The 115343-nt window shown below is 71.6% G+C and carries 94 protein-coding genes, 3 tRNA genes and 1 pseudogene (2 of these 98 running past the window's edge); 45 read left to right on the top strand and 53 right to left on the bottom strand.

Going from position 1 to position 115343, the window contains the following annotated elements:
• The 5 genes in view from ACLF5H_RS05320 to ACLF5H_RS05300 are tightly spaced (at most 57 nt apart) and all read left to right on the top strand, a layout consistent with a single transcriptional unit that may run on beyond the window.
• Positions 1–1045 carry the 3' portion of a PhoH family protein gene (locus tag ACLF5H_RS05320; RefSeq protein ID WP_421674900.1) on the top strand. Its footprint begins 32 nt before the window's first position, so the window shows 1045 of its 1077 coding nt (coding positions 33–1077); its start codon lies beyond the left edge, outside the window; its stop codon occupies positions 1043–1045.
• A gap of 12 nt (positions 1046–1057) precedes the next feature.
• The gene (gene ybeY / locus ACLF5H_RS05315; protein ID WP_416482326.1) at positions 1058–1555 is read left to right on the top strand and encodes an rRNA maturation RNase YbeY; all 498 of its coding nucleotides are present in this window, start codon (positions 1058–1060) and stop codon (positions 1553–1555) included.
• Positions 1556–1564: 9 nt separating this feature from the next.
• Positions 1565–2851 carry a hemolysin family protein gene (locus tag ACLF5H_RS05310; RefSeq protein WP_037655092.1) on the top strand — a complete coding sequence of 429 codons (1287 nt, stop codon included), beginning with the start codon at positions 1565–1567 and terminating at the stop codon, positions 2849–2851.
• A complete protein-coding gene (locus tag ACLF5H_RS05305) occupies positions 2848–3207 on the top strand; it encodes an MmcQ/YjbR family DNA-binding protein (RefSeq protein ID WP_421674899.1) in 360 nt (119 codons plus the stop codon). Before ACLF5H_RS05310 ends, ACLF5H_RS05305 begins: the two co-directional genes overlap by 4 nt.
• Positions 3208–3264: 57 nt before the next feature.
• Positions 3265–4284 carry a S66 family peptidase gene (locus ACLF5H_RS05300; RefSeq protein WP_421674898.1) on the top strand — a complete coding sequence of 340 codons (1020 nt, stop codon included), beginning with the start codon at positions 3265–3267 and terminating at the stop codon, positions 4282–4284.
• Between the two features lie 16 nt (positions 4285–4300).
• On the opposite strand, the gene ACLF5H_RS05295 is transcribed toward ACLF5H_RS05300, so the two are convergent.
• On the bottom strand, positions 4301–5752 hold the full coding sequence (locus ACLF5H_RS05295; RefSeq protein ID WP_421674897.1) for an MFS transporter: 1452 nt from the start codon (positions 5750–5752) through the stop codon (positions 4301–4303).
• A gap of 176 nt (positions 5753–5928) precedes the next feature.
• Here ACLF5H_RS05295 and ACLF5H_RS05290 point away from each other — a divergent pair, with 176 nt between their 5' ends.
• The 6 genes from ACLF5H_RS05290 to era all read left to right on the top strand — a co-directional run bounded on the left by ACLF5H_RS05290 (position 5929) and on the right by era (position 11366).
• Complete coding sequence (locus ACLF5H_RS05290) at positions 5929–6750, top strand: helix-turn-helix transcriptional regulator (protein ID WP_421674896.1); 822 nt, start codon at positions 5929–5931, stop codon at positions 6748–6750.
• 38 nt (positions 6751–6788) lie between these two features.
• Positions 6789–7154: a cytidine deaminase gene (locus ACLF5H_RS05285; RefSeq protein WP_421674895.1), complete on the top strand. Its 366-nt coding sequence runs from the start codon at positions 6789–6791 to the stop codon at positions 7152–7154.
• 254 nt (positions 7155–7408) lie between these two features.
• Positions 7409–7882 carry a hypothetical protein gene (locus ACLF5H_RS05280; protein ID WP_421674894.1) on the top strand — a complete coding sequence of 158 codons (474 nt, stop codon included), beginning with the start codon at positions 7409–7411 and terminating at the stop codon, positions 7880–7882.
• Between the two features lie 168 nt (positions 7883–8050).
• Positions 8051–9373 carry a beta-xylosidase gene (locus ACLF5H_RS05275; protein WP_421674893.1) on the top strand — a complete coding sequence of 441 codons (1323 nt, stop codon included), beginning with the start codon at positions 8051–8053 and terminating at the stop codon, positions 9371–9373.
• A 44-nt stretch (positions 9374–9417) separates the two neighbouring features.
• A complete protein-coding gene (locus ACLF5H_RS05270; protein ID WP_421674944.1) occupies positions 9418–10407 on the top strand; it encodes a WxL protein peptidoglycan domain-containing protein in 990 nt (329 codons plus the stop codon).
• Positions 10408–10412: 5 nt separating this feature from the next.
• Positions 10413–11366, top strand: coding sequence for a GTPase Era (era, locus tag ACLF5H_RS05265; protein WP_421674892.1), 954 nt, complete (start codon positions 10413–10415; stop codon positions 11364–11366).
• 73 nt (positions 11367–11439) lie between these two features.
• Here era and ACLF5H_RS05260 read toward each other — a convergent pair whose 3' ends face one another.
• Both ACLF5H_RS05260 and ACLF5H_RS05255 read right to left on the bottom strand, forming a co-directional pair.
• Positions 11440–12693, bottom strand: a complete 1254-nt coding sequence (locus tag ACLF5H_RS05260) for an MFS transporter (RefSeq protein WP_421674891.1) — start codon at positions 12691–12693, stop codon at positions 11440–11442.
• Positions 12690–14006, bottom strand: a complete 1317-nt coding sequence (locus ACLF5H_RS05255; RefSeq protein WP_421674890.1) for a GH1 family beta-glucosidase — start codon at positions 14004–14006, stop codon at positions 12690–12692. Before ACLF5H_RS05255 ends, ACLF5H_RS05260 begins: the two co-directional genes overlap by 4 nt.
• A 149-nt stretch (positions 14007–14155) precedes the next feature.
• Here ACLF5H_RS05255 and ACLF5H_RS05250 point away from each other — a divergent pair, with 149 nt between their 5' ends.
• The gene (locus ACLF5H_RS05250; RefSeq protein WP_421674889.1) at positions 14156–15172 is read left to right on the top strand and encodes a hypothetical protein; all 1017 of its coding nucleotides are present in this window, start codon (positions 14156–14158) and stop codon (positions 15170–15172) included.
• A gap of 15 nt (positions 15173–15187) precedes the next feature.
• Here ACLF5H_RS05250 and ACLF5H_RS05245 read toward each other — a convergent pair whose 3' ends face one another.
• Together ACLF5H_RS05245 and ACLF5H_RS05240 are read right to left on the bottom strand one after the other, a co-directional pair.
• The gene (locus ACLF5H_RS05245; RefSeq protein ID WP_421674888.1) at positions 15188–15454 is read right to left on the bottom strand and encodes a protealysin inhibitor emfourin; all 267 of its coding nucleotides are present in this window, start codon (positions 15452–15454) and stop codon (positions 15188–15190) included.
• Between the two features lie 52 nt (positions 15455–15506).
• Positions 15507–16577 carry a M4 family metallopeptidase gene (locus ACLF5H_RS05240; protein ID WP_421674887.1) on the bottom strand — a complete coding sequence of 357 codons (1071 nt, stop codon included), beginning with the start codon at positions 16575–16577 and terminating at the stop codon, positions 15507–15509.
• Between the two features lie 373 nt (positions 16578–16950).
• Between ACLF5H_RS05240 and leuA the strand changes: the two genes are divergently transcribed.
• From leuA to ACLF5H_RS05225, 3 genes are all read left to right on the top strand, one after another.
• Positions 16951–18672, top strand: a complete 1722-nt coding sequence (gene leuA / locus ACLF5H_RS05235) for a 2-isopropylmalate synthase (RefSeq protein ID WP_421674886.1) — start codon at positions 16951–16953, stop codon at positions 18670–18672.
• Positions 18673–18856: 184 nt separating this feature from the next.
• A complete protein-coding gene (locus tag ACLF5H_RS05230) occupies positions 18857–19552 on the top strand; it encodes a TerB family tellurite resistance protein (protein ID WP_421674885.1) in 696 nt (231 codons plus the stop codon).
• An 88-nt stretch (positions 19553–19640) separates the two neighbouring features.
• Positions 19641–20864: a sialidase family protein gene (locus ACLF5H_RS05225; RefSeq protein ID WP_421674884.1), complete on the top strand. Its 1224-nt coding sequence runs from the start codon at positions 19641–19643 to the stop codon at positions 20862–20864.
• Here ACLF5H_RS05225 and ACLF5H_RS05220 read toward each other — a convergent pair.
• Positions 20831–21475: a ScbR family autoregulator-binding transcription factor gene (locus ACLF5H_RS05220; RefSeq protein ID WP_421674883.1), complete on the bottom strand. Its 645-nt coding sequence runs from the start codon at positions 21473–21475 to the stop codon at positions 20831–20833. The genes ACLF5H_RS05225 and ACLF5H_RS05220 overlap by 34 nt on opposite strands.
• Positions 21476–21784: 309 nt before the next feature.
• Between ACLF5H_RS05220 and ACLF5H_RS05215 the strand changes: the two genes are divergently transcribed.
• Positions 21785–22492 carry an HAD family hydrolase gene (locus ACLF5H_RS05215; protein ID WP_421674882.1) on the top strand — a complete coding sequence of 236 codons (708 nt, stop codon included), beginning with the start codon at positions 21785–21787 and terminating at the stop codon, positions 22490–22492.
• A 54-nt stretch (positions 22493–22546) separates the two neighbouring features.
• Here the strand turns inward: ACLF5H_RS05215 and ACLF5H_RS05210 are convergent, their stop codons facing one another.
• The 12 genes from ACLF5H_RS05210 to lanKC form a co-directional block, all read right to left on the bottom strand.
• Positions 22547–23473: a dihydrodipicolinate synthase family protein gene (locus tag ACLF5H_RS05210; RefSeq protein ID WP_421674881.1), complete on the bottom strand. Its 927-nt coding sequence runs from the start codon at positions 23471–23473 to the stop codon at positions 22547–22549.
• Positions 23470–24477, bottom strand: a complete 1008-nt coding sequence (locus tag ACLF5H_RS05205) for an oligopeptide/dipeptide ABC transporter ATP-binding protein (protein ID WP_421674943.1) — start codon at positions 24475–24477, stop codon at positions 23470–23472. The genes ACLF5H_RS05210 and ACLF5H_RS05205 overlap by 4 nt, the downstream gene beginning before the upstream one ends.
• 26 nt (positions 24478–24503) lie before the next feature.
• A complete protein-coding gene (locus ACLF5H_RS05200; protein ID WP_421674880.1) occupies positions 24504–26462 on the bottom strand; it encodes a dipeptide/oligopeptide/nickel ABC transporter permease/ATP-binding protein in 1959 nt (652 codons plus the stop codon).
• Complete coding sequence (locus tag ACLF5H_RS05195; protein WP_421674879.1) at positions 26462–27418, bottom strand: ABC transporter permease; 957 nt, start codon at positions 27416–27418, stop codon at positions 26462–26464. The genes ACLF5H_RS05200 and ACLF5H_RS05195 overlap by 1 nt, the downstream gene beginning before the upstream one ends.
• A 4-nt stretch (positions 27419–27422) precedes the next feature.
• Positions 27423–29054: an ABC transporter substrate-binding protein gene (locus ACLF5H_RS05190; protein ID WP_421674878.1), complete on the bottom strand. Its 1632-nt coding sequence runs from the start codon at positions 29052–29054 to the stop codon at positions 27423–27425.
• A gap of 144 nt (positions 29055–29198) precedes the next feature.
• On the bottom strand, positions 29199–30347 hold the full coding sequence (locus ACLF5H_RS05185; RefSeq protein ID WP_421674877.1) for an FAD-dependent oxidoreductase: 1149 nt from the start codon (positions 30345–30347) through the stop codon (positions 29199–29201).
• Positions 30348–30491: 144 nt separating this feature from the next.
• A complete protein-coding gene (locus tag ACLF5H_RS05180) occupies positions 30492–31187 on the bottom strand; it encodes a TetR/AcrR family transcriptional regulator (protein WP_421674876.1) in 696 nt (231 codons plus the stop codon).
• 90 nt (positions 31188–31277) lie between these two features.
• Positions 31278–32339, bottom strand: coding sequence for a glycoside hydrolase family 11 protein (locus ACLF5H_RS05175; RefSeq protein ID WP_421674875.1), 1062 nt, complete (start codon positions 32337–32339; stop codon positions 31278–31280).
• A gap of 312 nt (positions 32340–32651) precedes the next feature.
• Complete coding sequence (locus tag ACLF5H_RS05170) at positions 32652–33836, bottom strand: GNAT family N-acetyltransferase (RefSeq protein ID WP_421674874.1); 1185 nt, start codon at positions 33834–33836, stop codon at positions 32652–32654.
• 11 nt (positions 33837–33847) lie between these two features.
• Positions 33848–35044: an MFS transporter gene (locus tag ACLF5H_RS05165; protein WP_421674873.1), complete on the bottom strand. Its 1197-nt coding sequence runs from the start codon at positions 35042–35044 to the stop codon at positions 33848–33850.
• A gap of 78 nt (positions 35045–35122) precedes the next feature.
• The gene (locus tag ACLF5H_RS05160) at positions 35123–35230 is read right to left on the bottom strand and encodes a class III lanthipeptide (protein ID WP_421674872.1); all 108 of its coding nucleotides are present in this window, start codon (positions 35228–35230) and stop codon (positions 35123–35125) included.
• Positions 35227–37902, bottom strand: a complete 2676-nt coding sequence (gene lanKC / locus ACLF5H_RS05155; protein WP_421674871.1) for a class III lanthionine synthetase LanKC — start codon at positions 37900–37902, stop codon at positions 35227–35229. Before lanKC ends, ACLF5H_RS05160 begins: the two co-directional genes overlap by 4 nt.
• Before the next feature lie 166 nt (positions 37903–38068).
• On the opposite strand from lanKC, the gene ACLF5H_RS05150 reads away from it, so the two are divergent.
• Genes ACLF5H_RS05150 through ACLF5H_RS05140 form a run of 3 tightly spaced genes read left to right on the top strand, consistent with a single transcriptional unit; the run spans position 38069 to position 41876 of the window.
• Entirely contained in the window at positions 38069–40210 is a 2142-nt protein-coding gene (locus ACLF5H_RS05150; protein ID WP_421674870.1) for a LuxR C-terminal-related transcriptional regulator, read from the top strand.
• Between the two features lie 36 nt (positions 40211–40246).
• Complete coding sequence (gene recO / locus ACLF5H_RS05145) at positions 40247–40996, top strand: DNA repair protein RecO (protein ID WP_161216187.1); 750 nt, start codon at positions 40247–40249, stop codon at positions 40994–40996.
• A gap of 49 nt (positions 40997–41045) precedes the next feature.
• Positions 41046–41876 carry an isoprenyl transferase gene (locus ACLF5H_RS05140; protein ID WP_421674869.1) on the top strand — a complete coding sequence of 277 codons (831 nt, stop codon included), beginning with the start codon at positions 41046–41048 and terminating at the stop codon, positions 41874–41876.
• A gap of 21 nt (positions 41877–41897) precedes the next feature.
• Here ACLF5H_RS05140 and ACLF5H_RS05135 read toward each other — a convergent pair whose 3' ends face one another.
• Genes ACLF5H_RS05135 through ACLF5H_RS05120 form a run of 4 tightly spaced genes read right to left on the bottom strand, consistent with a single transcriptional unit; the run spans position 41898 to position 45024 of the window.
• Positions 41898–42314, bottom strand: coding sequence for a Fur family transcriptional regulator (locus tag ACLF5H_RS05135; RefSeq protein WP_421674868.1), 417 nt, complete (start codon positions 42312–42314; stop codon positions 41898–41900).
• 60 nt (positions 42315–42374) lie between these two features.
• Positions 42375–43277, bottom strand: coding sequence for a metal ABC transporter permease (locus tag ACLF5H_RS05130; protein WP_421674867.1), 903 nt, complete (start codon positions 43275–43277; stop codon positions 42375–42377).
• Positions 43277–44053, bottom strand: coding sequence for a metal ABC transporter ATP-binding protein (locus ACLF5H_RS05125; RefSeq protein WP_421674866.1), 777 nt, complete (start codon positions 44051–44053; stop codon positions 43277–43279). The genes ACLF5H_RS05130 and ACLF5H_RS05125 overlap by 1 nt, the downstream gene beginning before the upstream one ends.
• Before the next feature lie 11 nt (positions 44054–44064).
• Positions 44065–45024, bottom strand: coding sequence for a metal ABC transporter substrate-binding protein (locus ACLF5H_RS05120; RefSeq protein WP_421674865.1), 960 nt, complete (start codon positions 45022–45024; stop codon positions 44065–44067).
• Positions 45025–45207: 183 nt separating this feature from the next.
• Here ACLF5H_RS05120 and ACLF5H_RS05115 point away from each other — a divergent pair, with 183 nt between their 5' ends.
• Positions 45208–46590, top strand: a complete 1383-nt coding sequence (locus ACLF5H_RS05115; protein WP_421674864.1) for a glycine--tRNA ligase — start codon at positions 45208–45210, stop codon at positions 46588–46590.
• A gap of 97 nt (positions 46591–46687) precedes the next feature.
• Here the strand turns inward: ACLF5H_RS05115 and ACLF5H_RS05110 are convergent, their stop codons facing one another.
• Positions 46688–47734 (bottom strand): chitinase, encoded by a 1047-nt coding sequence (locus tag ACLF5H_RS05110; protein ID WP_421674863.1) that lies wholly within the window; start codon positions 47732–47734, stop codon positions 46688–46690.
• A gap of 159 nt (positions 47735–47893) precedes the next feature.
• Here ACLF5H_RS05110 and ACLF5H_RS05105 point away from each other — a divergent pair, with 159 nt between their 5' ends.
• Together ACLF5H_RS05105 and ACLF5H_RS05100 are read left to right on the top strand one after the other, a co-directional pair.
• A complete protein-coding gene (locus tag ACLF5H_RS05105) occupies positions 47894–48910 on the top strand; it encodes an aldo/keto reductase (protein WP_421674862.1) in 1017 nt (338 codons plus the stop codon).
• Positions 48911–48935: 25 nt separating this feature from the next.
• Entirely contained in the window at positions 48936–49523 is a 588-nt protein-coding gene (locus ACLF5H_RS05100) for a TetR/AcrR family transcriptional regulator (RefSeq protein ID WP_421674861.1), read from the top strand.
• Between the two features lie 15 nt (positions 49524–49538).
• On the opposite strand, the gene ACLF5H_RS05095 is transcribed toward ACLF5H_RS05100, so the two are convergent.
• Together ACLF5H_RS05095 and ACLF5H_RS05090 are read right to left on the bottom strand one after the other, a co-directional pair.
• Positions 49539–50057 (bottom strand): hypothetical protein, encoded by a 519-nt coding sequence (locus ACLF5H_RS05095; protein ID WP_421674860.1) that lies wholly within the window; start codon positions 50055–50057, stop codon positions 49539–49541.
• A gap of 294 nt (positions 50058–50351) precedes the next feature.
• Positions 50352–51782 (bottom strand): MFS transporter, encoded by a 1431-nt coding sequence (locus ACLF5H_RS05090; protein WP_421674859.1) that lies wholly within the window; start codon positions 51780–51782, stop codon positions 50352–50354.
• Between the two features lie 102 nt (positions 51783–51884).
• On the opposite strand from ACLF5H_RS05090, the gene ACLF5H_RS05085 reads away from it, so the two are divergent.
• Together ACLF5H_RS05085 and ACLF5H_RS05080 are read left to right on the top strand one after the other, a co-directional pair.
• Positions 51885–52766: a helix-turn-helix transcriptional regulator gene (locus ACLF5H_RS05085; RefSeq protein ID WP_421674858.1), complete on the top strand. Its 882-nt coding sequence runs from the start codon at positions 51885–51887 to the stop codon at positions 52764–52766.
• A gap of 135 nt (positions 52767–52901) precedes the next feature.
• On the top strand, positions 52902–54272 hold the full coding sequence (locus ACLF5H_RS05080) for a S53 family peptidase (RefSeq protein WP_421674857.1): 1371 nt from the start codon (positions 52902–52904) through the stop codon (positions 54270–54272).
• Positions 54273–54344: 72 nt separating this feature from the next.
• Here ACLF5H_RS05080 and ACLF5H_RS05075 read toward each other — a convergent pair whose 3' ends face one another.
• A complete protein-coding gene (locus ACLF5H_RS05075; RefSeq protein WP_421674856.1) occupies positions 54345–55799 on the bottom strand; it encodes an MFS transporter in 1455 nt (484 codons plus the stop codon).
• A gap of 167 nt (positions 55800–55966) precedes the next feature.
• Here ACLF5H_RS05075 and dusB point away from each other — a divergent pair, with 167 nt between their 5' ends.
• Entirely contained in the window at positions 55967–57097 is a 1131-nt protein-coding gene (gene dusB / locus ACLF5H_RS05070) for a tRNA dihydrouridine synthase DusB (protein WP_421674855.1), read from the top strand.
• Between the two features lie 39 nt (positions 57098–57136).
• Here the strand turns inward: dusB and ACLF5H_RS05065 are convergent, their stop codons facing one another.
• Positions 57137–59077 (bottom strand): glycogen debranching N-terminal domain-containing protein, encoded by a 1941-nt coding sequence (locus ACLF5H_RS05065; RefSeq protein ID WP_421674854.1) that lies wholly within the window; start codon positions 59075–59077, stop codon positions 57137–57139.
• Positions 59078–59224: 147 nt separating this feature from the next.
• Positions 59225–60580, bottom strand: coding sequence for an MGH1-like glycoside hydrolase domain-containing protein (locus ACLF5H_RS05060; protein ID WP_421674853.1), 1356 nt, complete (start codon positions 60578–60580; stop codon positions 59225–59227).
• A 134-nt stretch (positions 60581–60714) separates the two neighbouring features.
• Here ACLF5H_RS05060 and ACLF5H_RS05055 point away from each other — a divergent pair, with 134 nt between their 5' ends.
• Positions 60715–61944 (top strand): ROK family protein, encoded by a 1230-nt coding sequence (locus ACLF5H_RS05055; RefSeq protein ID WP_421674852.1) that lies wholly within the window; start codon positions 60715–60717, stop codon positions 61942–61944.
• 397 nt (positions 61945–62341) lie between these two features.
• The gene (gene ppdK, locus ACLF5H_RS05050; RefSeq protein ID WP_421674851.1) at positions 62342–65062 is read left to right on the top strand and encodes a pyruvate, phosphate dikinase; all 2721 of its coding nucleotides are present in this window, start codon (positions 62342–62344) and stop codon (positions 65060–65062) included.
• A gap of 672 nt (positions 65063–65734) precedes the next feature.
• On the opposite strand, the gene ACLF5H_RS05045 is transcribed toward ppdK, so the two are convergent.
• Positions 65735–66568 (bottom strand): toll/interleukin-1 receptor domain-containing protein, encoded by an 834-nt coding sequence (locus ACLF5H_RS05045; RefSeq protein WP_421674850.1) that lies wholly within the window; start codon positions 66566–66568, stop codon positions 65735–65737.
• Between the two features lie 337 nt (positions 66569–66905).
• Here ACLF5H_RS05045 and ACLF5H_RS05040 point away from each other — a divergent pair, with 337 nt between their 5' ends.
• A complete protein-coding gene (locus tag ACLF5H_RS05040; RefSeq protein ID WP_421674849.1) occupies positions 66906–67475 on the top strand; it encodes an HD domain-containing protein in 570 nt (189 codons plus the stop codon).
• Here the strand turns inward: ACLF5H_RS05040 and ACLF5H_RS05035 are convergent.
• Both ACLF5H_RS05035 and ACLF5H_RS05030 read right to left on the bottom strand, forming a co-directional pair.
• Positions 67463–67936 carry an NUDIX hydrolase gene (locus ACLF5H_RS05035; protein ID WP_421674848.1) on the bottom strand — a complete coding sequence of 158 codons (474 nt, stop codon included), beginning with the start codon at positions 67934–67936 and terminating at the stop codon, positions 67463–67465. The genes ACLF5H_RS05040 and ACLF5H_RS05035 overlap by 13 nt on opposite strands.
• Complete coding sequence (locus ACLF5H_RS05030; protein WP_421674847.1) at positions 67933–68703, bottom strand: helix-turn-helix domain-containing protein; 771 nt, start codon at positions 68701–68703, stop codon at positions 67933–67935. Before ACLF5H_RS05030 ends, ACLF5H_RS05035 begins: the two co-directional genes overlap by 4 nt.
• Positions 68704–68849: 146 nt before the next feature.
• On the opposite strand from ACLF5H_RS05030, the gene ACLF5H_RS05025 reads away from it, so the two are divergent.
• Both ACLF5H_RS05025 and ACLF5H_RS05020 read left to right on the top strand, forming a co-directional pair.
• A complete protein-coding gene (locus ACLF5H_RS05025; RefSeq protein ID WP_421674846.1) occupies positions 68850–69386 on the top strand; it encodes a class IV adenylate cyclase in 537 nt (178 codons plus the stop codon).
• A 58-nt stretch (positions 69387–69444) separates the two neighbouring features.
• Entirely contained in the window at positions 69445–70572 is a 1128-nt protein-coding gene (locus ACLF5H_RS05020; RefSeq protein WP_421674942.1) for a radical SAM protein, read from the top strand.
• 32 nt (positions 70573–70604) lie between these two features.
• Here the strand turns inward: ACLF5H_RS05020 and ACLF5H_RS05015 are convergent, their stop codons facing one another.
• Entirely contained in the window at positions 70605–71180 is a 576-nt protein-coding gene (locus tag ACLF5H_RS05015; RefSeq protein WP_421674941.1) for a chloramphenicol phosphotransferase CPT family protein, read from the bottom strand.
• Between the two features lie 367 nt (positions 71181–71547).
• On the opposite strand from ACLF5H_RS05015, the gene ACLF5H_RS05010 reads away from it, so the two are divergent.
• Genes ACLF5H_RS05010 through ACLF5H_RS05000 form a run of 3 tightly spaced genes read left to right on the top strand, consistent with a single transcriptional unit; the run spans position 71548 to position 74560 of the window.
• Complete coding sequence (locus ACLF5H_RS05010) at positions 71548–72816, top strand: ABC transporter substrate-binding protein (protein WP_421674845.1); 1269 nt, start codon at positions 71548–71550, stop codon at positions 72814–72816.
• Positions 72813–73712: a carbohydrate ABC transporter permease gene (locus tag ACLF5H_RS05005; RefSeq protein WP_421674844.1), complete on the top strand. Its 900-nt coding sequence runs from the start codon at positions 72813–72815 to the stop codon at positions 73710–73712. Before ACLF5H_RS05010 ends, ACLF5H_RS05005 begins: the two co-directional genes overlap by 4 nt.
• 14 nt (positions 73713–73726) lie before the next feature.
• Positions 73727–74560 (top strand): carbohydrate ABC transporter permease, encoded by an 834-nt coding sequence (locus tag ACLF5H_RS05000; protein WP_421674843.1) that lies wholly within the window; start codon positions 73727–73729, stop codon positions 74558–74560.
• A gap of 27 nt (positions 74561–74587) precedes the next feature.
• On the opposite strand, the gene ACLF5H_RS04995 is transcribed toward ACLF5H_RS05000, so the two are convergent.
• From ACLF5H_RS04995 to ACLF5H_RS04975, 5 genes are all read right to left on the bottom strand, one after another.
• A complete protein-coding gene (locus ACLF5H_RS04995) occupies positions 74588–75265 on the bottom strand; it encodes a class F sortase (RefSeq protein WP_421674842.1) in 678 nt (225 codons plus the stop codon).
• Positions 75266–75448: 183 nt separating this feature from the next.
• Positions 75449–75997, bottom strand: a complete 549-nt coding sequence (locus ACLF5H_RS04990) for a hypothetical protein (RefSeq protein ID WP_421674841.1) — start codon at positions 75995–75997, stop codon at positions 75449–75451.
• 365 nt (positions 75998–76362) lie between these two features.
• The gene (locus tag ACLF5H_RS04985) at positions 76363–78012 is read right to left on the bottom strand and encodes a M4 family metallopeptidase (RefSeq protein ID WP_421674840.1); all 1650 of its coding nucleotides are present in this window, start codon (positions 78010–78012) and stop codon (positions 76363–76365) included.
• Positions 78013–78161: 149 nt separating this feature from the next.
• Positions 78162–79631, bottom strand: coding sequence for a membrane-associated oxidoreductase (locus ACLF5H_RS04980; RefSeq protein WP_421674839.1), 1470 nt, complete (start codon positions 79629–79631; stop codon positions 78162–78164).
• Positions 79632–79635: 4 nt separating this feature from the next.
• Positions 79636–80343, bottom strand: a complete 708-nt coding sequence (locus ACLF5H_RS04975) for a SanA/YdcF family protein (protein WP_421674838.1) — start codon at positions 80341–80343, stop codon at positions 79636–79638.
• A gap of 227 nt (positions 80344–80570) precedes the next feature.
• Here ACLF5H_RS04975 and ACLF5H_RS04970 point away from each other — a divergent pair, with 227 nt between their 5' ends.
• The 4 genes from ACLF5H_RS04970 to ACLF5H_RS04955 all read left to right on the top strand — a co-directional run bounded on the left by ACLF5H_RS04970 (position 80571) and on the right by ACLF5H_RS04955 (position 86503).
• Complete coding sequence (locus ACLF5H_RS04970; RefSeq protein ID WP_421674837.1) at positions 80571–81857, top strand: deoxyguanosinetriphosphate triphosphohydrolase; 1287 nt, start codon at positions 80571–80573, stop codon at positions 81855–81857.
• A gap of 104 nt (positions 81858–81961) precedes the next feature.
• Positions 81962–83227, top strand: a complete 1266-nt coding sequence (locus ACLF5H_RS04965; protein WP_421674836.1) for an NAD(P)/FAD-dependent oxidoreductase — start codon at positions 81962–81964, stop codon at positions 83225–83227.
• Between the two features lie 47 nt (positions 83228–83274).
• Positions 83275–85182 carry a DNA primase gene (gene dnaG / locus ACLF5H_RS04960; protein ID WP_421674835.1) on the top strand — a complete coding sequence of 636 codons (1908 nt, stop codon included), beginning with the start codon at positions 83275–83277 and terminating at the stop codon, positions 85180–85182.
• Between the two features lie 178 nt (positions 85183–85360).
• Positions 85361–86503 carry an RNA polymerase sigma factor gene (locus ACLF5H_RS04955; RefSeq protein ID WP_421674834.1) on the top strand — a complete coding sequence of 381 codons (1143 nt, stop codon included), beginning with the start codon at positions 85361–85363 and terminating at the stop codon, positions 86501–86503.
• 63 nt (positions 86504–86566) lie between these two features.
• Here ACLF5H_RS04955 and ACLF5H_RS04950 read toward each other — a convergent pair whose 3' ends face one another.
• The 4 genes from ACLF5H_RS04950 to ACLF5H_RS04935 form a co-directional block, all read right to left on the bottom strand.
• Positions 86567–88495, bottom strand: coding sequence for an ABC transporter ATP-binding protein (locus ACLF5H_RS04950; RefSeq protein ID WP_421674833.1), 1929 nt, complete (start codon positions 88493–88495; stop codon positions 86567–86569).
• A complete protein-coding gene (locus tag ACLF5H_RS04945; protein WP_421674832.1) occupies positions 88495–90228 on the bottom strand; it encodes an ABC transporter ATP-binding protein in 1734 nt (577 codons plus the stop codon). Before ACLF5H_RS04945 ends, ACLF5H_RS04950 begins: the two co-directional genes overlap by 1 nt.
• 129 nt (positions 90229–90357) lie before the next feature.
• Positions 90358–91806, bottom strand: coding sequence for a xylulokinase (locus tag ACLF5H_RS04940; protein ID WP_421674831.1), 1449 nt, complete (start codon positions 91804–91806; stop codon positions 90358–90360).
• Between the two features lie 29 nt (positions 91807–91835).
• Positions 91836–92141, bottom strand: a complete 306-nt coding sequence (locus ACLF5H_RS04935) for a YtxH domain-containing protein (protein WP_421674830.1) — start codon at positions 92139–92141, stop codon at positions 91836–91838.
• A gap of 159 nt (positions 92142–92300) precedes the next feature.
• Between ACLF5H_RS04935 and ACLF5H_RS04930 the strand changes: the two genes are divergently transcribed.
• From ACLF5H_RS04930 to ACLF5H_RS04910, 5 genes are all read left to right on the top strand, one after another.
• A tRNA-Asn gene (locus tag ACLF5H_RS04930) sits at positions 92301–92373 on the top strand.
• Between the two features lie 6 nt (positions 92374–92379).
• Positions 92380–92452, top strand: a tRNA-Asn gene (locus ACLF5H_RS04925).
• 176 nt (positions 92453–92628) lie between these two features.
• A tRNA-Ile gene (locus ACLF5H_RS04920) sits at positions 92629–92705 on the top strand.
• 511 nt (positions 92706–93216) lie between these two features.
• Positions 93217–93456: a DUF397 domain-containing protein gene (locus tag ACLF5H_RS04915; RefSeq protein ID WP_421674829.1), complete on the top strand. Its 240-nt coding sequence runs from the start codon at positions 93217–93219 to the stop codon at positions 93454–93456.
• Between the two features lie 116 nt (positions 93457–93572).
• The gene (locus ACLF5H_RS04910; RefSeq protein WP_421674940.1) at positions 93573–94532 is read left to right on the top strand and encodes a Scr1 family TA system antitoxin-like transcriptional regulator; all 960 of its coding nucleotides are present in this window, start codon (positions 93573–93575) and stop codon (positions 94530–94532) included.
• 73 nt (positions 94533–94605) lie between these two features.
• Here ACLF5H_RS04910 and ACLF5H_RS04905 read toward each other — a convergent pair whose 3' ends face one another.
• From ACLF5H_RS04905 to ACLF5H_RS04895, 3 genes are all read right to left on the bottom strand, one after another.
• Positions 94606–95430, bottom strand: a complete 825-nt coding sequence (locus ACLF5H_RS04905) for an SAM-dependent methyltransferase (RefSeq protein ID WP_421674828.1) — start codon at positions 95428–95430, stop codon at positions 94606–94608.
• A gap of 195 nt (positions 95431–95625) precedes the next feature.
• Complete coding sequence (locus ACLF5H_RS04900; protein ID WP_421674827.1) at positions 95626–96072, bottom strand: hypothetical protein; 447 nt, start codon at positions 96070–96072, stop codon at positions 95626–95628.
• Between the two features lie 744 nt (positions 96073–96816).
• Entirely contained in the window at positions 96817–97503 is a 687-nt protein-coding gene (locus ACLF5H_RS04895) for an ANTAR domain-containing response regulator (protein ID WP_421674826.1), read from the bottom strand.
• A gap of 177 nt (positions 97504–97680) precedes the next feature.
• Here ACLF5H_RS04895 and ACLF5H_RS04890 point away from each other — a divergent pair, with 177 nt between their 5' ends.
• Complete coding sequence (locus ACLF5H_RS04890) at positions 97681–98613, top strand: anti-sigma factor RsbA family regulatory protein (RefSeq protein ID WP_421674825.1); 933 nt, start codon at positions 97681–97683, stop codon at positions 98611–98613.
• Here the strand turns inward: ACLF5H_RS04890 and ACLF5H_RS04885 are convergent.
• Entirely contained in the window at positions 98603–99439 is an 837-nt protein-coding gene (locus ACLF5H_RS04885; protein WP_421674939.1) for an EamA family transporter, read from the bottom strand. The two genes, ACLF5H_RS04890 and ACLF5H_RS04885, sit on opposite strands and share 11 nt — an antisense overlap.
• A 134-nt stretch (positions 99440–99573) precedes the next feature.
• Here ACLF5H_RS04885 and ACLF5H_RS04880 point away from each other — a divergent pair, with 134 nt between their 5' ends.
• Entirely contained in the window at positions 99574–100482 is a 909-nt protein-coding gene (locus tag ACLF5H_RS04880) for a MurR/RpiR family transcriptional regulator (RefSeq protein ID WP_421674824.1), read from the top strand.
• A gap of 23 nt (positions 100483–100505) precedes the next feature.
• Here ACLF5H_RS04880 and ACLF5H_RS04875 read toward each other — a convergent pair whose 3' ends face one another.
• The 6 genes and pseudogenes from ACLF5H_RS04875 to ACLF5H_RS04850 form a co-directional block, all read right to left on the bottom strand.
• On the bottom strand, positions 100506–101543 hold the full coding sequence (locus ACLF5H_RS04875; protein WP_421674823.1) for a rod shape-determining protein: 1038 nt from the start codon (positions 101541–101543) through the stop codon (positions 100506–100508).
• Between the two features lie 193 nt (positions 101544–101736).
• On the bottom strand, positions 101737–102417 hold the full coding sequence (locus ACLF5H_RS04870; protein WP_421674822.1) for an HAD family hydrolase: 681 nt from the start codon (positions 102415–102417) through the stop codon (positions 101737–101739).
• A complete protein-coding gene (locus tag ACLF5H_RS04865) occupies positions 102390–105488 on the bottom strand; it encodes an SAV_2336 N-terminal domain-related protein (RefSeq protein WP_421674821.1) in 3099 nt (1032 codons plus the stop codon). The genes ACLF5H_RS04870 and ACLF5H_RS04865 overlap by 28 nt, the downstream gene beginning before the upstream one ends.
• Positions 105478–106512, bottom strand: coding sequence for an AAA family ATPase (locus ACLF5H_RS04860; RefSeq protein ID WP_421674820.1), 1035 nt, complete (start codon positions 106510–106512; stop codon positions 105478–105480). The genes ACLF5H_RS04865 and ACLF5H_RS04860 overlap by 11 nt, the downstream gene beginning before the upstream one ends.
• A 33-nt stretch (positions 106513–106545) precedes the next feature.
• Positions 106546–108430: pseudogene (locus ACLF5H_RS04855) on the bottom strand (trypsin-like peptidase domain-containing protein).
• Positions 108427–108819, bottom strand: a complete 393-nt coding sequence (locus ACLF5H_RS04850) for a CU044_2847 family protein (protein WP_361667773.1) — start codon at positions 108817–108819, stop codon at positions 108427–108429. Before ACLF5H_RS04850 ends, ACLF5H_RS04855 begins: the two are co-directional and overlap by 4 nt.
• Before the next feature lie 313 nt (positions 108820–109132).
• Here ACLF5H_RS04850 and ACLF5H_RS04845 point away from each other — a divergent pair, with 313 nt between their 5' ends.
• Entirely contained in the window at positions 109133–112771 is a 3639-nt protein-coding gene (locus ACLF5H_RS04845; protein WP_421674819.1) for a S8 family serine peptidase, read from the top strand.
• Here the strand turns inward: ACLF5H_RS04845 and ACLF5H_RS04840 are convergent.
• Complete coding sequence (locus ACLF5H_RS04840) at positions 112749–114137, bottom strand: carboxyl transferase domain-containing protein (RefSeq protein WP_421674818.1); 1389 nt, start codon at positions 114135–114137, stop codon at positions 112749–112751. The genes ACLF5H_RS04845 and ACLF5H_RS04840 overlap by 23 nt on opposite strands.
• Positions 114130–115343, bottom strand: partial view of an acyl-CoA synthetase gene (locus ACLF5H_RS04835; RefSeq protein ID WP_421674817.1) — the 3' portion only. The gene runs 256 nt beyond the window's last position; the window shows 1214 of its 1470 coding nt (coding positions 257–1470); its start codon lies beyond the right edge, outside the window — the gene reads right to left on this strand; the stop codon is at positions 114130–114132. Before ACLF5H_RS04835 ends, ACLF5H_RS04840 begins: the two co-directional genes overlap by 8 nt.

The following is a 115343-nucleotide window of genomic DNA, read 5'->3' as shown; positions in this document are numbered from 1 at the left end:
GCAGGAGCAGGCGAGAGCGCAGCTCACCGTCCCCGCCCAGCACCCCATGGTGACCGTTCTGGGTTCCGGCGACTCCCTCTTGCGCGTGATCGAGAAGGCCTTCCCGGCGGCCGACATCCATGTCCGGGGCAATGAGATCAGCGCGGTCGGCGAGAGCGCCGACGTCGCCCTGATCTCACGCGTGTTCGACGAGATGATGCTGGTGCTCCGCACCGGGCAGCCGATGACGGAGGACGCAGTGGAGCGCTCGATCGCCATGCTCAAGGCGAGCGACAACGGTACGAGCGAAGGCTCGGAGACCCCGGCCGAGGTGCTGACGCAGAACATCCTGTCCTCGCGCGGCCGCACCATCCGCCCCAAGACCCTCAACCAGAAGCGCTATGTCGACGCCATCGACAAGCACACGGTCGTCTTCGGCATCGGCCCCGCCGGTACCGGCAAGACCTACCTGGCCATGGCCAAGGCCGTCCAGGCCCTCCAGTCCAAGCAGGTCAACCGGATCATCCTGACCCGCCCCGCGGTCGAGGCCGGCGAGCGGCTGGGCTTCCTGCCCGGCACGCTCTACGAGAAGATCGACCCCTATCTGCGCCCGCTGTACGACGCGCTGCACGACATGCTCGACCCGGACTCCATCCCCAAGCTGATGGCCGCCGGGACCATCGAGGTGGCACCGCTGGCGTATATGCGCGGGCGTACGCTCAATGACGCGTTCATCATCCTGGACGAGGCCCAGAACACCAGCCCCGAGCAGATGAAGATGTTCCTCACCCGCCTCGGCTTCGACTCGAAGATCGTGATCACGGGCGATGTGACGCAGGTCGACCTGCCGAACGGCACGAAGTCGGGTCTGCGCCAGGTCCAGGAGATCCTGGAGGGCGTCGAGGACGTGCACTTCTCCCGGCTGACGTCCCACGATGTCGTACGGCACAAGCTGGTGGGCCGTATTGTCGACGCGTACGAGAAGTACGACAGCAAGAACGGCACGGAGAACGGCTCCCACGCGGGCCGTGGCAGGACCGGCGCCAAGGGCACCAAGGGGAAGTAGACCGGCACGAGCATGTCGATCGACGTCAACAACGAATCCGGCACCGAGGTCGACGAGCAGGCGATCCTCGACATCGCCCGCTACGCGCTCGCGCGCATGCGCATCCACCCGCTCTCCGAGCTCTCGGTGATCGTCGTGGACGAAGACGCCATGGAGCAGCTGCACATCCAGTGGATGGACCTGCCCGGGCCCACCGATGTCATGTCCTTCCCGATGGACGAGCTGCGTCCGCCGGGCAAGGACGACGAGGAGCCCCCGCAGGGGCTGCTCGGTGACATCGTGCTGTGCCCGGAGGTCGCGACCAAGCAGGGGGCCGAGGCCCCGACGCAGCACTCCATGGACGAGGAGCTCCAGCTGCTCACCGTCCACGGCGTGCTGCATCTGCTCGGCTACGACCACGAGGAGCCGGACGAGAAGGCCGAGATGTTCGGGCTGCAGGCCGCCATCGTGGACGGCTGGCGGGCCGAGCAGGGCCTGACCGGCCCGTCTCCGGCGCCGACCGTCTCGTAAGCCGGCCGGATGTCCCCGCAGATCGTGATCGGCGCGATCGCGCTGGTCGTCGTCGCCTGGCTCGCCGCCTGCGCGGAGGCGGGCCTTGCCCGGGTCTCCAGCTTCCGGGCCGAGGAGGCCGTGAAGTCCGGGCGGCGCGGCGGCGAGAAGCTGGCGCAGATCGCCGCCGACCCCACCCGCTATCTCAATGTGGCCCTGCTGGTCCGCGTCGCCTGCGAGATGGCGGCCGCGGCCCTGGTCACCTACGCCTGCCTGGAGGCCTTTTCGGCCACCTGGCAGGCCCTGCTGGTCGCCATCGGTGTGATGGTCCTGGTGTCGTACGTCGCCGTCGGGGTCTCCCCGCGCACCATCGGCCGCCAGCACCCGCTGAACACCGCGACCGTGGCCGCCTACGTCCTGGTGCCGCTGGCCCGGGTGATGGGCCCGATCCCCTCGCTGCTGATCCTCATCGGCAACGCGCTCACCCCCGGCAAGGGCTTCAGGCGCGGCCCGTTCGCCTCCGAGGCGGAGCTGCGCGCGCTGGTCGACCTGGCCGAGAAGGAGTCGCTGATCGAGGACGAGGAGCGCCGTATGGTGCACTCCGTCTTCGAGCTGGGCGACACCCTGGTGCGCGAGGTCATGGTGCCGCGCACCGACCTGGTCACCATCGAGCGCTTCAAGACCATCCGGCAGGCCCTCACCCTCGCCCTGCGCTCCGGGTTCTCCCGGATACCGGTCACCGGGGAGAGCGAGGACGACATCGTCGGGATCGTGTATCTGAAGGACCTGGTCCGCAAGACGCACATCAGCCGGGACGCGGAGAGCGACCTGGTCTCCACGGCCATGCGCCCGGCGGTCTTCGTGCCCGACACCAAGAACGCGGGCGACCTGCTGCGGGAGATGCAGAAGGAGCGCAACCACGTGGCCGTCGTCATCGACGAGTACGGCGGCACCGCGGGCATCGTCACCATCGAGGACATCCTGGAGGAGATCGTCGGCGAGATCACCGACGAGTACGACCGGGAGCTGCCGCCGGTGGTGGATCTCGGTGAGGGCCGCTTCCGGGTCACCGCCCGCCTGGACATCACCGACCTCGGCGAGCTGTACGGCCTGGAGGAGTACGACGACGAGGACGTGGAGACCGTCGGCGGACTGCTCGCCAAGGCGCTCGGCCGGGTGCCCATCGCGGGCGCGTCCGCCGAGGTCGAACTCCCCGACGAGCGGCGGCTGAAGCTCACCGCGGAGTCCTCCGCCGGCCGCCGGAACAAGATCGTCACCGTGCTGGTGGAGCCCGCCGAGGAGACGAAGGCCGAGTGAGACCCGAGGAGCTGCGCGCCTTCTGCCTGTCCTTCAACGCGGCCGTGGAGGACTTCCCGTTCAACCCGGAGACCTCGGTCTTCAAGGTGCTGGGCAAGCTGTTCGCCCTGACGAGCCTGGACGCGCGGCCCCTGACGGTCAACCTCAAGTGCGACCCGGAGGACGCGGTGCGGCTGCGCGCCGACCACGAGGGCCTGATCGTCCCCGGCTGGCACATGAACAAGCGGCACTGGAACACGGTCACCGTCGACGGCGGCCTGCCGGACCCGCTGCTGCGCGAGCTGATCGAGGACTCCTACGACCTGGTCGTCGCGGGGCTGCCGAGGGCGGAGCGGCTGCGGCTGGACCGCCCGTGATCGCGTTGCGCCCGTAATCACGTTGCCCGGGGCCCGGGGACTTCGAGAGCATCCCGTATGACCATTCGCTACCCGCGCCCCCTGCGCCCCGGTGACCGTGTCGGTGTGACCTCGCCCTCCGCGGGCGTGGCCGAACCCCTCGGAGCGCGCCTCGATGTCGCGGTCAAGGAGATCGAGCGGCGCGGCTACGAGGTGGTCGTCGGCCGGTGCATGGACGGCACCACCCACATCAGCGCCCCGGCCGCCGAACGCGCCGCCGAGCTGACGGAGATGCTGACCGACCCCGCCGTCCGGGCCGTCATCCCCCCGTGGGGCGGCGAGATGGCCATCGACCTGATGCCCCACCTGGACTTCGAGGCGATCGGCCGGGCCGAACCCACCTGGCTGGTCGGCTACTCGGACGTGTCGACCGTGCTCGCCCCGCTGACCCTGCTGACCGGGGTGGCCACCGTGCACGGCAACAACCTCATGGACACCCCGTACCGGGTGCCCGAGGGGCTGGTGTCCTGGCTGGACATCGTGGCCGCGCCCCAGGGCGAGCCGTTCGCCCAGACCCCGCCCGGCCGGCACCGCACCGGCGGCTGGGACGACTGGACCCGTGACCCGGGGATCGGCGAGTTCACCCTGGACGGCGCGGGCGGCTGGCGGCGGCTGGACGGCGAGGGGGACGTGGACGTCGAGGGGCGGCTGATCGGCGGCTGCGTCGAGACCGTCGCCCCGCTCGCCGGGAGCCGCTACCTCGACACCACGCGCTTCGCGGGCGAGGAACCGCTGCTCGTCTACGTCGAGGCCTGCGAGGACAACGCGCTGATCATCGCCCGCCATCTGCACGGCATGCGCCTGGCCGGGTTCTTCGACCGGGCCGCCGCCGTCCTCGTCGGCCGCACCCACGCCCCCGACGCGCCCACCCTCACCCAGGACGCGGCCGTCCTCGACGCCCTCGGGCCGCTGGGCGTGCCGATCCTCGCCGACGTCGAGTGCGGCCATGTGGCGCCGTACCTCCCGCTGGTCAACGGCGCGCGCGGCCGTGTGGTGCACACGGCCGCGCGAAGCGAGATCGTCCAGACCCTGGACTGAGGTCCCGGGCCCGGGTTCAGACCCGGGAGCGGCGCAGGCCGAGGCCGGTCAGCAGCGCGGCGCCGAGCACGATCGCCGTGTCCAGGGCGATCACCGTGTGCACACCGCTCAGCAGGTCGCCGGAGGTGGTGGCCAGCACGCCGAGCAGCGGGATGCCGACCGTGATGCCGACCTGCTGGGTGGACGTCACCAGGCCGGTGGCCAGGCCCTGTTCCGCGTCCGGGACACCGGAGGTGACCGTCACGCCGTACGAGATGATCGCGCCCAGGTGGCACATGCTGGCCAGCGCCACCGCGGCCGCGGCGAGCCACACCGACCAGCCGTGGGTGTTCAGCAGGAGCAGCGTCGCGGTCAGCGCGCCCTGGCCGGTCAGCGAGCCGACCAGGGTGCGGCGGGCGCCGAGGCGGCCGATGACCTTCGGGGCGAGGGTGCCGGCGACCACGGACAGCAGGCCCTGGAAGCCGAAGACCAGCCCGGTCTCGAAGGCGGACAGACCCAGGATCTCCTGGAGGTACAGGGTCAGCACGAACACGATCGTGGACATCATCGAGAAGGTGACAAGGCCGCCGATGTTGCCCCAGGCCACCGTGCGCCGGCGCAGCATCTGCAGGGACACCAGGGGCGCCGCCGAGCGGGACTCCACCAGCACGAACGCGGTCAGCAGCAGGAGCCCGGCGGCGAGGGCCGCGAGGACGTCGGCGCGGCCGAAGCCGTGGTCGGCGGCGGTGGACAGGGCGTAGATCAGCGACAGCAGTCCGGCGGTGACGGTGACGGCGCCGGGCACGTCCAGGCGCGGGCGGTCCGGGATGGGGGCACCTCCCATGCCTTTAGGGCTATGGGGGAGGGACTCCGGCAGCAGGCCCGGTGCCAGCGGCAGCACGATCAGCGCGAACAGGGTCAGCAGGGCCATCGTGGAGCGCCAGCCGAAGCTGTCGGTGAGGGTGCCGCCCGCGACCATGCCGATGGTGAAGCCCAGCGACAGCAGGGTGCCGGAGATGCCGAGGGCGCGGTCGCGGGCCGGGCCCTCCGGGAAGGTGGTGGTCAGCAGGGACATGCCGGTCGGTACGATCGCCGCCGCGCCGAGCCCCTGCAGGGCGCGCCCGGTGAGGAAGGAGGCCGGGTCCCAGGCCAGGGTGGACAGCAGCGAGGCCGCGCCGAACAGGGCGAGACCGGCGAGGAAGAGTCTGCGGCGCCCGAACAGGTCGCCGACGCGGCCGAACAGCAGCAGGAAGCCGCCGGAGGGCAGCGCGAACGCGGTGACGGCCCACTGGAGCGCGGACGTGCTCATGCCGAGGTCGCGGCCGAGGTCGGGCAGCGCCACGTTCAGTACGGAGAAGTCCAGCGCGACCATGAACTGGGCCGCGCACAGGACGAACAGGACGAGCTTGTCACGCGTCGACAACCGGGGGGTGCCGGGCGCCGCGGTGTCCGCTGCGGGGGAGGTCTGGGTGGTGGTGTCGATCGCCATGGAAAGAGCTTCGGGCGTACGGAATACCGGTGGGGAGTCGGAACTTATGGTGGTGGTGGCACCACCAGAGAGGTCACCGCACGGACCACTGGACAGGACCGACGGGGGAGGGGCGGCACGTGCCTGCTGCTGAGGCGAGGCGCAGTCATCGGCGTGACGAACTGCGGGAGTTCCTGATGAGCCGGCGCGCCCGGGTCAGTCCCGAGGAGGCCGGGCTGCCCGCGGGCGGCGGCAGGCGCCGTACGCCCGGACTGCGCCGCGAGGAGGTCGCCGTGCTCGCCGGGGTGGGCGCCTCCTGGTACCAGTGGCTGGAGCAGGGGCGGGACATCTCGGTCTCCCCGCAGGTGCTGGACGCGGTCGCCCGGGTGCTGCGGCTCAGCGACGCCGAGCGCCGGCACCTGTATCTGCTGGCCGGGCTGAACCCGCCGACGCCCCAGGTGGTGCCCGGCAGGAAGGACATGTGCGACGGGCTGCGGCGGCTCATCGACACCTGGATGCCGTACCCGGCGCACATCATGGACCTCTACTACAACTGCGTGCAGTACAACGACGCGGCCGCGATCGTGCTGGGCATGCGCCCCGGCATCACCCAGAACTGCCTGATCGACTTCTTCACCGACCCGCTGTACCGCGAGCGCAGCCACAGCTGGGAGCGCAACGCGCGCACCGTGGTGGCGCAGTTCCGGGCGGCGTGCGCGGCGCGCCCCGACGACGAGGGGTTCCGGGAGGTGCTCGCCGAGGTGAGCGCCGCCAGCGAGGAGTTCACGGCGCTGTGGGCCGAGCGGGACATCGAGGACCAGGGGCAGGTGCGCAAGGAGCTGGCGCATCCGCTGGCCGGGCTGCTGGTCGTGGAGTCGACGGTCCTGAAGATCCCCGCCCGCCCCGATCTGATGATCGTGCTGCACACTCCGCTGGACGAGGCGAACACCGCCGAGAAGCTGGAGTGGCTGGCCTCCCCGGAGGGCCGGCGGGGCGCGATGTACCCCGTGGCGGGGTGAGCGCCGGGGGGCCTTCGGCGCCTTCGTATGCTCGGGGCATGACCGAGAGCAGCGCGCTTGACCCCGAGGACCGCAAGATCGTGACCCTGGCCCGCTCCGCGCGGGCCCGCAACGCGGTGCCCGAGGGGGCGGCCGTACGGGACGACACCGGGCGCACCTATGTCGCGGGCACCGTGGAGCTGCCCTCGCTGAAGCTCAGCGCGCTGCGCACCGCCGTCGCCATGGCGGTGGCGTCCGGTGCCGCGTCGCTGGAGGCGGCGGCGGTGGTCGGCGAGGCGGAGTCGGTACCGGCCGAGGACCTGGCCGCGGTGGCCGACCTCGGGGGCGCGGACACCCCGGTGCTGCTCGCGGGGGTGGACGGCACGGTCCGTACGACCGTCGCCGCGGGCCGCGCCGCGGGCTGACCGGCGGAAGAAGGCCGGGGCCGCCCGAAGAGTACCGACCGAAGAATACCGACCGAAAGGTCGGCTGGAATTCAACCTTGCTGGGTCGCGGGGCGCGCGCGTCAATGAACGCGTACGTCCCGACGACCCGTCAGATCCGCACCGCCGTCCGGCGCGTCCGCACCCGCCCGACCGGCCTGCCGTTCGTCGGCGCACCTTCCGATCACCCCACACGGCACGTCCGGCGTGCCCAGCAGGAAGGAAAGCGGATCTCCATGAGAGCCAAGCGCACGGCAACAGGTGCGGCCCTGGCGGCCGGGGCCCTCGCGGTCACCGGCCTCGCCCTCGCACCCTCCGCGGCCGCCGTCACTCCCCAGACGGCGACCATCACCGCGAGCTGCGGCATCTTCGGCGGTGGCACGGCCACGCTCACCGCCACCCAGAGCGGCACCTCGGCCACCCTGAGCCTCACCTCCACCGCGATCAGCGCCCCGGTCACGGTGGCCGCGAACTCGATCACCTCCACGCTCACCATGGCCAAGGCGGGCGGCGGCAGCGTCGCGTTCAGCGGCACGAAGAACCCGGTCATGAACCCGGGCGACCCGGTCAGCGTCGGCCCGCTCTCCGGGACCGTCGCCTCCGGGTACAGCCTGGACGCGTACGGCGGTTCGCTGAAGATGGTGATCTTCGGCGTCACCGTGACGTGTACCGCGAGCGGTCCGCAGTCGCCGGGTCCGTTCGTGTTCTGAGCCCGCCCCGGCCGACCGGCCCGTTCCGGTTCTCCCTTGGATGCCGCAGGATCTGACGAGCTGTCAGGATTCTGCGGCATCTCCCTTGACTTCTCATCTCCCCGCCCCGCCAATGCCCCCTGTCGGGGCGCCCGTTCGGCCGCGCCCACCACCCTCAGGAGGGGGCCCATGGGTCTCACCACCCGAAGATCCGGACGGTGGCGCTGGGCGTCACTGCTCGGCGCGACCGCGCTCGCGGTCAGCGCGGGCGGCGCGCTGGCCTGCCCGGCCGGTGCCGCCGGTACCGACGTGGACTTCGCCACGCACTGCATCCCGCCCGCCATCGCGGGCCTGCCGCCGATCGACGGCACCACGACCGCCACCGTGTCGGCGGACAACACCAGCCCGAAGGTCGGCGACACCGTCACCGTCACCTACACCGTGGTCGGGGCCGCCGCGAGCAACCCCACCGATCTGGCGCTGCCGGCCGACATCATGACCCCGACCGGCAAGGTCACGCTGGGCGGCGCGCAGAGCGGTGACATCACGGTCGCCGGACCGAAGAAGAACCCCCCGGTACCGGGGAAGGCGGCCTTCCCGTCCTTCTCCATGACGGGCACGTTCACCGTCACCGAGCCCGGGAAGATCACCCTCGCGCCGGGCGACTACAACATCCACACCAGCTACATCATGGAACTGGACACCCCCTGCACGGTCACGAACCCGCCCGCACCGGCGTCCGAGACCATCACGGCGACGGCGGGGACCCCGGCCAACACCCGGGCGATCACGCTGGGTTCGGCCACCGGTGACCCGGGCGCGAGCGTCAAGGTCAGCGGTACGGGCTTCACCCCGGGCGCCGCCGTCACCCTCGCCGGACGCTCCGGGACCGCCCAGACCGGCGACACCGCGAGCGTGTCCGCGGACGGGCAGGGCTCCTTCAGCGGTTCCCTCGTCGTGAACGACACCTCGACCACCGGGATCGTCGCGTACGAGGGTGCCTCCTGGAACGCCGGCACCGGCGCGGGCCCCGCGGCCTACGTCGTCAACGCGCCGGTGCCGCCCGGCAGTCAGAAGCTCACCACGAGCGTCACGGCGGGCACGCTCGCCATGACCCAGGCCGGGGACTCGGTCGCGCTGTCGGGGGTCGACTTCGGCCAGGGCGGCGCCTCGACCGGCGCGCTCCGGACGGTGACGGTCAAGGACTTCCGCGGCGGTCCGGCGGGCTGGTCGCTGACCGGCAGGGTCACCGACTTCACCGGTCCCGGCGGCAAGATCGGCGCGGACCGGCTGAGTTGGACGCCGTCGTGTGCGAGCAAGGCGGGCAGTCCCAGTACCTGTACGGCGGGTTCGGCGGGCACGGTGGGCTCCTCGGGGGCCACCCTCGCGGGGACGCCGGACGGGACGCTGACCGGCGGCGAGTTCACCGTCGACGCCGGACTCTCCCTGGACGTACCGGCGTTCACGCCTCCGGGCGGGTACTCCGGCGTGCTCACGCTGACGCTGTCATGAGGGTACGGGCGCCCGCACCCGCCCGTGTCCCGGGGCCCGCGGCCGTGCGCAAGGCCTGCGTCGTCGTGGTGTCCCTGCTGCTGGCCCTGGTGCCGGTGGTGCCCGCGCGGGCCGCCGACAACGGCAGCTGGTCCGTGTACCCGGTCGCCGCGCAGATCGCGGCCCGGCCCTACTTCTACCTCTCCGCCGAGCCCGGCCAGACCATCACCGACAAGGTCGCCGTCCAGAACAGGACCGGCGAGCCGCTCACCTTCCGGCTGTACGCGGCCGACGCCTACAACACCCCCCGGGACGGCGGCTTCGCCGTGCGCACGGCGGACGAGACGATGCGCGGAGTGGGGGCGTGGGCGCGGCTCGCCAGGTCCCGGATCACGGTGCCGGGGCATCGGACCGTGACCGTGCCGTTCACGCTGCGGGTGCCGACGGGCGCGGAGCCCGGTGACCATCCCGGGGCGATCGTCGCGCTGGACGAGCGGATCGCGCCGGGCGGCGGGAAGCTGGCGCTGGGGATCCAGCGGGCCGTCGGCGCGCGGGTGTATCTGCGGGTGAGCGGTCCGACGCTGCCCGCGCTGGCGGTGTCCCGGCTGAGCGTCGGCCGCCACCAGCCGCTGTTCTTCGGCACGGGCACGGCGACCGTGTCGTACACCCTGCGGAACACGGGCAATGTCACGCTGCGGCCGAGCGCGGAGCTGACGGCGCGCGGACTGTTCGGCCGCAGCTTGCTGAAGCGCCGGGCGGCCCGGGTGCCCGCCGAGCTGCTGCCCGGCCAGTCGGTACGGCTCACCGAGACCTGGCGCGGCACACCGGTGCTCGACCGGGCGGCGATCACGGTCAGCGCGCGGGCGCAGGGGGCGTCGGCCTCGGCGGAGGCGTCGTTCTCCGCGGTGCCGTGGCTGCCCCTGGTGGTGCTGGTGTTCGTGGTGGTGGCGGTGGTGCTCGGGTGGCGGATGCGGGTGCCTTTGCGTGACCGCGTGGAGACACTGCGTCACCGGAGGTTCGCGGTGCGGCGGGGGCTCCGGGATCAGGGACAATGAACGGCATGAGCGTTCGCACCCAGTCATCCGAGCAGCCGGCGGAAACCGTCCACCGCGCCGGCTTCGCCTGCTTCGTGGGCCGCCCCAACGCGGGCAAGTCCACCCTCACGAACGCTCTGGTCGGGCAGAAGGTGGCGATCACCTCGAACCGGCCGCAGACCACGCGGCACACGGTGCGGGGCATCGTGCACCGCCCGGACGCCCAGCTGATCCTGGTCGACACCCCCGGGCTGCACAAGCCGCGCACCCTGCTGGGCGAGCGGCTGAACGACGTCGTGCGCACCACATGGGCCGAGGTCGACGTGATCGGGTTCTGCCTGCCGGCCGACCAGAAGCTCGGCCCCGGTGACCGGTTCATCGCGAAGGAACTGGCCGGGATCAAGAAGACGCCCAAGGTCGCCGTCGTCACCAAGACCGACCTCGTGGACTCCAAGACCCTCGCCGAGCAGCTGATCGCCATCGATCAGCTCGCCACGGAGCTGGGCTTCGAGTGGGCGGAGATCGTGCCGGTGTCGGCGGTCGGCGACCAGCAGGTGGAGCTGCTGGCCGACCTGCTGGTGCCGCTGCTGCCCGAGGGGCCCGCGCTCTACCCCGAGGGCGACCTCACGGACGAGCCCGAGCAGGTGATGGTCGCCGAGCTGATCCGCGAGGCGGCGCTGGAGGGCGTGCGCGACGAGCTGCCGCACTCCATCGCGGTGGTCGTCGAGGAGATGCTGCCGCGCGAGGACCGGCCCGCGGAGCGGCCGCTGCTCGACATCCACGCGAACGTCTACATCGAGCGCCCGAGCCAGAAGGGGATCATCATCGGCCCCAAGGGCAAGCGCCTGAAGGAAGTCGGCATCAAGTCCCGCAAGCAGATCGAGGCCCTGCTGGGCACGCCCGTCTTCCTCGACCTCCATGTCAAGGTCGCCAAGGACTGGCAGCGCGACCCGAAGCAGCTCCGCAAGCTCGGCTTCTGACGATCTCCTTCCACCCCCCACCGCATCCGTCGGCTGGGGGGTGCCGTCATACCCGGCCCCGCCGCCCGTTGCGCTACTCCACCCCCCTGATCCGCCCCACCAGCACCGCCCCCGCCAGCCCGATCGCCGCCGACACCAGATACAGCACCCGGTACCCGCCCAGATACGCCACCAGCGGGGCCGCCAGGGCCGGGGCCGCCGCCTGGGGGAGGGCGTTGGCCACGTTGATGAGGCCCAGGTCCTTGCCGCGGCCCGCGGCGTGCGGGAGGACATCGGTCATCAGGGCGAAGTCGACGGACGTGAAGACGCCGAAGCCGATGCCCAGGACGGCGGCCGCCGTCACCGCGCCCGGCCAGGTCTCCCAGCCGGCCAGCGCCGCCGTCGCCACCGCCATCAGCACGCCCGACCAGACCACGAACGGCTTGCGGCGGCCCGTGCGGTCGGACCAGGCGCCGCCGATCACCACCGTCGCCAGCAGCGTCACACCGTTCACCGCGGTCAGGATCAGGACGCCCCGGCCGGGGTCGGGGTAGTGGACGCGGTCGCGGAGGTAGTACAGCAGGTACAGCAGCACCAGCGAGTTGCTGAGGTTGATCAGGAAACGGGTCAGCCAGGCCCAGCCCAGGTCGGGATACCGGCGCGGGCTCAGCCAGAAGCCCGCGAGGAAGCCCCGCCAGGACCACGGAGGCCGGTCCGGGGGAGGGAGGGGGAGGTCGCGGAAGAGGAGGAGGTACGGGAGGACGCCCGCCGCCGTGCACACCGCGCAGGCCGCGTACCCCGCGCCGATTCCGCCCGCCGCCGTCGCCAGCCCCGTGCCCCCGACCACGCCCAGGATCTGCGCCGCGCCCAACCAGCCGCCCACCACGCCCCGTTGACGCCTCGGCACCCGGTCCGGGACCGCCGCCGTCACCGCCGCGAAGGCCGCGTTCAGGGTGAACTGGACGAGGCACCAGCCGAGCACCATCGACCACGGCCCGCCCGCGCCCGCGAGCAGCAGCAGGGACAGCGCCCCGCCCGCCGCCCCGGCCACGATCCATGGCGTCCGGCGGCCCGCCCGAGCGGTCGTACGGTCGGACAGCGCGCCGAAGAACGGGTTCGCGAGCAGGGACACCACCGCGCCGATGCCGGTCACCCAGGCCAGCAGGGTCTCCTTGGACATCCCGGTGCCGGGCGCGAGGTCCTTCGCCTGGGAGGCCAGCAGGATCTGGAGCGGCCCGAACCAGCCCACCCAGATCGCCCCGTTGGCCAGCGAGAGGGCCGCCGTCCAGCCCCGCCCCACCGGTACGGCCGGCTCGGCGAGCGCGGCCGACGGGTGGCCGGTGGTCATCTCTGGGCCCGCAGCACATCCCGGAACCAGTGGTACGACGCCTTCGGCACCCGCTCCAGCGTCTCGTAGTCCACGTGCACCAGACCGAAGCGCCGTGCGTAGCCCTCGGCCCACTCGAAGTTGTCCATGAGGGACCACACGAAGTAGCCGCGCACATCCACCCCGGCCGTCAACGCGTCGTGCAGGGCGCGCAGATGGGCGTCCAGGTAGGCGATGCGGTCCTGGTCGTCCAGGCCCTCGTACGAGCAGCCGTTCTCGGTGATGACGATCGGCGGGAGCCGGTCGCCGTACCGCTCCCGGAACCCGCACAGCAGCTCGGTCAGCCCCTCCGGGACCACCGGCCAGCCGAAGTCGGTCCGGGGCCTGCCCGATATCTCCCGTACGGAGAAGGGAAGTTCGGCGGGTATCGGCACACCGCCGAACTCCGTCTCCGTGCCGAGCGGAGCGCCCACCAGCGTCGGCGCGTAGTAGTTGACGCCGTACCAGTCGACGGGTTTCGCGATCACCTTCAGGTCCGCCGAGATGTCGGGTGAGGGCATCAACTCGCCCAGCCCCTGCGGGTATTCGCCCAGCAGGATCGGGTCCGCGAACAGGCGGTTGAGCAGGGTGTCGTAGAAGTCCGCCGCCTCGGTGTCCGCCGGGTCGGCCGAGGCCGGCCATGTCGGGCCGTGGGAGTTGGCGATGCCGATGTCGGCCGCACCGGCCGCGCGCAGCGCCCGTACCGCGAGACCGTGGGCGAGAAGCTGGTGATGGGCCACCGGCAGGGCGTCGAACAGCAGCCGCCGGCCGGGGGCGTGGACGCCGAGGGCATGGCCGAGCAGGGTGTGCTCGGCGGGCTCGTTGAGGGTGATCCACTTGGCGACCCGGTCGTTCAGGCGTTCGGCGACCACCGCCGCATGGTCGGCGAACCGGGACGCCGTGTCCCGCTCCAGCCAGTCGAGGGAGGCGGGCAGATCCCAGTGGAAGAGGGTGGGGACCGGCCGTACCCCCGCCGCGCACAGCTCGTCCACCAGCCGGTCGTAGAAGTCCAGGCCGCCCGGGGAGGTGACGCGGGGCCAGGAGACGGAGAAGCGGTAGGCGTCCACGCCGAGACCGGCCAGCAGCGCCACGTCCTCGGGGTAGCGGTGGTAGTGGTCGCAGGCCACCGCCGCCGTCGAGCCGTCCTTCACCCGGCCCGGCTCGGCGGTGAACACGTCCCACACCGAGGGCCCGCGCTCCTTGACCGCCCCCTCGATCTGATGGGCGGAGGTCGACACGCCCCACAGGAAGCCAGCCGGGAACCGAGGGATCGGATTGCCTGCGTCAGTCGCCATGGCCGGATCATCCGTACCGCCGGTAACGAAGTCAACGCCCGTGCGCGGACCAACGCCCGTGCGCACGGCGGCTCCAGCGGTCACCGGGTGTGGGCCGCATGGCCCAATCGACTGGCATTCGGCGCCCAAAAGTTCCGAGACTGAACCGTATGACAGTCCATCAGCTGATCACCAGGCCGCGCACCCGGCTGCTCACCGTGCTCGCGGCGTGTCTGTTCGTCCTGCTGGGCGGCGTGCCCGGCGCGCTCGCCGACACCCGCCGCGACACGGCGTCCACCGGCTGCATCTCCACTCCGGCCGAGTACAAGGCCGCCTGGGACGCCCGCCAGGTGCGCTGCGTGTCCCCGTCCCTGTTCGGCACCACCCACACCCGGGGCGACACCACCCTCTACCCGAGCGGCTTCTGGTACGCGTGGGCGGGCTCGAACACCAATCTGGAGCGGTACCTCCAGCTGCGCAGCCGGTACGGCGACCAGCCCCCGAAGACCGGCATCGGCGTCCTGTCCTTCGTCGGCTACCCGGGGCTCGACAGCTGGGACACCCCGACCGATCTCGCCGTCTACACCGTGCCGTCCGGGACCCGCGCCCAGGTCCCGGCGTTCGAGACCTGGTTTCGGCTGCTGGACGAGAAGTTCGGCCACACGGACGCCTACCCGCTCGCCGCCCAGCGCGACCTCGTGCTCGCCTACTCGCGCCTCGGCAAGGGCGAGGACGTCGTCGGCGCCTTCCAGGACGTGACCGGGTGCAAGCGCAGCCGACTGCTCAAGGGGGCGGCGCCCTCGGCGGCGATCGGATGCTCCCGCGACTTCCTCGACGCGCTGGCCGCCGCCGGGCCCTCCCCGTACGACGGCGCGTCCTCGCTGGCCTGCTTCGCCAACTTCCAGTCCGGCTACACCGGACCGCGCGACGCCGCCGCCCTGCGCGGGGTGCTGTACCAGTGCCAGGACGCGGGGTTCCTCAACACCGGTGTGGGCCTCGGCTACAACACGTACGCCAACCCCTTCGTGTGCAAGTCCGCCGACGACCAGACCGTACGGCAGCGGTACACCGGCCGGGAGTTCGTGCTGCCGAACGCGTCCTTCGGGGAGCTGCCGAGCCATGTCGACATCCCGCTGGACCTCGGCAACCCGAACCAGCGCGGCTTCCTCCAGAAGGGCTACTGCTGAGGCGGGGGGATGCCGCTAGGCGCCCTCCTTGAGCACCCGGGAGACCAACTCCCGCTGGTCCTCGGTCAGTCGGGGGTCGGCCGCGTACACCGTGCGGTCGTCCACCGAGATCTCGTAGCTGAAGCCGTCCGGCACACCGGCCGGTGGGGTGGCCAGGCCGGACGCGAGGGCGCGTCCGGCCAGTGCCTGCCACTCCTCGGCGTCGGGCCGGGTCGAGGTGTCCACCTCGGCCCGGCGCTCGATGCCCGCGAAACCGCCCGTGCGCCTCACCTGAATCCGCATGGGTCCAGTGTCGCAGCGCGGGCGGCCTCGCGGGCGGACTCCCGGACGCGTCCTACCGCGTATGCACCCCGACCTGTTCCCACGCCTTCTGCACGGCCTCCAGCTCATCGGCGCCGAACCGCTGGCGGGCCGCCTTCACGGTGAGCGTGGCGAAGTCGGCGAACTGCGCGTCCGACTTGAGATCGCCGCCGGTCAGCGCGTCGTACCAGACCTGTCCCGCCTTCTCCCAGGCGTGCCCGCCGAGGGCCTTGGCGGCGAGGTAGAAGGCGTGGTTGGGGATGCCGGAGTTGATGTGCACCCCGCCGTTGTCGCGGCCGGTGCGCACATAGTGCTCCATGGTCGCGGGCTGCGGGTCCTTGCCGAGGTTCGGGTCGTCGTACGCCGTGCCCGGGGCCTTCATCGAGCGCAGCGCGGTGCCGTGCACGCCCGGGGCGAGGAGTCCCGCGCCGATCAGCCAGTCGGCGTCGGCGGCGGTCTGGCCCAGCGCGTACTGCTTGATCAGCGAGCCGAAGACATCGGAGACCGACTCGTTCAGCGCGCCGGACTGGCCGAAGTACTCCAGGTTGGCGGTGTGCTGGGTGACGCCGTGGGTCAGCTCGTGGCCGATGACGTCGACCGGGATGGTGAAGTCGAGGAAGACCTTTCCGTCGCCGTCGCCGAACACCATCTGCTCGCCGTTCCAGAAGGCGTTGTCATAGCCCTCCCCGAAGTGCACGGTGGCGTCCAGCGGGAGTCCGCTGCCGTCGATGGAGTGGCGGCCGTAGACCTTCAGATACAGGTCGAAGGTGGCGCCGAGACCGGCGTAGGCGCGGTTGACGGAGGCGTCCGAGCCCGCCTTCGAGCCCTCCTCGCGGACCTTGTCACCGGGCAGGTCCTGGGAGTGGTGGGTGTCGTAGATGGTGCGGTGCGGCTGGTCGGCGGCGGCACCCTCGGGCGCAGCGGCGGCACGCGCGCCGATCACCGTGGTCAGCCGGCGCCGGGTGCGCTGGTAGGCGTCGTGTTCCAGGGAGCGGCGGGCGGGGGCCGACACATCGGGGTCCCCGGCGCGGGAGAGCTGGTCGAGGACGTGCGGCGGCACGATGGTGCAGAAGACGGGCTCGAGGGCCCCGTTCCTCGTCGTCATGTCATCGACCATCGCACTGAGTGACGTCAAAGTCACTACTCGCAACCATGATTGGTGAAATACCGGGACAGGGGGCGCGACGGAGCGTGACGCTGTGGTAGGGCGTTGCGCCCCCTGTGGGTCGGCCGTGCGGCACCCCTGTGGCCTGCCGCACTTTTTGCCCTATTTGTCCTACCGGTCCCGCATACTGGACCGCGTCCCCGCATCCTGAACCGCTCGGCTAGGCTGCGCTGCATCATGCGTTTCGTGCTGCTTCTTCTTAGCTGCCGCGGCGAGGGTCTGTAGTCGAGGCCGACTTCCTCCCCGCGGAGCTTGGCGTTGCGTCGTCGGCCGTCCACTCGGACATCCGGACCCCCTTGAGGAGCCACGCACCATGGCCAACCGCCAGCAGCCCAGTTCCATGCCGATCCACAAGTACGGCCGCTACGAGCAGGTGGACATCCCGGACCGCACCTGGCCCGGCGAGCGGATCACGGCGGCCCCCCGCTGGCTCTCCACCGATCTGCGCGACGGCAACCAGGCCCTGATCGACCCGATGTCGCCCGAGCGCAAGCGCCGGATGTTCGACCAGCTGGTCAAGATGGGCTACAAGGAGATCGAGGTCGGCTTCCCCGCCTCCGGCCAGACCGACTTCGACTTCGTGCGCTCGATCATCGAGGAAGAGGGCGCGATCCCCGAGGACGTGACGATCTCCGTCCTGACCCAGGCCCGCGAGGACCTGATCGAGCGGACCGTGGAGTCCCTGAAGGGCGCCCGCCGCGCCACCGTCCACCTGTACAACGCCACCGCCCCGGTCTTCCGCCGGGTCGTCTTCCGCGGCTCCAAGGACGACATCAAGCAGATCGCCGTCGACGGCACCCGCCTGGTGATGGAGTACGCGGAGAAGCTGCTGGGCCCGGAGACCGAATTCGGCTACCAGTACAGCCCCGAGATCTTCACGGACACCGAGCTGGACTTCGCCCTGGAGGTCTGCGAGGCGGTCATGGACGTCTACCAGCCGGGGCCGGGCCGCGAGATCATCCTCAACCTGCCCGCCACGGTGGAGCGTTCCGCCCCCTCCACGCACGCGGACCGCTTCGAGTGGATGCACCGCAACCTGTCCCGCCGCGAGCACGTATGCCTGTCCGTGCACCCGCACAACGACCGCGGTACGGCGGTGGCGGCGGCCGAGCTGGCCGTGATGGCCGGCGCCGACCGCGTCGAGGGCTGCCTGTTCGGCCAGGGCGAGCGCACCGGCAACGTCGACCTGGTCACGCTGGGCATGAACCTGTTCTCCCAGGGCGTCGACCCGCAGATCGACTTCTCCGACATCGACGAGATCCGTCGTACGTGGGAGTACTGCAACCAGATGGAGGTCCACCCGCGCCACCCGTACGTGGGCGACCTGGTCTACACGTCCTTCTCCGGCTCCCACCAGGACGCCATCAAGAAGGGCTTCGACGCGATGGAGGCCGACGCGCGGGCCAAGGGCGTCACGGTCGACGACCTGGAGTGGGCGGTGCCGTACCTGCCCATCGACCCCAAGGACGTCGGCCGCTCCTACGAGGCCGTCATTCGCGTCAACTCGCAGTCCGGCAAGGGCGGCGTCTCGTACGTCCTGAAGAACGACCACAAGCTGGACCTGCCGCGCCGGATGCAGATCGAGTTCTCGAAGATCATCCAGGCCCGGACGGACGCCGAGGGCGGCGAGATCACCCCGAAGGACATCTGGGCGGCCTTCCAGGACGAGTACCTGCCCAACTCCGCCAACCCGTGGGGCCGCATCCAGGTCAGGAACGGCCAGTCGACCACGGACAACGACGGCGTGGACACGCTGACCGTCGAGGCCACCGTGGACGGCGCGGACCGCGTGCTGACCGGCTCCGGCAACGGTCCGATCTCGGCCTTCTTCGACGCCCTCCAGGCCGTCGGCATCGATGTGCGCCTGCTGGACTACCAGGAGCACACGATGAGCGAGGGCGCCTCCGCGCAGGCCGCCTCGTACATCGAGTGCGCGATCGACGGCCAGGTCCTGTGGGGCATCGGCATCGACGCGAACACGACGCGTGCCTCGCTGAAGGCGGTCGTCTCCGCCGTCAACCGCGCCACCCGCTGACCCACCCCCACCGGGGGTTTCGAGGCTCCGGTCGCCGCATACGGCGGCCGGAGCCTCGTCGCTTCTCGGCCATAGGGCCGGACAGGTCACAGATCGGTCTCGTCCGGGGTACTGACTCAGCCTCCGTGATGTGGCTAACATCACGCCAGCGCGGCGATGGTGCCGTGCTCTAGGGAGGTGCGACGTGCTGCCGGTAAGGGGACGAGACGACCGTGCCACCAGGGCCCTGTGCGTCCTGGGCACACGCACCGCGTGGACACCCGTCGGCGACGGCGAGTTCTACTGCCCCGGCTGCGGGGGCGATCGCAACTACCAGCGGCTCACCGGACGCCGCCGGCTCACCCTGCTCGGGGTGCCGGTGCTGCCGCGCGGCACCACCGGGCCCGTCGTGGAGTGCGCCGCCTGCGGCCACCACTACGGCACCGACGTCCTGGACCACCCCACCACCCGGCGCTTCTCCGCGATGCTCCGCGACGGCGTGCACACCGTCGCCCTCGCCGTCCTCGTCGCGGGCGGCACCGGCTCCCGCGCGCCCCTGGAGACGGCCTGCGCCGCGGTCCGCGCGGGCGGGGTCGAGGACTGTACCGAGGAGCAACTCGCCGCCCTGGTCGACGCCCTGGCCGCCGACACCGGGCGGGTCCTGGGCGAGCCCTGCGGGGCCAGCCTGACGATAGAGCTGCACGAGGCGCTGGACCCGCTCGCCCCGCACCTCGCCCCGGCCGGGCGCGAGGCCCTGCTCCTCCAGGGCGCCCACATCGCCCTCGCCGACGGCCCCTACACCCCCGCCGAACGCGACGCCCTGACCACCGTCGGCGCGGCCCTGACCCTCCCGGCCGAGGACGTGACCCGGCTCCTGGCGGCCGCCCGCACCCCGTCCTGACCCGCCCCCCGGCGGCCGTCCTGTCGGCTCCCGCCGATTAACTCGAACGGAGTAGTGGCGGCCGCCCGTATCGGGGCAGCATCACGGCGTGACTCCGCTGCGACGCACCGTACTCACCAGCCTCACCCTCCTCGCCGCCCTCGCGACGGCCCCGCTGCCCGCCGCCGCGCGGCCGCTCGACCCCGCGCCGAGCTGCGCCTCGTCCCGGCCGTACACCTCCGGGCAGGGCGGGTACGCCGCCTACCGCATCCCCGCCGTGGTCCGCACCCTGCGCGGCACCGTGCTCGCCTTCGCCGAGGGCCGGCGCCACGGCTCCGGCGACAGCGGGGACATCGACGTGGTGGTGCGCCGCTCCACCGACGGCGGCTGCACCTGGGGCCCGCTCGCCGTGGTGGCCGCGGGCGAGGGGGACACCCGGGGCAACCCGGCCCCCGCCGTCGACCCGCGCACCGGCACCATCGTCCTCGTGACCTGCGGAAACGCTGGAGATGTGACCGAGGACCAGATCATGCGGGGCCAGGTCACGGCCGCCCGGGGGCGCCGGGTCTATGTGCAGCGCAGCTCGGACGACGGGCGCACCTTCACCGCGCCGAAGGACATCACCGCCGAGGTGAAACGGCCCGACTGGCGGTGGTACGCCACCGGTCCCGGCCATGCCGTCGCCCTCACCCGGGGCCCGCACGCCGGGCGCATCCTGGTCCCCGCCAACCACTCCACCGCCCCGCCCAAGGGCTCGAAGGACACCGGCCGCGAGTCCCGTTACTACGGCGGCCACGCCCTCTACAGCGACGACGGCGGCCGCACCTGGCACCTCGGCTTCACCGCCACCGGGCCCAGCGGCGTCGTCAATGTCAACGAGACCAGCGCCACCCAACTCCCCGACGGGCGGGTCTACTTCAGCGCCCGCGACCAGTACGGCAGCGCCCCGGGCAACCGCCTCGACACCTACTCCTCCGACGGCGGCGTCACCCTCGACCGCCCCTACGCCGCCCAGGGCACCCTCAAGGACGTCCCGGTGGTCCAGGGCAGCGTGCTCCAACTCCAGGGCGCGCACGCCCCGTTGCTGTTCTCCGCGCCCTCCGTGCCGACCGCCCGCCGCGCCATGGCCGTGTGGTCCAGCACCGACGCGGGCCGCGGCTTCTCCCGCCTGACCACCCTGGACGACGGCCCGGCCGCCTACTCCGACCTCGTCCAGCTCGGCACCGGCGCGGTGGGCGTGCTGTACGAGACGGGTTCCTACGACGGCCTGTCGTTCCGCCGGCTCACCGGGATCGGCGCTCACTCACCCGCCGGGGCGCCGTCCCGCGGGTGAATCCCCGGGGCGGCTCCGAGCGAGGGCAGGGTCAGCTGCCACCAGTCGGTGAGCCGGTCGGCGACGGTGGCCGCGCCCTCCAGGGCCTCGGTGAGGGAGCACAGCCCGAAGAAGGCGCGCACCAGGGTCCGGGCGGTGGGCGCGGGGCGTACGTGTCTCGCCAGGTCACCGGCGTTGCGGGCCTCGGCGAGCAGCCGGGTCGCGGCGGCGGTCCACAGCGCGAAGGGGTCGGGCAGGGGGGCGTCGATGGTGGCGCGCTCGGCCCACAGGCGTGCGCCCGCGCGCGTCAGCGGATCCTCGGCGAGGGCGCGGGCGATGTCGTAGCTGAGCGCGACGAGCCGCTGGACCGGGGGGACGGCCGCGTCCGCGTAGCGCGCGGTGAGCTGGGGCCAGGTGGCGAAGCGGTCCTGGACGACGGCGAGGGCGATGCCCTCCTTGCTGGCGTAGTGGAAGTAGACGGCGCCGCTGGTCCGGCCGGACCGTGCGCTTATGTCGTTGACGCTCGTGCCCGCGTATCCCTGTTCGGCGAAGAGCTGGGCGGCCGCTTCCAGAAGTGATCTGCGGGTTGTCCTGGCCCGTTCCTGCAACGTTCGCCTGCCCTCGCTCGGCATTTCCGACGGCAAAGAATGTAGTGCGCCCGCGTACGCCGGGAGCAAACAGGGATCACACTCGCGCGGTAATTACATATTTCTTTCGAAGGAGGAACGCAAGCGGGTGGTAAGGGGGGTGCTCTCTCTGTCCCATACACCCGGACAGCGCTGCGGTCCAGTCCCTCCATGGGGTTATTGCCTGATTTGCCGTCGTGAAAATATCGTAGTCGTCGCTATCTTTCCGTTTCCTGTGGAACGTCGGGAATGACGCATTTCAAAGACGCGTGCGCCGCACGTCACCCCCTGCCCCTGCCACCCTAGGAGGCCATTGTGACCCTTCACGCCCGCCCTCTGCTCGACTGGTCGCCCGAGGCCGTCGTCTTCGACTGCGACGGCACCCTGATGGACAGCGAACGCCATTGGGTCGAGGCCCGCACCCTGGCCTTCCGGGAGTTCGGCCTCCAGGCGCCGCCCGGCTTCGCCGAGCAGGCCAAGGGCATGCACTACGAGGAGTGCGGCCGCCTGATGGCGGACTCGGTGCACAAACCCGAGCTGGCCGCCGGCCTCACCGGAGCGCTCCTCGACCACTTCCTGGAGCTGGTCACCGACGACCCGGTCACCATGCCGGGCGCCGTCCAGCTCGTACGGACGCTGTCCGGGCGGCTGCCGCTGGCGGTGGCCAGCAACTGCCCGATGGTGGTGGTCGAGGGCAGCCTCGAACGGGCCGGGCTGCGCACGCACTTCCAGCACATCGTGGTCCCCGAGACCGGGGACTCCGTACGCCCCAAACCCTGGCCGGACGTGTACCTCCTGGCGGCCCGGCTGTGCGGTGTCCCCCCGCTCAAGGCGCTCGCCGTCGAGGACTCGCTGACCGGGGTGGAGTCCGCCCACCGCGCGGGACTGCGGGTGCTCGGGGTCGGCCCCCGGCCCACCGGGGACGGCGCGAAGCGGGCCGACCTGTGGGTGCCGAGCCTGCGCGAACCGGAGCTGCTCAGCTGGGCGGAGACCCGCGTCACCGGAGGACCGGAACCGGACTGAGCCGGACCGGGCGGGTGCGGGTCCGAACCCGGACGGATCCCCGGCGCGGGTCGGCTACAACAGGCCCGCCGAGGCGAGGAACTTGGCGACCTTCTCCGTCTCCTCGCCCGACAGCGGCACCTGCGGCTCCGCGGTGACCGGGCAGTCGATCACGCCCCGCAGATGCAGGGCCGCCTTGAACGCGCCCAGCGCCGAGGAGCTGCCGCCCATCCGCGCCGGATCACCCGCCCCGGTCAGCCCGAACAGCGCGCACAGCCGGTCCTGTTCGGCCCGCGCCCCCTCCCAGTCGCCCGCCCGGCACTGCCGGTAGAGCCGCACATACCCGTGCGGATCGACGTTGGCGAGCCCCGGCACCGCCCCGTCCGCGCCCAGCGCGAGCGCGGCGTCGGCGATCAGCTCGGAGCCGGTCAGCACGGCGAATCCGGGGTGGGCGCGGGCCCCGGTGACCAGCTCACGGAAGGCGGCCAGATCCCCGCTGGAGTCCTTGACCCCGGCCAGCACCCCGTCCCCGGCGAGCCCCAGCACCAGCTCGGGGGGCAGCTTGGTGTGCACGGCGACCGGGATGTCATAGGCGAGCACCGGCACCGGGCTCAGGGCCGCGATCCTGCGGTAGTGGTGGACGATCTCCGAGGGGTGGGTACGGGCGTAGAACGGCGCGGTGACCACGACCGCCGCCGCGCCCGCCGCCGTGACCGCCCGGACATGGTCCAGGACCCTCGGGGTCGTCATGTCGATCACCCCGGCCAGCACCGGCAGCTGGCCGCCCGCGTGCCCCGCGACCGCCTCCACCACCCGGCGCCGCTGGGCGTCCGTGAGGAAGGCCGCCTCCGAGGTCGAGCCGAGCACGAACAGCCCGTGCACCCCCGCGCCCACGAGATGGTCCACCAGCCGCAGCAGCGAGGGCACATCGACCTCGCGCTCGGGCGTCAGGGGTGTGCAGAGGGGCGGGACGACTCCGGTGAGCGGGGCGGGGAAGGTCATTCGGGGCTCCTGCGGGTGAGGTCGCGGGTCGACAGGTCCTCCTCCACAGGATGGTGACAGCGGTAGCGATGTGCCGGGTGCGACGCGGCCGAGAAGTCCGGCATCACCTGTGCGCACACCGCGTCCGCCCTCCAGCAGCGGGTGCGGAAGGGGCAGCCGCTCGGCGGCCGGGTCGCCGACGGCACCGGGCCGGTCAGCGGGATCGGGTCCACGGGGTGCAGCAGGCCGGGGGTGGCCGAGAACAGGGCGCGGGTGTACGGGTGCCGGGCCCGGTCGCTCACCCGGTCCGCCGGGGTCTCCTCCACGATCCGGCCCAGGTACATGGTGACCACCCGGTCGCTCATCCGCCGTACCGTCTGGATGTCGTGCGAGACGAACACCAGCGCGAGCCCGAGCCGGTCCTTCAGATCGAGCAGCAGATTGAGGATCTGCGCGCGCACCGACACGTCCAGCGCGCTGGTCGGTTCGTCGGCGACGACCAGCGCCGGGTCCAGGGCGAGCGCGCGGGCGATGGCGACGCGCTGCCGCTGCCCGCCGGACAACTGCCCGGGCAGCGCCTCCGCGAGCCCCCGGGGCAGCCCGACCAGGCCCATCAACTCCCTCACCCGCGCCTCCCGTTGGACCCGGCTGCCGCGCTCGTGCACGTCCAGCGGATCGCGCAGAATGCGGCGGACGGTCAGCCGTCGGTTCAGGGCGGTCGCGGGGTCCTGGAAGATCATGCCGGTGCCCGCGCCGACCGCGGCCCGCCGCTCGGCGCCCGGCATCGTCCACAGGTCCCGCCCCCGGAACGCCACCGTCCCCGCGACCGGCCGCTCCACCCCGACCAGCACCTTCGCCAGCGTCGACTTCCCGCACCCCGACTCGCCGACGACCCCCACCGTCTCACCGGCCGCCACCGCGAGATCGGCCCCGGTCAACGCGTACACCCGCTCCCGCCCGAACAGGCCCCCGCCCCGCGCCTTGTGCACCACGTGCACGCCCCGCACCTCCACGAGGGGGGCCATCGACCGGCCCTCTTCCGTCACGCCGCTCACTGGACGGTCTCCTCGCGGTCGGCGGGTGCCGGGTGGTGGCAGGCGATCATGTGGGTCGCCGGGCCCGTGAGGGCCGGAGCCCGGGTGCGGCACAGCTCGCTCGCCCGTGGGCACCGGCCGGTGAAGCGGCAGCCCGGCGGGAAGTCGGCGGGGGCCGGTACGACGCCCCGGATCTGGGTCAGTCGCGGCGCGGCCGACTCCAGGGAGAGCACGCTGCCGAGCAGCCCGCGCGCGTAGTGGTGGGCCGGCGCCGCCACCACCTCGGCGGTCACCCCGCTCTCCACGATCTGCCCGCCGTACATCACCACCACCCGGTCGGTGACATCCGCGACCAGCGCCAGATCGTGCGAGACCAGGACCAGGGCGAAGCCCAGTTCCGCGCGCAGCCGCAGCAGCAGCTCCATCACCTGGGCCTGCACGGTGACGTCCAGCGCGGTCGTCGGCTCGTCGGCGATGATCAGGCTCGGATCGCGGGACAGGGCCATGGCGATCAGCACCCGCTGCCGCTGCCCACCGGACAGCTCGTGCGGATAGCTGCGCAGGGTCCGCTCGGGATCGAGGCCGACGAGGGCCAGCAGCTCGCCCGGCGCCCGGCGCCCGCCGCGTCGTACCAGCTGCCGGAGCTGGGCGCGGACGGTCATGGCCGGGTTCAGGGAGGACAGGGCGTCCTGGTAGACCATCGCCATCTCGTGCCCGAGCAACTTCCGCCGGGCGCGGGCGGGTTCGAGAAGCAGATCGCGCTGCCGGAAGCGGATCCGGCCCCGCACCCGGGCGCCGGGCGGCTGGAGTCCCATGACGGTGAGCGCGGTCAGCGACTTCCCGCACCCCGACTCGCCGACCAGGCCCAGCACTTCACCGGGATACACCTCGAAGCCGACCCCGGCGACGATGTCCACGCCCCGGTGCCGGCCGGGGAACCCGACGGCCAGGTCCTCCACGGCGAGCACGGGCGGCCCGGTGCGGTCCGGGAGCGGCCGGGCGCGGGCGCGCAGCCCACGGGCGGCCTCGGCGAGACCGGGCAGCCGCAGCACCTCGCCCGGACTCACCTGCTCCCCGGGCTCGTCGGCCGCCTCGACCTCCCTGGGCGCCGGAGCGGCCCATGCGTCCGAGACACCTTCGGACAGGACGTTCAGCGAGAGCACGGTCAGCAGGATCAGCAGCCCGGGGAAGACGGTCGCCCACCAACCCCCGGTCAGCACCATGTTCTTGCCGTCCGCGATGACACTGCCCCAGGACGGGTCCGGGGGCCGCACCCCCGCCCCGATGAAGGACAGCGACGCCTCGAACACGATCGCCTCGGCGACCTGCACGGTGCAGAACACCAGGATCGGAGCGGCACAGTTGACGGCCACATGGCGCAGCACGATGTGCGGGGTGCGGGCACCGATCACCCGTTCCGCGGTGACGTAGTCCTCGCCGTACTGGTCGAGCACATTGGCCCGTACGACGCGGGCCACCGGCGGGGTGAACAGGAAGGCGATGGCGCAGATCAGCACGCCGATGCCGCCGCCGAACACCGCGACGAGCACGGCGGCCAGCGCGATCCCCGGGAACGCCATCACCACGTCCAGGCAGCGCATCAGCGTCTCGTCCACGGCCTTGCGCGAGGTCGCCGCGACCGCGCCCAGGACCGCCCCGACGACCAGCGCGAGCCCGGTGGCCCCCAGCCCGATCGCCAGCGACCACCGCGCGCCGTACATCAGCCTGCTGAGGATGTCCCGGCCCAGGCTGTCCTGCCCCATCCAGTGCGCGGCGGACGGATGCCCGGTGCCGCCCACCGGGTCCTGCTGGTCGAGCGGGTCGTCGGGGGCGAGCAGGGGCGCGAGGAGGGCGACGAGGACGACGAGGGCGAGGAAGCAGACGGCGAGCCTGGACAGCGGTGGCAGCCGGCGAAAGGTGCGCGGTTTCAGCCGGGCGCCGGAGAGCCGTTCGGCGAGTTCGGCGCGGGTCGTCATCAGGCCGCCCGCAGCCGGGGGTTGACCAGCAGATACAGGATGTCGATGACGAGGTTGACGACGACGAACCCGGTGGCCGTGGTCAGCACGACGCCCTGGACCACCGCGGGATCGCCGTTCTGTACGGCGTCGATCATCAGCTTCCCCATCCCCGGCAGCGAGAAGATCGTCTCGATCACGACGGCACCGCCCAGCAGATAGCCGACCCGCAGGCCGAGCACGGTCAGCGGGTTGACCAGGGCGTTCCTGAGGACATTGCGCCCGACGACGACCCAGGGCGGCAGCCCGCCGCCGATCGCGGTGCGCACGTAGTCCTTGTCCAGCTCCTCCACCACCGAGGTGCGCACGATCCGGGTCAGCTGCGCGGCCACCGGCAGGGACAGCGCGACGGCGGGCAGCGCCATGGTCCGCAGCCAGCCGGTGACGGAGTCGGCCGGGTTGATGTAGCCGCCGGTCGGGAACCAGCCCCGGTCCACCGCCAGGTACTGGATCATCAGCAGCGCCAGCCAGAAGCCGGGCGCGGCGACCCCGATCAGCGAGAGGACCCGGATCGCCTGGTCCGGGAACCGGTCCCGGTACACGGCCGCGGTCACCCCGCCCGCGAGTGCCAGGACGACCGCGAACGCGAGGCCCAGGAAGGTCAGTTGGAGGGTGAGGGGGAGCGCGGTGCCGACCTGTTCGGCGACGGGGGACCGGGTCAGGGCGCTGGTGCCGAGGTCGCCGTGCAGCAGGGCGCCGACGAAGTGGACGTACCGCAGCGGCAGCGGGTCCAGCAGGCCGTTGCGTGCCCGGAACTGGTGCAGCTGCTGGGGGGTCGGGTTGGCGCCCTGGAAGAACGCGGAGGCCGGGTCGACGTCCGAGAACCGCATCACCAGGAACACGAAGAGCACGATGCCCAGCATCAGCGGCACCAGCAGGGCGATCCGGCGGAGCAGGATGCGGACGACGGCCGTCATCCGGTCAGACCCACTTGGCCTGGAGCACGTTTATCCCCGGGTACGGCTGCGCCCTTATCTCGGTGAGCAGGCGCGGGTCCCAGGCGGTCATCAGCTCGTTGTGGACGACCGGGTAGAGCACGGCCTGTTCGGCGACGACGTCGATGTAGTCCTGGATCATCGCCTTCTTGCGCCCGGGGTCGGGCTCCCGGGTGGCGCGGTCCATGTCCTTGAAGAGCTGCTTGGCGACGGGGTGGTCGGCCCAGCGGGTGTACCGCATCCAGAGGTTCTGCGGCCCGTAGTTGTAGTGCATGATCAGGTCGGCGTCGAGCCCGAACTGGTTCGGGTCGGAGGCCGCGGCGACCACCTGGTAGTCCTGCCGCTGGTCCATCTTGGTGAAGACGGCGGTGGTCTCCTGCGGTGCCAGGGTGGTGCGGACGCCGATCGCGTCCCAGGACGCCTTGATGGTCGGCAGGCAGTCCACGATCCAACTTACGTTGACCGCGAGGATGTTGATGCTCAGGCCGGTGACCCCGGCGGCCTTCAGCAGCGCCTTCGCCTTGTCCGGGTCGTGGTCGTAGACGGTCCTGGCCCGCCGGTACGACGGGTTCCCCCGGTCGAGGAAGGAGGAGGCGGCCCTGCCGTGCCCCTTGAGCGCGACCTCGACCATCTTCTCCTTGTCGATGGCGTAGTGCAGGGCCTGGCGCACCCGGATGTCGTCGAAGGGCTTGTGCCGGGTGTCGAACATCAGGAACAGGTTGTTCATCCCGGCCCCGCCGGCGACCTTCAGACCGCCCTGTTCGAGCCGGCCGATGTTGGCGTACGGGATGTTGTCCGCGATCTGCGCGCCCGCGTCGGTCCCGGAGATCCTGGCGACGCGGGGGGCGGCGTCCACGATGGTCAGCCAGTTCATCTTCCTGAACGCGGGCCTGCGGGGGCCGTTGTAGCCGTCGAACGCCTCGAACGTCGTGTTGGACTTGGGGTGATGGGCGGTCTGCCGGTACGGCCCCGACCCCACCGCAAGACCCTTGATCGCGTCGTCCCAGCCACCGGGCCGCCCGAACACGTGCCTGGGCATGATCTTGGCCAGCGTGAGCCGTGAAAGCCCGTCGGGGAAGGGAAACTTGAGCACGAGCTCGACACTGTCCCCGCCGGTCTTCCGGACCTCCTTCAACCAGCTCTCGAAGAACCCCTTGGCGAGCGTCTGGGTCTTCGGGTCGAGGATCCTGTCGAACACGAAGACGACGTCGTCGGCGGTGACGGGTTTCCCGTCGTGAAACGTGGCACCGGGCCGCAGCCGGAACCGCCAGGTGGTGGCGCCGGGATCCGCCGGCACCTCGGTGGCGAGCGCGGGATACGGCACCCGGGTGATCGGATCGGTGTCCAACAGCCCTTCGTAGACATGGTTGTTGGCCGCCATGGAGAACGCCGACGCCGTCTGTGTCGGATCCCAGCTGCCGTCATTGCCGTACCCGATCACCGCGGTGAGCGTACGGTCCTTGCCGCTGCCGCCGTTCCCGGTGTCGTTCGTGGACTGCGGCCCCGCGGAACAGGCGCCGAGGCCGGGCAGCGTGGCGGCCGCCCCGAACGCCCCGGCCCCTTTGAGCAGGGCCCGCCGGCCCGGGGCCGCCACAGCACGGATCACGTCGTCGCGCACGGGTCCTCCAGCAAGGTCGGGGAGGCGGGGAGAGGTACGACGTCCTACGTCCGGTTCGATCAGCGTGACCATAAAAGCACCCATGTGGGCGGTCAAGGGGGCGCACACGAATGGCCTAGTTGCCAGAGGTCGGACCAAAGGGCGTCACGCGGTCCTCGGGTCCGCGGTGAAGAAGGCCACCATGTCGGCCAGGCCCCTCTCGCCGAACATCGTGTCCAGGCTGGCCGCGGACTCGGTGGCGGATTCCTGGCTGCGCGGGAAGAGGGCCGACTCGTAGGCGGTCAGGGCGAGTTCGGGGTCGTCAGGGTGGGCGGCGATGGCCTCGGCGAGGGTGGCGCCGTCGTACATGGCCAGGTTGGCGCCCTCGCCGGCGAAGGGGGACATCAGATGGGCCGCGTCGCCCAGCAGGGTCACCCCCGGCACCCGCTCCCAGCGGTGGTCGGCGGGCAGGGCGTGGATATGGCGCGGCGTGAGCGGGCCGTCGGCGTCCGCGACCAGCCCCCGCAGACTCTCGTCCCAGCCCTCGAAGCCCGCGAGGACCGCCGCCTTCGCGGCCGCCGTGTCGCCGAAGTCGATCGTGCCGAGCCAGCCCTCGTCCGCCCGCACCGCCGTGTAGACGTGCAGGCTCCCGTCGGTCTCCCGGTGGGCCAGGAAGCCGCGGCCGCCGCCCAGGCTGATGAAGAACCCGCCGCCGATCAGCGCCGCGCCGCGCGGATGACGGGCGTCGGCGTCCAGCAGATCCGTCTCCACGAAGGAGATCCCCGTGTACGCGGGCCGCGCGGCCGACACCAGCGGCCGGATCCGGGACCACGCGCCGTCCGCGCCGATCAGCAGATCGGTCGTGACGGTCGAACCGTCCGCGAACGTCACCTCGTGCCGGCCCCCGCCCAGCCCCCGCGCCCCGGTCACCTTGGCGCCCCAGCGGATCGTGCCCTGCGGCAGCGAGTTCAGCAGCAGAGCGCGCAGGTCACCGCGGTCCACCTCCGGGCGGCCGCCCTCGCCGTCGTCCTCCCGGGACACCCGCACGGTGCCGTCGGGGGCGACCAGCCGCATCGCCTGGCCGCCCTCGTGGATCAGCTCCCGGAACGCGTCGTGCAGACCAGCGGCGTGCAGCGCCCGCTGTCCGTTCTCCTCATGGATGTCGAGCATCCCGCCCTGCGTACGGGCCGCCGCGGACGCCTCCGCCTCGAAGACCGTCGCCGCGATCCCGTGCACCCGCAGGACCCGGGCGGCCGTCAGACCGCCGAGCCCCGCGCCGATGATCGCGATGGGGACGTGCTTGTCGTGCGTCACAGGGGGCCTCCCGACCGGCCAAGGGGTCACTGGCGAACACCAGCGCCCTCACCTTAACGAACACGTTCGTAACGAACAAGTTCGTCGATGGGTGCGCGGAGGTGGAGGGAGGAGGTGGAGAGAGGAGTGCGGGGGTGTGTCCGCTCAGTCCGTCGCGGGCGGGACCGGTGTCCGTGTGATGCCGTTGACCAGCACGTCGAAGCTCCAGCGCATGCGGTCCTGCACCGCGCCGCCGAGCAGCATCGGCATGTGCGCCTTGATCGCCGGATGCGTCGTCCCGCTCACCGAGTGCAGGGCGCGGGCGAGGGCGTCCCAGTCGTCCGCGTTCGTGGGGTCGTGCGCCTGTGCCGCATGCTCGGCGGCCGCCGCCGTGGCGTCCTGGAGCAGCTTGTCGACGCCCCAGGCGACCTGCTCGCGCGCGGCGCCGCTGCGGGAGAGCAGGTCCAGGATCCGCTCCACCAGTCGCAGGTAGTTCGCGCCGCTGGGCCGTGCGACGAGCGCCGACCGCGCGAGCTGCGGGTGTCTGAACAGCACGAGGGTGTACGACGCGAGGACGGCCCGAAGCCGCTCCCGCCAGTCCTCCCCGGCGTCCTCGGCCGCCAGGTCGACCTCGCCGAGCAGCGCGTCCAGTACGGCCGCGTGCAGTTCGGCGGTGTTGGCCACGTACACGTACAGCGAGGCCGGGCCGGTGTCCAGCTCCTGCGCCAGGCGGCGCATGGTGACCTTCTCCAGCCCTTCGGCGCGCATGAGCCGTACGGCGGTGTCCACGATGCCCTGCCGGGTCAGCGCGGGCTTCGCGGGACGCTCCCTGCGGCCGGCCGGCTCTCTTCTCGCTGTCATACCGCGATCGTAACGAACGCGTTCGGGGGGTCGCCCCGGACGGGTTCGACGGTGTCGCCCACGGGCGGCGCGACACCGTCGAAGGCCGGGTCAGCCGGTGGTGCAGGTCGCCGTCGGGGCGCCGTTGCCGCCCGAGTAGTTGGCGTTGAAGCCGAAGGAGGTGGCGGCTCCGGCGCCGAGCGAGCCGTTGTTGCTCGCGTTCTTCACGGTGACCGTGTTGCCGGACTGGGTGTAGCTGCCGTTCCAGAGGCTGGTGACGGTCTGGTTGCCGGGGAAGGTCAGCTTGACGGTCCAGCCGTTGATGCCGGCGGAGCCGTTGTTCTTGACCGCCACCGAGCCGGTGAAGCCGGAGCCCCAGTCGGAGGAGTTGGTGAAGGTCGCGGAGCAACCGCCGCCGCTCGGCGGGGGAGTGGTGGGCGGCGGGGTGGTGGGCGGCGGCGTGGTGCCGCCGCCACCGCTGGTGACGGTGATGTTGGAGCTGCCGCTGCTCTGGTAGCCCTCGGTGGCGAGGATCTCGTAGTTCGGGGTGCCGAGGTTCAGGCCGAGGCTCTTCCAGGCGTTGAAGATGTTCGACACGGTGATGGTGCCGCCGGTGCGCTTGGACTGCCGGACCGCCCAGTACTGGTCGAACGTCGCGGTGCCCTCGATGGACGGCGCGTCCACGCGGGTCGTCTTGTACAGGTCGTACGTGCTGCCGTCACTGCTGACCGAGCCCAGCTTGGTCGCGCCCGAACTGGGGTTGTAGTTGCCGTAGTTGTCGACGATGTACCACTCGATCAGCGGGTTGGTGGTCCAGCCGTACAGCGACAGGTAGCAGTTGCCGTTGCAGTTCCATGTGCCCGAGTACGACACGGTGTTGGTCGTGCCCGGGTTCCAGCCGGTGCCGGCCACGACGTTCTGCGAGGCCGTGTTCCAGGTCAGGCTGTAGTTGCTGCCCGACCCCAGGGTCATGGTGGCGCCGCTGGACTGCTCCCAGAACGAGTAGAAGTAGCCGTTGTTGGTGCCGGTGCTGTTCGAGGTGATGGTCGTGGCGGCCTGGACCGGGCCGGTCAGCGCGAAGGCGACCACGACCGCCACCGCGGCGGCGACGAGCCCTTGTATCGCGGCCAGGAGGCCGCGTCTGCGGCGCGGTCGGCGGGTCAGCGTACTCATGGGTGTTTCCTCCTTGTACGGGTGTGGAGGGCCTGCCCCAAGTGACAGGGTCATGACACGCCCGTGACGGGCACCGGCGATGGCGAACAGTCTGGACGGCGGCCGAGGAGAGTCAACAGTTTCGGTAGAAGTTTCGAAAAGTTTCTGACCGATGGATTTCGTTGGCGGGGATGCCTTTCCTGGTCAGAGGCCAGTTATGGAGATCCCTTCGGCGCGGTCTGTTGAGGCGCGTCGAAAGTTGCGAACCTGACGCATCGCCAGGTGGGTGTTGGGTCGAAAGTTTCGAAGCGTCGCGGAGCGTCGGACGGGTCGTCACACGGCGGTGCCGCACCAGGGCTCGCCGTCCGTGTGGAACAGCCGGTCGGCGGCGGGGAGGGCCTTGGGGTCGTGCACGGTCACGGCTCCGGCCACCGCCAGTGCCAGGGGGCGTACGCCGCCCAGGTAGAGGGACGCCAGGGACGCTGCGGACAGGGCGAGTTGGGCGGGTCTGCGGGTGCGGCGCACCTCGGTGGGGCCCACCAGATAGTGGCCGGAATTGGCCGGCAGCAGGGGGTCGTGGACGCCGAGCACCACCGGGTCGCCGTCGCCGTAGGCGCGGGCGCGCAGAGCCGCGAGGGCGTCAAGGGGGCGCAGCCACAGCTCGTCGCGGACGGCGGTGACCCGGCAGACCCGGGGGTCGGTGAACAGCCACTCGACCGGCTCGTCCAGCGGACGCCCGCGCAGCCGTATCTCGTCGACCAGTTCGACACCGAGCAGGAACCGCCACAGCCCCGCCCAGGACTCCGGGGTGCGGCAGTGCAGTTCGTCCACGTCGAGGGTCGTACCGCGGACGCTGTAGCGGGCGAAGCCGTCGGGGACCCCGGCGCCGTCGGGACCGTCCGCGCCGGTGTGCACCGCGACCCGGGAGAACAGGCCGGCGCCCGCCAGCTCGTGGTTCAGCAGCTGCTCGTACCAGGGCCAGCGGCCGATCGCGCCGGGGCGGGCGCGGGTGCGGTCGTACACGTCGCGGCACAGCCCGGCGCCGTCGGCCGGGTCCGCCAGGCGGGTGTCCCCGCCCGAGGGGACGTCGGCCGTCAAGGCGGCCCGGCGGCGGTCGACCACCAGGTCCCGGCAGCGGGTCGCGACACCGAAGCCGAACCGGCCGTAGATCCCGCCCTCGCTGGGCCGGACCATGGCGAGCGGCTCCGGCGTGGCCCGCAGCGCTGCCGTCATCAGCGCCCTGCCCACGCCCCTGCGGGTGTGCCCGGTGCCGACCCCGAACCTGAACTGGACGCTGAGCGGCGCCCGTTCGCCGCCCGGCACCACGATGTCCGTGGGCATGGACTGGTGCATGGCGATCAGCCGGTCGCCGTCGAACGCGCCCCGTACGGATCCCGGTTCGAAGGACGCGGACAACTGGGACCAGTCCCGCTCGGAGACGGGCGGCTGGTGCAGTGAGCCGCGGAACAGGTCGAACGCGGCCCGGAGCCCGCCGCGTTCCACCTCGCGTGTCGTCAACTCGCTCATCTTCAAGGGTCGTTCCCATCGAGAGTGGCGGACAGGGTGCCGAACAGGGCGAGGGCCGCCAGGGGCAGCGCGAACAGCAGCACCACGGCGCGGGTGGGCAGCACTCCGAGGAGCAGGCCCGCGAGCACCGGGCCGGTGGAGGCGACGAGCCGCGGGACGGTCTGGAAGACGCTCTGCACCCGGCCGAGGATCTCCGGCGGCACGTCGTCCAGGAGCGTCCGGTTGGTGAGCACCCCGATGACCGGGGTGGCCACGCAGAAGCAGCCGGCCAGCAGGGCGCCCCAGAGCACCCGGTCCGTGCCCGCGATCGCGGACAGGGCGAGCGCCCCGGTCCAGGTGGTGGCGAGGATCAGGGTGCGGGGGCGGGCGCGTCGTACGGCGGGCAGGGTGATCGCGGCGCCCAGCAGGTTCCCGGCGCCGGTGCAGGCGGTGACCAGACCGGTGCCCAGGGCGTCGTTCGAGGCGGCCGCGGTGACGACGAGGACCACGATGACGCCCTGGATCCCGAAGTCGGCGACGAGCACGGTGAGCGTCATGTTCCGCAAAAAGGGGTGGCGGCGCAGGAAGCGCCAGCCGGCCGTGAGGTCCGTCCAGCGCGCGGCCGGCCGGTCTGCGGGGGCGGCGGCGGTGGCCGGCAGGGTCGCCACGAGCGCGGCGGAGACGAGGAAGGACACCGCGTCCACGGCGAACGGCAGGGCGGGCGAGACGCCGTAGAGCGCGCCGCCGGCCAGCGGGCCGAGCAGGGTGAGGAGCGCGGTGCGGCTCTGGTTGGCCGACAGGGCCGCGGGCCGTTGCGCGGCGGGGACCGCCGAGCGCAGCGCGGTGGCCGTGGCCGAGGCGAAGGGCACGCCGAGTGCGCCGCTGACCGCCGTGACGGCGAGGACGACGCCGACGGAGACCTGGTGGGTGGCGACCGTGTACGTCAGGACGCCGAAGGCGATGCCCCGGACCAGATCGGCCCGCGCCATCACCGGGCGCCAGCCCACGCGGTCGACCAGCAGACCCGCCCAGGGCAGCGCGAGCAGCATGCAGGACGCGCCGGCGAAGCTGATCAGGCCGACGCCGAGCGGGCCGCCCGAGGACGCCATGACGACCAGGGGGAGGGAGACCAGGGAGGCGAAGGTGCCGAGGGAGGACAGCGTGTACGCGATCCACAGCCGCGCATAGGTCTGGTTGCGGTACAGCGCGGGCGCCGTCATCGTCGTCCCTCTGCCGCGAGGTGCCGGGCCCCGGGCGGCACCGCTCGCCGTACCGCCCGGGGCCACGGGGCCCGCGCCTTAGTCGATCGTCATGCAGTGGTTGCTGGCGGTGCTCATGAGGGCCACTTCACCCTCGCCGTCGATCTGGTCGACGGGCAGTTCCTGGAGCTCGAGAATCGCGTTCATCTGCTGTCCTCCTCGTGGGTGTGACGATCCGGAGCCGGACGGCCCCGGAGATCCTGGGCGCCCTCGGAGGGGCGGGATGCGCGGTACGGCAGTCCGGCGGCCTCGGCCCATGCCGACTCCGTCACCGTCGGCCGTACGGGCGCGGGCGGCGCTCCGGCCGCGCGTGCGCAGGCGCGCAGGGCGAGCAGGACGCCCGCCGTGCCATTGCTCAAGTCCATCGAAAGGCGCAGGAGTTGATGTCCGGGGAAGGCGGTGCCGGGCGGTCCGTCCGGGCCGCCGCCGCGGGTCACCGCGTGCCAGGACAGCCGCCGGACGTGCCGGGCGAGTCCGGTGAGCGGTACCGGGCGGGTCTCCGCCCCGGCCAGCGCCGTGATCAGCCCGGCGCGGCCCATGAACAGTCCGGGCTCCACGGTGAACGGGGCGTGGCAGGCGCGCAGGATGCCCCGGTGCAGCGCCGCGAGCCGTTCGCCGGGCCGGTGGCGGTGGTACAGGGCCACGGCCTCCGCAAGACCGGCGCCGCCGACCCCCAGATACGGCAACAGGCGGGCGCCGTCGGCGAGTTGGACCTCACCCGCGTCGTCGGTACGGCAGTGCGCCAGATCCAGGTCGAGGGCGCGTCCGGCGTGGTCGAGGAAGGTCTCGTCGCCCGTGTCCGCGTAGCGCCGCAGGAAGAAGAGGGCGGCGCCGGTGAAGCCGTGCAGCAGTCCCGGCCGGAGGCCGTCGGCCGCGTCGCTCACGAGATCGGCGAGTCTGGTGGAGACGCCGTCCAGTTCGTCCCGCCAGTGCGCATCGCCGGTGGCCCGGGCCAGGTGGCGCAGCACCAGGGCGATACCGGCGAGGCCGGACTCCAGGCCGGGCGACCGGGTCGCGGCGGTCTCGGGTGCCGCGCGGTCCAGGGCGTCGTACGCCTCCCGCTCATGGCCCAGGCCGTGCAGCACCAGGGCGGCGCCGTGGAAGCCGGTGTGCAGTCCGGGGCGGGCGGGGGCCCGGCGGAGCGCGTCCACCAGCCAGCGGGCGTGCCCTGGGTCGGTGGCGAGGCCCGCGCCGCGCAGGGCGTACAGGACGCCGGCGGCGCCGTACGCGAGGTTGTAGCCGCCGTCCTCCAGACCCTTGGGGTCCCCGGGGAAGAGCCGGTCGGCCCGGTCCGGGGTCGCACTGGCGTGGATCGCCCGTGCCAGCGAGGCCATCAGCTCCCGCATCGCCGGTCCGCCGAGATCCCCGGCCGCCGCCGCGAAGCCCCGCTCGGGGCCGGTGCGTCCGAGGGCGCCGGGCCGGGTCAGACCGGTGCGGATCCGCCGGGTCGACTCGACCGGCAGGGGGAAGAGCTCACCGACCGCGTCGGCCAGCTCGCCCGCCTTGCCCGGATCGAGGTCGAGCAGCAGCGTGAGCGGCAGGAACAGCGCCATGCGCACACAGTCGAGGGCGTACGCGTCCCGGTCGGTGCCGGACCGGGCGTGCTCGGCGACATAGCCGGGGCAGGCGATGGCCGGGGCCGGGTCGAGGCCGGGGCGGTGGGCGATCTCGAAGTCCACCAGGGCGATGCGGCCGTCGGGCCGCACCATGACATTGCGCGGATGGAGATCGCCGAACACGTACCCCCGTGCATGCAGCGCGGCCAGCGCGGCCTCCAGTTGGTCGAGGATGCCGAGCGCGGTGCGCGTGTAGTCGGCGAAGGCGGCGCGGTCGGCGGCGCCCCGGGCCGCCGGGTTGCGGGCGGCCAGGAACTCCCACAGGGTCGTGCCCTCGATGTGCTCCTGGGCGAGATAGTGGTGCTCCCAGACGGTGAACGTGCCCTTGAAGTCCGGTACGAAATCGAGGTCGCCGAGCGCCTCCAGGGTGCGCGCCTCGCGGTACAGGCGGGTGACCGCGTCATCGCCCCTGCCGTCAGTCCCGGCATGCGGCCGGGCCTCGCGCAGCACCACCCGGCCGCCCGTCGCGGGGTCCTCGGCGAGGTAGATGCCCCCGCCGTTGGAGAAGTGGAGCGCCCGCCGCACCGTGTACGGCATCGGGGGTCCGGCCTGGCCGGCGACGGCCGCCGCCGTCATCTGGCCGCGCAGGAAGGCGGGGATCTCCACCCACTCGGGCGGCCGGAAGCCGGGGCCCCGCACGTCCGGTACGAGGGTGCCGTCGGGCGTCCGCACGGCGAGCACCCGCCGCCCCTTGCCGTCCACCGTGTACATCCGCCGGAACCCGCCGAAGCGCACGTACAGCGGGCCCCGGCGCCAGCGCAGATCGCTGAGGACGTACGGGCCCTCGCGCCCCTCCAGCAGCACCGACAACTCGTCGAGCACGCCCTTGAGTTCGGTGTCGTCCGCGGGGTAGACGGTGATCAGCTTGCCGCTGCCGCCGCGGGGCGCGTACTTGCCGTTCAGCCTCCGGTGGGCCGCCGGGCCGGTCAGCACCTTGAAGGCGATCCGGCGCTCGAAGCAGTGCGCGGCCGCGATGTCGACGGCCTCGGCGGCCTCCCGGGGGACGACCGAGACATGCACCTTCCAGCCCTGCTCCGGGAGTTCATGGCCCTCGGGGGCGAAGTGGCTCCAGATGTCGTCGTGGGACAGGGTCCAGCCGTCGGGGGCCGGGCGCCCGGTCAAGCCGAAGCGCTCTCGCGCGTCGGGGGCCGGGCGGTCGTAGAAGTCCGAGCCGGGCTGACAGTACCGGAGGTAGTCGTCCACGAGGGCAACTCTGCACGGGGGCACCGCCGTTGGTGCATCGTGGAAGTCCACGAACCTAAGGCACGGCCGGAGTGTCCATAACCGACTGATGTGTGTCCCTTTGTTGTCAGGTTGTCGGTCTAAATGCAAGATCATGGCCATGCCTGACATGCCTTCTCGTCTTTGTATGGTGACGCTCGGGGCGCGGGACGTACCGGGGCTGCGCCGCTTCTACCGGGCCCTGGGCTGGGCGGAGTTACCCGGCGGCGACGACGGCCGGGCGGGCTTCCTGCTCGCGGGGGTGCTGCTCGTGCTGCGCCCCAGGACCGGGGCGGACGGCGCCGCCGGCGGCGCCATGCTGACCTGCACCGTGACCGGGCCCCGGCAGGTGGACAGCGCGTGCGTGGCCGCGGTGGCCGCCGGTGCCACCGTGCTGGCCGAACCGGCGGACCACCCCGAGGGCGGCCGGTCGGCGTGCGTCGCCGACCCCGAGGGCAACCGCTGGGAGATCGCGTGGGCGCCCCTCGCGCGCTGGCGGACCGAGGGCGTGAAGACACCGTCCGCGGATCCCGCCGCTCCGGAGCCGAAGGGGCCGAAGGAGCCGAAGGAGCCACAGGAGCCGCACCGGGCCAGCGCCGAACTCCTGCACCACCACGGCGCGTCCGACGAGGTGGTCGCCGCGCACCTGGTCGCGGCGGGCGGCCACGGGCCCGGCTGGGCCGTCGAGACACTGCTGTGCGCCGCCCGCACCGCGCGCCGCGAGGGGCGCCCGGAACAGGCGGTGGACTTCCTGCGCCGGGCGCTCGCCGAGCCGCTGCCGCCCGCCCGGCGCGGCGGCGTACTGACCGAACTCGGCAGCCTGGAGGTCACGTTGGGCCCCGCCGACCGGGCCCTCGGAGTACGGCACCTGGCCGAGTCGGTGCGCCTGGAGCAGTCCGACGTGAGCGTGTTCAAGGCCGCCAACGCCCTGGGCACCGCCCTCGCGGCCCGCGGTCAGACCTCGGTCGCGCTGGAGGTGATGGAGGAGCTGGCCGAGCGGTTCACCGGCCACCCCGAACTCGCCTGGGCCGTCCAGGTCGCCGCCGCCCTGATCGCCTCGCACGACGGGCACAGCTGGCTGGAGACGGTGGACCGGCTGCGCAGACTCGCCGCCACCACACCCGCGCGCCCGGCACCGGCCGTACGGGTGCTGCTCGCCGAATTCGACTCCACCAGCGGCCGGTTGTCCGCCGCCGAGGCCGCCGCCGTCGCCCGCGAGGTGACCGTGGAGCCGCTGGACCCGTTCTCCCGGACGTACGTCCTCGCCTCCGCCGCCACCCTCGCCCAGTGGGCCGACGAACTCGAACTCGCCGACCGGCTGGTCGCCGAGGGCCTGACCGGACACCGCGGCCCGCTGGTCGACCCCGGCTACCAGAGTCTGCTCAGCGTGCACGCCGAGAGCCTGGTGATGCGCGGCCGCTACCGGGAGCTGCTGGAGGCGTGCCACGGCTGGGGCGTCCTGGTCGGTCCGCCCGCCCGCCCCGCGCCCTCCGGCGTGGGCAACGCGCACCTCGTGGCCCAGGCGGTCATCGCGCTCACCGAGACGGGCCGCGCCGCCGAGGCCCGCCGACTGGCCGACTCGGTCGTCGTGGACGGCTCCCACGGATCCTGGGAGTGGAACGAATTCCTGTACGCCCGTGGGCTGTTGAGCCTCGCCGAGGGCGACCCGGCCGGTGCCCTTGACGATCTCTCGGAGTGCGGCCGCGGCCAGAGCGCCCGCCAGGTGACCAGCCCGGTCGTCACCCCCTGGCGCTCCGCCGCCGCCGACTGCCAGCTGCTGCTCGGCCGGCCCGCGGCGGCCGTCGCGCTGGCCCTCGGCACCGCCACCGGCGGCCGGGCCGGGCTCGCCACCGTCGCACAGGCCGTCGCCCTGCTGCGCGCCACCGGCACCGATCCCGAGCTGATCGCCGCCCTCGCCGCCCACGGCCGGATGCTCATCGCCGCCGGACACCTCACCGCCGCCCGGGGCGCCCTGCGGGAGGCCGCCCGGGGTGCCGAGCGGATCGGCGCCGGACGCTGGTGCGCGGTGGTCGCCGGACTCCTCGCCGCCGCCGGAGCCCGCCGGGCCACCGCCTCCCAGACCGGCGCGCACGCCCTCACCGGCAGCGAACGGCGGATCTGCGCACTGGCCGCGCAGGGCCACTCCAACCCGGAGATCGCGGCCCTGCTGCACCTGGCCCTGCGCACCGTGGAGACCCATCTGACGAACAGCTTCCGCAAGCTCGGGGTGCGGCGGCGCACCGAACTGGCCGGGCGGCTCGCCGCCGAGCCCGCCGTACCGGACCGGTAGCGAAGGGCCACCGGCCCCATGGGGGAGAATGGGGCCATGAGTCTGTTCCGCGACGACGGCATCGTGCTGCGCACCCAGAAGCTGGGCGAGGCGGACCGGATCATCACCCTGCTCACCCGGGGCCACGGCCGGGTCCGGGCCGTGGCGCGGGGTGTGCGGCGCACCAAGTCGAAGTTCGGGGCCCGCCTCGAGCCCTTCTCCCATGTGGACGTGCAGTTCTTCGCGCGCGGCAGCGAACTGATCGGCCGCGGGCTGCCGCTGTGCACCCAGAGTGAGACCATCGCGCCGTACGGTGGCGGCATCGTGACCGACTACGGGCGCTACACCGCCGGTACGGCCATGCTGGAGACCGCCGAGCGGTTCACCGACCATGAGGGCGAGCCGGCCGTACAGCAGTACCTGCTGCTGGTCGGCGCGCTGCGGACGCTGGCCCGGGGGGAGCACGCCCCGAACCTGGTGCTGGACGCGTTCCTGCTGCGCTCGCTCGCCGTCAACGGGTACGCGCCCAGCTTCGGCGACTGCGCGCGGTGCGGGATGCCGGGCCCCAACCGGTTCTTCTCCGTCGCCTCCGGCGGCTCCGTGTGCGTCGACTGCCGGGTGCCCGGCAGCGTCGTACCGTCCCCGGGGACCCTGGTACTGCTGGGCGCGCTGCTTACGGGAGACTGGGAGACGGCGGACGCCTGCGAGGCGCGGTTCGTCCGGGAGGGCAGTGGGCTGGTCTCCGCCTATCTGCACTGGCATCTGGAACGCGGGCTGCGGTCGCTGCGGTACGTGGAAAAGTCCTAGCCGGGCCCGAAGAGCCGGCCCGGAGAAGTCGTAGAGGGAGTCGGAGCACATGGTGGTACGCGGGATCCTGGGGCGCCAGCGGCGCGAGTACACGGCGCCGGAGCCGCACCCTTCCGGGGCCCGTCCGCCGAAGCTCTCCGGTGAGCTGGTCCCGAACCACGTGGCGATCGTCATGGACGGCAACGGGCGGTGGGCCAAGGAGCGGGGGCTGCCGCGGACCGAGGGGCACAAGGTCGGCGCCGAGCAGGTGCTCGATGTGCTCCAGGGCGCGATCGAGATGGGCGTGGGCAACATCTCGCTGTACGCCTTCTCCACCGAGAACTGGAAGCGTTCGCCCGAGGAGGTGCGCTTCCTCATGAACTTCAACCGCGACTTCATCCGCAAGAGCCGGGACCAGCTGGACGGACTGGGGGTGCGGGTGCGCTGGGCCGGGCGGATGCCCCGGCTGTGGAAGTCGGTCGCCAAGGAGCTCCAGATCGCGCAGGAGCAGACCAAGGACAACGACAAGCTCACGCTGTACTTCTGCATGAACTACGGCGGCCGGGCCGAACTCGCCGACGCAGCCAAGGCGTTGGCGGAGGATGTGCGGGCCGGGCGGCTGGATCCGTCGAAGGTGTCCGAGAAGACGATCCAGAAGTACCTGTACTACCCGGACATGCCGGACGTCGACATGTTCCTGCGCCCCAGCGGTGAGCAGCGGACGTCCAACTACCTGCTCTGGCAGAGCGCTTACGCCGAGCTGGTCTTCCAGGACGTGCTGTGGCCGGACTTCGACCGGCGCGACCTGTGGCGGGCGTGCCTCGAATTCGCCTCCCGGAACCGGCGGTTCGGCGGCGCGATCCCGAACGAGGAGCTGCTGGCGATGGAGGACGACGGCTGAGCCGTCCCCCCCAGCCGCCCCTCAGCCGTTCCGCGTGGCGCACTCCGCGCAGGTGCCGAAGATCTCCACGGTGTGCGCCACGTTCACATATCCGTGCTCCGAGGCGATCGCCTCCGCCCACTTCTCCACCGCGGGGCCCTCCACCTCCACCGCCTTGCCGCAGCTGCGGCAGACGAGATGGTGGTGGTGCTCGCCGGTGGAGCAGCGGCGGTAGACCGACTCGCCCTCGGACGTGCGCAGTACGTCGACCTCGCCGGCGTCGGCGAGGGACTGGAGCGTGCGGTAGACGGTGGTGAGCCCGACGGAGTCGCCCTTGTGCTTGAGCATGTCGTGCAGCTCCTGCGCGCTGCGGAACTCGTCGACCTCGTCCAGCGCGGCCGCCACTGCTGCCCGCTGACGGGTCGCGCGGCCCTTCACGGGCGGTCCAGCGGTCGTCACTGCTGCCTCCTCACGTCTCACCCCTGACCGGGCCATTGTGCCAGCCCGGCGCCCCGGAGGTCAGGCGCTGATCTCCTCTCCCGTGCCGCGCGCGGCCGGAATCACACACTCCGCCGGGTCCCCGCCGGGTGCCGCGCCCATGGCCGCACGGGCGCGTCGGCGGGCCACCGGGGCGGCCAGCGCGGTCAGGACGACGAACGCGGCGATGGTGAGCAGCACGATCGTCGCGCCGGGCGGCACGTCCTGGTAGAACGACGCGATCGTGCCGCTGACGGTCACCGTGATGCCGAGCGCCACCGCGATCGCGAACGTCATGGCGAAGCTCCGGGTGAGCTGCTGGGCCGCCGCCACCGGCACCACCATCAGCGCGGAGACCAGCAGCAGCCCGACGACACGCATGGCGACCGTCACCGTCACCGCCGCCGTGACCGCCGTCAGCAGGTTCAGGGCGCGCACCGGCAGCCCGGTGACCCGCGCGAACTCCTCGTCCTGGCTGACCGCGAACAGCTGGCGGCGCAGGCCGAGGGTGACCAGCACCACGAACGCGGCCAGCAGGCAGATCGCGTTGACGTCGGAGGGGGAGACCGTGGACAGGGAGCCGAAGAGGTAGGTCGTCAGGTTGGCGTTGGAGCCCGTCGGCGCCATGTTGATGAACATCACGCCGCCCGCCATGCCGCCGTAGAAGAGCATGGCCAGCGCGATGTCGCCGCGCGTCCTGCCGTACCAGCGGATCAGCTCCATCAGGAGGGCGCCGAGCACGGAGACCGCCGTCGCCATCCAGACCGGGGAGGTGGACAGCAGGAAGCCGAGGCCGACGCCGGTCATGGCGACGTGTCCGATGCCGTCGCCCATCAGGGCCTGGCGGCGCTGGACCAGGTAGATGCCGATGGCGGGGGCGGTGATGCCGACCAGGACGGCGGCGAGCAGGGCCCGCTGCATGAAGGCGTAGTTGAGGAAGTCCATCAGCTCAGCAGTCCCGTCCGGATCGGTTCGGCGCCCGCGGGTGCGTGCGGGTGTACGTGGTCGTGACCCGGCAGCGCATGCTGGCCGACGGCTCTCGGGGGCGGCCCGTCGTGCAGCACGCAGCCGTCGCGCAGGACGACCGCGCGGTCGATCAGCGGTTCCAGGGGGCCCAGTTCGTGCAGCACGAGCAGGACCGTCGTACCGGCCTCCACCTGCGTCCGCAGCGTCCGGGCCAGGATCTCCTGGCTGGCCAGGTCGACGCCGGCCATCGGCTCGTCCATGATCAGCAGTTCGGGGCGGGCGACGAGCGCGCGGGCGATCAGCACGCGCTGGTGCTGGCCCCCGGACAGGGCGTTCACCGAGTCCTTGGCGCGGTCCGCCATGCCGACCAGCTCCAGGGCCTCGCGCACGGCGTCCCGGTCGTCCTTGCGGAAGAGGCCGAAGCGGGTGCGGGCGAGGCGGCCGGAGGAGACGATCTCGGTGACCGTCGCCGGGACGCCGCCCGCGGCCGTGGTGCGCTGCGGTACGTAGCCCACCCGGGACCAGTCGCGGAAGGCGCGCCGGGGGGTGCCGAACAGCTCGATGGCGCCGTCGGCGACCGGGACCTGGCCGATGATCGTACGGATCGCCGTGGACTTGCCGGAGCCGTTGGCGCCGAGGAGGGCGACGACCTCGCCGCGCGCGACGGTGAGATCGATGCCGCGCAGGACCGGGCGGCCGCCGAGGTCGGCCCGTACACCGCGCAGGGATATGACGGGTTCGCCGTGTGTCTCCATGCTCACTCCTGTCACTTGGTGCCCAGCGCCTGCTGGAGCGCCTTGAGGTTGGCGTTCTGGACGGAGAAGTAGTCCTTGCCGCGGGACTTGTCCGTGATCCCCTCGATCGGGTCGAGGACGTCGGTCTTGAGGTTCGCGTCGTGGGCGATGGTCTTCGCGGTCTTGTCGCTGACGAGCGTCTCGTAGAAGACGGTCGAGACATGGTCGGCCTTCGCCATCCGCTCCAGGTCCCGCACGCGCGCGGCGCTCGGCTCCGAGTCGGGGTCGAGGCCGTTGATCGCCTCTTCCGTGAGGCCGTAGCGCTCGGCGATGTAGCCGAAGGCGGCGTGCGTGGTGATGAAGACCTTGGACTCGGTGTGCGCGAGGCCGGTGCGGAACCGCTGGTCCAGGTCGTTCAGCTGCTTGACCAGGGCCGCGGTGTTCTTCTTGTAGTCGCCCGCGTGTTTGGGGTCGGCCTTCTCCAGGGCCGTGCCGACACCCTGGGCGACCTGGGCGTAGCGCACCGGGTCCAGCCAGATGTGCGGGTCCTCGCCCGCGGAGTCCTCGCCCTTGCTGGTGTCGTGCGCGGCCGCGTGCCCGCCGACCTCGTTGCCGTGCGCCTCCATGGTGACCAGCGAGGTGGCGTCGACCTTCGTCCTCACCGAGGACTGCGCGACCGCGGCGTCCACGGAGGGCTGGAGGTTCTTGAGGTAGAGGACGGCGTCGGCGTCGTCGATCGCGGCGATCTGCTTGGGGCTGATCTCCAGGTCGTGCGGCTCCTGGCCGGGTGTGGTGAGACTGGTGACGTGGACGTGGTCGCCGCCGATCCGCTCGGCGAGGAAGGACATCGGATAGAAGGACGCGATGACGTCGAGCTTGCTGCCATCGGTCGCCGCCGTGCTGGTCCCGGAGCAGCCGGAGAGGGTGCCGAGGCCGAGGGCGGTGACGGCGGTCAGGGCGGCGGCGGGTATGAGGCGTCCACGTATGTTCATGACAGTCATTTTCATCAAAAATGGAAACCGTTGTCAACAAGCTTCCCTGACGCCCCTGGGATGCCCCGGGATGCCCGTTAGGGCAGGGGCCGATTTGGTCGTGGGGGAGCCTGCGCCGGTAACCTGAAGCATTCGCTGGAAGCATCTCGCTTCAACGCCCGTCGTCGTAATGAAGAGAGCACCGTGGCCGCCGACAAGATCGACACCATCGTCAACCTGAGCAAGCGCCGTGGCTTCGTTTTCCCGTGCAGTGAGATCTACGGCGGTCAGCGTGCCGCCTGGGACTACGGACCGCTGGGCGTCGAGCTCAAGGAGAACATCAAGCGCCAGTGGTGGCGCTACATGGTGACGTCCCGCGAGGACGTGGTCGGTATCGACTCGTCCGTCATCCTGGCCCCCGAGGTCTGGGTCGCGTCCGGCCACGTCGCCACCTTCACGGACCCGCTGACCGAGTGCACCGCGTGCCACAAGCGGTTCCGTGCCGACCACCTCGAAGAGTCCTACGAGGAGAAGAAGGGCCACGCCCCGGCGAACGGCCTGGCCGACATCAACTGCCCGAACTGCGGCAACAAGGGCCAGTTCACCGAGCCCAAGCAGTTCTCCGGCCTGCTGTCCACGCACCTCGGCCCGACCCAGGACTCCGGTTCGGTCGCCTACCTGCGCCCCGAGACCGCCCAGGGCATCTTCACCAACTTCGCCCAGGTGCAGACCACCTCGCGCCGCAAGCCGCCGTTCGGCATCGCCCAGATGGGCAAGTCGTTCCGCAACGAGATCACGCCGGGCAACTTCATCTTCCGCACCCGCGAGTTCGAGCAGATGGAGATGGAGTTCTTCGTCAAGCCGGGCGAGGACGAGCAGTGGCAGGAATACTGGATGGAGCAGCGCTGGAACTGGTACACGGGCCTCGGCCTGCGCACCGAGAACATGCGCTGGTACGAGCACCCGAAGGAGAAGCTCTCCCACTACTCGAAGCGGACCGCGGACATCGAGTACCGCTTCCAGTTCGGTGGCAGTGAGTGGGGCGAGCTGGAGGGTGTCGCCAACCGCACCGACTACGACCTCGGCGCGCACGCCAAGGCCTCCGGCCAGGACCTCTCCTACTTCGACCAGGAGGCCGGGGAGCGCTGGACGCCGTACGTCATCGAGCCGGCGGCGGGTGTCGGCCGCACCATGCTGGCCTTCCTGCTCGACGCGTACGTCGAGGACGAGGCGCCCAACGCCAAGGGCAAGATGGAGAAGCGCACGGTGCTGCGCCTCGACCACCGTCTCGCCCCGGTGAAGGTGGCCGTGCTGCCGCTGTCCCGCAACCCCGAGCTGTCGCCGAAGGCCAAGGGTCTCGCGCAGGCGCTGCGGCAGAACTGGAACATCGACTTCGACGACGCGGGCGCCATCGGCCGCCGCTACCGCCGTCAGGACGAGATCGGTACGCCGTTCTGCGTGACCGTCGACTTCGACACCCTCGAGGACAACGCGGTCACCGTGCGCGAGCGCGACACGATGAAGCAGGAGCGGGTCTCCCTCGACCAGATCGAGGGCTACCTGGCGCAGCGCCTCATCGGCGCGTAGGTGCTCCGCCGGGGGGCGCCGTCGACGGATTGCCGTCCGTCCGCGGCGCCCCCCTGGCTTGTCGCGCAGTTCCCCGCGCCCCTTCGGGGCGCTTTGTTCAACGCCCCTGCAGCGCCTTGACGTTGTCGCCGAAGGTCCAGTTCTTCGAGCCGTCCCAGTTGAGGGACCAGTCCATCAGGCCCTTGAGCGCGGTGCCGTAGTGCCCCCAGGACTGGGCGACCAAAGACGGGGACATATAACCGCCGCCCGCGCCGGGCTGGGCGGGCAGCCCCGGGACCTGCTTGTCGTAGGGCACCTTGACGGTCGTGCCCTGCACCACCAGGCCCTTGTTCAGGCAGTCGGTCTGGGCGGTGAAGCCCGCCACCGTGCCGGCCTCGTAGGAGTCGCCGGAGCAGCCGTACATGCTGCCGTTGTAGTACTGCATGTTCAGCCACCACAGCCGGCCGTTGTCCGCGTACTTCTTGATGACCGGCAGATACGCGCCCCAGATCGAGCCGTAGGTGATGCTGCCACCGGTGACGTACGCCGTCTCCGGGGCCATCGTCAGCCCGAAACCGGCCGGCATCTGCGCGAGGATGCCGTCGATGATGCGGACCAAATTGGCCTGGGACGTGGACAGTTGGTTGATGTTCCCGCTGCCCGTCAGGCCGGTCTCGATGTCGATGTCGATGCCGTCGAAGTTGTACTGCTTCAGGATCGGTACGACGGTCGAGACGAACTTGTCCGCGACCGCGCTGGAGTTGAGGTCGATGCCGGCCGTCGCGCCCCCGATGGAGAGCAGGATCGTCTCGCCGGACGCCTTCGCCGCGCACATCTCCGCGGGCGTGGGCACCTTCACCCCGGTGTCCATGCCGTCCTCCCACAGCGCCGTGCCGTCGGAGCGGATCACCGGGAAGGCCGCGTTGAGGACGTTGTAACCGTGCGCGGGGATACGGGAGTCGGTGACCGGGGTCCAGCCGAAGGGCGGATGGACCCCGCTTGCGGCGCCGTCCCAGTTCTCCCAGTAGCCCTGGAGCACCTTGCCCGCCGGGCGGGACTTCACCGCGCAGGTGTCGGCGGCCGAGGCGGGGTGCGCGGCGGGGAGCTGGGTGAGAGCGGCGGTCGCGAGGGCGGCGGCGAGCAGGGACAGCGTGCGGCGGAGCATAGGGGCCTCCCGGGTCATGTCCTGGCATGTCCTGTACATGACGGTGCTCTGGTCCAGACCATTCGTCAATAGGTCTGGACCAGGGAGGCCCGTGAGGGGAGGAGTGGGTGACAGCTGACAGATATTGAAATCTGTCAGCTGTCATGTCATGCTGGATCCATGACGAAGACCCCGCACACCCGAAACCTCGGCACCACCGGCCCCCAGGTCTCCGCCCTCGGCCTCGGCTGCATGGGCATGTCCGCGCTGTACGGAGACGCCGACCGCGCCGAGTCCATCGCGACCGTCCACGCCGCCCTGGAGGCGGGCGTGACCCTGCTGGACACCGGCGACTTCTACGCCATGGGGCACAACGAGATGCTGCTCGGCGAGGCCCTGCGCACCGCGCCCGCCGCGCTGCGCGAACAGGCCCTGGTCAGCGTGAAGTTCGGCGCCCTGCGCGACCCGGAGGGCAACTGGAGCGGCTATGACGGGCGGCCCGCCGCCGTGCAGAACTTCGCCGCCTACTCCCTCCAGCGCCTCGGCGTCGACCACATCGACGTCTACCGCATCGCCCGCCTCGACCCGGACGTCCCGATCGAGGAGACCGTCGGCGCCATCGCCGAACTGATCGAGAAGGGGTACGTCCGCCATGTCGGCCTCAGCGAGGTCGGCGCCGAGACGATCCGCCGGGCCGCCGCCACCGCGCCGGTCTCCGACCTCCAGATCGAGTACTCGCTCATCTCCCGGGGCATCGAGCGGGAGATCCTGCCCACCACCCGCGAACTGGGCATCGGCATCACCGCGTATGGCGTGCTCTCCCGGGGCCTGATCTCCGGCCACTTCACCCGGGACCGGCAGCTCGCCGCCACCGACTTCCGCGCCCACTCGCCCCGCTTCCAGGGCGAGAACCTCCGGCACAACCTGGACCTGGTCGACGCGCTGCGCGAGATCGCCGAGCGCAAGGGCGCCACCGTGGCGCAGACCGCCATCGCCTGGGTGCTCTCCCGCGGCGAGGACATCGTGCCGCTGGTCGGCGCCCGCACCCGGGAGCGGCTGACCGAGTCGCTCGGCGCCCTCGATGTGACGCTGGACGCGGCCGACCTGGCGGCGATCGAGAAGGCCGTACCGGCGGACGCGGCGGCCGGCGACCGCTACCCGAGCGCGCAGATGGCACACCTCGACAGCGAGCGCTGATCCCGATGCCGGGTACGGTCTAGGCATGGCATCGACCAGCGAGATCCTGACCGCCGAGCGCATTCTGGCGGCGACCGAGGAAGTGCTGCGCCGGCACGGCCCGGCCAAGGCCACCGTGGTGGACGTGGCCCGCGCGCTCGGCGTCAGCCACGGCAGTGTCTACCGGCACTTCCGTACCAAGGCCGCGCTGCGCGAGGCGGTCACCAAGCGCTGGCTGGACCGGACCTCGAAGAAGCTCGCCCTGATCGCCGCCGCGAGCGAGCGGGACCCCGAGGCCAGGCTGCGGGACTGGCTCGCCGCGCTGTTCGAGGCCAAGCGGCACAAGGCGGGCGACGACCCGGAGCTGTTCGCCACGTACACCGTGCTGACGGACGAGAACGGCGCGGTCGTCGGCGAGCACATAGCCGAGCTGACCGCGCAGCTGACCGGGATCATCACGCAAGGGGCCGGGTCGGGCACCTTCTCGGTGCCCGACCCGGCCGCCGCGGCCCGAGCCGTCTTCCAGGCCACCGGCCGGTTCCACGATCCCTGTTATGCCAGGGAGTGGACCCAGCCCGGCGTCGGCGAGGAGTTCACGGCCGTCGTGGACCTGTTGGTGCGGGGTCTTCGCTGACGTCGGCAGGCGGCGTCAGCTGACCTTCACGCTGACCGGCGAGGACATGACCTTGCTGTCCTTGGTCACCACGCGCACCGTCTCGTTGCCCTTGGCGGTGAAGGTGCGGCGGAGGGTGAAGGTGCCGTTCCGGTTGACGGCGGTCGTGGTCCGCAGCGTGGTCCACTTGCCGTTCATCCGGTGCTGGAGGACCAGCACCGTACCGGCCTTCACACCCTTGACCCGGCCGGCGAAGGCCACGGCCTCGCCGTGCTTGACGGTCTTGTGGGAGGCCGCGACGGTGATGGAGCCCGCAGCGGTGGTCGCCACCGCGGTCTTCGGCATCGCCCTCTTGGTCGCCGAGCGCGTCGGCATCGGTTTCGGCTTCATCGTCGCCGTGCGCGTGGGCATCGGCTTCTTGGTCGTGGTCACCTTCGGGCTGGGGGTGCTGGTCGCGGCGAAGGCTCCGGCCGTACCGCCGGAGAGCAGCGCCACGGACAGTACACCGGCGCCCAGAGCACGGCCGTAACGGTGGTGGCGGAGTACGGAGGTCATGGTTCTCTCCTGTCGCTCGATCGTTCGCTCGATCGGACGTCTCCCAGGCTGACCCGACTTCGCTCCGTCGGCCACTCGAAGCGCTGGGTAACCGGGGTTCGGGACCCCTGAAAGCGCAGGTCAGCGGCGATATGGAGCGGGTTCAAGGACCCTTTCCGCGCACCCGGCCACGAGCCTCTCACTCGGCCACGAGCCCCCGCGCCCGGCCACGAACCCCTCACTCGGCCACGAGCCCCCGCACCCGGCCACGACCCCCGCGCACGGCCAACGACCCCCCGCGCCCGACCACGCTCCTCAGCCCACCTTCTTCGGCAGCCGCAGCCCCAGCACCCCCGTCAGCACGATCCCGGCCAGCTGCGCGAGCAGCGTGATCACCAGCGCCTCCCGCATCCCCACCTGCGGCGCCAGCGTGAGGAACAGCGTCCCCAGGGTCGCCACCCCGAGCGCCAGCCCCGACTGCTGCGTGGTGACCAGCACCCCGCCGCCCACCCCGGCCCGCGCCGCCGGTACCTCGGACAGCACCAGCCGCATCACATTGGGGAGTTGGAGCGCCTGCCCGGCACCGGCCACCGCCACCCCCGGCAGCAGCGCGGCGACACTCACCTGCGGCCAGTCCCGCCAGACGGTCACCGCGATCAGCAGCACACCGACGCCCTGCACGAGGGACCCGGCCGGTATCACCCGGGTGCCGAACCGCCCCATCAGCCGCGGGCCGGCGAGCGACACGAAGAGGAACACCACGGCCATCGGCGCGAGCGCGAGCCCCGCCGACACCGGGCCCAGGTGGGCGCCCTGCTGGAGCGCCAGCGCGATCACGAACATGAACCCGCTGAAGCCGACCGAGAACGGCACGATCAGCACAAGGCCGCGCCGCAGCGAGGCGAGCCGCAGCAGGCTCGGCGGCACCAGGGGCGTGCGCCCCGCCCGGTCGGCCCGCCGCTCCACCAGCCAGAATCCGGCCGCCGCGAACGGGAACGCGGCCAGCGACAGCCAGGTCCACAGCGGCCAGCCCGCCGCCCGGCCCTCGGTGAGCGGCGCGAGCAGGGTCAGCAGGGACACCGCGAGCAGCGCGGTGCCGGGGCCGTCGACGGGCTCCGGGTGCTGCGAGCGGGTCTCGGGCACGAGCCGTACGGCCAGAATCAGGCCCAGCGCGACCACCGGCACATTGACCAGGAACACCGCCCGCCAGCCGCTGCCGGCGATGTCGGCGGCGACCAGGACCCCGCCGAGCACCTGCCCGGCCACCATGGACAGACCGGCCGTGGCGCCGTACAGGCTCATCGCCTTGGCGCGGCGCGCGCCCTCGGTGGCCGACTGGATGGTGGCGAGCACCTGCGGCAGCATCGCGGCGGCCGCGGCGCCCTGCGCCACCCGCGCGGCCACCAGGCTCCACGCGTCCGGCGCGAGCCCGCAGGCCAGCGAGGTCAGCCCGAAGGCCGCCATGCCGCCGAGGAACAGCCGGCGGCGCCCGAACAGGTCCCCGAGCCGCCCGCCCAGCACGAGCAGCACGGCGTAGGCGACGCCGTACCCCGCGACCACCAGCTCCAGCACGGCCTCGCCCGCGTGCAGATCGGTGCCCATGGTCGGCAGGGCGACATTGACGATGAAGAAGTCGACCAGCGGCAGCGCCGCGGCCAGCAGAACGGTGAACAGCCCGGGGCCGCCGAGCACGGGCGCTGCGACGGCGGCCCGGCGGGCGGTGCGGACGGTGACGGTCTCACTCATGACACCGAGCCTGCGGCCCGGCCCAGCCGGGTACCAGAGTGTCCTCATCCTGGTACCAGGAGTACCTGGAAACAGGATGGCCGACGCGGCACCCTGGAGGGCATGGCCACCACGACGACCACCGCACCACAACCGGTGAGCGCCGCGGGCGGCGCGGAGATCCGGCGGCACGAACTGGCCGCCTTCCTGCGCAGCCGGCGCGAGCGCATCAGCCCCGAGCAGGTCGGCCTGCCGCGCGGCCCGCGCCGTCGCACGCCGGGGCTGCGCCGCGAGGAGGTGGCGCACCTGTCCGCGGTCGGCGTCACCTGGTACACATGGTTGGAGCAGGCGCGCGCCATCCAGGTCTCCGTACAGGTCCTGGACGCCCTCGCGCGCACCCTGCGGCTCGACGCCAGCGAGCGCGCCCATCTGTTCCAGCTGGCCGGTGCCAACGACCCGGCGCCGGGGGCCCGTTGCCCGAGCGTGACGCCCGCGCTGCGGGAGATGCTGGACCGGCTCGGGCCGATCCCCGCCTCCGTGCAGAACAGCCGGTACGACATCGTCGCCTACAACCGCGCCTACGCCCTCCTCATGGGCGCCGACCTGGACGAGATCCCGCCCGAGGACCGCAACTGCATCCTGCTCGCCTACACCAACCCCCACTGGCGGGCCGCGATCGTGCACCTGGAGGAGAGCCAGCGGCTGATGGCGGCCCGGCTGCGCGCGGCCCTCGCCGGTCATCTCGGCGAGCCCGCCTGGAAGGTGCTGCTCAAACGCCTCGCGGAGTCACCGGAGTTCCGGGAGAACTGGGAGCGCTACGAGGTGGTCGGGCACCGCTCCAAGACCAAGGAGTTCGTCAACCCCCATGTGGGGCTCCTGACGTTGGAGCACACCGATCTGTGGCTGGCCCCCGAGCTGGGTGGCCGGATGGTGACGTACACGCCGAAGAACGAGGAGACGCGCGAGCGTCTGGAGCGGCTCCACCGGCTGGCGCAGGGGAGCTGATCAATCCGCCGCGTACCGGTGCGGTTTCGGTAAAGGATTCGAAATCTACAGTTCAACAGGGTTGTCCTGTGCATGACTCGCTCGATGGGATGCGCGAGACCACTTCGGTCGACACCAGACCTCTCAGGGGATTTCATGCACATATCCCGTACCGGGCGAGGCATCGCGGCCGCCGCCACCGGGGCTGCCGCTCTCGTCGCCGCCGCGCTGACGACCGCCGCCCCCACGGGTGCCGCCACCGCGGCCCCCGCGGCCGTGCCGCACACCTTCGCGGCTCCGGCCATCGCCGGGCACACCCTCGCCCACGACGTGGACAGCCCGATCTCCATCGCCCAGTGCCAGGCCAAGTGGCACATCAACTGCTACACCCCGCTTCAGTACCGCACCGCGTACAACCTCAACTCGCTGTACCGCAAGGGCATCACGGGCAAGGGGCGCACGATCGTCATCGTGGACTCGTTCGGCTCCCCGACGATCCAGCACGACCTCGACGTGTACAGCAAGCAGTTCGGCATGGCGAGCACCAAGGTCTCGGTCGTCAAGTGGGGCAAGGTGCCCCCCTTCGACCCGAAGAACGGCGACATGACGGGCTGGGCGGGCGAGACCACCCTGGACGTCGAGATGGCCCACGCCGTCGCCCCCGGCGCCAGGATCGTGCTGGTCGAGACGGGCGTCGCGGAGACCGAGGGCGTCACCGGTCTGCCGGAGATGATGAGCGCCGAGAAGTCCCTGATCGACCACGGGGTCGGCGATGTCATCACGCAGAGCTTCGACGCGACCGAGAACACCTTCCCGGGCGTCGACCAGGGCGACTCCTCCAGCATCCAGAAGCTGCGGTACGCGTTCAAGGACGCGGCCCGCAAGCAGGTGACCGTCCTCGCCTCCTCCGGCGACGACGGCCCCACCAACGGCACGCTGGACGACTCGGGCGACTACACCAAGCAGGTCAACTCCTGGCCCTCCTCGGACCCGTTGGTCACCTCCGTCGGCGGCACCCAGCTGCACCTGGACGACCAGGGCAACCGGATCAAGCCCGACAGCGTGTACAACGACTACGGCGCGGGCGGCGGCGGCATCTCGCACGTCTTCTCCCGGCCCTCCTTCCAGAACGGCGTGAAGAAGATCGTCGGCAACCACCGCGGCACCCCGGACATCTCGATGTCCGCCGCCGTCAACGGCGGTGCCTGGGTGTACTCCAGCTACGACCCGACGGCCGTCGGCTGGGACGTCTACGGCGGCACCAGTGAGTCCAGCCCGCTCTTCTCTGGCGTCGTCGCGCTCGCCGACCAGGTCGCAGGACACCGCCTGGGCAACGTCAACGCCGCGCTCTACAGCCTCGCCAGGCACAAGGGCACCGGCATCGTGGACGTCAACGACGGCACGGACAACACCTACGGCGGCGTCACCGGCTACAAGGCCGTCGACGGCTACGACATGGCCACCGGCGTCGGCACGCCGGACGCGCCGAGCTTCGTGAAGTCGCTGGCGCGGGCCGCGCGCCGCTGAGCGGAGCACCGCACGAGAAAGAGCCGGCCCGGGTGTCGTACCCGGGCCGGCTCCTTCTCGATCCGTGCGCCGTCAGACGCGGCCGGGAGCGCCCACCGCCTGGCGGATCTCCGCGGTCTCCAGCCGCTCCGCCGCGTGCTCGGCCGTACGCCGGGCCCAGCGGCCGCTGGTCAGCAGGCCCAGGGTGAGCACCGCGAGACCGCAGACGGTGAGGATCCACCAGCCGGGGCGGGCGGCGTCCACGAAGGTGCCGCGGTACGACGACGAGGAGCCGATGCCCGCGGCGAGGACCGCGCCGATCACCGCGACGCCGAGGGTCTGGCCCAGCTGCCGGCTGGTGGAGGCCACGGCGGCGGCGACCCCGGCCTGCGCGCGGGGCATGCCGGAGACCGCCGTGTTGGTGATCGGCGCGTTGACGAAGCCGAAGCCGATGCCGAACAGCACGTACCCGATGAACAGGGTGCTGTTCGAGGTCTCGGCCTCGAACAGCGCGAACATGAGGCCGCTGATCGTCATCGCCGTACCGGCGATCAGCAGCGGCAGCCGGGGGCCGCGGGTGCCGACCAGACGGCCGGACAGGGGGGCACACAGGAAGGTCGGCGCGGCCATGGGCAGCATCCACAGGCCGGCGTGCAGGGCGTCGAGACCGCGCACGTTCTGCAGATACAGCGTCGACATGAACAGGAAGCCGCCGAGCGCGGCGAACGCGCTGATCGCGATCACGGTCGCCCCGCTGAACGGCGCGGAGCGGAAGAAGCGCAGGTCGATGAGGGGTTCGTCACGCCGGGGCTCGTACCAGAGCAGGGCGCCCAGGGCGGCGAGGGCGATCACGAAGTACGGCGCGACCGAGGCGAGGCCGGAGTCGGGCGCCTGGATGATGCCGTACGTCAGCGCGCCGAACAGGGCGATCACCAGCACCTGGCCCACCGGGTCCGGGCGGCGGCCCTTGGGGGCACGGGACTCCGGGACGAAGCGCAGGGTCAGCAGCAGGGCCGCGAGGCCGATCGGGAGGTTGATCCAGAAGATCGCGCGCCAGCTCACGGACTGCACCAGCAGGCCGCCGACCAGCGGGCCGAGCGCCATGGATATGCCGACCACCGCGCCCCAGACGCCGATGGCGCGGGCGCGCTCCCGGGCGTCGGTGAAGGTGTTGGTGATGATCGACATGGCGACCGGGTTGAGCATCGAGCCGCCGATGGCCTGGACCATGCGGAAGACGACGAGCAGGGACAGGCTGGGGGCGAGCGAGCACAGCACCGAGCCGATGGTGAACACCACGAGGCCGGCCATGAAGACGCGCTTGCGGCCGATCCGGTCGGCGGTGGATCCGGCGAGCATCAGCAGCGAGGCCAGGACCAGGGTGTAGGCGTCGATGGTCCACTGCAGACCGGAGGTGGTGGCGTGCAGATCGCGCTGCATCGAGGGCAGCGCCACATTCAGCACGGTGTTGTCGAGGCTCACGATCAGCAGGCTCATACAGCAGATCGCGAGCACGAGCATGCGCCTGCGGGGACTCAACTCTGGCATGCGCGTCATCGTACGCCGATTTCAATAGTGCGTCTAACTAATGACTATTACACGGGCTCGGGGCACGCCGCCCGGTGAGGGACAATGGTTCCTTGCCCCTTCCGTTGTACATCCGTCCCGTACGTCCGTCCCGTACTCCGTCCGTACGCCCGTCCCGGAGCCGTCTGATGACCAACCCGCTCTCCATCGGCCCGCACACCGTGACCCCGCCCGTCGTGCTCGCACCCATGGCGGGGATCACGAACGCGCCCTTCCGCACGCTGTGCCGCGAGTTCAGCGGGGGCAAGGGGCTGTACGTCAGCGAGATGATCACGACCCGGGCCCTGGTCGAGCGCAACGAGAAGACCATGCAGCTGATCAGGTTCGACGCGAGCGAGACACCGCGGTCGATCCAGCTGTACGGCGTCGACCCCGCGACCGTCGGAAAGGCCGTCCGCATGATCGCGGAGGAGGGCCTGGCCGATCACATCGACCTGAACTTCGGCTGCCCGGTCCCCAAGGTGACCCGCAAGGGCGGCGGCTCCGCGCTGCCGTACAAGCGGAACCTGCTGCGGGCGATCCTGCGCGAGGCGGTGTCCGGCGCGGGCGACCTGCCGGTGACGATGAAGATGCGCAAGGGCATCGACGACGATCACATCACCTACCTCGACGCCGGGCGGATCGCCGTCGAGGAGGGCGTGACGGCGATCGCGCTGCACGGCCGTACGGCGGCGCAGCACTACGGCGGCACCGCCGACTGGTCCGCGATCGCGCGGCTGAAGGAGCATGTGCCGGAGATCCCGGTGCTCGGCAACGGGGACATCTGGTCGGCCGGGGACGCGCTGCGGATGGTCCGGGAGACCGGGTGCGACGGTGTGGTCGTGGGCCGCGGCTGCCTGGGCCGCCCCTGGCTCTTCGCCGACCTGGTCGCCGCCTTCGAGGGCCGCGCCGACTTCCACCGGCCCGCGCTGCGCGAGGTCGCCGATGTGATGGTCCGGCACGCCCGGCTCCTCGGCGAGTGGCTCGGCGACGAGTCCAAGGGCGTGATCGACTTCCGCAAGCATGTCGCCTGGTACCTGAAGGGCTTCGCGGTCGGCTCCGAGATGCGCAAGCGCCTCGCGATCACCTCCTCCCTCGACGAACTGCGCGCGGGCCTGGACGAACTCGACCTCTCCCAGCCCTGGCCCACCGGCGCCGACGGCCCCCGCGGCCGCACCTCCGGCAACAACCGGGTCGTCCTCCCGGACGGCTGGCTGAAGGACCCGTACGACTGCGCGGGCGTGACCGAGGACGCGGAACTGGACACGTCGGGCGGCTGACCGCCACCCGCGGGCCGTCGGCCGGGAGGCGGTCCTGCCTCACGCTCCCCCCACCGCCGTCAGCAGCGCCAGCGGTGCCGCCGCCGAGCGGGATTCACGGATGCAGGCATGGGGGTAGGAGACCGGTTCGGGGTGGGTGGCGCGGGGGTAGCCGGCCAGGACCTCGGGGAGGCGGTGGGCGGGGGACAGGCACGCCGCGTCGACCAGCGCGTGCGCCACCGTCCGGGCCTCGTCGTGCAGGCCGTAGCGGGCCAGGCCCAGGGCGATCAGCGCGTTGTCATGGGGCCAGACGGAACCGCGGTGCGGGGAGAGGGGATGGTAGGCGCCCTGGCCGGCGGCCAGCGTGCGCACGCCCCAGCCGGAGAAGAAGTCGGGCTCCAGCAGCCGCCGCCCCACCACCTCGCCGTACTCCTTGTCCAGCAGACCGGTCCACAGCAGATGCCCCGCGTCGGAGGCCAGCGCGTCGATCCTGCGGCCCTCGCCGTCCAGGGCCAGCGCCGGGAAGGACGCCTCGCGCATCCAGAAGTCCCGCTGGAAGCGGTCGCGCAGATCGGCCGCCGCCTGCTCAAGCAGCGCCGCGTACGTCTCGTCGGCCCACACCGTGCGCGCCACCCACGCCGTCCGGCGCAGCGCGTCGTACGCGTAGCCCTGCGCGCCCGCCGCCATCACCGGCCCGCTCGGCCGCGTACCGTCGGCGCGGCAGATCGCGCCGGGCGAGTCCTTCCAGTTCTGGTTGGCCAGACCGCCCTCGTCGGCGCGGTAGACGAGATAGCCGCGCGAGGTCAGCCCGCCGTGGTCCAGCATCCAGCCGACCGCGGCCCGTGCGTGCGCCTCAAGGCGGCGGGCCGGTGCCAGATCACCGGTCTGCTCGGTGTACGCGCCGAGCAGCACGAGGAAGAGCGGGGTCGCGTCGACCGAGCCGTAGTACCGCGCGTACGGCACCTGCCCGAAGTGCGCCAGCTCCCCGTGCCGTACCTCGTGCACGATCTTCCCCGGCTCGGCGCCCCGCGCGCCCCCGGCCCCGCCCGCCTGGGTCGCGGCCAGCGCGAGGAGCGTGGCGGCGGCCGGGCGGGGCCGGTACGGGAGCGCGAACAGGGAGGTGAGCAGCGCGTCCCGGGCGAGCAGCGTCAGATACCAGGGGGCCCCACCGGCCGGCACCCGCAGCTCCTCGCCGTCCGGACCCGTCGCCGGGATCTGGAGCGCCGCCAGATCAGTGAGCCCCCGCGCACAGGCCGCCGCCAGCTCCGGCCAGCCGGTCGGGAAGGCCACGCCCTCCACGAACTCGGCCTCGGAAGCGGAGAGTTGGGCCGCCATGGCGGACGGGTCCCGGGGCACCCGCAGCGCCCGCCGGTCGCCGTGCGGGCGCGCCATCACCCGCAGGACCAGTTCCCGGGTGCCGCCCGGGGGCAGTTCCAGCGTCCACACCAGCCGGCGGGCGCCGGTACCCGTCTCCTCCACCGCCTCCGGCGCCGGATCGGCCGTGATCGTCGTACACGAACGCCATTCCGCGCGCCGGTACGTGAACTCGATCCCGTCGTCCATCACGATCCGCGAGCGCAGGGCGCCCGCCTTGACGTACGTACGGTGATCGGGGCGCAGCTCGAACTGGTCGGCGAAGTCCGCGTCCGCGGTGATCGCCAGCCGGATGGTCGTCGGCACCGGGCGATTGCTCGTCACCCGGACCGTCTCCACGAACGAGCTGTCCCCGACCGCCTGTTCACGGAACAGCGTGTGCGCGGGCGGCTCCGGACGCGCCCCGCGCGGTACGAGGACACAGCGCGCGGTGCCGCCGTCCGCGACCGGTGTGAGCACCTCGGGCACCGCGCCGTCCACGGTGAGCTGCCAGCGGCTGAGATGCCGGGCGTCGCGTACGAACAACCCGTCCGGGGAGCCGCCGCCCCGGACCCCGCTGATGTCGCCCCGATCGCCCACGGCGGCGAACGTCGCGCCGTGCACGAGCAGATGATGCCGGTCGGTCATCCCCGGTCCCTTCCCTCGTCACTCCTCATCGAACGTGCCGGTGCCCGCCTTGGACACGCCTCGCGGCGGGCGTTTGAGCTCTTCATGCAGGTCGCTTGAGACGCCCTTTAGTCGTCTGAGGCGCCCTTCGTGCGCGGGAGTGGCCCGTCAGCCGGGCCGGTCGAGAAGCCTCTGGTGCAGATCGAGCGCGAGCGCCGCGGTCCAGCCGAAGCCCCTCGCGCCGCACGCCTCGCCCGTGAACGGATCGACGTACTCGGCGAAGCCGGACGCCTCGGCCAGCGCCGGCAGCGCCGCCCCGAGCGCGTCGGCCGGTGCCCGCTCGCCGTGCAGCCGCAGCCCCCGCTCCACCAGCCAACTGGTGTTGAACCAGGCCGGACCCCGCCAGTACCGGTGCGGGTCGAACGCCTCCCCGAGCAGGTCGTGACTGGGCACGAGCCGGGTCGCGCCGCCGAGCCCGAAGTGCGGGCCGGTCAGGGTGCGCACGAGCGCGGTGACCAACTCGCCGGGGAGCATGGGGAGGAGGAGCGGGATCAGGCCGGACACCCCGCGTTCGGGGATCAGTTCGCCACCGCGCACGTCCCGGCACAGGAACATCCCGGACTCCGCGCTCCACAGCCGCTCCACCAGTGCCGCCGTCAGCCGTTCGGCCCGCGCGTGCCGGGCCGCCGCATTGGCGCCCAGCTCGGCAGCGATCTGGGCGAGGGCGTGCTCGGAGGCGATCAGCAGCGCGTTGAAGGAGGGGTCCTCCACCGCGAACTCCCCGTGCCCGTCGGCGTATCGGGCGTCCCGGTACTCGACGGCCAGCCGGACGTACCGCCCGTAGTCCAGATCCGTCGGCCGGTCCTCCGGCGCGCCGTGGTCCAGGTCGGCCCGGCGGAAGGAGCGGGCCGGCGCCGGGTCGATCCGCGCGAGCGGCGCGTCCCAGCAGGGGCTGTTGTCCATCCCCTGCTCCCAGGGGTGTACGACGGACACCAGACCGCCGCCGCCCAGGTCCCGGCGCCGCAGCAGATAGCGGTGCCAGGCCGCCAGCCTCGGGTAGACCCGGGCCAGGAAGCCCCGGGCGTGCGAGAGTCCGGGGTCGGCGCGGTGCACCAGCCAGGCCGCCAGCGCGTGCACCGGTGGCTGCACGATGCCGGACGTCTGTACGGTGCGCGGGGCGCCCGCCGCGCGTCCGGCGGTGGTGGAGCGCCAGAAGTCGGGGCCGGGGAAGTAGGCGTCGAGGGGGACGGAGGGGTTGAAGACGATGTGCGGCACACGCCCGTCCGTCCACTGGGCGGCCAGCAGCGTCTCCAGCTCGGTCTGCGCGCGCAGCGGCGACAGATGCCGCAGCCCGATCGCGATGAACGCCGAGTCCCAGGACCACTGGTGGGGGTACAGGCCCCGGGAGGGGACCGTCGAGGTGCCCGTCCAGTTGGCGTCGAGCACTCGCGCGGCCCGGACCGGCAGGGCGTCCGGGGGCGCGTACGACAGTGCGTGGGCGGTGAGTTGGGCGGTGCGGTCCACTCGGAGCTCCCCCAAGACGACGACGTCCGGACGCACGGCCGACGGGGTTCGGCATCGGCCGCCGTAGAGTTACGTCTATTTAACACGCAAAACCCACTATGTAATGCACGCTTGGGAAACACAAGGGGGTGCGCATGATCGGACGTCCGGGGAGGAACGGGATGAACTCCAGGAGCGGCAGTCAGGCAGGCGCCGGGGATCTGCTCGAACTGGTGCGCAGCGGACGGGCGGTGACCAGGGGCGCGCTCCAGCAGGCGACCGGGCTGTCCCGGGCGACCGTCGGCCAGCGCCTGGACCGGCTGTTCCGGGCCGGCTGGCTGCGCGAGGGCGCCGGCGGGCCGGTCGACTCGCCGCTCGGCGGACGCCCCTCCATCACCCTGGAGTTCGACGGCGACCACGCGGTCGTCCTCGTCGCCGACCTCGACACCCGGCACGCGCGCGCCGCCGTGCTCTCCCTGACCGGCGAGATCCTGGCCGAGCACTCCGGCACCCTGGTGATCGAGGAGGGCCCGGACCTGGTGCTTGCCGAACTCGGGCGCTGGTTCGGCGAGTTGCTGGAGAAGGCCGGGCAGCGACCGGGAGAGGTGTGCGGCATCGGGCTCGCGGTCCCGGGCCCGGTGGACAGCGCGACCGGCCGGGTGGTGCAGCCCCCGATGATGCCCGGCTGGGACGGCTACGACATAACGGGCCGCCTCTCCCGCGCCCTCACCGAACACACCGGAGCGCCGCCGGTGCCGGTCCTGGTGGACAACGACGCCAACCTCATGGCGTACGGCGAACAGCGCGCCGGGCACCCGGACTGCGCGGCCTTCGTCCTGGTCAAGGTGTCCACCGGCATAGGCGCGGGTGTCGTGGTCGACGGCGCCATATACCGGGGGATCGACGGCGGCGCGGGCGACATCGGGCACATAAGGGTGGGCGCGGACGCGCTGTGCCGGTGCGGTTCCTACGGCTGTCTCGCCGCCGTCGCGAGCGGTGGCGCGGTGGCCCGGCGCCTCGCGGCCTCCGGGGTGCCGGCCGCCTCCGGCGCGGACGTACGGGACCTGCTGGCGGCCGGGCATCCGGAGGCGGCGGCGCTGGCCCGGGAGGCGGGGCGGCGGGTCGGGGACGTCCTGGCGACCGTCGTCACGCTGCTCAACCCGGGCGTGCTGATGATCGCCGGAGATCTGGCCGGAACACCCTTCCTCACCGGCGTGCGGGAGCTGCTCTACCAGCGGGCGCTGCCGCGCTCCACGGCCCACCTGGACGTGGTCACCTCCCGGCTGGGAGAGCGGGCCGCGCTCATCGGAGCGGGGGCGCTGGTGGTGGAACACCTTTACGCGCCGGAGCGGGTGGAGGAGCGGCTGCGGGCGCTGGGGGTGTGACAGTGCGCCGGAGCGGGGTCCGGATGGTGAAATCCGGGGTCCTGTGACAGCGTGATTCTCGCCACCCCTGATAAGGGTTGCGCTCATATGAGCGATTGGAAGATGGCTGCACTTCTCCAAAGGGTGGCACTGGGTGCCACCCTTTGATCGTTCATCGATCGAACTCAGGCGTGGCGTGTGGCGCTCATGTGAGCATTAAACCCACTCATCCGGTGGGTTTGTCTTCAAGAAGTGAACGAATGGCCGCGTGTCGCCTTGCCAAGCTTTGACTTTCGATCCGCTGGCGGACGGGTGGTTACATGCACATGACCCGCAAGTGGACGTACCCATGTGCCTTCGATCTGGGTATGTTCCTGGCCGTCAGGGCAGCCACCGTGGCCTCAAGGAGTCGAGTCCCGTGTCGGAAAACAAAGCACCCCACGTAGCGAAGTTCGTTTACGACTTCACCGAGGGAAACAAGGACCTCAAAGACCTCCTCGGTGGCAAGGGTGCGAACCTCGCCGAGATGACCAACCTCGGTCTTCCGGTTCCTCCCGGCTTCACCATCACCACGGAGGCCTGCAAGGGCTACCTGGAGAACGGCGAGGAGCCGGCGGCACTGCGTGACGAGGTGAGTGCGCACCTCGACGCCCTTGAGGCCCGCATGGGCAAGAAGCTCGGCCAGGCGGACGACCCGCTGCTGGTGTCGGTGCGCTCGGGCGCCAAGTTCTCCATGCCCGGCATGATGGACACGGTCCTCAACATCGGTCTGTCGGACAAGTCGGTCCAGGGCCTGGCCAAGCAGGCCGGCGACGAGCGCTTCGCGTGGGACTCCTACCGCCGCCTCATCCAGATGTTCGGCAAGACCGTCCTCGGCGTCGAGGGCGACCTCTTCGAGGAGGCCCTGGAGAAGGCCAAGGACGCCAAGAAGATCAAGGTCGACACCGACCTGGAGGCCGCCGACCTCAAGAAGCTGGTCACCGCCTTCAAGAAGATCGTCAAGAAGGAGGCAGGCCGGGACTTCCCGCAGGACCCGCGGGAGCAGATGGACCTCGCCGTCAAGGCCGTCTTCGAGTCCTGGAACGGCGACCGCGCCAAGCTCTACCGCCGCCAGGAGCGCATCCCGCACGACCTCGGCACGGCCGTCAACGTCTGCTCGATGGTCTTCGGCAACCTCGGCCCCGACTCCGGCACCGGCGTCGCCTTCACCCGCGACCCCGCCTCCGGCCACCAGGGCGTCTACGGCGACTACCTCCAGAACGCCCAGGGCGAGGACGTGGTCGCGGGCATCCGCAACACCGTCCCGCTGGCGGAGCTGGAGCGGATCGACAAGAAGTCGTACGACCAGCTGATGCAGATCATGGAGACGCTGGAGAACCACTACAAGGACCTCTGCGACATCGAGTTCACGATCGAGCGCGGTCAGCTGTGGATGCTCCAGACCCGGGTCGGCAAGCGCACCGCGGGCGCCGCGTTCCGCATCGCCACCCAGCTGGTCGACCAGGGCCTGATCGACGAGACCGAGGCGCTCCAGCGCGTCACCGGCGCCCAGCTGGCCCAGCTGATGTTCCCGCGCTTCGACGAGCAGGCGAAGGTCGAACAGGTCGGGCGCGGCATCGCGGCGTCGCCGGGCGCGGCGGTCGGCAAGGCGGTCTTCGACTCGTACACCGCCGTCAAGTGGTCGCGCTCGGGCGAGAAGGTCATCCTGGTCCGCCGGGAGACCAACCCCGACGACCTCGACGGCATGATCGCGGCCGAGGGCATCCTGACCTCGCGCGGCGGCAAGACCTCCCACGCGGCCGTGGTCGCGCGCGGCATGGGCAAGACCTGTGTCTGCGGCGCGGAGGAGCTGGAGGTCGACACCAAGCGGCGCCGTATGACGGTCCCCGGCGGCCATGTGGTCGAGGAGGGCGACGTCCTCTCCATCGACGGCTCCACCGGCAAGGTCTACCTGGGCGAGGTCCCGGTGGTCCCCTCCCCGGTCGTGGAGTACTTCGAGGGCCGGATGCACCCGGGCGCGGACGACGCGGACGAGCTGGTCGAGGCCGTGCACCGGATGATGGCCTTCGCCGACCGCAAGCGCCGGCTGCGGGTGCGCGCCAACGCGGACAACGCCGAGGACGCGCTGCGCGCCCGCCGCTTCGGCGCCCAGGGCATCGGCCTGTGCCGCACCGAGCACATGTTCCTCGGTGAGCGCCGCGAGATGGTCGAGAAGCTGATCCTCGCGGACACGGGCGAGGAGCGCGAGGCGGCTCTCACCGAGCTGCTCCCGCTCCAGAAGAAGGACTTCGTCGAGCTGTTCGAGGCGATGGACGGCCTGCCCGTCACCATCCGCCTCCTCGACCCGCCGCTGCACGAGTTCCTGCCCGACATCACGGAGCTCTCGGTCCGCGTGGCCCTCGCCGAGTCCCGCCAGGAGCCGCACGAGAACGATCTGCGCCTGCTCCAGGCCGTGCACCGGCTGCACGAGCAGAACCCCATGCTGGGCCTGCGCGGTGTCCGCCTCGGCCTGGTCATCCCCGGTCTGTTCGCGATGCAGGTCCGCGCGATCGCCGAGGCGGCCGCGGAGCGCAAGGGCGCGAAGGGCGACCCGCGCGCCGAGGTCATGATCCCGCTCGTCGGCACCGTCCAGGAGCTGGAGATCGTCCGCGAGGAGGCCGACAGGGTCATCGCGGAGGTGCAGGCGGCGACGGGCACCGAGCTGAAGCTGGCGATCGGCACGATGATCGAGCTGCCGCGCGCCGCGCTGACCGCCGGTCAGATCGCGGAGGCGGCGGAGTTCTTCTCCTTCGGCACGAACGACCTCACGCAGACGGTCTGGGGCTTCAGCCGGGACGACGTGGAGGCATCCTTCTTCACGGCCTACCTGGAGAAGGGCATCTTCGGCGTCTCCCCCTTCGAGACGATCGACAAGGACGGCGTGGGCTCCCTGGTGAAGCTGGCCGCGGAGGCCGGCCGCCGCACCCGCCCCGACCTCAAGCTCGGCGTCTGCGGCGAGCACGGCGGCGACCCGGAGTCGGTCCACTTCTTCCACGAGGTCGGCCTGGACTACGTCTCCTGCTCCCCGTTCCGCATCCCGGTCGCCCGCCTCGAAGCGGGCCGCGCGGCAACCCAGTCCACGGGCAGCGACCACCGCTGACCCCTACCGGCCCCCGAACCCCGGGTCCGCCGTCGGTCCCCGACCCTCACCGATCGACACCGGCCCCGGCGCACGAAAGAGGCGGCACCCTGTGCGGGGGTGCCGCCTCTCGGGGTCTCCCGGCGCGAAGCCCGTCAAGCCACCTTGCTGACCAGGCTAGTCGGCGCTTGTCGGCGTCGGGTGCCGTTGGACCTGCGTGAAGCGGCGGCGTGGCCCGACCTATGGTCAGTGTGCCTTTGTCCTGCTTCCTAGGGTTTCCATGCCACCCGGCATGTACCGCATAGTGCAGGCATGAAATTGGTGATTACTTTCCTGACCATAGCTAGTGGCGTACTGCCTGCGCTCGGAGTCTGGTTGCTCTGGCGACGAGTTAACGGTCGACGAGATTACCTTAGGCGCAAGCTCCGCAAGCGCCAGAGGTCACTGCTCCCGCAGTTCTTGCTTCGATCGGTCTGATGTGCGGAACTTTCGCGGGTCTCCTGTCGACGTGGTTCGACTGACCTCGTCGTCTTCACCTTCTTCGTCCTGCAAGATGATCCTGAGATTCGACCGATAGTACCTGATTTTGGGCCCTGCTCTGCGGGACATCACGGTGACTACCGGGAGGAAGTCGTAGGGCTTTAATCTGTGAAACCTCATCCAGCATATTGCGGCCCTTATGTTCGCGTTCCCTCATTCGTTGGGGAGTGTGGAGCGGAACTCGGCAGCGGCTGCGCGCACCCAGGTTGGCTGGTCTGGGCCATCTGGTATCGATGATCCCAGGGTGTCATGGATCAGGATCTTGAAGAGTGCCTGCCTTTTCTTGCGACCAAGAGTGAATTTCCTTGAAATCCGCAAGTAAGTCCCCGCAATGCATTCCCATACTTCAATTTCTCCCTCTCGATGTTGCGGGGTGTCCCTCCTGAATGAAGTAACAGTCTCGTTCCAGCTCTGCGGAAATACGTCCATCAGGGCTTCGCGGATGAATCTGATTCTCCTCAGCTGAGGCTGCGTCAAGGGCGGTCCCAGGATGGGGTTGGATGCCAACTTCTCAAGGGGGACAGAAAGTTTCTCGGCAGCGTGCCTTCGATACAGTTCGGCATACGCTGTCGGTTTCGCGACCCGCAGTGCTTCGAAGGCTGTGAGTAGGGGATCCTTTCCCGTTGCATCGAATGCGTATCTGTCGGCAAGGTGCGGACTGAATCGCATGACTTCTTCTCGGTCAACGTGATACCAAACGGGTAGTATTCTCTTCCTGGCGCCTGTCTCCAGTGTGAGCAGGCTTCGAAATTCATACTCTGGCCATGGCTTACTCAAGAAGCTAGGGCTGAGTATGATGAGGCCATAGTTGGATTCTTGTAAGCCCTTGTCGATTGATGCTGACAGGCTGTCGCCTATCGTGAGGGAATGCTCGTCGTACCAGACTTTCATTCCGAGTTGCATCAAGAATGTGGCGAGAGGGCGTATGAATTCTTCTTTGTCCTCCGATGCGTGTGAGATAAACAAGTCGTATCTAGTGCTCGACATGGGATCCTCTGCGGGTGGGCGGCTAGTTATCGTCAGTATGACACGATCCGTGGTGTCAAGGCAGACATGTCAACCGAGTTGGGATCAGGGAGCTTCGTTGCCCCGGGCGGTGTTGAGACTGACGGCGTTGCGCCGTCTCCGGAGATCGTCGCCATACCAAGGGGCGTCGAAGTCCAGGGAGAGGCACCCTTCAGAGCAGCTGCTGCGGAACTCGCCGGCAGTTATACGCCGCGGCCTGGCCCGATAGAAGGCGTCGGCCCGCTCGCCGCCACATGTGGTCAGGGGCGCACCGCGTCGCACTTTCGATCGCCCAGGGGGAGTCATAGCCTTGCCGTCCATGGGGCTTACCAAGTGGGCGTACTCCCTCTCCGAAGCGATGCTGGCCGAACCCCTGCCGCGACGTTGGGCGCACTCGCTCGGGGCGGCCGAGCGGGCGTGTTCCCTGAGTCCGATCCTCGGCCGCGACTCCGAGCTGTTGGAAGCTGCCGCCGTCCTGCATGACGTCGGATACTCGCCCTCCATCGCCGTCACCGGCTTTCACCCGCTCGACGGGGCCCGCTTCCTCCGCGACCAGGAGGGTGCGGACGAGAGGGTCGTACGGCTCGTGGCGCACCACTCCTGCGCGCTCCTGGAGGCCGAGGAGAGAGGGCTCCGACATGAGCTGGAGACCGAGTTCGAGATGGAACGGCCAGAGTTGGTGGACGCGCTCATCGTGTCGGACATGACGACCACCCCGGATGGCGAGTACACGACGTCGGTGGCCCGGGTCAGCGAGATCGTGCAGCGATACGGGCCGGACACGATCGTGGGCCGCTTCATCCAGCGGGCGGCGCCGGAGATCTACGCCGCCGTGGAGCGAGTGGAAAGCAGGATGGCCGCCGTCGAGGCGGGGACTCAGCCGATGTAGGGCTCACGGCGCGTCTTGTCCAAGCCGTGCTGGATCCGCAGCCGCATGGACGGGTGGATGTCCAAGGAATCGAGGTCCGCCGGGTCGATCCAGCGAACCTCTTTGGATTCGCTGCTCGTGCGGAGGGATCCGCCCACCGGGTGGGCCCGGAAGCAGATGGAGAACTGCTGTCGCACCTCGCCGTCGTCGTAGGCGAGCACGTGCTCGGGATCGGTGTAGAGCCCGATGATGCCGTCCACCTCGACCCTGATCCCAGTTTCCTCCTCGACCTCGCGCACGACCGTGTCGCCGATGCGCTCGCCGATGTCGTGGCCACCGCCGGGCAGCGCCCACAGGTTGTTGTCGGTCTTGTGGATGATCAGGAGCCTGCCGGCGTCGTCGCACACCACGGCCGTGACCGAGGGCACGACAGAGTTGGCCATAGGAGCGTTGGGGTCGCGGAAGTAGTCGATTCGGCTCATGTGTCTGGACCTCTCAGGTCGGTGGGCGAAGAGATGGGTCGCGCGGTCTCCCAGACCCGTTCGACACTTTCGGCGTAGGCGTCGAACAGCTCACCCCCGGGGACGCGCTGGACGTGCAATACCGGCGCCATGTACGCGCCCACGCCGTACAGGTGGCCGTTGGCGAGCATCTCGTCGTCGGCCCGGTAGACCGAGTTGTAGAGCGTGGAGGAGTGCAGCCGGAACTCCACCCCCGGAAGCCCGAACAGCGGCGCGTAGTTGACCAGGGCGTTTCGAATCTTGCCGGCCATCGCGCCCCCGATTCCCTCGTCCTCGCCGCGCACGGCGACCGCTGCGCACTCGGGGTCCCCGAGCATGAACCGGATCCGAACGCCTGCGGCCGACCGCTCCTTGACGACCTGGTGGAAGGCCGCGTCCTCGGTGAGCCAGAAGCCCGAGTAGACAAGTACGTCGAAGTGTCGCGAGGCTCGGGCGTACAGCTGCCGCCAAAGGTGGTTCGGAACCACGGAGCGGTGCGGGTAGAGCCTGACCAGCTCGGCATTCCCGGCCTCGATGACCTCCGCCGACGTCCGCTCGTCCGGCCATAGATAGGACATCTCGTATTGCAGGAGCGAGGCCGCCGCGTACTTGAAGCGGCGGTACGGCTGGCGCCTCGGCTCATTGATCCAGCGTTCGACCGTCTTCGCCGACACGCCAAGAGCTTCCGCGACTTGATCGAGCGACAGTCCGCTCTTGGTGATCGCGCCGCGTAACCGCTCGTTCGCCACGTCGTACTCTCCCCCCACCGGGACGACTTGGGACGGCTTCACCGTAGCGAAGTCGTGCCTCACTCGTACGTGAGCGAAGTCCGACGTCTCGCGCACAACGGCCATGCTGAGGGCACATCGAGCCATGTGCTGAGGAAAGGGGCTCCATGCACACCATCGAGTACGAGGCGAAGGCGCTCGGGATCGATCCCGACGCCATGGCCGAGCGCATCACGGCCGCCGGTGGCATCTTCCAGGGCGAGCGCCTCATGCGGAGGTATGTGTACGACACGGTGCCGCCAGTACGTGGGCGCTGGGTGCGGCTGCGGGATTCCGGTGACGCGGTGACCCTTTGTGTGAAGACAGTCAGCTCGGACGAGATCGACGGCACCCGGGAGACCGAGACGACCGTCGGGTCGTTCGACGACGCGCATGCGCTGCTCGGGCTGATGGGGCTCACACACCGTGGCTACCAGGAGAACCGACGTTCGTCCTGGCTGCTGGACGGCGTGCGGCTGGAGATCGACGAGTGGCCGCGCATCCCGCCCTATCTGGAGATTGAGGGGGACGACGAGGACCAGGTGTGGGCGGCCGCCGATCGCCTTGCCATTCCCCGGCCCGACCTGACCAGCGAGAACACGACGAAGGTGTTCGCGCGGTACGGGATCGACCTCGACTCGATCGATGACCTGCGCTTCGGCTAGACCTCTCGACCGCGTGCCGACGGGCTCTGCTCCGGAACCCGTCGGCCAGGAGGTGATCATGACCAACACCGGAATCGACACCGGCGCGGACACGAAGGACTTACCCGTCACGGTGGTGCCCGACCGGACCCTGCGCGTCAAGATCATTGATGCGTGTGGGCTCGCCTGCACTTTCTGTCACAACGAAGGCACCCCGGTCACCACCGACAACCTCGGCCGCGCGGCTGGGGATTTCACCGGGACTCCGGGCCGCTCCGGTCGGGTCTCGATCTACCTGGCGAACAACGGCGCGAGCTTCCTGCCGGAACGGATCAAGGCGGACGGGGACTTCGCCCTCGCCCTGGCGGCCGTACGCGGCAGCCTTCCGACGACCGAGGTGCACTTCACGGGCGGAGAGCCCACTTTGCACCCTGAGCTCCCGGCCCTCGTGCGTATCGCGCGCCGACTCGGTCTGACGGTGGGCCTCACCAGCAACGGCGAGAACGGAGCCGCCGTACTTCCCGAATGTGCGGCGGCCGGCCTCGACCGGATCAACCTGTCCGTATTCGGTACGACTCCCGAGGAACTCGCCGCGGTCCAGGCGACGCGTCTCGCCTCGCCGAAACTGGCTGCGCGCAAGCTCGACGCCCTCGCCGCCACGATCGACACCGCGGCCCGCCACGGCGTGAAGGTCTCGGCGAACATCGTGATCCCGGACCGTGATCACGTGGTGCGGGTACTGCGCGTGATGGAGGAATACGGGCGGGCCGTCACCGTACGGATGCTCGTGAACCTGGAGGACGACGGGGCGTCGCTCGCCGCTATGCGAGAGGTGGTGGAGCGGCTCGGAGCGGTCGCGGTCCGCCGTGTCATCACCGCCGGCGCCTCCGACCAGCGCATCCGTTACCGGCTCCCCGACGGCCGGACCCTCCTCGCCAAGAGCATCCGGCCCGTCCGGCTCCCGGACACCTGCGCGGGCTGCCGGTTCAACAATGAGCGGGACTGCCAGGAGGGCTACTACGGCGTGCGAATGTACCGGGCGCGGAACGGACCCTTCATGGTCGGCGTGTGCATTCAGCGCATGGATCTGTGTCTGACGCTCGGGGAGTTCGTGATGAGCAGGCGCTGCGCGGAAGTCCGCGAGTTCCGGGAAGAGGAGGCGACGCGGCTCGCCGGTCTCTACGAGGGCGCGTGGACGCCGGGCTAACCCGAGCCATTGCCGAAATCTGTGATCGGGGCTCAGCTCGGATCGCCGGCGCGTAGGGCGAGCTTCATCCGTGTGAAGGCCGTAGGCGTCCGCCGTCGTGGCAGGGCGTTCTTGATCTGTTGGGCGATCTCCTCCGGCGTGTTCTTGCTCGTGTCGCATTCGATGTCGTAGATGCCGTGCGCGTGGACCTGGCCGAACTGCCGCGCGGCAAGACCTGGGGTCCGGTCGCCGCGGATCCGTTCCCGTCGCTCCAGCTCCGGCAGCGGGCAGTGCACGCCGACGAGGACGACGTTCTCGGCAGGGAACAGGTCGAGGCAGTCGAGGAGGCGCCAGCGCTGGCTCAGCAGATAGTCCACCACGATGTGATTGCCGGCTGCGGCCATCCCGGCTATCGCGCGGTGGAAGCCCCTGGCGGTTCGGTCGATCTCGGCCTGCAGGTGTTCGTCGGGGATGTCCCGGTCAGACCGCATGGCATGGAAGGCGTCGACCGGCATGTGAAAAAATGATTCGTCCAGGATCTGGAGAAGCTCCCGGGCGATGCTCGTTTTTCCGGAACTCGATGTCCCGTTCAGGAAGATGATCAGCCCGCCTGGTCTCTGGCCAGACATCTCAAGGCCGCTGGGTTCGCTGGGGCTGGCCGGCACCTCGTTCGGCTCTGCATCGTCATGCGACATGGGCGGATGATCTCGAAGGCCGTGGCAGGCTCGCCACCGGAATTTATGCCGCTTGTCTCCCGCTCGACCAGGACGCCCGTCTCGTCGTCGATGCGGCGGTCGTTCACCCGGGGAACCCTCACCTCGACCGGTCCGGCGGCGGTGACCACGGTCCGGGCCCGATGGTGGCCGTTCCGGACGACCAGGTACCCCTCACCCACCGTCCGCGCCCAGTGACACACCGCCGAACCCCCTCTTTCGTAATCGCTTCGCATGGTTGATCGTTGGGCCGTGCGTTGAGGACCGACGTCAGGGGGAGTGCGTGACGATCAGCCGTAGGACGCTGCTGGGTGCGGGTGCGGGTGCGGGTGCCGGGATCGGTGTGGGGGTGGTGAGTGGCTGTGGGTCCAACACCGGGCGGCAAGGCGGGAGTTCCGGTGGGGTGCGGATCGCGCAGTGGTATCACCAGTACGGGGAGGCCGGGACCGAGCAGGCGGTGAAGCGGTATGCCGCGGCTTATACGAAGGCGCGGGTCACCGTGCAGTGGCGGCCCGGGAATTATGATCAGCAGACGGCCGCGGCGCTGCTCACCGATTCCGGGCCCGATGTGTTCGAGGTCAACGGGCCCTCGCTCGACCAGATCCAGGGCGGCCAGGTCGAGGATCTGACCGCGTTGCTGGACGGGGTCGAGGGCGACTTCAATCCGGCGGTGCTGGCGCCGAAGACGTATCAGGGGAAGGTCTACGGCATTCCGCAGACCGTTGACATGCAGATGCTCTACTACCGCAAGAGCATGCTGCGGGACGCGGGAGTCCAGCCGCCGGGGACGCTCGATGAACTCGTCGACGCCGCGAAGAAGTTGAGCGACAGGAAGGTCAAGGGGCTCTTCCTCGGGAATGACGGCGGTGCCGGGGTACTCGGCGGAACGCCCCTGTACGCGGCGGGGCTCCGGCTGGTCACCGAGGACGGGAAGGTCGGGTTCGACGACCCGGCGGCGGCGCGGGCGCTCGGGAAGCTGAGGGAGCTGTACGCCGGTAAGGCGCTGCTCCTCGGCGCGCCCACCGACTGGTCGGATCCCTCGGCCTTTCTCCAGGGGCTCACCGCGATGCAGTGGTCCGGGCTGTGGGCGCTGCCGCAGGTGCAGAAGGAACTCGGCGACGATTTCGGGGTGTTGCCGTTTCCGGGGGACGGGAGCCAGGGGAAGCCGACCGTTCCCGTCGGGGCGTACGGGGCCGCCGTCAGCGCGCGGAGCAAGCACAAGGAGGCGGCGAAAGAGTACGTGAAGTGGCTCTGGGTGGAACGGACCGACTACCAGGAGGACTTCGCGCTCGGGTACGGCTTCCACATCCCCGCGCGGATCTCGCTCGCGAAGAAGGCCGGCAAGCTGAGGACCGGCGCGGCCGCCGACGCCGTACGGTTCGCCACCGAGCACGGGTACGCCCAGCCGCTGCTGTGGACCCCCGCCTCCCAGACCGCCTACCAGGACGCCCTGAACCGGATCATCAAGGACGGGGCGAACCCGGAGAGCGAACTGCGGGGCGTCGTACGGAAGGTGTCCGCGGAACTCGACCGGGTCCAGCACGCGTCGTGAGGCGCCGGGGGGCTTTCTGGTTCTGGGTGTTCGTCGGGCCCTTCGCGGCCGGGCTCGCGCTGTTCACGTACGTCCCGCTGCTGTGGAGCGTCGGCCTGAGCTTCTTCGACGCGCACAACACCGTGACGCCCACGGACTTCGTCGGCCTGGACAACTACACCGCGATGCTGAAGGACGGCGCGTTCACCGGGAGCCTGCGCACCTTCCTCGTGTTCACGGCCTTCATCGTGCCCGTCACCTTCGCCCTCTCCCTGGCCCTCGCCCTGATGGTCAACCGGGTGCGGCGGGCCCGGGCGTTCTTCCGGTCGGTGTTCTTCCTCCCGGCCGCGTGCAGTTACGTCGTGGCCGCCCTGATCTGGAAGATGTCGATCTTCAACGGGGTGCGCTTCGGGCTCGCCAACACCCTGCTCGGCTGGTTCGGCACCGACCCCGTGGCCTGGCTGTCCACCACCCATCCGCCCTGGTACTGGCTGGTCATCGTGACCGTACGACTGTGGCTCCAGGCCGGGTTCTACATGATCCTGTTCCTCGCCGGGCTCCAGCGGATCGATCCGGTGCTGTACGAGGCCGCCGCCGTGGACGGGGCCCGGCCGGGCTGGACGGTGCTGCGGCACATCACCCTGCCCCAACTGCGCGCCACCTCCGTCGCGGTGGTGCTGCTGCTCGTCATCAACGCCTTCCAGGCCTTCGACGAGTTCTACAACCTGCTGTCGGACGCGCGGGGTTATCCGCCGTACGCCCGCCCGCCGCTCGTCTACCTCTACTACACCGCCCTCGGCCAGGGGCAGAACCTGGGGCTCGGCAGCGCGGGCGCCGTGATCCTCGCGCTGATCATCGCGATCGTCACGGTGGGGCAGGCGCGCTGGCTCAAGCTCGGGAAAAGCGGGGAGGAATGAGGAGGAGTGGGACGATGGATGATGCTCTGGTGAGGGCCGGGCGGGCGCTGCGGGCCGTGGTGCTCGTCGTGCTCGCGCTGCTCTTCCTCATCCCCTTCTATCTGCTGGTGCGCAACGGGCTGTCCAGCGAGCAGGACATCACCTCGCCCGAATGGACCTTCTTTCCCGGCGAGTTGAGGTGGGGGAACGTACGGGAGCTGTTCGAGGACCCCGCCGTGCCGTTCGCCCGCTCGCTGCTCAACTCCGCCCTGATCGCCGTCGTCACCACCCTCGGCACCCTGCTGCTCGCCTCCCTCGCGGGGTACGGTCTCGCCCGCATCCCCTACCGGCACGCGAACAAGGTGTTCTACGGCATCCTCGGCACCCTGCTGGTCCCGGCCGCCGTCACCTTCGTACCGACTTTCGTGCTGGTGTCCTCCCTCGGCTGGGTCTCCACGCTGCGCGGGCTGATCGTGCCGACCCTGTTCTCGGCGTTCGCCTGCTTCGTCTTCCGGCAGTACTTCCTGGGATTCCCGCGGGAGTTGGAGGACGCGGCCCAGGTCGACGGGCTCGGCCCCTGGCGGACGTACTGGCTGGTGGTCGTGCCCAACGCGCGGCCGGTGTTCGCGGCGGTCGGCACCATCGTCTTCCTCGGCGCCTGGAACTCCTTCCTGTGGCCGCTGGTGATCGGGCAGGACCAGAGCGCCTGGACGGTCCAGGTGGCGCTGTCCTCCTTCACCACCGCCCAAGTCGTGCGCCTGCACGAGCTGTTCATCGCCGCGGCCGTCTCGGTCCTGCCGCTGCTGGCGGTGTTCCTGTGCTTCCAGCGGTGGATCGTGGCGGGAGTGGAGCGCTCCGGCATCGACTGAGGCCGGGGCCGGGGCCGGGGCGGCGGCTCAGCGGCTGCCGGTCAGATGGGCGAAGACGACCACGTTGCCCTGGTAGCCGGTGGTCTTCGAGTAGCCGCCACCGCAGGTGATCACGCGCAACTCCGGGCGGGCGGCGGCGCCGTAGACCTTCTGGTCGGGGAAGCCGCTGGCGGCGTAGACCTCGACGGCGTCCACGGTGAACTCGGCCACCGTGCCGTCCCGGCGGTCCACCTCGATCCGGGCGCCCCGCTTGAGCGCGCCCAGGTCGTAGAAGACGGCCGGTCCCTCCGTGTTGTCCACGTGCCCGGCGACGATCGCGGTCCCCCGCTCGCCGGGCGTGGTCCCCGCCTCGTACCAGCCGGCCAGGTTCTTGTTCTGCGCGGGCGGCACGTCCAGGCTGCCGGAGGAGGTGAGGGCGAGGCCCATCAGCGGGGCGTTCACGCGGATGGCCGGGATGCGGATGCGCAGCGGCGGGGACGGCGGCAGCGAGGGCGCGGACAGGCGCTCCTCGCCGGGGTCGGGGCGGCCCTCGGCGGCCGCCGGCTGCGGGGGAGTGTGCGACTGGCCGCCCAGCAGCCAGACCCCCGAGGCGAGGGCCACGACGGTGACCGCGGCTATCGCGGTGTCCCCGAGCCGCCGCGAGCGGCGCCCGCGGACCCCGCGGATGCCACGGGTACGGCTCCCGGTCGGACGTGCGCTGCGCATACGAACCCCTCTCCCGGGAGCGGACCCCCGAACTGGACCTGGGGCGGACCCCCGAACTGGGCCCGGGGCGGATCCCCGAACCGGACCCGGGGCGGACCCCCTCCCCCTCCGGGCCGCGAGGGGCATCGGACCCGGAGGGGGTGGGACGTGCGGTACCGGCGGACGGACAGCGGAGGGTGTCCGTCAGATCCCGTCGCCTCTCGCCCGGCGATGCAGGAGCCAGGTACCGCCCGCGGCGGCGACGGCCAGCGCCGTCACGCCCGCCGCGGTCTGCACGGGGTCGGGACCGAGCGCGCCGCCGACCCCCGTCTTCAGGCTGCCCCGCGGCTGCACCTGCTCGCGCGCCGCGCCGAGGGCCACCACCAGGTCGCCCGTCACCTGTCCGCTGCCCTCCGCGCACTTCGCGACGATCTCGTACGTCCCCGGCTGCGCGCTGGGCGGCACCTGGAACTGACCGATCGCCTCGCCCTGGTGCGTGGTGGGCGCCAGGGTGAAGACGCCGGCGCCGACCGCGCCCGCGTCCCCCGTCGCGCCGCCCTTGTCCCCGCAGGCGGCGGTGTTCACCGTGACCTGTCCGCCGGGAATGGCGGTGGACGGGTACACCTCCAGGCTGCCCGTGGGGGCGCGCATGGGGCGCGTGGCCGCGGCGCCGCCGTAGGCGGGCGCGGCGGCGAGCGCCGCCGTTCCCACGGCGAGCGCGGTACCGGTCAGCAGACGGGCGGTGCGGCGCATGGTGCTCCCCAGAGCTTGTCGAGCTTGTCCGACTGGTGTGTCCCCTGCCCTTCCGAGGTAAAGGGCTCGCGCCGGGATCCGCTTGCCGAGAGATCGGCCGGACTGCGGTGAACGGGTGGCGGGCGCGGCGGCCATACGGCTGAGCCATGGCGGAGTCGGGGCAGGTCAGGGGTGGTGGGCCGGACAGCGCGAGAAGAAAGTACGAAGAACACACGAATGGAGCGACGGGGGCCGTTGAACGGGTGACCGGGAGGCCGGGAGACCCGGAGGCCCGGGACCCGGAGACCGGGAGATTTGGCGGGTGACGGGACGTCAGTCGGGCCCGGGGGATGCGTCCCCGGGCCCGTACCGCCGATCCTGTTCGGTCAGTTCACGTTGACCGCGCTCCAGGCCGCCGCCACCGCGTTATACTCCGCGCCGCCCGCGCCGTAGAGGTCCTTGGCCGCGTTGAGGGTGGCCGTGCGGGCGCCCGCGTAGTTGGTGGAGGACGTCATGTAGACCGTCAGCGCCCGGTACCAGATCTTGCCGACCTTGTCGTGGCCGATCCCGGTGACCGTGGAGCCGTTGTACGTGGGCGAGTTGTAGCTGACGCCGTTGATGACCTTGGCGCCGCTGCCCTCCGCGAGGAGGTAGGCGAAGTGGTTGGCGACGCCGGAGGAGTAGTGGACGTCGAGGTTGCCGACCGAGCCGCTCCAGTAGTCGGCCGAACTGCCGTCCCTGGAGGGCTTGTCCATGTAGCGCAGGGCGGTCCCCCCGAAGCCGGGGCGGACGATCTGCTCACCGATGAGGTAATCACCGGGATCCGACGGGTTGTTCGCGTACCACTCCACCATCGTGCCGAGGATGTCGGAGGTGGCCTCGTTCAGGCCGCCGGACTCGCCCGAGTAGGTCAGGCCGGCCGTCTTGGAGGTGACGCCGTGCGACATCTCGTGCCCGGCGACGTCCAGCGCGACCAGCGGTCCGAAGGTGGTCCCGTCGCCGTCGCCGTACGTCATGCAGAAGCAACTGTCGTCCCAGAAGGCGTTGTTGTAGTTGCTGCCGTAGTGGACGCGGTTGTACGAGCCCTTGCCGTCGCCCGCGATGCCGTTGCGGCCGTGGACGTTCTTGTAGTAGTCCCAGGTCTCGTCGGTGCCGTACTGGGCGTCGACCGCGGCCGAGGAGCGGTCGGCGGTGGCGCCCGTGCCCCAGTGGTTGTCGGTGTCCGTGAACACGGTCGAGGGCGCCCGGCTGATGCAGATGCCGAAGATGCACAGATCGGTCTTGTTCGCGGCGTCCCCGGTGTAGGTGTTGCCCCGGGTCGGGTCCTTGAGCTGGTACGACGATCCGGACTGGGTCGTCTCCAGCGGCACCGTGCCGCTGTACAGCGACTGGCCGTCGCCGGTGGCGGTCTCGATGCTGTCCCAGCTGTCGATCCGGGCGCCGGTGCGGGCGTCGGTCAGCACGGTGCGCGCGACCGGGTTGCCGAGCGGGTCCAGGGCGACCGCGTCGGTCCGCCAGGCCAGCCTGGGGGTGCCGTGCAGCGCGTCCACGACCAGCCGCGGCTTGGCCTTCACCTGCCGCAGCCGGTGCCCGGGGTCGGCCGCGCGCAGCGCGTTCGTCGCGAGGTCGGCGGCCTCGGGTGCGGACACCTCGGGCGTGGTCGAGGGCAGCGCGAGCGCGGCGCGGCTCGCCCGGTCGGCGCCCCGGTAGCCGCCGTCCGGGCCGATGTGGACGACGAAGTCGCCGCCCAGCACGGGGAGTCGGTGATAGGTGCGGTCGTAACGGACGTGCTGGCTGCCGTCCTTGTCCACGATCACGTCCCGGACGCTCGTGGCCTGCGCGGAGTTCAGCCCCAGGCTCGACGCGTGCGCGAGGAGCGCCGACGCCGCGTGCCGCACGGCGGTGGCCCGGGTGGGTCTGGGGGCGGCATGGGCGGCGGGGGAGAGGGTGGCGGCCAGCAGGGTCGCGCTGCTGACGGCGACACCGGCGGTGGCGAGACGACGGGATCCTCGGACGTGCTGCCGTATTCGGCTCATCTGTCTCCTCGGAAAGGGCGCCATCCAGGCGTGGGGGGATGGCGCTGGATGCCCCTGAGATTTAAGGGGGCATGACAACCCATGTCCATAGGGAGTTCACAGGAAGGGGAGAAGAGGGCCCTGTTCGACCTGTTCCGACCCCGTTGCCGCTACTGCCGGTTGAGGGAGCGGGTGATGCCCGCCGCGATCGTCGTCGCCAGGACCCAGCCCAGCGCGATCAGCAGGTACGACAGCCACTGGAAGCCGCCGCGCGGGGCGTACGCGCTCTCCTGGCCGAAGTCGATGATCGGCAGCAGCAGGTCCAGGGTGTAGAAGAGCGCGTTGAAGGCGGGGGCCTCGGACGGCTTGAGGGCGGGCGGGTGGTGCAGGGCGAAGACGAGGGTGCCCGTGCACAGCAGCAGGAGCAGCCAGAGCGCGGCGCGCATCGGACGGAAGCCGTAGCCGACGGCGGCGTCCTGGAGGTAGCCCCACAGCCGGGCGTACGCCGGCAGGGTGCCGCGATGGCGGCGGAGCTTGGCGAGCTGGACGGTGCGGGCGGCGCCGTCGTCGCCCACCGCCCGATAGGCGGTGGTCAACTGCTCGTAGGGGTACGGGAGATAGCCGTCCGGTTCGCGTTCCAGCAGCGGCAGCCGTTGCGCGGCGGGCAGATGCGGGGTCAGCACCCGGTAGGCGAGACCGTCGAGTTGGACCCGCTCGGGCCATACCTCGGGCGGCACATGCAGCAGGTCGAGCTGGGCGCGGCGCAGATTGACCGTGCCCTCGATCGGCGCGGCCTCCCGCAGCCACAGCTCGCCGATGACCGCGCTGCTGGCGCGCAGGGCGTGCCCGGCGGGGTTCGACAACCGGGCGTAGGCCAGGTTCAGTTGGCGGGGGACGCGGGCGCCGCTCAGATTGACCCGGCCCCGCGCGCGCAGCCGCATCGCGTGCAGATCGGTGCCGACCGCGAGCACCTCGGCGTGCAGCGCGGTGCCGCCGGGGGCGTCGAGCACCGCGTCGTTGAGATTCACCTGCCCGCCGACGACGGCCCCGTTCAGCTGCACCGTGCCGTGCGCGACCAGCCCCGGCGCCCACACGTCCGTGGCCACCTCGGCGTGGTTGAGCTGGAGCACGGCCTCCTGCGGGTCCGCCCCGGGCGTCCCGAGCCGCGCCCCGTTGGCGAAGAACGCCCCGGTCAGCCTGGCGCCCTGGAGCCGGACCGGGCCCGTGAGACGGCAGCAGGTGATCCGTACGACCCCGTCGGCGCGCAGCGTCCCGGCCGTCAGCCCCGGCAGCACCGAGTCGGTGAGGACCAGGGCGCCGATCCGGGCCCCGTACAGGTCGGGCGCCTGCTCGAAGTGGCAGGCGCGCAGCCGGACGGCGCAGCTGACGGTGCCGTACTTCAGGTCGAGCCGCCCGGTGACGCGCGCGCCCGCCACCTTCAGGCCCGCCGTACGGCCCTCCGTCACCGGGCCCGTCAGCAGCAACTCCCGCAGGAATTCCGCCCGTAGGGTCCGCTCCGGCCCCCAGTCCGCGCCCCGCCCCGGATCGTCGTCGTCGCCCTCCCGGAAGTCGACCCCCTCGCCGAGCGGAAAGGCGTCACGAACACGGCGCTCGGCGGGCGTCAGCTCGGTGAGGTCCATGGGCTCAGCCCTTCGCACGCCGGGTCGGACTCGCACTGCCCGCCCCGGCCAGCGCGTCGGCGATACCCTGGTCCCGGGGGCCGAGGAACGTCGGGTCCGGGCGGAAGACGGTGTCCAGCAACGCCTTGTCCGCCGCGAACACCTCGCGGGTGCCGCCGTAGTACCAGGTGGCGTCGTGCGGCTCGTCGACCCCGACGCCGTACGAGTCGATGCCCGCCGCCTCGCACAGCGCGACCGCCCGCCGGATGTGGAAGCCCTGGCTGACCAGGACGGCACGGTCCACGCCGAAGATCTTCTTCGCGCGTACGCAGGAGTCCCAGGTGTCGAAACCGGCATAGTCGCGCACGATCTTGCCGCCCGGCACGCCGTGCCGGGTGAGGTAGGTGCGCATGGCGTCCGGCTCGTCGTAGTCCTTGCGGCTGTTGTCGCCGGTGACCAGGACGACCTTGACTCGGCCCGCGCGGTACAGCGCCGCCGTCGCGTCCAGGCGGTGCGCGAGGTAGGGCGACGGCTCCCCGTTCCACAGCCCGGCCCCGAACACCACCGCGACCGGCGCGGGCGGCGCGTCCGCGACCGTGCGCAGCCGGTCCGCCGTGGACGTGCACAGCCAGGCCCCCGGCAGCAGCGCCAGCGCGCAGACGGCCACCACGGCCCGCACCAGCCGCCGCTGCCCGGTGCGGGTGCGCGGCAGCCGCGGTCTTCGGATCCTCATGTGCTGCTCCCCCTCGGTACGGAATCCGGTACCCGGACCCGGACCCGGACCCGGTGCCGGTGCCGGTGCCGGTTCCGGTTCCGACCATGGAGGACGCCATCGGGGGCCCTCCGGTTCGCCGCGCTGTGCGAATCCGCCCCGCTGATACGGCCGGATTCCCGCTCCGGCCGTACGACTGGGCCACCCGGCACCCCTCATTCGGCACCCCGTGCGGCTACTGTCGAATCATGGAAGGCAGCGCACCCGGCCCCTGCGGCCCCGACCCTTACGGCCCCGCGGACCTGGAGCGCTTCGCGCCCGAGCCCGACAAACGCCCCGGCCGCACCGCCTTCCAGCGCGACCGCGCCCGCATCCTGCACTCCGCCGCGCTGCGCCGCCTCGCGGGCAAGACGCAGGTCGTCACGCCGGGCAGCCACAGCCAGGTCTGGGACGCCAGCCCCCGCACCCGGCTCACCCACTCCCTGGAGTGCGCCCAGGTCGGCCGGGAACTGGGCGCGGCCCTCGGCTGCGACCCCGACCTCGTGGAGGCCGCCTGCCTCTCCCACGACCTGGGCCATCCGCCCTTCGGCCACAACGGCGAACAGGCGCTCAACGCGTTCGCGGACGACTGCGGCGGCTTCGAGGGCAACGCCCAGTCGCTGCGGCTGCTCACCCGGATCGAGCCCAAGCGGTTCACCGAGGAGGGCTCCGTCGGCCTCAACCTCACCCGCGCCGCGCTCGACGCCGCCACCAAGTACCCCTGGCCGCGCGGCGCCCACCCCACCGACCCCGCCTCGGTGAAGTTCGGTGTGTACGAGGACGACCGCCCGGTGTTCGACTGGGTCAGGGCCGCCGCCCCCGGCACCCGTACCTGCTTCGAGGCCCAGGTCATGGACTGGTCCGACGACGTGGCCTACTCGGTGCACGACGTCGAGGACGGCCTGCACGCCGGCCACATCGACCCCAACTGCCTGCACGCCGAGCCCGAACGGGGGGCCGTGTTCGAGGTGGCCGTCGGCCGCTACGTCCCCGCCGACACCGATCCGGCCGAACTCGCGGACGCCCTCGACCGCCTCCAGGACGCCGAGTGGTGGCCGCACGGCTACGACGGCACCGCGGTCGCCCAGGCCCGCCTGAAGGACGCCACCAGTCAGCTCATCGGACGGTTCTGTCTGGCCGCCGAGGGCGCCACCCGCGCCGCCTACGGAAACGGCCGGCTCACCCGCTACGACGCGCGTCTCGTCGTACCGCGGGAGACCCGGCTGGAGTGCGCGGTGCTCAAGGCGGTCGCCGACCGGTATGTGATGCAGCGCGCCGAGCAGGAGCGGCTGCGGGCCGATCAGCGGGTGATCGTGGCGGAGCTGGCCGAGGCGCTCACCGCCCGTGCGCCGGACGGCCTGGATCCGCAGTTTCGGGCCCTGTTCGACGGGGCATCCGACGACCACGCGCGCAAGCGGGTGATCGTCGACCAGATCGCATCCCTCACCGACGCCTCCGCGCTCTCGCTGCACGCGAGACTGACCGGGCATATGTGAGAGGAACGTGCACCGGGTGGCCTGATCGGGTCACTCCCCCTTCCCGCGGCACGCCGTGTGCGGGACGCTCGCGGGTGGCGGCACCCTTACGAGGAGGCATACAAGTGGTCGACGCGGATCAGACATTCGTCATCGTCGGAGGCGGCCTCGCCGGCGCGAAGGCGGCGGAGACGCTCCGCGCGGAGGGCTTCACCGGCAGGGTGATACTGATCTGCGACGAACGCGACCACCCGTACGAGCGACCGCCGCTGTCCAAGGGCTTCCTGCTCGGCAAGGAGGAGCGCGACAGCGTCTTCGTGCACGAACCCGCCTGGTACGCGCGCAACGACATCGAGCTGCACCTCGGCCAGAGCGTCGACCGCATCGACCGCAGGGCCAAGACCGTGCGCTACGGCGACGACGGCACCCTCGTCCGGTACGACAAGCTGCTGCTGTGCACCGGCGCCGAGCCGCGCCGCCTGGACATCCCCGGCACCGATCTCGCGGGCGTCCACCATCTGCGCCGGCTCGCGCACGCCGAGCGGCTCAAGGGCGTGCTGGCCTCCCTCGGCCGGGACAACGGGCATCTCGTGATCGCCGGTGCCGGGTGGATCGGCCTGGAGGTCGCGGCGGCGGCGCGCGAGTACGGCGCGGAGGTCACCGTGATCGAGCCGGAGCCGACCCCGCTGCACGGCGTGCTCGGCCCCGAGCTGGGCAATGTCTTCGCCCAGCTGCACAGCGGGCACGGGGTGCGCTTCCAGTTCGGGCGGCGGCTCACCGAGATCATCGGCCAGGACGGCATGGTCCTCGCGGTGCGCACCGACGACGGCGAGGAGCACCCGGCGCACGACGTCCTCGCGGCGATCGGCGCGGTCCCGCGGGTCGCGCTCGCGGAGGCGGCGGGCCTGGAGATCGCCGACCGGGCGCACGGCGGCGGGATCGTGGTGGACGAGCGGCTGCGGACGTCCGACCCCGACATCTGCGCCGCCGGAGACGTGGCCGCGTTCCCGCTGGAGCTGTTCGGCACCCGGATCCGGGTCGAGCACTGGGCCAACGCGCTCAACGGGGGACCGGCGGCGGCGCGCTCGATGCTCGGGCAGGACGCCGTGTACGACCGGGTGCCGTACTTCTTCACCGACCAGTACGACCTGGGGATGGAGTACAGCGGCTGGGCGCCGCCGGGGTCGTACGACCAGGTGGTCATCCGGGGCGACATGGGCAAGCGGGAGTTCATCGCGTTCTGGGTGAGCGAGGGGAGGGTGCTCGCGGGCATGAACGTGAATGTGTGGAACGTCACGGAACAGATCCAGCGGCTCATCCGCTCCCGTGCGCGGGTGGACACGGACGCGCTGGCGGATCCGCATGTGCCACTGGAGCGGCTGGCCGTCTGAACCCCCGGAGCCCCGGAGCGCTCCTTTCGCCACCGTAGAATTCATCCGTGGCAGGACGGATCAACGACGAGGACGTGAAGGCGGTACGGGACGCGGTCCCGATCGACGCCGTGGTCTCCGAGTACCTCCAGCTGCGCAACGCGGGCGGCGGCAACCTCAAGGGGCTGTGCCCGTTCCATGACGAGAAGTCGCCGTCCTTCCAGGTCAGCCCCGCCAAGGGGCTCTTCCACTGCTTCGGGTGCCAGGAGGGCGGCGACACCATCACCTTCGTGATGAAGGTGGACCACCTCTCCTTCTCGGAGGCGGTGGAGCGGCTCGCCGCCCAGGCCGGGATCACGCTGCGGTACGAGGAGGGCGGGTACAACCCGGCCTCCCAGCGCGGCGAACGCATCCGGCTGGTCGAGGCGCACAAGATCGCCGCGCAGTGGTACGCCGAGCAGCTGGCGGACAGCGCGGAGGCGGAGACCGGCCGGATCTTCCTCGCCGAGCGCGGCTTCGACCAGGGCGCGGCGGTGCACTTCGGTGTCGGCTACAGCCCCCAGGGCTGGGACCACCTCACCCGCTATCTGCGCGGCAAGGGCTTCAGCGACAAGGAACTGATCCTCTCCGGCCTCTCCCAGGAAGGCCGGCGCGGACCGATCGACCGCTTCCGGGGCCGGCTGATGTGGCCGATCCGGGACATCGGCGGCGAGGTCGTCGGCTTCGGCGCGCGCAAGCTGTACGAGTCCGACAACGGGCCCAAGTACCTCAACACCCCCGAGACCGCGATCTACAAGAAGTCGCAGGTCCTCTACGGCATCGACCTGGCCAAGAAGGAGATCGCGAAGTCCAGCCGGGCGGTCGTGGTCGAGGGCTACACCGACGTCATGGCCTGCCATCTGGCCGGGGTGCGGACGGCCATCGCGACCTGCGGTACGGCCTTCGGCGGCGAGCACATCAAGATCCTGCGCCGGTTGCTGATGGACAACGGCTCGGCCCGGGTGATCTTCACCTTCGACGGCGACGCGGCGGGCCAGAAGGCGGCGCTGCGGGCGTTCGAGGACGATCAGAAGTTCGCCGCCGAGACGTACATCGCGATCGCGCCGGACGGCATGGACCCGTGCGAGCTGCGGCTCGCCAAGGGCGACGAGGCGGTGGCCGATCTGGCCGAACCCCGCACCCCGCTCTTCGAGTTCGCGCTGCGGCAGGTCGTCAGCCGGTACGACCTGGACACCTCGGGGGGCCGCGCCGCCGCCCTGGACGAGGCCGCGCCGATCGTGGCCCGGATCAAGAACAGCGGCGCGCAGCACGAGGTCGCGGTCGAACTGGCCGGGCTGCTCGGCATCCTGGACACCCAGTTCGTGGTGCGCAGGGTGGCTCAGCTGGCCCGCTGGGCGCGCGACCGGGGCGGCCGGGGCCCGGCGCAGGACCGGCCGCGCGGCGGCGACCAGCAGTGGGCGCAGACCCCGCGCACCGCGAACTCAGGACCCGCCCTCACGCTGCGCAATCCGGTGTACGCCGCCGAACGCGAACTCCTCAAACTCGCCCTCCAGCGTCCCGAGTTGGTCTCGCCCGCCTTCGACGCGTACGGGGTGGACGAGTTCACCGCCCCGCCGTACGCCGCCGTACGGCAGACCATCGCGGAGGCGGGCGGCGCGGAGTTCGGGGTGTCCGACCCGCAGGAGTACCTGATCCGGGTCCGCGAGGCGGCGCCGGACGACGCCGCGCGCGCCATGGTCACCGAACTCGCCGTCGAACCGATCCTGCGCCGCACGGTCGACGAGACGTACGCCGGTACCGTCCTGGTCCAGATCCGCCGCCGCGCCGTCGAACGCCGCATCCGCGACATCGAGTTCCAGATGACCCGCCTCTCCTCCGGCGGCGACCCGGGCCAACTGGCCGCCGTCCAGAACGAGATGTGGATCCTCCAGCAGTACGACCAGTCCCTGCGGGAGCGGGGCGCGACGGCGCTGTGAGCGTCAGGCCTCGTCGCCGAGCAGCTTGCCGTGCTCCTGCAACGTCTTGGTGTGCGCTTCGAGTACATGCCGGTGCGGATCATCCTCCGCATATGCCATTCGCATAACCCGACGAGCTGAGTAACCAACGGGTGACGGATCGGACGCAAAAAGTCACCGCACACCCCTCGTGGCGGCGATGTGTCGTACTCCACACTGTTGGGGATGCCGAGTCCGGCGAACACTTCTGGAGGTCGCCCTCGTGCAGACCCAGACCCTCACCCCTACCGCCCAGAGCACCGGTGCCGGCATGGACGAGACGGACGCGGAGTCCGACGGCGTCGCGGCCGTGCCGCCGCAGGGGCGTGCCCCCCTGCACCCGGAGGCGGCCGCCGACGAGGCACCACCGGCGGCGCGGGCCGAGAGCGGCGGGCCGTCCGCCGATCTGTTCCGGCAGTACCTGCGCGAGATCGGCCGCATCCCGCTGCTCACCGCCGCCGAGGAGGTCGAGCTGGCCCGCCGGGTCGAGGCCGGGCTGTTCGCGGAGGAGAAGCTGAGCAACACCCCCGACCTGGACAGCCGGTTGGCGCACGAGCTGGACCAGCTGGTGGTCATGGGAAGGCTGGCCAAGAGAAGGCTGATCGAGGCCAATCTGCGGCTCGTCGTCTCCGTCGCCAAGCGGTACATCGGGCGCGGGCTCACCATGCTCGACCTCGTGCAGGAGGGCAACCTCGGGCTGATCCGCGCCGTGGAGAAGTTCGACTACGCGCGCGGCTACAAGTTCTCCACGTACGCCACCTGGTGGATCCGCCAGGCCATGTCCCGGGCCCTGGCCGACCAGGCCCGCACCATCCGCGTCCCGGTCCATGTCGTGGAGCTGATCAACCGGGTCGTACGGGTGCAGCGCCGGATGCTCCAGGAGCGCGGGTACGAGCCGACGCCCGAGGAGGTCGCCGCCCATCTCGACCTTCCGCCCGAGCGGGTCGGCGAGGTGCTGCGGCTCGCCCAGGAGCCCATCTCGCTGCACGCCCCCGTCGGCGAGGAGGACGATGTGGCGCTCGGCGACCTCATCGAGGACGGCGACGCCGCGAGCCCCATGGAGTCCGCCGCGTTCCTGCTGCTCAAACAGCACCTGGAGGCCGTCCTGTCCACGCTGGGCGAGCGCGAGCGCAAGGTCGTACAGCTGCGCTACGGCCTCCTCGACGGCCGCCCCCGCACCCTGGAGGAGATCGGCCGCCTCTTCGGCGTCACCCGCGAACGGATACGGCAGATCGAGTCCAAGACGCTGAACAAGCTCAGGGACCACGCGTACGCGGACCAGTTGCGGGGCTACCTCGACTGAGGCCGGAGAAGGAAAAAGGGGCCGCCCGGAGACACTCCGGAAGCGGCCCCCTTTCCCTCCCGCCTAGTCCACCTCGGCCACCGCCTGCGCGAACTGCGCCTTGTACAGCCGGGCATACGCCCCGTCCGCCGCCAACAGCTCGGCGTGCGCGCCCTGTTCGACGATGGAGCCGTTCTCCATGACGAGGATCGTGTCGGCGTCCCGGATGGTCGACAACCGGTGCGCGATCACGAACGACGTACGTCCGGCGGCGAGTTTGGCCATGGCCTTCTGGATCAGCACCTCGGTCCGCGTGTCCACGGAACTCGTCGCCTCGTCCAGCACCAGGATCACCGGGTCGGACAGGAACGCCCGCGCGATGGTGATGAGCTGCTTCTCACCGGCGCTCACCCCCGTGCCCTCGTCGTCGATCACGGTGTCGTAGCCCTCGGGCAGCGTCCGGACGAACCGGTCGGCGTGCGCGGCCCGCGCGGCCTCCTCGATCTCGCCCCGGGTGACCTCCCGCGAGGCGCCGTACGCGATGTTCTCCGCGATGGTGCCGCCGAACAGCCAGGTGTCCTGGAGCACCATGCCGATCCCGGACCGCAGCTCGTCCCGGGTCATCTTCCGTACGTCCACCCCGTCCAGGGTGATCCGGCCGCCCGAGACGTCGTAGAACCGCATGAGCAGATTGACCAGCGTGGTCTTGCCCGCGCCCGTGGGGCCGACGATGGCCACCGTATGGCCGGGCTCCACCGTGAGCGAGAGGTCCTCGATCAGCGGCTTCTCCGGGTCGTACCGGAAGGACACATGCTCGAGCCGCACCCGCCCGCGCAGCTCCGCGGGCCGCTCGCCCGGCACCGGGTCCGCCTCCTGCTCCTCCGCGTCCAGGAGTTCGAAGACCCGCTCCGCCGAGGCCACACCGGACTGCACCAGGTTCGCCATCGAGGCCACCTGCGTCAGCGGCATGGAGAACTGCCGCGAGTACTGGATGAACGCCTGCACATCACCGATGGACAGCGCGCCGGACGCGACCCGCAGGCCACCGACGACCGCCACCAGCACATAGTTCAGGTTCGACACGAACATCATCAGCGGCTGCATCACACCGCTGTTGAACTGCGCCTTGAACGCGGCCTCGTACAGCGCCTCGTTCTGCTCCGCGAACTGCTTCGCCGACTCCTCCTGCCGCCCGAACACCTTCACCAGCGTGTGCCCGGTGTACATCTCCTCCACATGGGCGTTGAGCTTGCCCGTGGAGCGCCACTGCTGCACGAAGTGCGGCTGCGAACGCTTGCCGACCCGGGTGGCGACGAAGAACGACAGCGGCACCGTGACCAGCGCGACCAGCGCGAGGATCCAGGACACCCAGAACATCATCGCCAGCACACCGACGATGGTCAGCACCGAGTTGATCAGCTGGCCCATCGACTGCTGGAGCGTCTGCCCGATGTTGTCGATGTCATTGGTCGCCCGCGAGAGCACCTCGCCGCGCTGGCGCTTGTCGAAGTACGACAGCGGCAGCCGGGACAGCTTCGTCTGCACGGACTCGCGCAGTCGGTACATCGTGCGGTTCACCGACCGGTTGACCAGCCGCGTCGCCACGGCCATCAGCAGACCGGCGACCGTGAAGGTGATGAGCGCGAGCAGCAGGACGTCACCGACCCCGCCGAAGTCGATGCCCTTGCCCGGGGTGAAGTCGGTGCTCTGGAGCATGTCCGCGACGGCGCCCTTGCCGTGCGCCCGCATCTGCTCAAGCACCTGCGCCTTGGTGGCCCCGGCGGGCAGCTGCCGGCCGATGATGCCGGAGAAGACCAGGTCGGTGGCGCGGCCGAGGATCTTCGGGCCGATCACGCTGAGGGCCACGCTGACCACCACGCAGACCAGCAGGCCGTACACGGTGAGCCGTTCGGGCTTGAACTGGGCGAGCAGCCGTTTGCCCGACCCCTTGAAGTCCATCGACCGCTGGTCGGGGCCGCCCCCGGCCATCATGCGTCCCATGGGCCCGGACATCAGGCGGCCTCCGCTTCCGTCAGCTGGGAGAGCACGATCTCCCGGTAGGTGTCGTTGCCCGCCATCAGCTCCTGGTGCCGGCCGGAGCCGACCACCCGGCCCTCGTCGAGGACGATGATCCGGTCGGCGTCCCGGATGGTCGCCACCCGCTGGGCGACGATGACGACGGTCGCCTCGGCGGTCTCCCGCGACAGCGCGGCGCGCAGGGCCGCGTCGGTGGCGTAGTCGAGCGCGGAGAAGGAGTCGTCGAACAGATAGATCTCCGGGCGCTGCACGAGCGTGCGGGCGATCGCGAGCCGCTGGCGCTGACCGCCCGACACATTGGTGCCGCCCTGGGCGATCGGCGCGTCCAGCCCGGCCTCCAGCTCGGTCACGAACTCCTTGGCCTGCGCCACCTCCAGCGCGTGCCACAGCTCCTCGTCGGTGGCGTCCGGATTGCCGTAACGCAGATTGGTGGCGACGGTGCCCGCGAAGAGGTACGGCTTCTGCGGCACGAGTCCGACCGTCCGTGCCAGCAGCGCCGGGTCGACCTCGCGGACGTCCACGCCGTTCACCAGGACCTCGCCCTCGGTGGCGTCGAACAGCCGCGGGACCAGCCCGAGCAGCGTCGATTTGCCGCTGCCGGTGGACCCGATCACGGCCGTGGTCTCGCCGGGCCGTGCCTCCAGGGCGACGGCGCGCAGCACCGGCTCCTCGGCGCCCGGATAGCGGAAGCCGGCCTCACGGATCTCCAGATGCCCGTGCCGGCGCAGCTCGGTGACCGGCGCGAGCGGCGGCAGCACGCTGGAACCGGTGTCCATGACCTCCTGGACCCGCTCGGCGCACACCTCCGCGCGCGGCACCATCATGAACATGAAGGTGGCCATCATCACAGACATCACGATCTGCATCAGATAGGCGAGGAACGCCGTCAGATCGCCGATCTGCATCCCGCCGCTGTCGATGCGGTGCGCGCCGAACCACACCACCGCGATGGAGGACACGTTCACCACGGTCATCACCATCGGGAACATCAGCGACAGCAGCCGCCCGGTGGCCAGCTGCATCTCGGTCAGCTCGCCGTTGACCCGGCCGAAGCGGGCCTGCTCGTACTCGTCGCGGACGAAGGCGCGGATCACCCGGTTGCCGGTGATCTGCTCGCGCAGCACCTGGTTCACCTTGTCCAGGCGGGTCTGCATGGTGCGGAACAGCGGGCGCAGCCTGCGCACGATCAGCGTCACGCAGACGGCCAGCACCGGGACGACCGCGATCAGCACCCCGGACAGCGGCACGTCCAGGCCGAGCGCCAGCACGATGCCGCCGACGCACATGATGGGCGCCGAGACCATCAGCGTGAACGTCATCAGGACCAGCATCTGGATCTGCTGGACGTCGTTCGTGGTGCGCGTGATGAGCGAGGGCGCGCCGAAGTGACCCACCTCACGCGAGGAGAAGGACTGCACCCGGTCGAAGACGGCGGCACGCATGTCCCGGCCGAGCGCGGAGGCGGTGCGGGCACCCAGGTAGACGGCGCCGATGTTGCACACGACCTGCACCAGTGAGATGCCGATCATCAGGGCGCCGAAGGACAGGATGTAGCCCGTGTCCCCCTTCACCACGCCGTTGTCGATGATGTGGGCGTTCAGGGTGGGCAGGTACAGGGTGGCGCAGGTCTGCAGGAACTGGAGCAGGACCTGCACGGTTATGGGTTTCTTGTAGGGCCTGAGATAGGTCCGTAGAAGTCGTATGAGCACGCTACGTCTCTCGGAGTGGGCGGCAGGGGCCGGTCGGTGTGCCCTTGGCCCCTATCGTCGGACACTCCACCCGCGTTACCTCAACTGATTAACCCAACAGCGGATTTTTGTACGGCCTTCCGGGTGCCGTCAGTGGAACGCGCCCGGGTGGGTCTGCTCCCGCACCGCCGTGAACTGCTGCCGTACCGCCTGCCCCGCGGCCAGCTCCTCGCCCGGCTCCAGGACCTGTGCCGCGGCCCCCTGCCAGGCCGGGGGAGTGCGCGGGTCCAGCGTGCCCCCCGAGACCCCCAGCGCCCAGGCCGCCTGCCGGGCCGCGCCGATCGCCGTGTAGTCCGCGGGCTGCGGTACGACGACCTGCGCGCCGAACAGCGAGGGCGCCGCGGCCTGCACGGCGGGCAGCTCGGCGGCCGGGCCCAGCAGGAAGATCCGCCGCACCTCCACGCCCCGCCCGCGCAGCACGTCCAGCGCGTCGGCGAGCCCGCACAGCATGCCCTCGAACGCGGCCCGCGCCAGGTGCTCCGGCTTCATCGACTCGCGCCGCAGCCCGGTCAGGGTGCCCGCGGCGTGCGGCAGATTCGGGGTGCGCTCGCCCTCCAGGTAGGGGAGCAGGACGAGGCCGTGCGCGCCGGGAGTCGACTTCATCGCCAGCTCGGACAGGCCCTCCAGATCGGGCAGCCCGAGGAGTTCGGCGGTGCCGCGCAGGGTGCGTACGGCGTTCAGGGTGGTGACGACCGGCAGATGCATGCCGGTGGCGTCGGCGAGCGAGGTGATCATCCCGGACTGGTCGGCCAGCGGCTCGGGGTGCACCGCCATCACCGAGCCGGAGGCGCCGAGGGACACCACCGCGTCCCCGAGCCCGATCCCGAGCCCGAACGCGGCGGCCATGGTCTCCCCGGTGCCGGCCGAGATCAGCAGCCCCTCCGGGGTGGTACCGGCCGCCTCGGAGGGGCCGATCACCTCCGGCAGCATCGCCTGGTGGCCCAGCGCCAGCTCGACCAGATCGGGGCGGTAGACACCGGTGGTCGCCGACCAGTAGCCGGTGCCGGAGGCCCCGCCGCGGTCGGTGGTGCGGCGGGCCGGGCGGCCCAGCAACTGCCAGACCAGCCAGTCGTGGGCCTGGAGCAGGGCGGCGGTGCGCCGGGCGTTCTCGGGCTCGTTCTTGGCGAGCCAGCGCAGCTTGGTGACCGGCTGCGCCGCCCCCGGCACACAGCCGACGGCGTGCGCCCAGGCCTCCCGGGAGCCCAGGGCGTCCACGAGGTCGGCGGCGGCGACCTGCGCGCGCCGGTCCCCGCCGACGAGGGCCGGGCGCACCGTGTTGCCGTGGGCGTCCAGGGGGATCAGCGCGTGCTGCTGGGCGGAGACGCCGATGGCCTGGACGCCCTCCAGCAGGCCACCGCCCGCGGCCTCGCCGAGGGAGAGCAGCCAGGCCTGGGGATCGATGTCGCTCGGGCGGCCGCCCTCGGGGGGATCGACCGGATGCGGGGCGTACCCCTGCCTGAGTACGGCACCGGTGTCTGTGTCGCAGACCACGATGCGGGTGAAATCAGGTGAGCTGTCCAAACCGGCGACTATCCCCATGCGGAGAATCTTGCCGCATGCGCGAGGGGCTAGGTGTTGCTGGTGCCCCAGTCGTCGCCCGCCGAGCCGCCCGCGGTGCGGTCCCGCAGGGAGCGGACCCGCTGGGCCACGGAGGAGGGCACATGGTCGCCCACCTTGTCCGTGACCGTGTGCATGGCCTTGCCCGCGTAGGTGCGGCCCTGTTGGGCGGCGGTCTCGGCGGTGTTGCGGACGGCCGGGTTCTGGGCGAACTGACGAGCGGACTTCTTCAGCTGCTCGTAGCGCTCGCGTCCGGCCCGTGTGCCGAGTACGTAACCGAGGGCCAGTCCGGCGATGAACGTGAGCCGGTAGCGCATGGCTGTCACCCTTCCCGTGTGGAGGTGTCTGGTGCGGCGCAGGATCCGGAGGGTACCGATTGGCGGAGCACCCCCCTGCTTGCGCTAATGTATGTGTCGCAGCGAGCAACCGCCCCCCGGCGAATACCCCGGGAGGCACGTTCGATGCAATCGAAGCGATCCTCCGTAGCTCAATTGGCAGAGCAGCCGGCTGTTAACCGGCAGGTTACTGGTTCGAGTCCAGTCGGGGGAGCTTCGGTCCTCCGTAGCTCAATTGGCAGAGCAGCCGGCTGTTAACCGGCAGGTTACTGGTTCGAGTCCAGTCGGGGGAGCACGCTGAACGAGGGCCCCTCAGGGGTCCTTTTTCATGTCCGCGGGAACCGCTGAGCCTGCACGGATGTCCTCAACGTCGTGGGCAGAGCGGAAGCCGACCATCCGAAGCAGGAGATCGTATGAGCGGCTATGCTGCGGCAGACGGCGCGCACACTTGTACGCGACACGCCGCTATGGGGCGGTAGCTCAGCCGGTTAGAGCAGCGGACTCATAATCCGTCGGCCGTGGGTTCGAGTCCCACCCGCCCCACCACCGCACGTCACCGCAGGACCGTTTCTATCCGCGGAAGCGTGGGAACGGGGGCCGCCACTCGACCGTGGCGGCCCCCGTTCAGTCGTTCGGAGCAAGATCCCGCGAGCCGGGCGCGCTCCCCTCCGATCGGCCCGCGCGGACGATGATCTTCCGGATGTCGCGGTCCCGGAGCCGGGACCGGACTCCACCGCGTTCGTGCCCTCGCGCACATCGGCAGTGCTCAACTCCCGGCGAGTGACACGGGGGTTGGCGCGGCCCGGCGTGGCACCCCGCCGTTCGCGATCAAATCTTTCTGATGGTGTTATCAGATTTCGATCACGAGCGTTCAGGAGTGGAGTGGTAATCACTCGATCAGGGAGTGGTGTTGTTCGATTTCCAAGGTGAATGATTCAACTCGCCCGCTCTGAGAATTCCCGCACGGGATTTCCTGGACGTACAACCAGGGAGTTTCCCTATAAGTATGACAATCAGGAGAGCGGGCATGGGAATCGGACAACGGAGGTAGGCGATCATGAGCCAGTACGTCAATGGAATGCGGTCGGACGTGATTCAGGCGGCAGGGCACTGGCAGAAGGCCAGCGTCAGTCAGGGTGCCGGTGCCTGCGTCGAGCTGAGGAAGCTGAACGACGGCCAGGTGGCCGTGCGGAACAGTCGTTTCCCGGACGGGCCGGCCCTGATCTTCACCGTGCCGGAGGTCGAGGCGCTCCTGTCCGGGGTCAAGGGCGGTGAATTCGACCACATGGCGAATTGAGACGTAGATTAAACGCCCTTCTCCAGCGGCGTGGCGTGACCGCGGCGCCCCCTTTGTGTGATGCTTGACCCGACCATTCGGGTGATTCGAGTTTTGCCCAGGGGGGCCTTGTGGCCATGGAAGATCGTGTAGTTCAGTTCGGGCGCCCGGCGGCCGACCCTCCGGGCTCCTGGGGTGTGCCCGCTCTGCTGCTGGGCGCGGAGATGAAGATCGAACGCGGCAGCCTGACGCAACGCCAGGTATTGCAGAAGGCCAGGGTCAAGGTATCCGCATCGGTCTACAGCCGGATCGAGAACGGCGAGACGCGGATCGACAAACCCGCTGTGGTCGAGGTCCTGCTGGACGCTCTCGGGGTTCGCCCCGGACCGCGACGGCAGGACCTTCTCCGACTCGCCCACGACGCCTCCTCGGAGGGCTGGGCCAGCACTGTCCGCTCCCGCGCCGGTGCCGCGTACCGCGAGGCCGTGTCGGACTCGATGCTCCGCCTCACGAGCCTGGAGGAATGGGCGGAGCGGCAGATGGTCATCGACACCAACGTGATCTCGGGAGTGCTCCAGACCGCGAGGTACCGCGAGGTGGTCACGGCCAAGACGCTGCTGGCCGGCCAGCGGAGGCTGGCCGATCGGATCATCGATGTCCGACGCCGGCGTGCCGAGCAGTTCGTGGTCAGCAGGCCGAGGTCCACCTTCTTCATTCGCTGCGGCGCCCTTTACGCCGACTTCGGCCAGACCGAGATGATGGTCGAGCAGTTGAAGCTCTTGCTGCGCTATGTGGACGACAAGGAGTCTCCGGTCGCCATCCGTGTCATCGAGGCGGTGAATCCGCTCGCGATCCAGGTCACGGCCTTGATTCGGCTCAGCTTCGCGAAGGGTTCGTTCGCCGCGCCGGATGTCATCTATACCGAGGCCGGTGCGCGTGCCGAGTTTCACCGGGGTCCGCTCGCCGGTGAAGAAGCCGACTCCGACTATCTCGACTACCAGGACCTCAGTGACACGGTCATCAAACAGGCCCCCGGACCGGCGAAGAGCCGCCAGCTGATCGCCGATGCGCTCGATTGGCACCTCGACCGTCTCTGATTTCGTTCAAGCGTATACCGGTACCGATGCCCCTCCCCGGAAACGGACAGGAGGGGCATCCGTCTTCGCGGATTCAGTCGACCGTGGCCAAACCGCCGTACTCGATCCATTCCTGGGTCTCCTGGCGGCGGACCAGGTCGGTGTCCGGCCGCCAGTCGGTGACGTCGCGCAAGCCGAATTCTTCCTCGATACGCAGGCGGGGCACGGTGAAGAAGTCGTTCACCTCGGCCCTCGTCCGTACGCGACCCCAGCGGTCGCCCGTCTGTTCCCGCATCAATTCCGTCACCTCGTCGCGGATTCGGGCGTCCTCGCTGACGAGCTGGCAGATCACCACGACGCTGCCGGGGGCGAGGAGACTTACCGTGTCCTCGATCATCCTGCGTGGATTACCCAGGTTGTCGTCGGGGACGCAGTGCAGCACGGAGACGAACAGGGCTGCTACCGGTTGGCTGAAATCGATGATCTGTGCGGCGTCGGCCGCGATCTTCTTGGTCTTCCGCATGTCCGAGGGCAGGATGAGGACGTTCTGGTTCTCCTCCAGGAATGCGCGGCCGTAGCCGAGGACCATCGGGTCGTTGTCGACGTAGACCACTCGGCAGCTCGGGTCGACGCCCTGCGCGACCTGGTGCACGTTGCTCTGGGTGGGGAGGCCGGACCCGTGGTCGATGAACTGCCTGATGCCGTAGTGACTGGCGATGTGCCTCACCACGCGCACGAGGAAGGCCCTGTTGTTGACCGCCAGCTCCCGGGTGCTGGGCGCGGTCGTCAGCAGTTGGTCACAGGCGCTCCTGTCGGACGGGTAGTTATAGTGTCCGCCCAGGAGATAGTCGTACATCCGCGCCGCACTAGGCGTGTGCATGTCAACTTGATCTTGTGAATCGGCTGTTCCGTCGTTCACGTCGTCCCCTACGTTCGCCGAAAGCTCCTACCAGCACGCAATTGTGATGGTCGGGGATGCGCTGGGTTGCAGGATTCTCGGTTGAAACTACCCTCACGGGTGAACCTGTAACACGGCATGCCGAAACCGTGGCGCACCTGCGCCGGGGGCGCGTGGGTGCGCCACGCTGAAGGTGGCGTTCGAGGGGTGGGGGTGTCAGGCGGCTCCTTGCCGGCCGTGGCCGCGACCGGCCAGCAGCCTGCGGGCGGCCTGGAACTGCATGTGCAGCTCGGGTTCCCCCATGCCCATGAGGGCCGCCGCGGATTTGGTGTCCATGCCGAGCCCCTCGCGCAGGAGCACGGCGTCGGCGGGCTGGCCGGGGAGCGTGCGGTGCAGGACGTCGGCTTGGGGGTCGTGCGTATGGGTTCGGGCCGTCGTGACCGAGTCGCGGAGCGCTCGCCAGGTGAGGGCGAGCGGGTTCTCGCGGAGCATCAGCGTGTTCCAGCTCAGTTCGGCCCTGCGCAGGACCTCCGCCACGACCGAGGCGGCGAGCTTGCTGTCGGCCAGGCGGGCGCTGGCGTACATCTCGTAGTCACGGCGGTGGAGTTGGACGAACGCCGTGTAGCCGACGGGGGCCGTCGAGGGCCTGGGTGAACTGGGCATCGTGCCTCCCGGTCATTTCCCCGGTGCGGTGGCCCGGCGCCGAGCGCCTGGGCGAGGAGGGAATCGGTCCGCCCGCAGGGGGCGGATCCGGAGCGCGTGCACGGCTCAGCGGAGTGCGAACTGCGCCTGCGGGAGCCCGAGTTGCGTCAGAACGGGGGTGGCGCGCGGGTGGCGAAATCCCGTGAAGGTGCTGCCGCCCCTGCTAGCGTGGGAATCCACCTGGGGGAGGCCTGCCTGCTTCAGGGAGGGTCGGTCATGCATGGATGCGCCTCATCTTCCGTGATCGACCCGCTCGCCCCGCCCGATGTCCTACCACCGGGTGGGGCAACTCCGTTATGGAGAAGAGCCGTTGACGAGCACCGTACAACGTCCTGGGTCCCGCATAGGGCCATCGAACGCCTGCGCAATCCCCCGGTTAATAGTGGTCCGATACGGTCAATTTTGCACCGGCGTTTGCGCAGGGGCCCATCACCGGTGATCGGTGAGCGGCTATGGGTCGAGGCGACCGCGTTGCGGTGAGCGGTTGAGCACTCGGCGCGGCCCGGGACGAAAGCGTGGCGTCCCAAGGGGCTTGAAGTATCCCTCTCGTGGGCACGGACCTCCTACCGAAGTCGGCAGGAGGAGGCGTCATGGACCGTCGGATCCGGGTACGTGTCAGCCGGCGGCCCGTCGCGCCGCGGGAGCAGGAGATCGATCGCAGGACGCCGTCGGGGCGCGTGCTGCCGTACTGAAGTCGCCCGCGCCTCAGGGGGCGTGATGTGCCGCCGCCGTGCGCAGCGCCCGGCGCAGGGGCTCCGGCGGGGGCGGGCCGTCGGGGGTCGCGCTCGCGGTGACGGCCGCGGCGATGCGGTGGAGTTTGATGTTGGAGTGCTGGGATGCCTCGCGCAGGATCTCCCAGGCCTGGTCCGGGGTGCAGCCGTGGGCGGCCATCAGGACGCCGCGGGCCTGGTCGATCACCGGACGGGAGTCCAGCGCCTGCCGCAGCTGCGCTATCTCCAGGCGCAGCATGTCCAGTTGCTCGGCGCGTTCCCGCGCGACCGCGGACGAGGTGCGGACCGGGTGGTCGGCGGATCCGGCGGCCCCGTCGGTGCGCAGGGGGTCCGTCGCGTCCAGGCCCACCAGTTCAAGGACGCGGCGCGGCTGGCCCCGCCACCCGTGCGTGGTGACCCGTACGTCGTGCTGCCCGACGTACTCGCTCAGCAGATCCAGGCAGGTCAGGCCCGTCGTGTCCAGGAAGGACACCCCGGCCAGGTCCAGTTCGATCGCGGTGATGCCCGGCGGCAGCGCGGCCAGGGCGTCGCCCAGGGTGTCCGTGCCGCCGTGGACCAGTTCGCCACGGGCCGTCAGAAGAGCGCGCCGGCCCTTTCGCCGGGCGTCGATCACCAGGGCGTTCAGTCGCATGGTGTGGGCTGCGAGTCCCGCTGAGGTCATGTCTCCCCTCCCGCTCGGTCCTTGGGCACCATGCGGTCGCCTGCCCTGAGTACGGGTGCCTACACCCCCCGTGGTCGAAAGGATGGCCGAATCGCGCGCGGGGAAAGGTGCCGCATGGTTCGTGCGGCCGAGGGAAGGTGCGGGCGTGGTGCACGCTGCCGGGAAGCGAGGTGTCTCATGAGCGGCGAGCCCTTCGCGCATCCCGCGCTCTTCTACGGCGACCCGCGCGCCTACCTCGACGGCACCGTCCCCTTCGTCCGCGCCGCGCTGGCCGCGGGGGAGCCGGTCGCCGTCGCCGTGCCCGGGGAGAAGCTGGCGCTGATCCGGGACGCGCTGGGCGCCGAGCGGGACAGGGTGCGGTTTCTCGACATGCGGGAGGCCGGGCGCAACCCCGGCCGGATCATCCCCGGTGTGCTGTGCGCCTTCGCCGACGCCCAGCCGCCCGGACGGCGCACCCGGATCATCGGCGAGCCGGTCTGGGCGAGCCGGGGCCCGGCCGAGTACCCCGCCTGCGTCCAGCACGAGGCGCTGATCAACGCCGCGTTCCGGGGGCGGGAGGTCACCATCCTGTGCCCGTACGACACCGCCGCGCTGGACCCGCGGGCGCTGGCCGACGCCCGGACCACCCATCCCGTCGTCATCGAGGGCGCCGAGGAGCGGGTCTGCGCGGCCTACGACCCGGAGGGTGCCGTTGCCCGCCACAACCGCCCGCTGCCGCCCGCCCCCGCCGCCGGTCCCGGTGTGCTCCATGTCGCGTTCGACGCCGAACGGCTTTCCGTCGTACGGCACTTGGCCGCGGACCACGGCGCGGGGCTCGGGCTCGCCGGTGAGGCGCTGGAGAACCTCACGCTGATCACCGCCGAGCTGACCACCAACAGCGTGGTGCACGGCGGCGGCCGCGGCACGCTGACCGTGTGGGGGCGGGGCGGCCAGGTGCGGTGCGAGGTGCGCGACCGGGGCCGGCTGACCGACCCCCTGGCCGGACGCCGCCCCGCCGCCCCGGGCCGGCCCGGCGGCCGGGGCCTGCTCCTGGTCAACCTGCTGGCCGACCTGGTGCGCACGCACACGAGCCCGGCCGGTACGACGATCCGCTGCCACCTCAGCGCATGAGCCCGATCCCCGTCAGGACCACCGCCCCCGCCACCAGCCGCAGCCGTCCGAACGGCTCCCGGAACAGCAGCGTCGCGATGATCGCGGCGACCAGGATGCCCGTCTCCCGCAGCGCCGCGACCGCCGCGACCTCACCGTGCGCCTGGGCCCAGACGACCAGGCCGTACGCCGTCATGGACAGCACCCCGCCCAGCAGCCCGGTGCCGAGGACCGGGCGTACCTGCGCGAGCAGCTTCCCGCGGCGCCCGGCCAGCGCGATCAGCGGCATGAGCGGGCCCTGGAGCAGGAAGAGCCAGGCGGTGTAGGCGAGGGCGTCGGGTGAGTGCCGTACGCCCAGGCTGTCGACCAGGGTGTACGACGCGATGATCGTGCCCGAGCCGAGCGCGGCGCCGAGGGCCGGCAGCTGGGCGCGGCGGATGCGACCGGAGGCGAGGGCCAGGGTGGCGAGGCCCCCGGAGACCAGCAGTACGCCCGCCGCCTGGAGCGTGGTGAGCGCGCCGCCGAGCAGGGTCACCGAGGCGACGGCCACGAGCAGCGGGGCGACGCCCCGGGCCAGCGGGTACATCTGCCCGAAGTCGCCCAGCTGGTAGGCGCGCAGCAGGAACAGCTGCGAGGTGACCTGGAGCGCGGCCGAGGCCGCGAGGAACGGCCAGGCGCCCGCGGGGGGCAGCGGGGTGAAAAGGACCAGGACGGCCGCGCAGCCGGTGCACGCGACGCTGATCAGCGTGAATCCGATGAGCTTGTCCGGTATCCGGTGGGCGATCGAGTTCCAGACGGCGTGCAGCACCGCGGCCGTCAGGACGGCGGTGAGCACGGGGGCGGACATGGTTCCTGGCATGGCGAAGCGACTCCTGGCGGGGAGGTGCGAGCGGGAGGGGAGAGGGCCGGGGGGAGAGGTCGGGGGAGCGGGAGGGGTCGGGGATGCGGTTGTGGAATTGCATTCCACGGTACGCTATGTCCATGGAACAGCATTCCGCCAGTGGTCCCAGTGGTCCCAGTGGTCCCAGTGGTCCCAGTGGTCCCAGTGGTCCCAGTGGCTCTCCTGGCTCCCTCTCCGCCCGGATCCGGGCCCGCCTGCCCGAGCTGCGTGAGACCGAGGCCCGGGTGGCGCGGGTGGTGCTCGATCAGGGCGCCGCGCTGGTCCACCTCAGCGTCAGCGACGTGGCCGCGCTGGCCGGCACCGCGGCCTCGACCGTCGTACGCACCTGTCAGCGGCTCGGCTTCCGGGGGTTCCAGGAGCTGAAGCTGGAGGCCGCCCGGCAGGCGCCCGAGCCGCCCCCGCCGCCGGTGGACGAGCCCGCCGCGCACGCGCTCGCCGCCACCCTGCACGCCTCCCGCGACGCCCTGGACGGCGTCGCCGCGACCCTCGACCCCGGCGCGCTCACCGCCGCGGCCGAGGCCCTGCACGCGGCGTCGCGTGTCGTCGTCGTGGGCGCGGGGCTCTCCGGCGCGGTCGCCCTCGACGTGGCCTACCGGCTGCGCGCCCTCGGCTGCCAGGTCGACGCCCCGCCCGACCCCCTCACCGCGCAGCTCGCGGCCGCCCAGCTCCCGCCGGACGGCGTCTGCTTCGCGATCAGCCACACCGGGGCCACCCGCACCACGGTCGACACCGCCCGGCGCGCCCGGGAGGCCGGGGCCACCGTCGTCACGCTCACCAGCTACGCCCGTTCACCGCTGAGCGAGACCAGTGGTCAGGTGCTCGTCGCCGGTGGCCAGGACCTCGTGTTCGGCCTGGAGACCTCCGCCAGCCGGATCGCCCACCTCGCCGCGGTGGACGCCCTGACCCACCTCCTGATGGGCCTGCGCCCCGAGGTCGCGCGCCGCCATCTCGATCTGTCGGCGGACATCACGGCCGACCACGCCTACTGAACGGCATTGACGGGCAAGGAAGTTCAGGCGGCCAGCGGATCCAGGATCAGCGGTTCGATCCGGCCCTCCAGCATCTCGCCGAGCCCCCGGGCCGCGCACACGTCCGGGCGCTCGGCGATGAGCACCGGCATCCCGGTGGCCTCGCGCACCATCTGGTCGAAGCCGGGCAGCAGCGCCGAACCGCCGACCATGATGATCCCGCGGTCGGCGAGATCGGCCACCAGGTCCGGGGGACACTCGCGCAGCACCTTGCCGATGCCGTCCAGGACGGCCGTCAGCGGGGTCTGGATCGCCTCCCGCACGGCCGAGGTGTCCACCCGTACGGTGCGCGGCAGCCCGGTGGCCACGTCCCGGCCGTTGATCTCGGTCTGGGGCGGGCCCTGCGGGGTGAGCCCGTTGCCGGACAGGGCCAGTTGCAGCGGCCGTACCGACTGGCTCGGCAGCAGCAGTTCATGGGCGTGCCGCAGATACTGCACGATCGCCTGGTCCACGGCCTCCCCGCCCACCGGGATCCGCTCGGCCGTGACGATCGAGCCCAGCGACAGCACCGCGACCTGCGTGGCCGCCGCCCCGCACACCATGATCATGGTGGCCTCGGGCCGCTCCACCGGCAGCCCGCAGCCCACCGCCGCCGCGATCAGCGTGTCCACCAGCTCCACCCGGCGCGCACCGAGCCCGAGCAGCGTCTCGACCGTCGCCCGCTGGGCCAGCGGATCGGCGTCGTGCGGGGTGCACGCGGCGGCGCGCAGCCGGGCCTTGCGGCGCAGCGCCCGGCGCAATTTGTCGCCCATCAGGTGCCGCAGCATCCGCTGGGCCATGTCGATGTCGACCACCGTGCCGCCGGAGATCGGCCGTACGACCCTGATGTAGTCGGGGGTGCGGCCGGTCATCTGCTCCGCGAAGTCGCCCACCGCGATCAGCGAGCCGGAGCGGACGTTCACGGCCGCGACCGAGGGCTGGTCCACGACGAGCCCCGCGCCCTTCACATACACCCGGGTGCGGGCCGCGCCCAGGTCGACGGCGAAGTGACAGCGGCGCAACTGCTCCAGGCTGACGGACACGGCAGCTCCTTCCGGGGGCGGGATTCGGCTCTTCCTGCTCTCCGTATCCTGCGCGCCGCGCGGCCGGGGCCGCCTTTTCTGGGGGGCCGGGCGGGGCGCCGCCGAACGGGGGTAATCAGCACGGTCCGCGGAGTGTCGCCGGGTCAAATGGCCTGGCGGGCCTCCGGGTCAGGCGGCGCGGCGCGGTCCCGGGTCAGCCGGTCCGCACCGCCTCCAGCAGCGGCTCCAGCGAGGAGAGCACCGCCTTCGCGCCGCCCTCGCGCAGCAGCCGGCGCCCGGCGGCCGTGCCGGAGAACCCGACGAAGGGCAGCCCGAGGCGCTGGGCCGCGGTCAGCTCGGCGACCGTGGAACCGAGCAGCACCCCGCGCCCGGCCGGTGCGCCGAGGTGCTCAAGGGCCCGCAGCAGGCAGTGCGGATCCGGCGTCAGCAGCCTGAGGTCCTCGCGCCGTCCGTGCACCCCCGCGAGCGGCAGCCGGTACGGCTCCACGCCCCGCTGCACCGCCCGGGAACTCACGTCCGACACCACGCTCACCCGCCGCCCGGACTTGTGCAGCGCCCGCACCAGCGCGAGCGAACGGTGCGTCATGGGCGCGTCCGGTACGGCCGCCAGCTCCAGTTCCTCAAGGCGGTCCCGCAGCCGCGGCCCGAGCCGGTCGTGGGAGAAGGCGCGCAGCAGGTCCAGCGGGTGCGGGAACGCCTCCCGGCCCGCCGCCCCGGTGACCGGCGGTCGCCCCGCCAACGCGTCCACGGGATGGCGGTGTTCGGCCACGACGGCCAGCAGATCGAGGACGGCCGCGCGCGCGCCGTGCGCCGTGAACAGCCGGGCGAGCGGGCCGTCGTAGCCGATCAGGACGCAGTCGGCCGCGGTGAGCACGGTCGCCGGAGCCGGGTCGCGGCGGCCCCGGGCCCGGGCGCGCCGCCCTGCCCCAGCCGCACGGTGTACGACACGGTGAGCCCCGGCACGGGCCACTCGCGCACCCCCTCCTCGACCGCGCGTTTGGCGGCGGTCGCCCGGCGCGCCGGGTGCCGGGAGGTGATGCGGGCGGCTGCGTCGCGCAGATGCGCCGACAGCAGCGCGGAGACCTCGGCCGCGCCGGACCGTACGAGGGCCACCGGATCGGTGACCTGCCAGGTCAGCTCCGCGACAGCGGGGAACCCGGCCTTCCCGGCACTGGGCAGGGACAGCTCGTGCCGCGCCCGCTGCACGGTGAGGTCGACCAGGTAGTACGTCTCGGCGCGCGGGGCCCGGCCGCCGTAGGGCCGGATCGGGTCGAGCACGGTGAGCGGTCCGTCGGGACGGGTGTGCACGACGGCCGTACGGCCCGGGGCGGGCAGGCCCAGCTCGCGCAGGTCCCGGGTGAGGAACGGGCCCTGGACCAGCTGGCGTTCGGGGCGCGTGACGGTGAGCGGGCAGTACCAGGCCACGGGCGGCGCGTCCGGGACGGCGGCCGGGTAGACCGGTTCGAAGGGCGGGGCGTCCCTGGCGGCGGAGCTGGCGGCGAACTCCTCGTACAGCGCGGGCGGCACGGTGACGTCGACGCCGGTGGCGGCCCCCGGCGGCCGGCCGTACGACGCCCTGAACGCCACCCGCAGCCGGATCGGCTCGGGCGACCCGGCCAGTTTGACGGGGAGTTCCCGCAGTACGGCCACGAGGACGGGCAGCAGATAGGCGTCGGAAGCGGTGCGCACCCGGTAGCCGTCCGGGCGGGCCTCCACCCGGAACCGGCCGGGGGGCAGCGAGCGCGAGAAGACCTCGTGGACGGCGGCTTCGAGGGTGATGCGGGTCTCCGGGCGGCCGGTGAGGTCGCCGGTGACGAAGAGGACGTCCGGGCGGCCCACCAGGGTGTCCAGGAGGTCCGCGAGCACCGTCCTGGCCTCGGCGCGGTCGCCCCGGACGACCGGCGCGGTGTCCAGGCAGGTCAGGACCGGCCCGTCCGGGGAGAGGACCACGGAACGGGTGGTCAGCTCGCCGCGCGGCCCCTCCTGCGCGTGCAGGGCGAAGACCGCGTCGCCGACCTTCCGCACCAGGGCTTCCGCCTCGTCCAGGGGCGTCATCTCCCGCGCCCCGGCCAGATGCTGGAACAGCGTGGGGCCCTCGATGAACTCCCGCACCAGATAAGCGGTTTCGCCATCGACCCCATGGGCGAGTAGCCGCGCGATCCCCGGCCCGGTCACCGCCATGAGGTCCCGGCAGAGCGGCTCGAAGGGCGCCGAGAGCTCACCCGGCGCGTACCGGCACACCACGACCGGCGCGCCCCCGTCCCGGGTGTCCTCGGCGACCCAGCCCCGGTCCCCCGCCTCGGACTTCCGCACCAGCCGGTACCGCCCCGCGAACAGCCCCTCCGCACCGGCCGGCGCCAGCCTGCGCACGCTCTCCGCGCTGAGCATGGCGACCGGCTCCTGCTCCACGGGTGTGGGCAGACCCCGTTCGGCCGGCACCACCGCCCGGAACCCACCCGGCGCCCGCCCCACCAGCTCGTCGATGAACTCACCCATGCGGTCCAGGAGTTCGACCGTGCGGTTGCGCTCGGTGCGGGGCAGGCCGAGGAGCAGGAGTTCCCGCACGCCCTCCCGGAACGCGTACGACCCGGCCGGTGCCCCCGGCAGCGCGGTGAGCATGCCGCTGAGCACGACCTCGGCCAGGTGCCGGGGCCGGGGATCCGGTTCCACCGCGGCCTGCACCAGCCGCATCACCGGCAGATCGGGCCGTCCCACCGCGAGATGCCCGGCCAGCCGGAACGCCTCCGGGGACGCCGTAGCCCGGAACCGCAGCACCAACTCCTCGGCGGACAACCGGCCGACGTCCGTACGGTCCTCCGCGTCGATGGGCAGCGGACGCGTCAACCGGGCCGCGGCGGCCGGGAACCGGGTGCCGCCGGGCGTGCTGATCAGCCCGGCCCAGTTCGCCAGCCAGCGCGGCTCGGGCTCCAGCACCGGGAGGACCACCGCGCCCGGCCCCTCGTCGAACTCCGGTGCCTCGTACGGCGTGAAGGCGAGCGCGGCCGAGGGCGCCGCGGGGTGCGGGGCCGAGAGGCGGCCGGGGGAGGCGGGCAACGCCGTTTCCCGCCACAGGTGTTCGGGCAGCGGCTGGACGACGGCCAGCGGCATCCGGCGCGCCCAGCGGTGCAGGGTGGCGTACCACAGGGTGCCCGCGGGGCCCTGTCGCCACTGCGGGCCCATGCAGTCGCTGATCAGCAGGGTGACGGTGCGGCCGTCGGCGGGGAGCTGCCCGTCGGGGCCGCGCACCGTGCCGTCTGCGTCGGCGCGGTACAGGGTGACCGTGCGGAAGGCGCCCGACTGGGCCAGCGCGGTGTGCAGTTCATGGATCAGGGGCCGCCAGACCGGCATCGTGGGACCGGCGTCGTACACCAGGTTGAGGCTCAGCCAGCGTTCCCGGGCGGGCCGCAGCACCGGGAGCCAGCGGTCGGGGTCGGCGCCGAGGCGGGCGATGCGGTCGGCGGTCGCCCGCTCGTCCAGCTCCCGGCCCACGGGCGCGTCGACCCGGCGGCGCAGCGGGCGCAGCGCGCGCTGGAGGGCGAGCGGATGGCGCAGCATCGGGGGCGCGGGGGCCGTCAGGGTGGTGTGGGGCGCGCGGTCCGGGGACGGGGTGGGGGAGGGGAGGTGCAGCGGGACCCGGGAGGGGGCGTCGACGGTCTCCCTCGTGGGCGGCCGGGGGTCATGGGCGGGGCCGGGCGGCGGATCCGGCTCCGCGGCCCCGCCGTCAGCCGAGCCCCCGGTGTCCTCGGTGTCCTCAAAGTCCCCGCCTTTCCTGTCCGGACCCCCGGTGTCCCCGGTGCCCGCCGCGCTCCCGGCGTCCATGTGCCCGGCCAGCCACAGCAGTTCGGCCAGTTCACGCGGTGTCGGGGGCGCGCCCTGGGCCGCCTCGGCCAGTACGGCGGCGAGGCGGGCCAGGGGGTCCGGGGAGTCCGGGGTGTCAGAAGACATCGGTCCCCGCGCTCTGTCCCAGGTGGGGCATCAACTGCTCGGCCAGCCGGTCCAGGGACCCGGTGTCCAGATCGCTGGTGCGGGCCAGGTAGATCGCGTTGAGGAGCTGGTCGGTGGCCAGGTCGCCGGCGCTGGTGCGGTCCAGGAAGCGGCCGATCAACTCCTGCGCGTAGGAGTCCGGTTCGCCCAGGTGGGCGCGGACGATGTCGGCAAGGTGCCCGTCGTCCGGCCGGCGCAGCCGCAGCGTGACGCAGCGGCGCAGGAAGGCGGGCGGGAACTCGCGCTCGCCGTTGCTGGTGAGGACGACGAACGGGAAGGCGCGGCAGCGGACCTGGCCGCGCACCACCGGGACCGCCTCGCCGGTGCCGTCGGCCGGGACCCGGGCGGTGCCGTCCGGGGTGAGCCGGGCCGCGCGCACCAGCTCCGGGATCTGGTACTGGCCCTCCTCCAGCACGTTCAGCAGATCGTTGGGCAGGTCCAGGTCGCTCTTGTCGATCTCGTCGATGAGCAGCGCGCGGGGGCGGGCGTAGGGCAGCAGGGCGGTGCCGAGCGGGCCGAGCCGCAGATGGTGCTCGATGCCCGTCTCGTCCGGCGTCTTCGGCCCGGCCTCCTGATGCGCGGCCTGCTGCCGGGCCGCGTACAGCCGGGACAGGGGGTCGTAGCTGTAGAGCCCGTCATGGAGCGTGCTGCGGCTGGTGATGTTCCAGCGCAGCACCGGGCCGAGCCGCAGCTCCCGCGCGACAGCGTAGACCAGGGAGGACTTGCCGGTGCCGGGCGGGCCGGTGACCAGCAGCGGGCGGCGCAGATACAGGGCCGCGTTGACCAGTTGCACCGTGTCCTCGGTGGCCCGGTACGTCTCGGCGCGGTGCACCCGGTCGGGGGAGACGGCCGAGCGGTCGGCGGTCGCGTCCGGCGGATCCAGTAGGGGGCCGCCGTCGAAGGCGCGCCAGGGCGGCGGCGGGGGCAGCCGCTCGATGCCGTCGTGCGGCGCGTTCGTACCGGTGTAGACGGGCCACAGGGGCATGGCTTCTTCTTCTCCGTGGTGGGGTGCGGGCGGTCAGTCGACGGGGGAGCGCAGGCTGGCGGCGGGCTCGGGGAAGCAGCGGGGGTCGTCCCAGAGCAGCTGGAGGTCCCGGGCCCAGTGCCGGTCGGGTTCGTCGGCGGCGTCCGCGGTCACCCGTAACGACAGGATGTGGCGCGGGAGTTCGGCGGGCGGCACCTCGGCGACGGCGGCGGCGAGCTGGTCCAGGAACGCGCTCCCGGGGCAGGGCGCCCCGGCCCCGGCGCGGGGCCGGGCGGCGGTCGCGGTACCCGGTCGCGGTACCGGCGGCGGCCGTGTCCCGGGGGCCGCTCCGGGCCCGGCGCGGATCCTCGTCGTACCCGCCCCGGCCGTGCCCCGCCGTCCCCGCGCAGCGCGGCTCGCCGTGTTCCCCGGCGGGGCAGCCCGTACGGGACCACAGCAGGACCGGGACCGGGACGGTGAGGCCGATCTCGAAGTACTCCCGGGCGGCCGTCGGCGGGGCCGCGAACCCGGCGAGCCCCGCGTCGCCGTCCCACAGCCGCTTGCGCAGGCTCGGCGGCCGCTCCTGGCTGCCGCACTCCACGCGGTGCACCGGTGCCGGGCGCCCGGCGTCCAGCTTCTGCCACTTCTTGCGCAGCTGGTGCCGCAGCCGGTTGCTGCGGTGCCGGGCGCGGTCGGTCACCACGAGGGGGTAGGCGCAGCCGAGCGGTGTGCTGTCGTCCGCGCCGCACTCCCAGTGCGCCACCGCCTCGTTGAGCCACTCGCGGGGCAGCACGAAGGTCACCAGTTCCTCGGCGTCCGGGTCGAGATGGGCGACGGCCTCGTCGATGCGGTGCTGGACGTAGGACCGTACGCCCGAGCGCGGCAGCCGACGGGTGCCCACCGGGCGGCGCTGGCCGTCGCGGTACGCCGACACCTCCACGGTCACCTGGTCGGGACCGGCGCCGCTGTGGTCGATCTCCACGACGACCGGCGCCCAGGGCGGGGACATCCGCGCCACCGGCGTGACCACCGGCGTGACCTGCACGATCTTCGCGGCCTTCGTGCTCTTCGCGAGCGGCGGGGTGGGCGCGAGTGCCGGTCCCGCGCCCACCAGTTCCCGCAGCCGCCCCGCGAGCCGGTCCACCGCCGCCGGGTCGGGCACCTCCCACTGCACATACGCGACGGCCGCCCCGAGCGTCGGGAACCCGCCCTCGGGCAGCGGCGGCCCGAAGGCGCCCACCGCGTCCACGTACAGCCGGTCGGGATCGCAGTCCAGGACGCCCGGGGCGCTCCGCAGTAGCTCGTACAACTCCCGCAGGACGTCGGCGCGATGGCCCGGGGTGGGCACCAGCTCGCCCAACTCCGGCCAGTGGCGGGCCAGTACGTCCAGCGGCAGCATCCGGCCCTTGCGCACGTCCGGCACCTGTGAGGCGGAGGTGACCATGCCGACCACCCGGCCGTCCGGCAGGGTCGCCGCCGCCCCGCTGAAACCGGCCACGATCGGCTGCCCGTGCCCCTGCCAGGCCACCAGCTCCAGCCACTCGCCCGCGATCAACTGCCCGGACACGGCCTGGTACTCGGCGAGCGTGCCCTCGTCGTAGCCCGCCGGGAAGCCGTAGGCGACCAGCCGGGGGCGCGGCTCGGTGTAGGCGGCCTCCGGTGGCGCGAAGCCGGCCGGTGTGAGGGGGACGTCCCGGTCGAGTTCGAGCACGGCCACGTCACCGGGGTCGGTGAGGCCGCCCGCCCAGCCGCCGTGCGCGACGACCGACGCGGACACCTCGCCCAGCTCCCTGGCGTGCGGGAACACCACGGTCACCGCGTCCAGGTCACCGGACCGCACGACATGGGCGCAGGTGAGCACCCGGCGGGCGGTGATCAGGAATCCCGCGCCCACCTCATGGCCGCAGTGGATCCGGGCATGCCAGGCGGCACTGTTCATGGGCGCTCGGCGGACTCCGGCCCGGCGGCGGCCTGACCCGGCACGGCGGGCAGCGCGTCACCCGCCGAACTCCCCGGTGTCCAGTGGAGCTTGACGACCAGCTGGCCCTCCGCGGAACCCTTGGCGATGATCGCGCCGGCCTCCGCGGACATCTTCACGCCGAACTCGATCTCCACCGCGTCGGGCCGCAGGGCGCCGTCCCGGAAGACCCGCAGCGCGGCCTCCGCCGCCGCCCGCACCCCGTCCAGCGCGCCCTCGAAGGTGCGGGCCGCCCGCACCACTTCGTCGCCGCGCGAGACCAGCCGGGTGCCGGGCCGGGGGGTGACACCGGCGCCCTCCACCACGACGAGCGCGCCGTCCTCGGTCGTGAACTCCACCAGCTGGTCCATGCCGCCGCTCGCTCCCCCTCGTAGAAGACCTGTCCCGTAGCAGATCCGTGAGCAACCCCCATGGTACGGACGGCGCTTCGCCCGGCCCACTCATTACGCCCCGGCGGGTCAATCGCTCCGGCGTGGCGAGAACCCGCCACGGTGACAACCCGCCATGCCCGGCCCCCTGTGCGCTCCCGGCGCGCGCACCACACTCTTCCCTGACCCGAAAGGCATGTACACGACAGTCGTGAACGGCCGTTCCGGGCGCGCGATCCGGACCCGAACGCGCACCTGAACGAGCAACTGAACGAGCACGTGGAAGAGGGCGTGGATGACCAGAGGACCAGTCGGACGCCGGGCGGCGCTGCTGTCGGCAGGGCTCGTGCTGGCCGCGGTGCCGGTACCCGGGGCGGTCGCCGCGCCGGGGGTGACACCGGTGGTGAAGGCCGCGCCGGGGAAGCGGACCGGACCCGCCCCGAAGACCGTCACCCTGGTCACCGGCGACAAGGTGACCGTCACCGACCTCGGACACGGCAAGCGGACCGCCACCGTCGAGCGGCCGCCCGGCGCCACCGGGGCCGTACGGACGCAGACGAGCGACGGCGAGCTGACCGTCGTACCGGACGAGGCGCTGCCGTACCTGCGCTCCGGGAAGCTGGACCGGCGGCTGTTCGATGTGAGCGCGCTGATCCGGCAGGGCCTCACCGACACCCGGGCCGCCTCCCTTCCGCTGATCGTCGGCTACGGCAAGGACACCCGCGTCCCCGCCGCCGCCCCGGCCGGCACCACCCGCACCCGGAGCCTGCCCAGCCTGCGCGGCGCGGCCGTCGAGGCGGGCAAGGGGCGGGCGTTCTGGCGGTCGTTCACGCGCGGTGACGGCATCGACAAGGTGTGGCTCGACGGGCGCGTGAAGGCCGACATGGCCGAGAGCAACGCCCAGATCGGCACACAGGCCGCGTGGGACGCGGGGCTGACCGGCAAGGGCGTCACCGTCGCCGTGCTCGACTCCGGCGCCGACCTGACCCACCCCGACCTGGTCGACCGGATCAGCGTGTCCAAGAGTTTCATCGACGGCGAGGAGGTCGCCGACCGCGACGGCCACGGCACCCATGTCACCTCCACCGTCGGCGGCAGCGGCGCCGCCTCCGACGGCAAGGAGAAGGGCGTGGCGCCGGGCGCCACCCTCGCGGTCGGCAAGGTGCTCAGCGACGCGGGCTCGGGCAGCGAGTCGCAGATCATCGCCGGGATGGAGTGGGCGGCGCGGGACGTGCGCGCCCGGATCGTCTCGATGAGCCTCGGCTCCAGCGACCCGAGCGACGGCACCGACCCGATGTCCCAGGCCCTCGACAGCCTCTCCGAGGAGACCGGCGCGCTCTTCGTCGTGGCCGCCGGGAACACCGGCGCGCCCTCCTCCATCAGCTCGCCCGGCGCCGCCGACGCGGCCCTGACCGTCGGCGCGGTCGACTCCACCGACCAGCCCGCCTACTTCACCAGCGCGGGCCCCCGCGCGGGCGACGACGCCCTCAAGCCCGACCTGTCCGCCCCCGGCGTCGACATCCTCGCCGCCCGCTCCCAACTCACCGACGGCAGCGGCTACTACACGACCATGAGCGGTACGTCGATGGCGACCCCGCATGTCGCCGGGGTGGCCGCGCTGCTCGCGCAGGAGCATCCCGACTGGACCGGCGCGCAGTTGAAGGACGCACTGATGTCGACGTCCGAGCAACTCGGCGTCTCCGCCTACACGGTGGGCGCCGGACGGGTGAGCGTCCCGGACGCCGTGGGGGCCACGGTGACCGCAACCGGCGGCGCGGACCTCGGCTTCTACCGCTGGCCCTACCCCGCGGACAAGCCGGTCACCCGAACCCTGACCTACACCAACTCGGCCGACCGGCCGGTCCACTTGACCCTGTCGGCGCGGGGCGCCCCGGACGGCGTCGCCACCCTCGCCGACTCCTCCCTCACCGTCCCCGCGCACGGCACCGCGACCACCACCGTCACCGGCGACGGCTCCACGGCGCGGGTCGGCACCACCAGCGGGCAGATCGTGGCCACCGACGACACCGGCGCGGTGCGCGCGCACACCGTGTTCGGGCTGGTCAAGGAGGACGAGCGGTACACCCTCACGGTCCACGTCAAGGACCGGGCGGGCGCTCCTACGGCGGCCGACCTCACCGTGCAGCGGCTCGCCCGGAACGCGGACCCCGAGGCGGACCACGTCGGCGACTCCGGCACCCTCCAGCTCCGCCTGAAGCCGGGCACCTACGCCCTCACCTCCTTCCTCGATGTGCACGGCAGCCACGGCGCCGACTCGCTCGGCCTCGGCTTCCTCTCCGCGCCCGAGGTCACCCTCGACCACGACAGCGACGTCACCCTCGACGGCACCAGGTTGCGCGAGATCAGGGCGGCGGTCCCGCGCCGCACCGAGACCCACCAGCTGCTGATGGAGTACGACCGCGCCGCGAACGGCGCCGACCTGTCCGGCGCGGTCCAGGTGCCCCTCACCTACGACAGCGTCTTCGCCGCACCCACGCCCCCCGTCACCCAGGGCAGCTTCGAGTACCGCACGGTGTGGCGGCTGGCGAAGCCGCAGCTGGAGGTCGAGGGGATCGGCGAGGCGACGGTCCAGCCGGGCGGCACGCTGACCTCCGGGCGACGGAAACTGCCCCTGGTGGACGTCGGCGACGGTCCCGTGCCCGCCTCCGCCGCGGGCAAGGCGGTGCTGGCCCGCCTCGCCGACGGCGCGGACCCGTCGGCGCTCGCGCGGGCCGCGCAGGACGCGGGCGCCAAGGCGCTGTTCGTCACGGACGACGCGCCGGGGCGGCTGATGGACTGGTGGGGCAACGACGACAACACCGACCGCCCGCTGCTGATCGCCACGGTGGACCAGGCGGACGCGGCCCGGCTGCGGGCGTCCTCGACGGTCGACATGACCGGCACCCCCGACTCCCCTTACGTGTACGACCTGTCCGAGGGCCACCCGGGGTCGATCCCCGACCACGACCTCACCTACCGCCCCTCGCCGGGCCAACTCGCCGCCCTGCGCGTCTCGTTCCACGCGGCACGGCCGACGAGCGGCGGTGAGTTCCGCTACTCCGTCACCGACACCTTCCCCATCGGTATCGGCTTCCAGGAGAACATCGACCTGCCCGCCGAGCGCACGGACTACGTCTCCACCGGCCCCGGCCAGCTGTGGACCGAGTCCGTCACGATCGGCATGGGCACCCTGGAGGAGCGCGGCGGCCTGGTCCGCTACCGGGGCGGCAGCCGGGTCCCACTGCACTGGTTCCAGCCGGTCTGGCACCCCTGGCTCGGCACCGGGCTCGGCTGGGGCGAGCAGCGCACCGGGGACCAGATCCAGCTGAACACGCCCGGCTGGGGCGACTCGGGACCCGACCACACCGGGTTCGGCGATGTGTGGGGCGACAGCGGCATGACCCAGACCACCTCCGTCTACCAGGACGGCACCCTCGCCGACAGCGAGTCCGGCTCGACCGCGTTCGTCCGGGACGCCCCGGCCGACGAGCACACCTACCAGGTGGTGACCGACACCGCCCTCGACGCGGACCACTGGAAGCTCACGACGCGGGGGCACACCCGGTGGACGTTCCGGTCGGCCCGGACGCCGGACGACCGTCCGACGACGCTGCCGCTGATCAACCTCTCCTACGGCCTGGACACCGACCTCGCGGGCACGGTGCCCGGCGGGCGGCGGCTGCCGGTGACGCTGGGCGCGCGCTATATGGCGGGCGCCACGGGGACGGGCACCCTCGGCGGGGGGCGGCTGGAGGTGTCGTACGACGAGGGCGCGACATGGAAGGCGGTGACTCTTCGCGGGGCCGGGACGTCGTGGCACGGGACGCTGGAGGTGCCGGGCGCGGCCACCTCCGTCTCGCTGCGCGCGTCGGCGCGGGACGACAGGGGTGGATCGGTCTCGGAGACGATCGTCAGGGCGGTGGGGGTGAGGTAGCGGGGGCGCTCTCCGGCCCGGAGTTTCGGACGATGCCCCGGATGACCCCCAGCTCCACCAGATCCTGAGGGCGGACACGGAGCTGGTCGGCGGTGTGCTCGATCTCCTCCTTCGGGCGTTTGAGGATGGCCGCCGCCAGCTCCGGGGCGATCACCGAGAAGTAACTGTCCGGCGTGGCCCAGGTGTTGTCCGGTGCGGCCAGGGCGAGGGCGCCGCCGGAGCCGCCCTCGCCGATCACCAGGGTGGTCACCGGCACCCGCGCCCCGGCCACCGCCCCGAACACCTCGGCGATGGCCGCACCGGCCCCCTGCCGCTCGGCCTCCGCGTCGTTGGCCGCGCCGGGGGTGTCCACCAGTGTCAGCACCGGCACCCCGAGCCGGTCCGCCAGCCGGATCAGCCGCGCGGCCGTCCGGTACCCGGCGGGCCGCGTCCCGGCACCGGTCTGCGCGGCGAACGCGACGGTACGACCGTGATGTTCCCCGAACCCGCAGAGGATGCCGTCGGGATCGGTACCGCCGCACCGGTCGCCGCTGAGGTGGACGCGGGTGGTGAAGTAGGCGTCCAAGTAGGCGTGGGCGCGGGGGCGTTCGGGGGAGCGGGCGCGTTGGACGGCGGCCCAGCCGGTGGCGGCCAGGCCGGTGGCGGTCAGAGCCGCGGGGACGGGCGCGGGCGGGGTCCGGCCGTCCGCCCCGGACAGCAGCCGCAGCCACCGCCCAAGGAGCCCCTTCAGGTCCTCCGGCTGTACGACCGCGTCCGCCGCTCCCGCCGCGAGCTGGGCCTCGGCCGTGTACGCGGCCGGGTCGGCGTCGGGCGGACGGACGCGGGAGCCGGCGAAGCCCACTTGGGCGCCGGGGAGGGCCAGGACGACGTCCGCGCCGGCCCCCAGGGTGGCCCAGCCGCCGCCCGTGGTGGGGTCGCGCAGCACGGCGATCTGGGGCAGGCCCGCCGCCCGGGTGAGCGCCGACTGGCGGGCCACCCGCTGGAGTTGGGTCAGCGCGACCATGCCCTCCTGCATCCGGCTGCCCCCGGTCGCGATCAACGGCACGACGGGCAGCCGGTGTTCACGGGCGTGCGCGTACGCCCCCTCCAGCCGGTCCCCGGTGCGCTCGCCCAGGGAGCCGCCGAGGAAGCCGAACTCGAAGGCGATCAGCACGGCACGGGTGCCCCCGACGGTCGCGGTGCCGCAGACGACGGACTCCTCCTCGCCGGTGCGTTCGGCGGCGCGGGCGCGCGAGGCGTCGTACCCCTGCCAGCCGAGCGGGCCGTCGGGCCTGGACTCCCGTCCGGGGACCGGGAGTTCGGTGAAGCCGCCGTCGTCCGTGACGAGGGCCAGCACCTCGCGCGCGGTGCGCCGCTGATCAGGCATCGGTATCGGTATCGGGGCCGGTAGCGGTGAGGGCCCGCTTCATGATCTTCCCCATGTCGTTGCGGGGCAGGATGTCCAGGTGGCGCACGACGCGGGGCCGCTTGTGCGGGGCGAGCCGACGGGCCACATGGTCGGCCAACTCCGCCACCCCCGGCGGGGTTTCCGGATCGGCCGGGACGATCCAGGCGACGATCCGCTCGCCCAGGTCCGCGTCCGGCTCGCCGGTGACCGCCGCTTCCCGGACGCCCGGGTGTTCCAGGAGCGCGTTCTCGATCTCGCCCGCGCCGATCTTGTAACCGCCGCTCTTGATGAGGTCGGTGGCCTTGCGCCCGACGATCCGCACATAGCCGTCCGGCTCGCGCACGGCCATGTCGCCGGTGCGGAACCAGCCGTCGGCGGTGAACGCGGCGGCGGTGGCGTCCGGCCGGTTCAGGTACTCGGTGAACAGGTTGGGCCCGCGGACCTGGATCTCCCCGACGGTCTCCCCGTCGCGGTCGCCGATCTCGCTGCCGTCCTCCTCCACGAGCCGCAGTCCGACGCCGGGCAAGGGCACCCCGACCGTCCCCGCGCGGGCCTCCCCGTCCGCGCGGACGCTGGTGTTCATCAGGGTCTCGGTCATGCCGTACCGCTCGATGACCCGGCGTCCGGTGGCCGCCGCGATCCGCTCGTGGTCGTGGACCGGCAGCGCGGCCGAGCCGGAGACCAGCAGCCGGGCCCCGCCGAGCGCCTTGGCCAGCCCGGGGTCGCCGGGGAGGGTCTCGGCGATGCGGTGGTACATCGTCGGCACCCCGAACAGCATGGTCGCGCCGTCGGTCAGGGCGCGGGCCACGCCCTGGGTGGAGAACCTCCCCAGGTGCCGCACGGAGCCGCCGCGGCGCAGCGGGCCGAGGACGCCGAGCACGAGTCCGTGCACATGGAAGAGCGGCAGCCCGTGCACCAGCACATCGGCCTCGGTCCACTGCCAGGCGTCGGCGAGCGCGTCCAGGGTGGAGGTGAGGGCCCGGCGGGGGAGCACGGCACCCTTGGGCGGGCCGGTGGTGCCGGAGGTGTAGACGACGAGGGCGGGGGAGTCGTCCGGGAGTTCGGGGTGCGGGAAGTCCGCGCGGGCGTCGACGTCGACATCGACCCGTGCCAAGTCGCCCAGTGATGAGGGGAGTTGGGTGCCCGGAGCGGTGAGGACGAGGGACGGCGCGCTGTCGGAGACGA

This window comes from Streptomyces sp. LaBMicrA B280, assembly GCF_049222185.1.
Classification (GTDB): domain Bacteria; phylum Actinomycetota; class Actinomycetes; order Streptomycetales; family Streptomycetaceae; genus Streptomyces; species Streptomyces murinus.
This window is presented reverse-complemented; position numbering and strand designations above follow the sequence as displayed.

Excerpts from the sequence above, each read along its gene's own strand:
- ACLF5H_RS05260 (WP_421674891.1), bottom strand. The coding sequence starts at position 12,693 with ATGACCACCGGCCACCCGTCGGCCGCGCTCGCCGAGCCGGCCGTACCG.
- ACLF5H_RS04895 (WP_421674826.1), bottom strand. The coding sequence starts at position 97,503 with ATGACCTCAGCGGGACTCGCAGCCCACACCATGCGACTGAACGCCCTG.
- ACLF5H_RS04975 (WP_421674838.1), bottom strand. The coding sequence starts at position 80,343 with ATGAGGATCCGAAGACCGCGGCTGCCGCGCACCCGCACCGGGCAGCGG.
- ACLF5H_RS05040 (WP_421674849.1), top strand. The coding sequence starts at position 66,906 with ATGGGGCTTACCAAGTGGGCGTACTCCCTCTCCGAAGCGATGCTGGCC.
- dusB (WP_421674855.1), top strand. The coding sequence starts at position 55,967 with ATGACCAACCCGCTCTCCATCGGCCCGCACACCGTGACCCCGCCCGTC.
- ACLF5H_RS04865 (WP_421674821.1), bottom strand. The coding sequence starts at position 105,488 with ATGTCTTCTGACACCCCGGACTCCCCGGACCCCCTGGCCCGCCTCGCC.
- ACLF5H_RS05280 (WP_421674894.1), top strand. The coding sequence starts at position 7,409 with ATGAGAGCCAAGCGCACGGCAACAGGTGCGGCCCTGGCGGCCGGGGCC.
- ACLF5H_RS05160 (WP_421674872.1), bottom strand. The coding sequence starts at position 35,230 with ATGAACGCGATTCTCGAGCTCCAGGAACTGCCCGTCGACCAGATCGAC.
- ACLF5H_RS05130 (WP_421674867.1), bottom strand. The coding sequence starts at position 43,277 with ATGGACTTCCTCAACTACGCCTTCATGCAGCGGGCCCTGCTCGCCGCC.
- ACLF5H_RS04940 (WP_421674831.1), bottom strand. The coding sequence starts at position 91,806 with ATGGGGATAGTCGCCGGTTTGGACAGCTCACCTGATTTCACCCGCATC.
- ACLF5H_RS05255 (WP_421674890.1), bottom strand. The coding sequence starts at position 14,006 with ATGGCGACTGACGCAGGCAATCCGATCCCTCGGTTCCCGGCTGGCTTC.
- ACLF5H_RS05275 (WP_421674893.1), top strand. The coding sequence starts at position 8,051 with ATGGGTCTCACCACCCGAAGATCCGGACGGTGGCGCTGGGCGTCACTG.
- ACLF5H_RS05200 (WP_421674880.1), bottom strand. The coding sequence starts at position 26,462 with ATGACGACCCGCGCCGAACTCGCCGAACGGCTCTCCGGCGCCCGGCTG.
- ACLF5H_RS05125 (WP_421674866.1), bottom strand. The coding sequence starts at position 44,053 with ATGGAGACACACGGCGAACCCGTCATATCCCTGCGCGGTGTACGGGCC.
- ACLF5H_RS05290 (WP_421674896.1), top strand. The coding sequence starts at position 5,929 with ATGAGCCGGCGCGCCCGGGTCAGTCCCGAGGAGGCCGGGCTGCCCGCG.
- ACLF5H_RS04845 (WP_421674819.1), top strand. The coding sequence starts at position 109,133 with ATGACCAGAGGACCAGTCGGACGCCGGGCGGCGCTGCTGTCGGCAGGG.
- ACLF5H_RS05175 (WP_421674875.1), bottom strand. The coding sequence starts at position 32,339 with ATGAGTACGCTGACCCGCCGACCGCGCCGCAGACGCGGCCTCCTGGCC.
- ACLF5H_RS05140 (WP_421674869.1), top strand. The coding sequence starts at position 41,046 with ATGGTGGTACGCGGGATCCTGGGGCGCCAGCGGCGCGAGTACACGGCG.
- ACLF5H_RS05205 (WP_421674943.1), bottom strand. The coding sequence starts at position 24,477 with ATGGCCCCCCTCGTGGAGGTGCGGGGCGTGCACGTGGTGCACAAGGCG.
- ACLF5H_RS05080 (WP_421674857.1), top strand. The coding sequence starts at position 52,902 with ATGCACATATCCCGTACCGGGCGAGGCATCGCGGCCGCCGCCACCGGG.
- ACLF5H_RS05085 (WP_421674858.1), top strand. The coding sequence starts at position 51,885 with ATGGCCACCACGACGACCACCGCACCACAACCGGTGAGCGCCGCGGGC.
- ACLF5H_RS05245 (WP_421674888.1), bottom strand. The coding sequence starts at position 15,454 with ATGCGGATTCAGGTGAGGCGCACGGGCGGTTTCGCGGGCATCGAGCGC.
- ACLF5H_RS04910 (WP_421674940.1), top strand. The coding sequence starts at position 93,573 with ATGGAAGATCGTGTAGTTCAGTTCGGGCGCCCGGCGGCCGACCCTCCG.
- ACLF5H_RS04890 (WP_421674825.1), top strand. The coding sequence starts at position 97,681 with ATGAGCGGCGAGCCCTTCGCGCATCCCGCGCTCTTCTACGGCGACCCG.
- ACLF5H_RS04970 (WP_421674837.1), top strand. The coding sequence starts at position 80,571 with ATGGAAGGCAGCGCACCCGGCCCCTGCGGCCCCGACCCTTACGGCCCC.
- ACLF5H_RS05090 (WP_421674859.1), bottom strand. The coding sequence starts at position 51,782 with ATGAGTGAGACCGTCACCGTCCGCACCGCCCGCCGGGCCGCCGTCGCA.
- leuA (WP_421674886.1), top strand. The coding sequence starts at position 16,951 with ATGGCCAACCGCCAGCAGCCCAGTTCCATGCCGATCCACAAGTACGGC.
- ACLF5H_RS05150 (WP_421674870.1), top strand. The coding sequence starts at position 38,069 with ATGGTGACGCTCGGGGCGCGGGACGTACCGGGGCTGCGCCGCTTCTAC.
- ACLF5H_RS04850 (WP_361667773.1), bottom strand. The coding sequence starts at position 108,819 with ATGGACCAGCTGGTGGAGTTCACGACCGAGGACGGCGCGCTCGTCGTG.
- ACLF5H_RS04990 (WP_421674841.1), bottom strand. The coding sequence starts at position 75,997 with ATGCGCCGCACCGCCCGTCTGCTGACCGGTACCGCGCTCGCCGTGGGA.
- ACLF5H_RS04860 (WP_421674820.1), bottom strand. The coding sequence starts at position 106,512 with ATGCCCCTGTGGCCCGTCTACACCGGTACGAACGCGCCGCACGACGGC.
- ACLF5H_RS05065 (WP_421674854.1), bottom strand. The coding sequence starts at position 59,077 with ATGACCGACCGGCATCATCTGCTCGTGCACGGCGCGACGTTCGCCGCC.
- ACLF5H_RS05180 (WP_421674876.1), bottom strand. The coding sequence starts at position 31,187 with ATGACAGCGAGAAGAGAGCCGGCCGGCCGCAGGGAGCGTCCCGCGAAG.
- ACLF5H_RS05075 (WP_421674856.1), bottom strand. The coding sequence starts at position 55,799 with ATGCCAGAGTTGAGTCCCCGCAGGCGCATGCTCGTGCTCGCGATCTGC.
- ACLF5H_RS05015 (WP_421674941.1), bottom strand. The coding sequence starts at position 71,180 with ATGTCTGGCCAGAGACCAGGCGGGCTGATCATCTTCCTGAACGGGACA.
- ACLF5H_RS05295 (WP_421674897.1), bottom strand. The coding sequence starts at position 5,752 with ATGGCGATCGACACCACCACCCAGACCTCCCCCGCAGCGGACACCGCG.
- ACLF5H_RS05250 (WP_421674889.1), top strand. The coding sequence starts at position 14,156 with ATGACAGTCCATCAGCTGATCACCAGGCCGCGCACCCGGCTGCTCACC.
- ACLF5H_RS04950 (WP_421674833.1), bottom strand. The coding sequence starts at position 88,495 with ATGTCCGGGCCCATGGGACGCATGATGGCCGGGGGCGGCCCCGACCAG.
- ACLF5H_RS05045 (WP_421674850.1), bottom strand. The coding sequence starts at position 66,568 with ATGTCGAGCACTAGATACGACTTGTTTATCTCACACGCATCGGAGGAC.
- ACLF5H_RS05095 (WP_421674860.1), bottom strand. The coding sequence starts at position 50,057 with ATGACCTCCGTACTCCGCCACCACCGTTACGGCCGTGCTCTGGGCGCC.
- ACLF5H_RS04885 (WP_421674939.1), bottom strand. The coding sequence starts at position 99,439 with ATGTCCGCCCCCGTGCTCACCGCCGTCCTGACGGCCGCGGTGCTGCAC.
- ACLF5H_RS05210 (WP_421674881.1), bottom strand. The coding sequence starts at position 23,473 with ATGACCTTCCCCGCCCCGCTCACCGGAGTCGTCCCGCCCCTCTGCACA.
- ACLF5H_RS05240 (WP_421674887.1), bottom strand. The coding sequence starts at position 16,577 with ATGACGACGAGGAACGGGGCCCTCGAGCCCGTCTTCTGCACCATCGTG.
- ACLF5H_RS05020 (WP_421674942.1), top strand. The coding sequence starts at position 69,445 with ATGACCAACACCGGAATCGACACCGGCGCGGACACGAAGGACTTACCC.
- ACLF5H_RS05105 (WP_421674862.1), top strand. The coding sequence starts at position 47,894 with ATGACGAAGACCCCGCACACCCGAAACCTCGGCACCACCGGCCCCCAG.
- ACLF5H_RS05025 (WP_421674846.1), top strand. The coding sequence starts at position 68,850 with ATGCACACCATCGAGTACGAGGCGAAGGCGCTCGGGATCGATCCCGAC.
- ACLF5H_RS05100 (WP_421674861.1), top strand. The coding sequence starts at position 48,936 with ATGGCATCGACCAGCGAGATCCTGACCGCCGAGCGCATTCTGGCGGCG.
- ACLF5H_RS05300 (WP_421674898.1), top strand. The coding sequence starts at position 3,265 with ATGACCATTCGCTACCCGCGCCCCCTGCGCCCCGGTGACCGTGTCGGT.
- ACLF5H_RS04985 (WP_421674840.1), bottom strand. The coding sequence starts at position 78,012 with ATGAGCCGAATACGGCAGCACGTCCGAGGATCCCGTCGTCTCGCCACC.
- recO (WP_161216187.1), top strand. The coding sequence starts at position 40,247 with ATGAGTCTGTTCCGCGACGACGGCATCGTGCTGCGCACCCAGAAGCTG.
- ACLF5H_RS05120 (WP_421674865.1), bottom strand. The coding sequence starts at position 45,024 with ATGAACATACGTGGACGCCTCATACCCGCCGCCGCCCTGACCGCCGTC.
- ACLF5H_RS05110 (WP_421674863.1), bottom strand. The coding sequence starts at position 47,734 with ATGCTCCGCCGCACGCTGTCCCTGCTCGCCGCCGCCCTCGCGACCGCC.
- ACLF5H_RS04840 (WP_421674818.1), bottom strand. The coding sequence starts at position 114,137 with ATGCCTGATCAGCGGCGCACCGCGCGCGAGGTGCTGGCCCTCGTCACG.
- ybeY (WP_416482326.1), top strand. The coding sequence starts at position 1,058 with ATGTCGATCGACGTCAACAACGAATCCGGCACCGAGGTCGACGAGCAG.
- ACLF5H_RS04880 (WP_421674824.1), top strand. The coding sequence starts at position 99,574 with ATGGAACAGCATTCCGCCAGTGGTCCCAGTGGTCCCAGTGGTCCCAGT.
- ACLF5H_RS05195 (WP_421674879.1), bottom strand. The coding sequence starts at position 27,418 with ATGACGGCCGTCGTCCGCATCCTGCTCCGCCGGATCGCCCTGCTGGTG.
- ACLF5H_RS05165 (WP_421674873.1), bottom strand. The coding sequence starts at position 35,044 with ATGACGGCGCCCGCGCTGTACCGCAACCAGACCTATGCGCGGCTGTGG.
- era (WP_421674892.1), top strand. The coding sequence starts at position 10,413 with ATGAGCGTTCGCACCCAGTCATCCGAGCAGCCGGCGGAAACCGTCCAC.
- ACLF5H_RS05035 (WP_421674848.1), bottom strand. The coding sequence starts at position 67,936 with ATGAGCCGAATCGACTACTTCCGCGACCCCAACGCTCCTATGGCCAAC.
- ACLF5H_RS05310 (WP_037655092.1), top strand. The coding sequence starts at position 1,565 with ATGTCCCCGCAGATCGTGATCGGCGCGATCGCGCTGGTCGTCGTCGCC.
- ACLF5H_RS04995 (WP_421674842.1), bottom strand. The coding sequence starts at position 75,265 with ATGCGCAGCGCACGTCCGACCGGGAGCCGTACCCGTGGCATCCGCGGG.
- ACLF5H_RS04980 (WP_421674839.1), bottom strand. The coding sequence starts at position 79,631 with ATGGACCTCACCGAGCTGACGCCCGCCGAGCGCCGTGTTCGTGACGCC.
- ACLF5H_RS05285 (WP_421674895.1), top strand. The coding sequence starts at position 6,789 with ATGACCGAGAGCAGCGCGCTTGACCCCGAGGACCGCAAGATCGTGACC.
- ACLF5H_RS04955 (WP_421674834.1), top strand. The coding sequence starts at position 85,361 with ATGTGTCGTACTCCACACTGTTGGGGATGCCGAGTCCGGCGAACACTT.
- ACLF5H_RS05000 (WP_421674843.1), top strand. The coding sequence starts at position 73,727 with ATGGATGATGCTCTGGTGAGGGCCGGGCGGGCGCTGCGGGCCGTGGTG.
- ACLF5H_RS04900 (WP_421674827.1), bottom strand. The coding sequence starts at position 96,072 with ATGCCCAGTTCACCCAGGCCCTCGACGGCCCCCGTCGGCTACACGGCG.
- ACLF5H_RS04915 (WP_421674829.1), top strand. The coding sequence starts at position 93,217 with ATGAGCCAGTACGTCAATGGAATGCGGTCGGACGTGATTCAGGCGGCA.
- ACLF5H_RS05220 (WP_421674883.1), bottom strand. The coding sequence starts at position 21,475 with ATGCCGAGCGAGGGCAGGCGAACGTTGCAGGAACGGGCCAGGACAACC.
- ACLF5H_RS05055 (WP_421674852.1), top strand. The coding sequence starts at position 60,715 with ATGATCGGACGTCCGGGGAGGAACGGGATGAACTCCAGGAGCGGCAGT.
- ACLF5H_RS04935 (WP_421674830.1), bottom strand. The coding sequence starts at position 92,141 with ATGCGCTACCGGCTCACGTTCATCGCCGGACTGGCCCTCGGTTACGTA.